The organism is Idiomarina sp. H2 (assembly GCF_004364275.1).
Lineage (GTDB): Bacteria > Pseudomonadota > Gammaproteobacteria > Enterobacterales > Alteromonadaceae > Idiomarina > Idiomarina loihiensis.
The window spans coordinates 115344-230686 of the sequence record NZ_SNZY01000005.1 but is presented as its reverse complement, the minus strand read 5'-3'; the positions used below and the strand labels follow the sequence as shown (position 1 = coordinate 230686).

111 protein-coding genes, 1 tRNA gene and 1 other RNA gene (2 of these 113 cut by a window edge) are annotated in these 115343 nt (G+C 47.8%); 86 read left to right on the top strand and 27 right to left on the bottom strand.

Features of this window, described 5'->3' with window-relative positions:
• The 15 genes from tuf (DET62_RS08595) to DET62_RS08525 form a co-directional block, all read left to right on the top strand.
• On the top strand, nt 1-622 hold the 3' portion of the coding sequence (gene tuf, locus DET62_RS08595; RefSeq protein WP_011233600.1) for an elongation factor Tu. It extends 563 nt beyond the left edge of the window; 622 of the gene's 1185 nt are visible here — the last part of the coding sequence; the start codon falls outside the window, past its left edge; it ends in the stop codon at nt 620-622.
• A gap of 148 nt (nt 623-770) precedes the next feature.
• Nucleotides 771-847, top strand: a tRNA-Trp gene (locus DET62_RS08590).
• A 47-nt stretch (nt 848-894) separates the two neighbouring features.
• Nucleotides 895-1275, top strand: a complete 381-nt coding sequence (gene secE, locus DET62_RS08585) for a preprotein translocase subunit SecE (RefSeq protein WP_110014408.1) — start codon at nt 895-897, stop codon at nt 1273-1275.
• Nucleotides 1276-1277: 2 nt separating this feature from the next.
• Complete coding sequence (gene nusG / locus DET62_RS08580) at nt 1278-1817, top strand: transcription termination/antitermination protein NusG (protein ID WP_011233602.1); 540 nt, start codon at nt 1278-1280, stop codon at nt 1815-1817.
• 138 nt (nt 1818-1955) lie between these two features.
• A complete protein-coding gene (gene rplK, locus DET62_RS08575) occupies nt 1956-2384 on the top strand; it encodes a 50S ribosomal protein L11 (protein ID WP_011233603.1) in 429 nt (142 codons plus the stop codon).
• Nucleotides 2385-2387: 3 nt separating this feature from the next.
• Nucleotides 2388-3083, top strand: a complete 696-nt coding sequence (gene rplA, locus DET62_RS08570; RefSeq protein WP_011233604.1) for a 50S ribosomal protein L1 — start codon at nt 2388-2390, stop codon at nt 3081-3083.
• 267 nt (nt 3084-3350) lie between these two features.
• Nucleotides 3351-3869 carry a 50S ribosomal protein L10 gene (rplJ, locus tag DET62_RS08565; RefSeq protein WP_011233605.1) on the top strand — a complete coding sequence of 173 codons (519 nt, stop codon included), beginning with the start codon at nt 3351-3353 and terminating at the stop codon, nt 3867-3869.
• A 54-nt stretch (nt 3870-3923) separates the two neighbouring features.
• Nucleotides 3924-4298 carry a 50S ribosomal protein L7/L12 gene (rplL, locus tag DET62_RS08560; RefSeq protein WP_011233606.1) on the top strand — a complete coding sequence of 125 codons (375 nt, stop codon included), beginning with the start codon at nt 3924-3926 and terminating at the stop codon, nt 4296-4298.
• A 217-nt stretch (nt 4299-4515) separates the two neighbouring features.
• Nucleotides 4516-8544: a DNA-directed RNA polymerase subunit beta gene (gene rpoB / locus DET62_RS08555; protein ID WP_011233607.1), complete on the top strand. Its 4029-nt coding sequence runs from the start codon at nt 4516-4518 to the stop codon at nt 8542-8544.
• Nucleotides 8545-8616: 72 nt separating this feature from the next.
• Nucleotides 8617-12852 (top strand): DNA-directed RNA polymerase subunit beta', encoded by a 4236-nt coding sequence (rpoC, locus tag DET62_RS08550; RefSeq protein ID WP_011233608.1) that lies wholly within the window; start codon nt 8617-8619, stop codon nt 12850-12852.
• 206 nt (nt 12853-13058) lie between these two features.
• Nucleotides 13059-13433, top strand: a complete 375-nt coding sequence (gene rpsL / locus DET62_RS08545; protein ID WP_011233609.1) for a 30S ribosomal protein S12 — start codon at nt 13059-13061, stop codon at nt 13431-13433.
• Between the two features lie 72 nt (nt 13434-13505).
• Complete coding sequence (rpsG, locus tag DET62_RS08540) at nt 13506-13976, top strand: 30S ribosomal protein S7 (RefSeq protein ID WP_011233610.1); 471 nt, start codon at nt 13506-13508, stop codon at nt 13974-13976.
• A 28-nt stretch (nt 13977-14004) separates the two neighbouring features.
• Nucleotides 14005-16128: an elongation factor G gene (gene fusA, locus DET62_RS08535; protein WP_034818772.1), complete on the top strand. Its 2124-nt coding sequence runs from the start codon at nt 14005-14007 to the stop codon at nt 16126-16128.
• 59 nt (nt 16129-16187) lie between these two features.
• On the top strand, nt 16188-17372 hold the full coding sequence (gene tuf / locus DET62_RS08530; RefSeq protein WP_114982032.1) for an elongation factor Tu: 1185 nt from the start codon (nt 16188-16190) through the stop codon (nt 17370-17372).
• 208 nt (nt 17373-17580) lie between these two features.
• Nucleotides 17581-18336 (top strand): amino acid ABC transporter substrate-binding protein, encoded by a 756-nt coding sequence (locus DET62_RS08525; RefSeq protein ID WP_243734927.1) that lies wholly within the window; start codon nt 17581-17583, stop codon nt 18334-18336.
• On the opposite strand, the gene glsA is transcribed toward DET62_RS08525, so the two are convergent.
• Genes glsA through uvrA form a run of 3 tightly spaced genes read right to left on the bottom strand, consistent with a single transcriptional unit; the run spans nt 18333 to nt 22524 of the window.
• Nucleotides 18333-19289 (bottom strand): glutaminase A, encoded by a 957-nt coding sequence (glsA, locus tag DET62_RS08520; protein WP_011233613.1) that lies wholly within the window; start codon nt 19287-19289, stop codon nt 18333-18335. The two genes, DET62_RS08525 and glsA, sit on opposite strands and share 4 nt — an antisense overlap.
• Nucleotides 19279-19686: a thioesterase family protein gene (locus DET62_RS08515; protein ID WP_034818742.1), complete on the bottom strand. Its 408-nt coding sequence runs from the start codon at nt 19684-19686 to the stop codon at nt 19279-19281. Before DET62_RS08515 ends, glsA begins: the two co-directional genes overlap by 11 nt.
• A 12-nt stretch (nt 19687-19698) precedes the next feature.
• Nucleotides 19699-22524: an excinuclease ABC subunit UvrA gene (gene uvrA / locus DET62_RS08510; protein WP_034818732.1), complete on the bottom strand. Its 2826-nt coding sequence runs from the start codon at nt 22522-22524 to the stop codon at nt 19699-19701.
• A gap of 116 nt (nt 22525-22640) precedes the next feature.
• On the opposite strand from uvrA, the gene DET62_RS08505 reads away from it, so the two are divergent.
• The 5 genes from DET62_RS08505 (at nt 22641) to DET62_RS08485 (ending at nt 27382) form a co-directional block, all read left to right on the top strand.
• Complete coding sequence (locus DET62_RS08505; RefSeq protein WP_110013546.1) at nt 22641-24017, top strand: MFS transporter; 1377 nt, start codon at nt 22641-22643, stop codon at nt 24015-24017.
• Nucleotides 24018-24062: 45 nt separating this feature from the next.
• Entirely contained in the window at nt 24063-24623 is a 561-nt protein-coding gene (gene ssb, locus DET62_RS08500; RefSeq protein ID WP_011233617.1) for a single-stranded DNA-binding protein, read from the top strand.
• Nucleotides 24624-24793: 170 nt separating this feature from the next.
• The gene (locus DET62_RS08495; RefSeq protein ID WP_034818727.1) at nt 24794-25282 is read left to right on the top strand and encodes a MarR family transcriptional regulator; all 489 of its coding nucleotides are present in this window, start codon (nt 24794-24796) and stop codon (nt 25280-25282) included.
• Nucleotides 25279-26340, top strand: a complete 1062-nt coding sequence (locus DET62_RS08490) for an HlyD family secretion protein (protein WP_034818725.1) — start codon at nt 25279-25281, stop codon at nt 26338-26340. Before DET62_RS08495 ends, DET62_RS08490 begins: the two co-directional genes overlap by 4 nt.
• A gap of 13 nt (nt 26341-26353) precedes the next feature.
• Nucleotides 26354-27382: a DUF2955 domain-containing protein gene (locus DET62_RS08485; protein WP_110013547.1), complete on the top strand. Its 1029-nt coding sequence runs from the start codon at nt 26354-26356 to the stop codon at nt 27380-27382.
• A gap of 89 nt (nt 27383-27471) precedes the next feature.
• Here the strand turns inward: DET62_RS08485 and DET62_RS08480 are convergent, their stop codons facing one another.
• On the bottom strand, nt 27472-28704 hold the full coding sequence (locus DET62_RS08480; protein ID WP_110013548.1) for an adenosine deaminase family protein: 1233 nt from the start codon (nt 28702-28704) through the stop codon (nt 27472-27474).
• Nucleotides 28705-28804: 100 nt separating this feature from the next.
• On the opposite strand from DET62_RS08480, the gene DET62_RS08475 reads away from it, so the two are divergent.
• The 28 genes from DET62_RS08475 to tldD all read left to right on the top strand — a co-directional run bounded on the left by DET62_RS08475 (nt 28805) and on the right by tldD (nt 60523).
• A complete protein-coding gene (locus DET62_RS08475) occupies nt 28805-29386 on the top strand; it encodes a thymidine kinase (protein WP_011233622.1) in 582 nt (193 codons plus the stop codon).
• Nucleotides 29387-29472: 86 nt separating this feature from the next.
• Nucleotides 29473-30507, top strand: coding sequence for a dihydroorotase (pyrC, locus tag DET62_RS08470; protein ID WP_034818719.1), 1035 nt, complete (start codon nt 29473-29475; stop codon nt 30505-30507).
• Nucleotides 30508-30637: 130 nt separating this feature from the next.
• Nucleotides 30638-31549 carry a hypothetical protein gene (locus DET62_RS08465; protein WP_034818717.1) on the top strand — a complete coding sequence of 304 codons (912 nt, stop codon included), beginning with the start codon at nt 30638-30640 and terminating at the stop codon, nt 31547-31549.
• Complete coding sequence (locus DET62_RS08460) at nt 31546-32154, top strand: PilN domain-containing protein (RefSeq protein WP_110013549.1); 609 nt, start codon at nt 31546-31548, stop codon at nt 32152-32154. Before DET62_RS08465 ends, DET62_RS08460 begins: the two co-directional genes overlap by 4 nt.
• On the top strand, nt 32147-32782 hold the full coding sequence (locus DET62_RS08455; RefSeq protein WP_034818713.1) for a hypothetical protein: 636 nt from the start codon (nt 32147-32149) through the stop codon (nt 32780-32782). The genes DET62_RS08460 and DET62_RS08455 overlap by 8 nt, the downstream gene beginning before the upstream one ends.
• Nucleotides 32775-33116 carry a general secretion pathway protein GspB gene (locus tag DET62_RS08450; protein ID WP_034818710.1) on the top strand — a complete coding sequence of 114 codons (342 nt, stop codon included), beginning with the start codon at nt 32775-32777 and terminating at the stop codon, nt 33114-33116. Before DET62_RS08455 ends, DET62_RS08450 begins: the two co-directional genes overlap by 8 nt.
• Nucleotides 33113-34801: a pilus (MSHA type) biogenesis protein MshL gene (mshL, locus tag DET62_RS08445; RefSeq protein WP_110013550.1), complete on the top strand. Its 1689-nt coding sequence runs from the start codon at nt 33113-33115 to the stop codon at nt 34799-34801. Before DET62_RS08450 ends, mshL begins: the two co-directional genes overlap by 4 nt.
• A 10-nt stretch (nt 34802-34811) precedes the next feature.
• Complete coding sequence (locus DET62_RS08440) at nt 34812-35720, top strand: AAA family ATPase (RefSeq protein WP_110013551.1); 909 nt, start codon at nt 34812-34814, stop codon at nt 35718-35720.
• Nucleotides 35717-36790 carry a tetratricopeptide repeat protein gene (locus DET62_RS08435; RefSeq protein ID WP_110013552.1) on the top strand — a complete coding sequence of 358 codons (1074 nt, stop codon included), beginning with the start codon at nt 35717-35719 and terminating at the stop codon, nt 36788-36790. Before DET62_RS08440 ends, DET62_RS08435 begins: the two co-directional genes overlap by 4 nt.
• Complete coding sequence (locus tag DET62_RS08430; RefSeq protein ID WP_110013553.1) at nt 36787-38502, top strand: GspE/PulE family protein; 1716 nt, start codon at nt 36787-36789, stop codon at nt 38500-38502. Before DET62_RS08435 ends, DET62_RS08430 begins: the two co-directional genes overlap by 4 nt.
• Entirely contained in the window at nt 38502-39740 is a 1239-nt protein-coding gene (locus DET62_RS08425) for a type II secretion system F family protein (RefSeq protein WP_110013554.1), read from the top strand. Before DET62_RS08430 ends, DET62_RS08425 begins: the two co-directional genes overlap by 1 nt.
• Nucleotides 39740-40189: a Type II secretory pathway component gene (locus DET62_RS08420; RefSeq protein WP_110013555.1), complete on the top strand. Its 450-nt coding sequence runs from the start codon at nt 39740-39742 to the stop codon at nt 40187-40189. Before DET62_RS08425 ends, DET62_RS08420 begins: the two co-directional genes overlap by 1 nt.
• A gap of 75 nt (nt 40190-40264) precedes the next feature.
• Nucleotides 40265-40858, top strand: coding sequence for a prepilin-type N-terminal cleavage/methylation domain-containing protein (locus DET62_RS08415; RefSeq protein ID WP_231378617.1), 594 nt, complete (start codon nt 40265-40267; stop codon nt 40856-40858).
• Nucleotides 40859-40888: 30 nt separating this feature from the next.
• Nucleotides 40889-41389, top strand: coding sequence for a type II secretion system protein (locus DET62_RS14595; RefSeq protein WP_110013556.1), 501 nt, complete (start codon nt 40889-40891; stop codon nt 41387-41389).
• Between the two features lie 52 nt (nt 41390-41441).
• A complete protein-coding gene (locus DET62_RS08405) occupies nt 41442-41864 on the top strand; it encodes a prepilin-type N-terminal cleavage/methylation domain-containing protein (protein WP_110013557.1) in 423 nt (140 codons plus the stop codon).
• Nucleotides 41854-42372 (top strand): type II secretion system protein, encoded by a 519-nt coding sequence (locus DET62_RS08400; protein WP_110013558.1) that lies wholly within the window; start codon nt 41854-41856, stop codon nt 42370-42372. Before DET62_RS08405 ends, DET62_RS08400 begins: the two co-directional genes overlap by 11 nt.
• Nucleotides 42372-43127 carry a prepilin-type N-terminal cleavage/methylation domain-containing protein gene (locus DET62_RS08395; protein ID WP_110013559.1) on the top strand — a complete coding sequence of 252 codons (756 nt, stop codon included), beginning with the start codon at nt 42372-42374 and terminating at the stop codon, nt 43125-43127. The genes DET62_RS08400 and DET62_RS08395 overlap by 1 nt, the downstream gene beginning before the upstream one ends.
• Nucleotides 43117-43617 carry a Type II secretory pathway component gene (locus DET62_RS08390; RefSeq protein WP_110013560.1) on the top strand — a complete coding sequence of 167 codons (501 nt, stop codon included), beginning with the start codon at nt 43117-43119 and terminating at the stop codon, nt 43615-43617. The genes DET62_RS08395 and DET62_RS08390 overlap by 11 nt, the downstream gene beginning before the upstream one ends.
• Nucleotides 43617-47903: a DUF6701 domain-containing protein gene (locus DET62_RS08385; protein ID WP_110013561.1), complete on the top strand. Its 4287-nt coding sequence runs from the start codon at nt 43617-43619 to the stop codon at nt 47901-47903. Before DET62_RS08390 ends, DET62_RS08385 begins: the two co-directional genes overlap by 1 nt.
• A 197-nt stretch (nt 47904-48100) precedes the next feature.
• Nucleotides 48101-49960: a formylglycine-generating enzyme family protein gene (locus tag DET62_RS08380; RefSeq protein ID WP_110013562.1), complete on the top strand. Its 1860-nt coding sequence runs from the start codon at nt 48101-48103 to the stop codon at nt 49958-49960.
• Between the two features lie 59 nt (nt 49961-50019).
• On the top strand, nt 50020-51063 hold the full coding sequence (locus DET62_RS08375; protein WP_011233642.1) for a rod shape-determining protein: 1044 nt from the start codon (nt 50020-50022) through the stop codon (nt 51061-51063).
• A 3-nt stretch (nt 51064-51066) separates the two neighbouring features.
• Complete coding sequence (gene mreC, locus DET62_RS08370) at nt 51067-51924, top strand: rod shape-determining protein MreC (RefSeq protein ID WP_011233643.1); 858 nt, start codon at nt 51067-51069, stop codon at nt 51922-51924.
• Nucleotides 51921-52406 carry a rod shape-determining protein MreD gene (gene mreD, locus DET62_RS08365; RefSeq protein WP_110013563.1) on the top strand — a complete coding sequence of 162 codons (486 nt, stop codon included), beginning with the start codon at nt 51921-51923 and terminating at the stop codon, nt 52404-52406. Before mreC ends, mreD begins: the two co-directional genes overlap by 4 nt.
• A complete protein-coding gene (locus tag DET62_RS08360; RefSeq protein ID WP_110013564.1) occupies nt 52406-53002 on the top strand; it encodes a Maf family protein in 597 nt (198 codons plus the stop codon). Before mreD ends, DET62_RS08360 begins: the two co-directional genes overlap by 1 nt.
• Nucleotides 52992-54461, top strand: coding sequence for a ribonuclease G (gene rng, locus DET62_RS08355; RefSeq protein ID WP_011233646.1), 1470 nt, complete (start codon nt 52992-52994; stop codon nt 54459-54461). Before DET62_RS08360 ends, rng begins: the two co-directional genes overlap by 11 nt.
• Nucleotides 54462-54466: 5 nt before the next feature.
• Nucleotides 54467-58336 (top strand): YhdP family protein, encoded by a 3870-nt coding sequence (locus DET62_RS08350; protein ID WP_110013565.1) that lies wholly within the window; start codon nt 54467-54469, stop codon nt 58334-58336.
• Complete coding sequence (locus DET62_RS08345; protein WP_227016355.1) at nt 58278-59105, top strand: carbon-nitrogen hydrolase family protein; 828 nt, start codon at nt 58278-58280, stop codon at nt 59103-59105. The genes DET62_RS08350 and DET62_RS08345 overlap by 59 nt, the downstream gene beginning before the upstream one ends.
• The gene (tldD, locus tag DET62_RS08340; protein ID WP_110013567.1) at nt 59102-60523 is read left to right on the top strand and encodes a metalloprotease TldD; all 1422 of its coding nucleotides are present in this window, start codon (nt 59102-59104) and stop codon (nt 60521-60523) included. Before DET62_RS08345 ends, tldD begins: the two co-directional genes overlap by 4 nt.
• Before the next feature lie 15 nt (nt 60524-60538).
• Here the strand turns inward: tldD and yjgA are convergent, their stop codons facing one another.
• A complete protein-coding gene (gene yjgA, locus DET62_RS08335) occupies nt 60539-61054 on the bottom strand; it encodes a ribosome biogenesis factor YjgA (RefSeq protein WP_011233650.1) in 516 nt (171 codons plus the stop codon).
• 54 nt (nt 61055-61108) lie between these two features.
• Here yjgA and pmbA point away from each other — a divergent pair, with 54 nt between their 5' ends.
• Nucleotides 61109-62455, top strand: coding sequence for a metalloprotease PmbA (gene pmbA, locus DET62_RS08330; RefSeq protein WP_110013568.1), 1347 nt, complete (start codon nt 61109-61111; stop codon nt 62453-62455).
• Nucleotides 62456-62467: 12 nt separating this feature from the next.
• Here pmbA and mgtE read toward each other — a convergent pair whose 3' ends face one another.
• Genes mgtE through DET62_RS08275 form a run of 11 tightly spaced genes read right to left on the bottom strand, consistent with a single transcriptional unit; the run spans nt 62468 to nt 70542 of the window.
• Nucleotides 62468-63829, bottom strand: coding sequence for a magnesium transporter (gene mgtE / locus DET62_RS08325; RefSeq protein WP_011233652.1), 1362 nt, complete (start codon nt 63827-63829; stop codon nt 62468-62470).
• A 2-nt stretch (nt 63830-63831) separates the two neighbouring features.
• Nucleotides 63832-64107: an HPr family phosphocarrier protein gene (locus DET62_RS08320; protein ID WP_011233653.1), complete on the bottom strand. Its 276-nt coding sequence runs from the start codon at nt 64105-64107 to the stop codon at nt 63832-63834.
• On the bottom strand, nt 64100-64951 hold the full coding sequence (gene rapZ / locus DET62_RS08315; RefSeq protein WP_011233654.1) for an RNase adapter RapZ: 852 nt from the start codon (nt 64949-64951) through the stop codon (nt 64100-64102). The genes DET62_RS08320 and rapZ overlap by 8 nt, the downstream gene beginning before the upstream one ends.
• Nucleotides 64942-65412, bottom strand: coding sequence for a PTS IIA-like nitrogen regulatory protein PtsN (gene ptsN, locus DET62_RS08310; RefSeq protein WP_011233655.1), 471 nt, complete (start codon nt 65410-65412; stop codon nt 64942-64944). Before ptsN ends, rapZ begins: the two co-directional genes overlap by 10 nt.
• A gap of 3 nt (nt 65413-65415) precedes the next feature.
• Nucleotides 65416-65703, bottom strand: coding sequence for a ribosome hibernation promoting factor (gene hpf, locus DET62_RS08305; protein WP_011233656.1), 288 nt, complete (start codon nt 65701-65703; stop codon nt 65416-65418).
• A 27-nt stretch (nt 65704-65730) separates the two neighbouring features.
• Nucleotides 65731-67191 carry an RNA polymerase factor sigma-54 gene (locus tag DET62_RS08300; protein WP_110013569.1) on the bottom strand — a complete coding sequence of 487 codons (1461 nt, stop codon included), beginning with the start codon at nt 67189-67191 and terminating at the stop codon, nt 65731-65733.
• A gap of 21 nt (nt 67192-67212) precedes the next feature.
• Nucleotides 67213-67938, bottom strand: coding sequence for an LPS export ABC transporter ATP-binding protein (lptB, locus tag DET62_RS08295; RefSeq protein WP_011233658.1), 726 nt, complete (start codon nt 67936-67938; stop codon nt 67213-67215).
• Between the two features lies 1 nt (nt 67939).
• The gene (gene lptA, locus DET62_RS08290; RefSeq protein ID WP_011233659.1) at nt 67940-68482 is read right to left on the bottom strand and encodes a lipopolysaccharide transport periplasmic protein LptA; all 543 of its coding nucleotides are present in this window, start codon (nt 68480-68482) and stop codon (nt 67940-67942) included.
• Nucleotides 68451-69014, bottom strand: a complete 564-nt coding sequence (lptC, locus tag DET62_RS08285; RefSeq protein ID WP_011233660.1) for an LPS export ABC transporter periplasmic protein LptC — start codon at nt 69012-69014, stop codon at nt 68451-68453. The genes lptA and lptC overlap by 32 nt, the downstream gene beginning before the upstream one ends.
• On the bottom strand, nt 69011-69565 hold the full coding sequence (kdsC, locus tag DET62_RS08280; protein WP_011233661.1) for a 3-deoxy-manno-octulosonate-8-phosphatase KdsC: 555 nt from the start codon (nt 69563-69565) through the stop codon (nt 69011-69013). Before kdsC ends, lptC begins: the two co-directional genes overlap by 4 nt.
• Nucleotides 69565-70542 (bottom strand): KpsF/GutQ family sugar-phosphate isomerase, encoded by a 978-nt coding sequence (locus tag DET62_RS08275; protein ID WP_011233662.1) that lies wholly within the window; start codon nt 70540-70542, stop codon nt 69565-69567. Before DET62_RS08275 ends, kdsC begins: the two co-directional genes overlap by 1 nt.
• Before the next feature lie 156 nt (nt 70543-70698).
• Here DET62_RS08275 and DET62_RS08270 point away from each other — a divergent pair, with 156 nt between their 5' ends.
• The 8 genes from DET62_RS08270 to murA all read left to right on the top strand — a co-directional run bounded on the left by DET62_RS08270 (nt 70699) and on the right by murA (nt 75955).
• Nucleotides 70699-71274: a TetR/AcrR family transcriptional regulator gene (locus DET62_RS08270; RefSeq protein ID WP_011233663.1), complete on the top strand. Its 576-nt coding sequence runs from the start codon at nt 70699-70701 to the stop codon at nt 71272-71274.
• Between the two features lie 84 nt (nt 71275-71358).
• Nucleotides 71359-72159: an ATP-binding cassette domain-containing protein gene (locus DET62_RS08265; protein WP_011233664.1), complete on the top strand. Its 801-nt coding sequence runs from the start codon at nt 71359-71361 to the stop codon at nt 72157-72159.
• Nucleotides 72159-72935, top strand: coding sequence for a lipid asymmetry maintenance ABC transporter permease subunit MlaE (gene mlaE / locus DET62_RS08260; protein WP_041291770.1), 777 nt, complete (start codon nt 72159-72161; stop codon nt 72933-72935). The genes DET62_RS08265 and mlaE overlap by 1 nt, the downstream gene beginning before the upstream one ends.
• 2 nt (nt 72936-72937) lie before the next feature.
• Nucleotides 72938-73405, top strand: a complete 468-nt coding sequence (gene mlaD, locus DET62_RS08255; protein ID WP_034818660.1) for an outer membrane lipid asymmetry maintenance protein MlaD — start codon at nt 72938-72940, stop codon at nt 73403-73405.
• Between the two features lie 17 nt (nt 73406-73422).
• A complete protein-coding gene (locus DET62_RS08250) occupies nt 73423-74094 on the top strand; it encodes an ABC transporter substrate-binding protein (protein ID WP_110013570.1) in 672 nt (223 codons plus the stop codon).
• Nucleotides 74094-74387 (top strand): STAS domain-containing protein, encoded by a 294-nt coding sequence (locus DET62_RS08245; protein ID WP_011233668.1) that lies wholly within the window; start codon nt 74094-74096, stop codon nt 74385-74387. Before DET62_RS08250 ends, DET62_RS08245 begins: the two co-directional genes overlap by 1 nt.
• A gap of 37 nt (nt 74388-74424) precedes the next feature.
• Nucleotides 74425-74679 carry a BolA family protein gene (locus tag DET62_RS08240; protein WP_011233669.1) on the top strand — a complete coding sequence of 85 codons (255 nt, stop codon included), beginning with the start codon at nt 74425-74427 and terminating at the stop codon, nt 74677-74679.
• A 16-nt stretch (nt 74680-74695) separates the two neighbouring features.
• A complete protein-coding gene (gene murA, locus DET62_RS08235; RefSeq protein ID WP_011233670.1) occupies nt 74696-75955 on the top strand; it encodes a UDP-N-acetylglucosamine 1-carboxyvinyltransferase in 1260 nt (419 codons plus the stop codon).
• A 6-nt stretch (nt 75956-75961) separates the two neighbouring features.
• Here the strand turns inward: murA and DET62_RS08230 are convergent, their stop codons facing one another.
• The 3 genes from DET62_RS08230 to DET62_RS08220 form a co-directional block, all read right to left on the bottom strand.
• Nucleotides 75962-77011, bottom strand: a complete 1050-nt coding sequence (locus tag DET62_RS08230; RefSeq protein WP_011233671.1) for a trypsin-like peptidase domain-containing protein — start codon at nt 77009-77011, stop codon at nt 75962-75964.
• 63 nt (nt 77012-77074) lie between these two features.
• Entirely contained in the window at nt 77075-78430 is a 1356-nt protein-coding gene (locus tag DET62_RS08225) for a DegQ family serine endoprotease (RefSeq protein ID WP_011233672.1), read from the bottom strand.
• A gap of 87 nt (nt 78431-78517) precedes the next feature.
• Nucleotides 78518-78979, bottom strand: coding sequence for a YhcB family protein (locus tag DET62_RS08220; RefSeq protein WP_011233673.1), 462 nt, complete (start codon nt 78977-78979; stop codon nt 78518-78520).
• A gap of 119 nt (nt 78980-79098) precedes the next feature.
• On the opposite strand from DET62_RS08220, the gene zapE reads away from it, so the two are divergent.
• The 8 genes from zapE to DET62_RS08180 all read left to right on the top strand — a co-directional run bounded on the left by zapE (nt 79099) and on the right by DET62_RS08180 (nt 85189).
• Nucleotides 79099-80193 (top strand): cell division protein ZapE, encoded by a 1095-nt coding sequence (gene zapE / locus DET62_RS08215; RefSeq protein ID WP_110013653.1) that lies wholly within the window; start codon nt 79099-79101, stop codon nt 80191-80193.
• A gap of 197 nt (nt 80194-80390) precedes the next feature.
• On the top strand, nt 80391-80819 hold the full coding sequence (gene rplM, locus DET62_RS08210; RefSeq protein ID WP_034818651.1) for a 50S ribosomal protein L13: 429 nt from the start codon (nt 80391-80393) through the stop codon (nt 80817-80819).
• A 17-nt stretch (nt 80820-80836) separates the two neighbouring features.
• The gene (gene rpsI, locus DET62_RS08205) at nt 80837-81229 is read left to right on the top strand and encodes a 30S ribosomal protein S9 (protein ID WP_011233676.1); all 393 of its coding nucleotides are present in this window, start codon (nt 80837-80839) and stop codon (nt 81227-81229) included.
• 225 nt (nt 81230-81454) lie between these two features.
• The gene (gene petA / locus DET62_RS08200) at nt 81455-82045 is read left to right on the top strand and encodes a ubiquinol-cytochrome c reductase iron-sulfur subunit (protein ID WP_011233677.1); all 591 of its coding nucleotides are present in this window, start codon (nt 81455-81457) and stop codon (nt 82043-82045) included.
• Entirely contained in the window at nt 82045-83313 is a 1269-nt protein-coding gene (locus DET62_RS08195) for a cytochrome bc complex cytochrome b subunit (RefSeq protein ID WP_034818647.1), read from the top strand. Before petA ends, DET62_RS08195 begins: the two co-directional genes overlap by 1 nt.
• Complete coding sequence (locus tag DET62_RS08190) at nt 83310-84044, top strand: cytochrome c1 (protein ID WP_011233679.1); 735 nt, start codon at nt 83310-83312, stop codon at nt 84042-84044. Before DET62_RS08195 ends, DET62_RS08190 begins: the two co-directional genes overlap by 4 nt.
• A gap of 84 nt (nt 84045-84128) precedes the next feature.
• Nucleotides 84129-84752: a stringent starvation protein SspA gene (sspA, locus tag DET62_RS08185; protein ID WP_011233680.1), complete on the top strand. Its 624-nt coding sequence runs from the start codon at nt 84129-84131 to the stop codon at nt 84750-84752.
• A gap of 26 nt (nt 84753-84778) precedes the next feature.
• The gene (locus DET62_RS08180) at nt 84779-85189 is read left to right on the top strand and encodes a ClpXP protease specificity-enhancing factor (RefSeq protein WP_110013571.1); all 411 of its coding nucleotides are present in this window, start codon (nt 84779-84781) and stop codon (nt 85187-85189) included.
• Nucleotides 85190-85201: 12 nt separating this feature from the next.
• On the opposite strand, the gene dolP is transcribed toward DET62_RS08180, so the two are convergent.
• Genes dolP through DET62_RS08160 form a run of 4 tightly spaced genes read right to left on the bottom strand, consistent with a single transcriptional unit; the run spans nt 85202 to nt 88542 of the window.
• Complete coding sequence (dolP, locus tag DET62_RS08175; protein ID WP_110013572.1) at nt 85202-85777, bottom strand: division/outer membrane stress-associated lipid-binding lipoprotein; 576 nt, start codon at nt 85775-85777, stop codon at nt 85202-85204.
• Between the two features lie 5 nt (nt 85778-85782).
• Nucleotides 85783-86325 carry an SIS domain-containing protein gene (locus DET62_RS08170; RefSeq protein ID WP_011233683.1) on the bottom strand — a complete coding sequence of 181 codons (543 nt, stop codon included), beginning with the start codon at nt 86323-86325 and terminating at the stop codon, nt 85783-85785.
• A 2-nt stretch (nt 86326-86327) separates the two neighbouring features.
• Complete coding sequence (locus tag DET62_RS08165; protein ID WP_011233684.1) at nt 86328-86678, bottom strand: YraN family protein; 351 nt, start codon at nt 86676-86678, stop codon at nt 86328-86330.
• Complete coding sequence (locus tag DET62_RS08160) at nt 86656-88542, bottom strand: penicillin-binding protein activator (protein ID WP_110013573.1); 1887 nt, start codon at nt 88540-88542, stop codon at nt 86656-86658. The genes DET62_RS08165 and DET62_RS08160 overlap by 23 nt, the downstream gene beginning before the upstream one ends.
• 75 nt (nt 88543-88617) lie before the next feature.
• Between DET62_RS08160 and rsmI the strand changes: the two genes are divergently transcribed.
• Both rsmI and rnpB read left to right on the top strand, forming a co-directional pair.
• The gene (rsmI, locus tag DET62_RS08155; RefSeq protein ID WP_034818626.1) at nt 88618-89472 is read left to right on the top strand and encodes a 16S rRNA (cytidine(1402)-2'-O)-methyltransferase; all 855 of its coding nucleotides are present in this window, start codon (nt 88618-88620) and stop codon (nt 89470-89472) included.
• 46 nt (nt 89473-89518) lie between these two features.
• An RNA gene (gene rnpB / locus DET62_RS08150) (RNase P RNA component class A) lies at nt 89519-89868 on the top strand.
• Nucleotides 89869-89880: 12 nt separating this feature from the next.
• On the opposite strand, the gene DET62_RS08145 is transcribed toward rnpB, so the two are convergent.
• A complete protein-coding gene (locus tag DET62_RS08145; RefSeq protein WP_110013574.1) occupies nt 89881-92019 on the bottom strand; it encodes an EAL domain-containing protein in 2139 nt (712 codons plus the stop codon).
• 224 nt (nt 92020-92243) lie between these two features.
• Between DET62_RS08145 and mraZ the strand changes: the two genes are divergently transcribed.
• The 16 genes from mraZ (at nt 92244) to lpxC (ending at nt 109973) form a co-directional block, all read left to right on the top strand.
• Nucleotides 92244-92702 carry a division/cell wall cluster transcriptional repressor MraZ gene (gene mraZ / locus DET62_RS08140; protein ID WP_011233688.1) on the top strand — a complete coding sequence of 153 codons (459 nt, stop codon included), beginning with the start codon at nt 92244-92246 and terminating at the stop codon, nt 92700-92702.
• On the top strand, nt 92702-93649 hold the full coding sequence (gene rsmH, locus DET62_RS08135; protein WP_034818620.1) for a 16S rRNA (cytosine(1402)-N(4))-methyltransferase RsmH: 948 nt from the start codon (nt 92702-92704) through the stop codon (nt 93647-93649). Before mraZ ends, rsmH begins: the two co-directional genes overlap by 1 nt.
• Complete coding sequence (gene ftsL / locus DET62_RS08130) at nt 93642-93959, top strand: cell division protein FtsL (protein ID WP_034818618.1); 318 nt, start codon at nt 93642-93644, stop codon at nt 93957-93959. Before rsmH ends, ftsL begins: the two co-directional genes overlap by 8 nt.
• The gene (locus tag DET62_RS08125; RefSeq protein WP_110013575.1) at nt 93950-95683 is read left to right on the top strand and encodes a penicillin-binding transpeptidase domain-containing protein; all 1734 of its coding nucleotides are present in this window, start codon (nt 93950-93952) and stop codon (nt 95681-95683) included. Before ftsL ends, DET62_RS08125 begins: the two co-directional genes overlap by 10 nt.
• On the top strand, nt 95680-97146 hold the full coding sequence (gene murE / locus DET62_RS08120; RefSeq protein ID WP_243734924.1) for a UDP-N-acetylmuramoyl-L-alanyl-D-glutamate--2,6-diaminopimelate ligase: 1467 nt from the start codon (nt 95680-95682) through the stop codon (nt 97144-97146). The genes DET62_RS08125 and murE overlap by 4 nt, the downstream gene beginning before the upstream one ends.
• Entirely contained in the window at nt 97143-98546 is a 1404-nt protein-coding gene (gene murF / locus DET62_RS08115; RefSeq protein ID WP_110013576.1) for a UDP-N-acetylmuramoyl-tripeptide--D-alanyl-D-alanine ligase, read from the top strand. The genes murE and murF overlap by 4 nt, the downstream gene beginning before the upstream one ends.
• Nucleotides 98540-99622 (top strand): phospho-N-acetylmuramoyl-pentapeptide-transferase, encoded by a 1083-nt coding sequence (mraY, locus tag DET62_RS08110; RefSeq protein ID WP_034818612.1) that lies wholly within the window; start codon nt 98540-98542, stop codon nt 99620-99622. Before murF ends, mraY begins: the two co-directional genes overlap by 7 nt.
• 6 nt (nt 99623-99628) lie before the next feature.
• Nucleotides 99629-101020 carry a UDP-N-acetylmuramoyl-L-alanine--D-glutamate ligase gene (gene murD, locus DET62_RS08105; RefSeq protein WP_110013577.1) on the top strand — a complete coding sequence of 464 codons (1392 nt, stop codon included), beginning with the start codon at nt 99629-99631 and terminating at the stop codon, nt 101018-101020.
• Nucleotides 101004-102233, top strand: coding sequence for a putative lipid II flippase FtsW (gene ftsW / locus DET62_RS08100; RefSeq protein ID WP_011233696.1), 1230 nt, complete (start codon nt 101004-101006; stop codon nt 102231-102233). Before murD ends, ftsW begins: the two co-directional genes overlap by 17 nt.
• A complete protein-coding gene (gene murG / locus DET62_RS08095) occupies nt 102230-103318 on the top strand; it encodes an undecaprenyldiphospho-muramoylpentapeptide beta-N-acetylglucosaminyltransferase (RefSeq protein WP_011233697.1) in 1089 nt (362 codons plus the stop codon). Before ftsW ends, murG begins: the two co-directional genes overlap by 4 nt.
• Nucleotides 103311-104783, top strand: a complete 1473-nt coding sequence (gene murC, locus DET62_RS08090) for a UDP-N-acetylmuramate--L-alanine ligase (protein WP_034818604.1) — start codon at nt 103311-103313, stop codon at nt 104781-104783. The genes murG and murC overlap by 8 nt, the downstream gene beginning before the upstream one ends.
• Nucleotides 104773-105702: a D-alanine--D-alanine ligase gene (locus DET62_RS08085; protein ID WP_034818602.1), complete on the top strand. Its 930-nt coding sequence runs from the start codon at nt 104773-104775 to the stop codon at nt 105700-105702. Before murC ends, DET62_RS08085 begins: the two co-directional genes overlap by 11 nt.
• A gap of 2 nt (nt 105703-105704) precedes the next feature.
• Nucleotides 105705-106451, top strand: a complete 747-nt coding sequence (locus tag DET62_RS08080) for a cell division protein FtsQ/DivIB (protein ID WP_011233700.1) — start codon at nt 105705-105707, stop codon at nt 106449-106451.
• 6 nt (nt 106452-106457) lie between these two features.
• Nucleotides 106458-107690, top strand: a complete 1233-nt coding sequence (gene ftsA / locus DET62_RS08075) for a cell division protein FtsA (protein ID WP_016341267.1) — start codon at nt 106458-106460, stop codon at nt 107688-107690.
• Between the two features lie 39 nt (nt 107691-107729).
• On the top strand, nt 107730-108929 hold the full coding sequence (gene ftsZ / locus DET62_RS08070) for a cell division protein FtsZ (protein WP_110013578.1): 1200 nt from the start codon (nt 107730-107732) through the stop codon (nt 108927-108929).
• A 123-nt stretch (nt 108930-109052) separates the two neighbouring features.
• Entirely contained in the window at nt 109053-109973 is a 921-nt protein-coding gene (gene lpxC / locus DET62_RS08065) for a UDP-3-O-acyl-N-acetylglucosamine deacetylase (RefSeq protein ID WP_011233703.1), read from the top strand.
• Here the strand turns inward: lpxC and DET62_RS08060 are convergent.
• Nucleotides 109970-110374 carry a DciA family protein gene (locus tag DET62_RS08060; RefSeq protein WP_227016357.1) on the bottom strand — a complete coding sequence of 135 codons (405 nt, stop codon included), beginning with the start codon at nt 110372-110374 and terminating at the stop codon, nt 109970-109972. The two genes, lpxC and DET62_RS08060, sit on opposite strands and share 4 nt — an antisense overlap.
• 88 nt (nt 110375-110462) lie before the next feature.
• Here DET62_RS08060 and DET62_RS08055 point away from each other — a divergent pair, with 88 nt between their 5' ends.
• The 3 genes from DET62_RS08055 to mutT all read left to right on the top strand — a co-directional run bounded on the left by DET62_RS08055 (nt 110463) and on the right by mutT (nt 114619).
• The gene (locus DET62_RS08055; protein ID WP_110013580.1) at nt 110463-111395 is read left to right on the top strand and encodes a M23 family metallopeptidase; all 933 of its coding nucleotides are present in this window, start codon (nt 110463-110465) and stop codon (nt 111393-111395) included.
• A gap of 83 nt (nt 111396-111478) precedes the next feature.
• Nucleotides 111479-114196, top strand: coding sequence for a preprotein translocase subunit SecA (secA, locus tag DET62_RS08050; RefSeq protein ID WP_034818594.1), 2718 nt, complete (start codon nt 111479-111481; stop codon nt 114194-114196).
• A 6-nt stretch (nt 114197-114202) separates the two neighbouring features.
• On the top strand, nt 114203-114619 hold the full coding sequence (gene mutT / locus DET62_RS08045; RefSeq protein ID WP_011233707.1) for an 8-oxo-dGTP diphosphatase MutT: 417 nt from the start codon (nt 114203-114205) through the stop codon (nt 114617-114619).
• 35 nt (nt 114620-114654) lie between these two features.
• Here the strand turns inward: mutT and yacG are convergent, their stop codons facing one another.
• Complete coding sequence (gene yacG / locus DET62_RS08040; RefSeq protein ID WP_011233708.1) at nt 114655-114849, bottom strand: DNA gyrase inhibitor YacG; 195 nt, start codon at nt 114847-114849, stop codon at nt 114655-114657.
• Nucleotides 114846-115343, bottom strand: the 3' portion of a protein-coding gene (gene zapD, locus DET62_RS08035) for a cell division protein ZapD (protein WP_034818590.1). The gene runs 267 nt beyond the window's last position; 498 of the gene's 765 nt are visible here — the last part of the coding sequence; its start codon lies off the right edge, out of view; the stop codon is at nt 114846-114848. The genes yacG and zapD overlap by 4 nt, the downstream gene beginning before the upstream one ends.

Here is a 115343-nt window from a genome sequence, read left to right as displayed (position 1 = left end):
AATTGTTGAGCTGGCTGACGCACTGGATAACTACATCCCAGAGCCAGAGCGTGACATCGATAAGCCGTTCATCATGCCAATCGAAGACGTATTCTCGATTTCAGGTCGTGGTACGGTAGTAACAGGTCGTGTAGAGCGCGGTATCGTGCGTACAGGCGACGAGTGTGAAATCGTTGGTATGAAAGACACCACGAAGACCACAGTTACTGGTGTTGAGATGTTCCGTAAGCTGCTTGACGAAGGTCGTGCAGGTGAGAACATCGGTGCCTTGTTGCGTGGTACTAAGCGTGACGACGTAGAGCGTGGTCAGGTACTGGCGAAGCCAGGTACAATTACTCCGCATACTAAGTTCGAAGCGGAAGTTTACGTACTGAGCAAAGACGAAGGTGGCCGTCATACGCCATTCTTTAAAGGCTACCGTCCACAGTTCTACTTCCGTACAACGGACGTTACTGGTGCCGTAGAATTGCCAGAAGGCGTAGAAATGGTCATGCCTGGTGATAACCTGAAGTTTGTTGTAGATTTGATTGCTCCAATCGCAATGGACGAAGGTCTGCGTTTCGCTATCCGTGAGGGTGGCCGTACCGTAGGTGCAGGCGTTGTATCAAAAATCATGGACTAAGCAGTCCGGTTGATTTTAAGAGCCCGGCTTTGGCCGGGCTTTTTTATGCCTGCTAGGGCGGAGAAGGGCGCGGCTGGGCTTGCGTCAAAAACCATAATAGGTATAATACCGCGTCCAATCCTGCACCAATTGTAGGGTAGGCAAATTTAGGGGCGTAGTTCCAATTGGTAGAACAGCGGTCTCCAAAACCGATGGTTGGGGGTTCGAATCCCTCCGCCCCTGCCAGATTTTATTGATTCAAAGCGAAGACCGGTCGCAACTAGGATTAAAGAATGAGCGCAAATAACGAGACGCAAAGCAGTTCGTTGAACAGTTTGAAATGGATAATCACAATCGCCCTTTTAGTTGTTGCTATTGGCGGTAATCATTATTACACAGAAGAAGTGTCGGTTTTATACCGTGCTATTGCTGTGGTTGTTTTAGTTGCCTTAGCAGGTTTCTTTGCCAGCACGACAACGAAGGGAAGAACCTTTTTGTCGTTTGCGAAAGAAAGTCGTACCGAAGTTCGAAAGGTTGTCTGGCCATCGCGTCAGGAAGCGACTCAAACAACGCTTATCGTTGTTGTTGCGACCGTTGTAGTAGCACTTATTCTCTGGGGCCTTGACGGCATCCTGGTACGTGTCGTTGGCTTCTTAACCGGATTGGAGATTTAACCATGAGCGATAAGAAACGTTGGTACGTAGTACAAGCTTTTTCCGGTTACGAGGCACGGGTTTCTGAATCTCTGAAAGAACATATCAAAATGCACGGTATGGAAGATAAATTCGGTGAGATTCTGGTACCTAAAGAAGAAGTTGTGGAAATGCGCGGCGGCGTTCGTCGCAAAAGTGAACGCAAATTCTTTCCGGGCTATGTTTTAGTCGAAATGGATATGGACGAAGATGCCTGGCACTTGATTAAGAGCGTGCCTCGCGTACTTGGTTTCATCGGTGGTAGTAGCGATCGTCCTACCCCTATTTCAAAGAAAGAAGCCGATGCTATCCTCGACCGCTTACAAGATTCTGCAGATAAGCCTAAGCCTAAGACCTTATTTGAGCCGGGCGAAGTTGTACGTGTTAACGACGGTCCTTTCGCTGACTTCAACGGTACGGTTGAGGAAGTTGATTACGAGAAGAGCCGTGTTACGGTATCGGTTTCGATCTTCGGCCGAGCGACACCAGTTGAGCTTGAATTTGGTCAGATAGAAAAAGCCTGATCAAAAAAGCAGCAAGACAAAGATTGATCTATGGCGCGAAGTCACTTATAATTCGCGTCCTTTTTTAACGGGAAGCCGTTGGAGTAACTTTCCTCTGAAAAGTTACGAGGCGTTAAACCCACAACAGAGGTAATTATCATGGCGAAGAAAGTATCGGCCATTATCAAATTACAGGTAGCTGCTGGTTCAGCTAACCCGTCACCGCCAGTTGGTCCTGCATTGGGTCAGCACGGTGTGAACATCATGGAATTCTGTAAAGCGTTCAACGCACAGACCGACAGCCTGGAAAAAGGCGCTCCGGTTCCTGTTGAAATTACAGTGTTCGAAGACCGTTCATTCACATTTATTACCAAAACGCCTCCTGCGTCTTTCTTATTGAAGAAAGCGGCTGGTATCAAAAGTGGTTCAGGCGAGCCGAACACCAAGAAAGTTGGTACGGTAACTCGCGCGCAATTAGAAGAAATTGCGAAAACTAAAGAACCAGACCTGACTGCTGCCGACATGGACGCAGCTGTACGCACTATCGCCGGCTCTGCTCGCGCGATGGGCTTGAACGTGGAGGGCTAATCAATGGCTAAATTAACAAAACGCGCTCGTATGATCGCAGAGAAAGTTGAAGCCCGTGATTACGATGTGAATGAAGCGATTACTCTGTTAAAAGAGTTAGCAACAGCAAAATTCACTGAAAGTGTTGATGTCGCAGTAAACTTAGGCATCGATGCTCGTAAATCTGACCAAAACGTTCGTGGTGCTACGGTACTGCCAAACGGTACTGGCCGTGACGTTCGTGTTGCTGTATTCACTTCAGGTGACAATGCAGAAAAAGCGAAAGCAGCCGGTGCAGATATCGTTGGTATGGAAGACTTAGCAGCGCAAGTTAAGAAAGGTGAAATGAACTTCGACGTAGTCGTTGCATCACCTGACGCAATGCGTGTTGTTGGTCAATTAGGTCAAATCTTAGGTCCACGTGGCCTGATGCCTAATCCGAAAACTGGTACTGTAACTCCAGACGTAGCAACTGCAGTTAAAAACGCTAAAGCTGGTCAGGTTCGCTATCGCAACGATAAAAACGGTATTGTTCATGCAACAATCGGCCGTGTTGACTTCGATAACGACAAATTGAAAGAAAACCTTGAAGCTCTGCTGGCAGCTCTTAAGAAAGCTAAGCCTTCTTCAGCTAAAGGTGTTTTTGTAAAACGCATTAGCCTGTCCACAACAATGGGTGCTGGTGTGAGCATTGACCAGGCAACTGTAGCAGCGGTTTAATTCGCTTCAGTCAGGTTAGTGTAATGGTTTATGGGTTGGAGCTGCCGTGGCGTTGCTAAGGCGCAACAAAACAAGGCTCCCGTCCAAGACCGTAGGTGTACCGCGAGAATCTCAGAATATCGAGTAGTGGCACTTAATTTCCTACGCAGATGGTGATATCCGACTCAGGCTCTCTGGGTAGAGAATCACCGTGACAACGCGGTGGGTTTTATCCCACCTAATTGTAACGAGGGACTTCGGTCCCAAATTGAAAACGAGGTGATATCAGTGGCAATTGGTTTAGCCGGAAAGAAAGCCATCGTTAAGGAAGTTAACGACGTTGCTTCAAATGCGCTAGCCGTCACCGTTGCTGAATATCGAGGCATCGAAGTAGCCGATATGACTGCGCTGCGTAAGAAAGCTCGCGAGCAGGGTATTTTCGTTAAAGTTGTACGAAATACACTGGCAAAACGCGCTTTTGAAGGCACACAGTTTGACGACATGGGCGATGCACTTAAAGGACCTCTTGTTTATGGGTTTTCTATGGACGCACCGGGCGCTTCAGCTCGTTTGTTCAAAGACTTCTCAAAAGAAAACAAGAACTTGCAAGTGACAGCTCTGTCAATCGGTAATGGCATCATGGGTCCAGAAAAATTGGACGCAGTTGCTTCACTTCCGACTCGTGACGAAGCATTGGCTAAATTGCTCGCCACCTTCAAAGAACCGGTTAGCAAATTCGTTAAAACAGTTAACGAAGTACCTAGCAAGTTCGTTAGAACGTTGGCAGCAATTAAAGACGCTAAATAATACGTTGGTTTTTTAACCATTTTTTTGTAATTATAAACCCAGGAGTTTAGAGTAATGGCTCTGACTAAAGACGACATCTTAAACGCGATCGCTGAAATGCCAGTAATGGAACTGGTTGAACTGATCGAAGCAGCTGAAGAAAAATTCGGCGTTGACGCATCTGCAGCAGTAGCAGTAGCTGCTCCAGCAGCAGGCGGCGAAGCAGCAGCTGAAGAGAAAACTGAATTTGACGTAGTACTGAAAGCAGCTGGCGCAAACAAAGTTTCCGCTATCAAAGCTGTTCGCGGCGCAACTGGCCTTGGCTTGAAAGAAGCTAAAGCTATGGTTGAGTCTGCACCAGTAGCAGTTAAAGAAGGTGTAAGCAAAGACGAAGCTGAAGAGCTGAAAAAGCAGCTTGAAGAAGCTGGTGCGGAAGTTGAAGTTAAGTAATTTAACTTTTGTACGACATATGGCCTTTTAGGCCTCGGGCTGGTGGTTAATTAACCACCAGCCCTTTTGCGCTGTATCGCTTGTATCATTTTGCCCGAGGTTGGATACAGATAAGCGAAAAAAATAACAACGGGATCGACAGATAAAAGATTAATCTGTTTTTAACCATCGAACCACTCGTTGGTTAGGGTCATCAATCAGCTAGCTGAGGAACCCCATGGCGTACTCCTACTCTGAAAAAAAACGTATTCGTAAGGATTTCGGTAAACGACCTCAGGTCTTAGAAGTTCCTTATTTGCTGTCTATGCAGCTTGATTCATTTAAGAAATTTATTGAAGTCGATCCAGAAGCCAATAATGGTCTGGAAGCGGCTTTTCGTTCGGTCTTTCCTATTGCCAGTTATTCTGGTACTGCGGAACTACAGTACGTCAGTTATCACATGGGTGAGCCGGCGTTTGACGTTGAAGAATGTCAGATCCGGGGCATTACCTACTCAGCACCATTGCGTGTGAAACTGCGTCTGGTGCTGTTTGATAAAGAAGCAGCTGCCGGTACAGTTAAAGACATTAAAGAACAAGAAGTGTACATGGGCGAAATTCCGTTAATGACAGAAAACGGAACCTTCGTTATCAATGGCACAGAGCGAGTTATCGTTTCTCAGCTCCACCGTTCACCTGGTGTGTTCTTTGATCACGACAAAGGTAAATCACACTCGTCAGGTAAAGTCCTGTATAACGCGCGTGTTATTCCTTACCGTGGCTCTTGGTTGGATTTTGAATTTGATCCTAAAGACAACGTTTTTGTACGTATCGATCGTCGTCGTAAATTACCGGCGTCAATTATTCTTCGTGCTCTGGAATACAGCACTGAAGAAATTCTCGATATGTTCTTCGACACAACGTACTTTGAAATCCTTAAAACTAAGGTGAAAATGCAGTTGGTGCCTGAACGTCTGCGTGGCGAAACCGCCAAGTTCGACATCAAAGGTGCTGAAGGCGAAGTACTGGTCGAAAAAGGCCGTCGTATTACCGCACGTCACATCCGCCAGTTGGAGCAACTGGACATTAAAGAGATGGAAGTGCCGGCAGAATACATGGTCGGAAAAGTATTAGCGAAAGACTACGCGAATAAGAAAACTGGCGAAGTGGTCGGTCACGCGAATGACGTGCTGACACTTGAGCTTATCGCCGAGCTTAGCGAAGCGGGTATTAAGAAAATTGAAACGCTGTTCGTTAACGATTTGGATCACGGTCCATACATGAGCGAAACCTTACGCGTTGATTCAAGCAACAACCGCTTAGAAGCTTTGGTTGAAATCTATCGCATGATGCGTCCGGGCGAGCCGCCAACACGCGAAGCCGCCGAAACTCTATTTGATAACCTGTTCTTCAGCGAAGAACGTTATGACTTATCAACTGTTGGCCGCATGAAGTTCAACCGTCGTTTGGGTCGTGAAGACTTAAGCGGTGATAACACGTTGTCCAGAGAAGACATCGTCGAAGTCATGAAAAAACTTATCGAAATCCGTAACGGTTTAGATGAAGTTGATGACATTGACCACCTGGGTAACCGTCGTATACGTTCAGTCGGCGAAATGGCAGAAAACCAATTCCGTGTCGGTTTGGTACGTGTAGAACGCGCAGTAAAAGAACGCTTGTCGCTGGGTGACTTAGACAACACCATGCCTCAAGACCTGATTAACGCGAAGCCAATTAGTGCTGCGGTTAAAGAGTTCTTTGGTTCAAGCCAGCTGTCGCAATTTATGGACCAGAACAACCCATTGTCAGAAGTGACGCATAAGCGTCGTATCTCTGCTTTAGGTCCGGGTGGTTTGACTCGTGAACGTGCCGGTTTCGAAGTTCGTGACGTACATCCAACGCACTATGGTCGTTTGTGTCCGATTGAAACTCCAGAAGGCCCGAACATCGGTCTAATCAACTCGCTGTCGACTTTCTCACGTACGAATGAATATGGCTTCTTGGAAACGCCTTATCGTCGTATTGAGAACGGCTCTGTTACAGACGACGTTGACTATTTGTCCGCAATCGAAGAAGGCAACTACGTTATCGCCCAGGCGAACGTAGGTCTGAACGATAAAGGCGAGTTGACTGAAGATTTGGTACCTTGCCGCCATAAAAACGAATTTACGCTGATGAGTAAAGAGCAAGTCCAGTACATGGACGTTGCACCTCAGCAAATCGTTTCTATCGCAGCAAGTATGATCCCGTTCCTTGAACACGATGATGCTAACCGAGCCTTGATGGGCTCGAACATGCAACGTCAGGCCGTTCCTACATTGCGCGCTGATAAGCCGCTGGTCGGAACCGGTATCGAACGCACTATCGCAGTTGACTCCGGTGTTACCGTTGTTGCTAAGCGTGGTGGTGTTGTCGATTACGTAGACGCCAGTCGTATCGTGGTTAAGGTTAACGAAGAAGAGATGGTCCCGGGTGAAGCGGGCATCGACATTTATAACCTGACTAAATACACGCGTTCTAACCAGAACACTTGTATTAACCAAAAACCAACCGTGAACCCAGGTGAACCTGTAACACGCGGTGACGTTTTAGCTGATGGTCCGTCAACTGACTTAGGTGAATTAGCACTGGGTCAGAACATGCGTGTGGCCTTCATGCCTTGGAATGGTTATAACTTCGAGGATTCGATTCTGATTTCTGAGCGCGTAGCGCAAGAAGATCGGATGACAACCATCCATATTCAAGAATTAAACTGTGTTGCTCGTGATACCAAGTTGGGTGCTGAGGAGATTACCTCTGATATACCAAACGTTGGTGAGTCTGCATTAGGTAAGCTGGATGAATCCGGTGTTGTTTATGTCGGTGCAGAAGTTAATGGCGGCGACATTCTGGTCGGTAAAGTCACCCCTAAAGGTGAAACGCAGTTAACGCCGGAAGAGAAACTCTTGCGAGCTATCTTCGGTGAGAAAGCGTCTGATGTAAAAGACAGCTCTCTGCGTGTACCAAATGGTGTCAACGGTACAGTTATTGACGTACAAGTATTCACTCGTGATGGCGTTGAAAAAGATAAGCGCGCGGTAGCGATTGAAGAAATGCAGCTGGCTAAGGTTAAGAAAGACCTGACAGAAGAATTTAAGATTCTTGAAGAAGGTATTTACAACCGAGCTCGCAACTTGTTGTTAAGTAATGGCTTTGATGAAGCAAAACTGGCGAGCGTCGATCGCTCAAGCTGGTTGACTCAGGACTTAGGCAACGAAGACGCACAAGCTCAATTAGAGCAAATTGCTGAGCAGTACCAGCAAATTCGTGACGACTTCGATACCAAGTTTGAGACCAAGCGTCGTAAGATCACTCAAGGCGATGATTTAGCGCCGGGTGTTCTGAAAATCGTTAAGGTTTACTTAGCCGTACGCCGTAGTATCCAGCCTGGTGATAAACTGGCTGGCCGTCACGGTAACAAAGGTGTTATCTCAACCATCATTCCTGTGGAAGATATGCCACACGATGATGAAGGGAACCCGGTCGATATCGTATTGAACCCGCTGGGTGTACCTTCGCGGATGAACATCGGTCAGATCCTGGAAACACACTTAGGTATGGCGGCTCGCGGTATTGGTAGCAAGATCGAAAAAATGCTGAAACAGCAACGTGCTATCTCTGAATTACGCGACTTTTTACAGCAGGTGTACGACTTGGGCGAAAGCCGTCAGAAAGTAGACATTACTGAGTTTACTGATGATGAAGTGATGCGCTTAGCCGGTAACTTGAAAGCCGGTCTGCCAACAGCTACACCTGTATTTGATGGTGCAGTTGAAGAAGAAATTAAGGCACTGTTGAAGCTTGCAGACTTACCTGAATCTGGTCAGATTCGGTTATTCGACGGCCGTACGGGTGATAAATTTGAACGTGACGTAACCGTTGGTTACATGTACATGCTCAAACTGAACCACTTGGTCGACGATAAAATGCACGCACGTTCAACTGGCTCGTACAGCTTGGTTACTCAACAACCACTGGGTGGTAAAGCTCAGTTTGGTGGTCAGCGCTTCGGTGAGATGGAAGTCTGGGCATTGGAAGCATATGGTGCGGCTTATACCTTGCAAGAAATGTTGACAGTTAAGTCGGACGACGTGAACGGTCGTACGAAGATGTACAAAAACATTGTCGACAACAACTTGCAGATGGAAGCGGGCATGCCGGAATCCTTCAACGTATTGTTGAAAGAAATCCGCTCGCTGGGCATCAATATCGAGCTAGAACAGAACTAAGACGCTGTTGCTGGAATAAATTGGGGGAGTGCTTGCGCTCCCCGTAGGTTGAACTCCGACAGGAGATAAATCGTGAAAGACTTGCTGAAGCTTTTAAAGCCGACGAATCAGGCAGAAGAGTTTGATGGTATTCGCATCGCTCTTTCGTCTCCAGATATGATCCGTAGTTGGTCATATGGTGAGGTGAAAAAACCTGAAACTATTAATTACCGTACCTTTAAGCCGGAACGTGATGGTTTGTTCTGTGCCCGTATTTTTGGTCCGGTAAAAGACTATGAGTGCTTGTGTGGTAAATACAAGCGCCTTAAGCACCGTGGTGTCATCTGTGAGAAGTGTGGCGTTGAAGTTACACTGACTAAAGTGCGCCGTGAGCGTATGGGTCACATTGAACTGGCCAGCCCGGTTGCGCACATCTGGTTCCTTAAATCATTGCCGTCGCGCATTGGTTTAATGCTGGATATGACTCTGCGTGATATCGAACGTGTACTGTATTTCGAATCTTACGTTGTTACAGAGGGTGGTTTAACCTCTCTTGAGCAGGGTCAAATCCTGACTGAAGACGAATACTTAGACGCACTTGAAGAGCACGGCGACGAATTCGACGCAAAAATGGGTGCAGAAGCAGTTCTGGATCTGTTACGCGCTGTTGATATCGACGGTGATGTTCAAAAATTACGTGAAGAGTTACCTGAGACAAACTCAGAAACCAAACGTAAGAAAATTAGCAAACGACTGAAGTTACTTGAAGCATTCCAGGTATCAAACAACAAGCCTGAGTGGATGATCTTAAAAGTACTTCCAATTCTGCCACCAGACTTACGTCCGTTGGTACCGCTTGATGGCGGTCGTTTTGCTACGTCTGATCTTAACGACTTGTATCGCCGCGTAATCAACCGTAACAACCGTCTGAAGCGTCTGTTAGACCTTGCTGCACCAGATATTATCGTGCGCAACGAAAAACGTATGCTGCAGGAAGCGGTTGATGCGTTGTTAGATAACGGTCGTCGTGGTCGTGCTATTACAGGCTCTAACAAACGTCCTCTGAAATCTTTGGCTGACATGATCAAAGGTAAACAGGGTCGTTTCCGTCAGAACCTGCTGGGTAAACGTGTTGACTATTCAGGCCGTTCGGTTATTACCGTTGGTCCTAAATTGCGCCTGCACCAGTGTGGTCTGCCTAAGAAAATGGCGTTGGAATTATTCAAACCATTTATCTATGGCAAATTAGAGCGTCGTGGTTTAGCAACAACCATTAAAGCAGCGAAGAAAATGGTTGAGCGCGAAACAGCAGAAGTTTGGGACGTACTTGATGAAGTTATCAAAGAGCACCCAGTACTGCTTAACCGTGCGCCGACACTTCACCGTTTAGGTATCCAGGCGTTTGAACCGGTACTGATTGAAGGTAAAGCGATTCAACTGCATCCGTTGGTCTGTGCGGCTTATAACGCCGACTTTGATGGTGACCAAATGGCTGTGCACTTACCACTGACTTTAGAAGCTCAGTTGGAAGCACGTGCGTTGATGATGTCTACCAACAACGTACTGTCGCCGGCCAGTGGTGATCCTATTATCGTTCCTTCGCAGGACGTTGTACTTGGTCTGTATTACATGACTAAAGAGAAAATCAACGGCAAAGGCGAAGGCATGGTTTTCAAAGATCCGAACGAAGCCGAAAAGGCTTACCGTACGGGTCAGGTTGAGTTGCATAGTCGCGTCCGGGTACGTATCACCGATACCACCATTGATGACGACGGCAATCGTACAACGAAAACCGAACTGCGTGACACCACTTGTGGTCGCGCAATTTTGTCACTGATTATGCCGGAAGGTCTGCCTTTTGAACTGATTAACCAGGCTATGGGTAAAAAACCGATTGGCCGTATGTTGAACAAGGCTTATCGCGACCTTGGTTTGAAAGATACAGTCGTTTTCGCTGACCAAATCATGTATACCGGTTTCCATTACGCAATGGTATCGGGTGCGTCGGTTGGTATAAACGACATGGTTATCCCTGAAGCTAAGAAAGAGATTGTTTCTGCAGCAGAAGAAGAAGTGGCTGAAATTCAGGAACAGTTCGAATCAGGCTTGGTAACTGCCGGTGAGAAATACAATAAAGTTATCGATATTTGGTCAACCGCTAACGAGAAAGTCTCGAAAGCGATGATGGATAACTTGTCGAAAGAGATTGTTAAAAACAAAGACGGTGAAGACGAAGAGCAAGCATCATTTAACTCAGTCTTTATGATGGCTGACTCAGGTGCTCGTGGTAGCCCCGCGCAGATTCGTCAGTTAGCCGGTATGCGTGGTTTGATGGCTAAGCCAGATGGCTCAATCATCGAAACGCCAATCGTTGCTAACTTCCGTGAAGGTCTGAACGTACTTCAGTACTTCATCTCGACGCACGGTGCTCGTAAAGGTTTGGCCGATACCGCATTGAAGACAGCGAACTCAGGTTACCTGACTCGTCGTCTGGTAGACGTTTCACAAGACGTTGTGATCATGGAAGAAGACTGTGGCACATACGAAGGTCTTTACATGAAACCGCTGATTGAAGGTGGTGACGTTGTAGAGCCGTTGCGTGAACGTGTACTGGGTCGTGTTCTTTGTGAGCCGGTAATGAAACCAGGCAGCGAAGAAGAGCTACTTCCGCGTAATACATTGCTTGATGAAAAAATGTGTGACGTATTGGAAGAAAACTCTATCGACGAAGTTAAAGTTCGCTCGGTTATTACTTGTGATACAGACTTTGGTGTTTGTGCACACTGTTATGGTCGTGATCTGGCTCGCGGACATATGGTTAACCAGGGTGAAGCGGTTGGTGTTATCGCAGCACAGTCAATCGGTGAACCGGGTACACAGTTAACCATGCGTACCTTCCACATCGGTGGTGCGGCATCTCGTGCAACAGCTGAAAACAATATCCAGGTGAAAAACCCGGGTACAATCAAGCTGCATAACGCTAAATGGGTTGTGAACAGCGATAAAGCACACGTTATTACGTCACGTTCTACAGAGTTAACTCTGACGGATGAATACGGTCGTGAGCGCGAGCGTTACAAAGTACCTTATGGTGCGGTCTTGAAAAAAGGTGAAGGCGACTCAGTAGATGGCGGCGAAACCGTTGCTAACTGGGACCCGCACACTCACCCAATCATTACCGAGGTAGAAGGTCGTATCAAGTTTGTTGATTTAATTGATGGTGTCACCATGACTCGTCAAACCGATGAACTCACAGGCCTTTCAAGCATTGTTGTACTGGAAACAGGTCAGCGCACCAGTGCCGGTAAAGACATGCGTCCAATGGTGAAATTGGTTGATGGTAAAGGTAACGACGTTAATATCGCCGGTACTGATATCCCTGCGCAATACTTCTTGCCAGGTAACGCTATAATTAACCTGGAAGATAATTCTGAGGTTAAAATTGGTGACACCTTAGCGCGTATTCCTCAGGAAGGCTCTAAGACTCGTGATATTACCGGTGGTCTGCCACGTGTTGCTGACTTGTTCGAAGCGCGTAAGCCAAAAGAACCAGCGATTCTTGCAGAGAAAACCGGTACGGTTTCCTTCGGTAAAGAAACCAAAGGTAAACGTCGCCTATTGATTACCCCAACAGATGGTGGTGATCAGCACGAAGAGATGATTCCGAAGTGGCGTCAGCTGAACGTGTTTGAAGGTGAACAAGTGACTAAAGGTGAAGTTATTGCCGATGGTCCAGAAGCACCGCACGACATTTTACGCTTACGTGGCGTTAGTGCAGTTGCTAACTATATCGTTAACGAAGTGCAGGAAGTTTACCGTCTGCAGGGTGTTAAAATTAACGATAAGCACATTGAAACTATCGTTCGCCAGATGTTGCGTAAGGCACTTATTTTACGCGCCGGTGATACGAACTTGCTGGAAGGCGAGATGGTTGAAATGTCAGAAGTGTTAGCAGCTAACGCAAAAGCGGAAGCGGATGGTAAGAAACCAGCAATATTTGAACGTCAGTTGCTGGGTATTACTAAGGCATCGTTGTCGACTGAATCCTTTATTTCAGCGGCTTCGTTCCAGGAAACAACGCGAGTTCTTACCGAAGCAGCCGTTGGTGGTAAGAAAGACAGCTTACGTGGACTGAAAGAAAACGTAATTGTTGGTCGTCTGATTCCTGCAGGTACAGGTTACTCATATCACAAAGAGCGCATGCAGCGTCGACTGGATGAACTGAATGTTGATATCGAGCCAACTATGACTGCAGAGCAGGCTGAGCAACAACTTGCGGATGCCTTAAATGCTGGAAATAGTTCTGCAGGTGATGATTCTGCAGAATAATTAGCGAACGTTTTTAACGTTCGTGTACAGAAGCCGGTACTGTAAAAGTGCCGGCTTCTTTTGTATAGCCTTGACAGGCGAAAATATGACCATTAGAATTTCCGCTCCCGAATTTCGGGATCTGACTTTCAGTGGTCAGAAAAAAGCGATTTTTCACGCTCTATACACGTGGTAAAAAGCGACATCAACTAAACTAGGAGTAATGAATGGCAACAGTTAACCAGCTGGTGCGTAAAGGCCGTCAAAAGCCCGTTGTGAAAAGCAACGTTCCGGCTCTTGAAGCGTGCCCTCAAAAACGCGGTGTATGTACCCGTGTTTACACAACTACGCCAAAGAAACCGAACTCTGCAATGCGTAAAGTTTGCCGTGTTCGTTTAACTAACGGTTACGAAGTTTCTTCGTACATCGGTGGCGAAGGTCACAACTTACAAGAACACTCAGTCGTACTAATTCGTGGCGGTCGTGTAAAAGACTTGCCAGGTGTGCGTTATCACACAGTACGCGGAGCACTTGACTGCTCAGGTGTTAATGACCGTAGACAAGGTCGTTCTAAGTACGGCGCAAAACGGCCTAAATCTTAACGGTTCTCCGTTAGTAAGGCCAAACTGTCGTACGTTTTGGGTAAAACCCTGAATTAATCGGAGAATATTGAGATGCCAAGAAGACGCGTCATAGGTCAACGTAAAATCCTTCCAGATCCTAAGTTCGGATCAGAATTGTTGGCCAAATTTATCAATGTCGTCATGGTTGACGGCAAAAAAGCAGTCGCTGAAAAAATTATTTATGGTGCATTGGACATCCTGGCAGAGAAGTCAGGTAAAGATCGCCTGGAAGTCTTTGATACGATATTAGACAACATCCGCCCAATGGTTGAGGTTAAATCTCGTCGTGTTGGTGGTTCAACGTATCAGGTTCCGGTTGAAGTTCGTCCGGTACGCCGTAACGCACTGGCTATGCGCTGGTTAGTTGATGCAGCGCGCACCCGTGGTGAAAAATCAATGTCGCAGCGTCTGGCAGCTGAAATGCTAGATGCATCAGAGAACAAAGGGTCTGCTGTGAAGAAACGTGAAGACGTTCACCGCATGGCTGAAGCAAACAAAGCGTTTGCTCACTATCGCTGGTAATTCGCAGTTAACCTAGAAGGAGTTTATTGTGGCTCGTAAAACTTCCATAGAGCGCTATCGTAATATCGGTATTTGTGCTCACGTAGACGCCGGTAAAACAACCACAACTGAACGTGTGTTGTTTTATACTGGTTTGTCTCACAAAATTGGTGAGGTGCACGATGGTGCAGCCACCATGGATTGGATGGAACAAGAACAAGAGCGTGGTATCACTATCACGTCAGCAGCTACCACCTGTTTCTGGCAGGGTATGGACAAGCAATTCCCTGAGCATCGTGTAAACATCATCGATACTCCTGGACACGTTGACTTCACCATCGAAGTTGAACGTTCTTTGCGTGTTCTTGACGGTGCTGTTGTTGTACTTTGTGCATCATCTGGTGTTCAGCCTCAGACTGAAACTGTTTGGCGTCAGGCAAACAAATATGAAGTTCCTCGCATGGTATTCGTCAACAAGATGGACCGTGCAGGCGCAGACTTCTTATCTGTTGTACACCAAATGAAAACGCGTTTGGCAGCTCAGGCTGTTCCAATGCAGCTACCAGTAGGCGCAGAAGATAATTTCCGCGGCGTTGTGGACTTAGTTAAAATGAAGTTCATCAACTGGAGCGAAGAAGACATGGGTACTTCATTCACTTATGAAGAAATCCCTGCTGACATGGTTGATGAGTGTGAAAAATATCACGCTGAGTTGGTAGAAGCTGCGGCTGAAGCTAACGAAGAATTGATGACTAAATACCTGGAAGAAGGTGAGTTAACTGAAGCGGAAATCAAGCAAGGCCTGCGTATGCGTACTCTGGCTAATGATCTTTGTTTGGTTGCTTGTGGTTCTGCGTTCAAAAACAAAGGTGTTCAGGCAGTGCTTGACGCTGTTATTGAATACTTGCCATCACCAACAGAAGTTAAGCCTATCACTGGTATTTTGGATGATGAATCTGAAGGCGTACGTAAGTCGTCTGACGAAGAGCCATTCTCAGCTCTGGCATTTAAAATTGCGACTGACCCATTTGTTGGTACCTTGACGTTCGTTCGCGTTTACTCTGGTGTATTGAACCAGGGCGACGGTGTTGTTAACCCAGTTAAGAACAAAAAAGAACGCGTTGGCCGTATGGTACAAATGCACTCAAACAGCCGTGAAGAGATCAAAGAAGTTCGCGCTGGTGACATCGCGGCACTGATTGGTCTTAAAGACGTTACTACAGGTGACACGCTGTGTGATCCAGCTCATAAAATCACACTTGAGCGTATGGAATTCCCTGAACCGGTTATCTCGGTTGCAGTAGAGCCGAAAACTAAAGCTGACCAGGAAAAAATGGGTATTGCTTTAGGTAAATTGGCTGCAGAAGATCCATCGTTCCGTGTTAAGACTGACGAAGAATCTGGCCAGACAATCATCTCTGGTATGGGTGAACTTCACCTGGATATCCTCGTTGACCGTATGAAGCGTGAATTCAAAGTTGAATGTAACGTAGGTCAGCCGCAGGTTGCTTACCGTGAAGCAATTCGTGAGTCTGTCGAAGTCGAAGGTAAATTCGTACGTCAATCAGGTGGTCGTGGTCAGTTTGGTCACGTTTGGATTAAACTTGAACCAATGACTATCGAAGAAGACGATAACGGTGATGACATTATTTACAAATTCGTAAACGAAATTGTAGGTGGTGTTGTACCGAAAGAATACATCCCGGCAGTAGACAAGGGTATCCAAGAACAGATGCAACAAGGCGTCTTGGCTGGCTATCCTGTATTGGGTGTTAAAGCGACTCTATATGATGGTTCATACCACGATGTCGACTCTTCTGAAATGGCATTTAAAATTGCTGGTAGCATGGCCTTCAAGAAAGGTGCATTAAAAGCTAACCCAGCTCTGTTAGAGCCAACCATGAAAGTTGAAGTTATCACTCCTGAAGAATCTATGGGTGATGTCGTGGGTGACTTAAACCGTCGTCGCGGTCTTATTGATGGTATGGAAGAAGCTCCGGGTGGTTTGAAAGCAGTTAATGCTCAAGTACCACTGTCTGAGATGTTCGGTTATGCGACAGACTTGCGTTCACAAACGCAGGGTCGTGCATCCTACTCTATGGAGTTCCTGAAATACTCTGAAGCACCAAACAACATTGCTGAAAAAGTAATGGCTGAGCGTAACGCTAAATAAGTAAGGTCTGGTCCGGTTCTTTCGAGGCCGGGCTTTTAACTTAAGTTTGAGGATATATCATGTCTAAAGAAAAATTTGAACGTTCGAAGCCGCACGTAAACGTCGGCACCATCGGTCACGTTGACCACGGTAAAACAACACTAACTGCTGCTATCACAACTGTTTTGGCAAAAGTTTATGGTGGTGCGGCGAAAGACTTCGCAGCCATCGATAACGCGCCAGAAGAGAAAGAGCGTGGTATTACTATTTCAACGTCACACGTTGAATATGACACACCAACTCGTCACTACGCACACGTAGACTGCCCAGGGCACGCTGACTATGTTAAAAACATGATCACCGGTGCGGCGCAGATGGACGGCGCTATTCTGGTAGTAGCAGCAACAGACGGTCCAATGCCACAGACTCGTGAGCACATCCTGCTTTCACGTCAGGTAGGCGTACCATTCATCGTTGTATTCATGAACAAATGTGACATGGTCGACGACGAAGAGCTGTTAGAGCTGGTAGAAATGGAAGTTCGTGAACTGTTGTCAGAATATGACTTCCCGGGCGACGATTTACCAGTAATTCAGGGCTCAGCACTGAAAGCGCTGGAAGGCGACGAAGACTACGCTAAGAAAATTGTTGAATTAGCCGACGCACTGGATAACTACATCCCAGAGCCAGAGCGTGACATCGATAAGCCATTCATCATGCCAATCGAAGACGTATTCTCGATTTCAGGTCGTGGTACGGTAGTAACGGGTCGTGTAGAGCGCGGTATCGTGCGTACAGGCGACGAGTGTGAAATCGTTGGTATGAAAGATACGACGAAGACCACCGTTACGGGTGTTGAAATGTTCCGTAAGCTGCTTGACGAAGGTCGTGCAGGCGAGAACATCGGTGCCTTGTTGCGTGGTACTAAGCGTGACGACGTAGAGCGTGGTCAGGTCCTGGCGAAGCCAGGTACAATTACTCCGCATACTAAGTTCGAAGCGGAAGTTTACGTACTGAGCAAAGACGAAGGTGGCCGTCACACGCCATTCTTTAAAGGCTACCGTCCACAGTTCTACTTCCGTACAACGGACGTAACAGGTGCTGTAGAATTGCCAGAAGGCGTAGAAATGGTCATGCCTGGTGATAACCTGAAGTTTGTTGTAGATTTGATTGCTCCAATCGCAATGGACGAAGGTCTGCGTTTCGCTATCCGTGAGGGTGGCCGTACCGTAGGTGCAGGCGTTGTATCAAAAATCATGGACTAAGCAGTCCTGTTGATTTTAAGAGCCCGGCTTTGGCCGGGCTTTTTTATGCCTGCTCATAATTTTTCATCAAAATAGCTTATCAAAAGTAAGCGAAGGCTCGCTCAAGTATTGACATTCAAGACTAAAAAATGAACTATTGAGATAGATACTCAACTTATAGTCAGCCAATCAATTGAAATTACTCAGATACTTTTCTGTGTTCGTTTTTATGGGACTAAGCTGTTCTGCTACAGCACAGGTACCGGTCTATGTTGCTGCCTACGATTACCCTCCTTATTTTTCCGATGTACTGCAAACGGATCTTACCCGTGAACTGATAAGTTTGTTGAATGAGCATCAGGACAGCTACGAATTCCGCATTCAGGTGATTCCCCCTGCAAATCGTCATAAAGCCCTGAGTGTGAAAGGGTGCTGTGATGTTATATTCTTCGAATCGCCCCTTTGGGGTTGGGAAAAAAGTGGAGTAGGGTTTCAGCAAACAATGCCTTTAGTCAGAGGACAAGAGCGGCTGGTCGCCTTACAAAAAGCAGACAGAGACCAGACGTTTTTCGATACATACGATGGCAAAACTTTAGGTGGGGTTAAGGGCTATCATTACCTGTTAGGCGGAGAACTTCTGGCCTCAGATGAAGTTCAGGAAAAGTATACGACGTATTTGGCAGATTCCCGAATTATCAACTTGCAGATGATATTGGGCGGTCGAATCGACCTTACTATTATCAATGATGAACTGCTGGCTGCTTTAAAAGGCTCCAATCAAATTAAGGTAGACGGTTTATTGTTATCCGATAAGGTTAGTCTGGAGTACAAGCTGCACTTACTTGTTGGCGAGAATAAGAGTATCAGCGCAGATACATTACAGAGACTACTGCGGGAGCTTGGCCGACAGGGAGAGTTCGAAATACTCTTTAGACGATTTAATATGGAACGATTTCAGTTATATCGGCCGACAATAACGCGCTAGTAAACACTAAGACCCAAGCGGTTTGCCAGCTCGCGCACCATGTACATTCCACGGGCACTGTTACCGTAGCTGTTTAACCTTGGGCTCCATGAACAAATAACGCCAAAGTCAGGAACAACTGCAATCATACCTCCGCCAACGCCACTTTTTGCCGGAACGCCTACGGTAAAGGCAAATTCACCGCTTTGGTCGTACATGCCGCTGGTTGATAGCAAAGCATTAATGCGTTGTGAGTCTCGTTTTGACATAATTTTCTTTTTAGAAAAAGGACAAATTCCGTCATTAGCAAGAAACGTAAAAGAGCGAGCGAGGTTTTCGCAAGACATGGTTAACGCACACTGCCAAAAGTAATGATCCAGCAGTTCATCAACCTCTGCGTCAATATTACCAAAGCTTTTCATTAGGTGAGCAAGGGCCGCATTGCGATGGCCGTGTTCTTTTTCTGACTGGTGAACAATGTTATCGGCGTAAACGTTGTCGTTGCCGCATAAAGTACGAACCAAACTCAAAACCGCATTTTTACTGGCAGAGTAGCGGCTAACGAGTACGTCGCTAACAACAATAGCTCCGGCATTTATCATAGGGTTGCGCGGAATGCCTTTTTCCCACTCTAGCTGCACTATAGAATTAAAGGCCTGGCCTGAAGGCTCCATTTTAACTCTGTCCCACAAATCTTCTCCAAGGCGCTCCATTGCCAGCATAAGGCCAAAAATCTTCGAGATGGACTGGATAGAGAATTGCTCCTGGGTATCACCGACGTTAAATACCTCGCCGTCGAGGGTGGCCAGAGTGAGTCCGCAGAGCTCGGGGTCGACCTCTGCTAACGCCGGAATGTAATCAGCAACATGCCCCTCGGTGATCTTCATGGCCTGCTGATGAATCTCCTCCAGCAGGCTTTTGAGATCATCCGGGGCATGTATTTGCTGCCCGCCACTGACCAGATCACGCGTCAAGAGAATGCTCCGGATGCGTGATGGTGGACAGGCGGTCTTTTAATTCGTCAGACAGCTTCACAGAACGTTCCTGTTGAAAATCAAAGTACACCAATACCGTTTTACCTTTAGCGCACATTTTTTCTTTCTGCCAAATTTCGGTAGTGATATCAAACGAGCTGCCACCTAAGCGGCTGACGTAAGTATTCACCGTGACATGACCGCCAAAATAAATAGGTAAGAGGTAATCTACTTCCAGCCGCGCGACAATTAAGCTTTGTGTCTTCGGAGACATTTCTCCAAAGAACTCAAAAATAGGCAAACGTCCGGTTTCTATCCACCCCGGTATAACCGTGTTATTGACGTGTCCAAGGGCATCGGTTTCATAAAATCTTACTTTAAAGTCTTCCGTTAACATATTGCGTCCTTTTTATGACAGCTTAAGCATAGGTTTTAAGAAACGAGCCGTGTGAGAGCGCTCATTTTCACAGATATCTTCTGGTGTACCTTCGCAGAGGATTTCACCACCGCCAGAACCACCTTCAGGACCTAAGTCGATGATCCAGTCAGCGGTTTTTATCACGTCTAAGTTGTGCTCAATAACCACTACCGTGTTGCCGTGGTCACGCAGACGATGAATCACCGCCAGCAATTGCTTAATGTCGTGGAAATGCAGACCTGTGGTCGGTTCATCCAGAATGTATAAGGTTTTGCCAGTATCACGCTTGGACAACTCACGTGACAATTTGACCCGTTGCGCTTCACCACCAGAGAGTGTTGTCGCTGACTGGCCTAACCGGACGTAAGACAAGCCCACATCCATTAAGGTTTGCAACTTGCGTGCAATAGCCGGAACCGGGTCGAAGAACTCACGAGCGTCTTCAATGGTCATATCCAGTACTTCGTGAATATTCTTGCCTTTGTACTGTACTTCCAGCGTTTCGCGATTATAGCGCTGACCTTTACAAATATCGCAAGGAACATAAACATCCGGCAAGAAGTGCATCTCAACTTTAATGACTCCATCGCCCTGACAAGCTTCACACCGACCGCCGCGTACGTTAAAGCTGAAACGACCGGGTTTGTAACCGCGGGCACGTGATTCCGGCACACCTGCGAACAGTTCGCGAATTGGTGTGAAAATACCGGTGTACGTCGCCGGGTTGGAGCGCGGCGTACGACCTATTGGGCTCTGGTCAATGTCTACCACTTTATCCAGCAGTTGCATGCCATCGACACTTTTGTAAGGAGCAGGCTCCCCGGTCGTTGCGCCATTAAGTTCACGATGCGCAATATGGAACAGCGTGTTGTTGACCAGTGTTGACTTACCTGAACCGGAAACTCCAGTCACACAGGTCATAATACCTAATGGCAAATTGAAATCGACATTCTTCAGATTGTTCCCGCTGGCTCCGTGAATGGTTAACCGGCGTTTATCTGGTTTGTGACGTTGCTTGGGAACTTCTATTTCTTTCCGGCCGGACAGGTAGTCGCCGGTTAGTGAATCTTCACTTCCGACAATATCTTCAACCTGACCCTGAGCAATGATTTCACCACCGTGTACGCCAGCACCAGGGCCAATATCAATAACGTGGTCGGCCTGACGAATTGCGTCTTCATCGTGTTCAACCACAATGACGGTATTACCCAAGTCACGCAGGTGAGTCAGAGTGTTTAACAGGCGTTCGTTGTCGCGCTGGTGCAAACCAATACTGGGCTCATCCAGTACGTACATAACACCAACCAGACCCGCACCAATTTGGCTGGCCAGACGAATACGCTGCGCCTCACCACCAGACAAGGTCTCTGCGCTGCGGGACAAACTTAAATAGTTAAGTCCCACGTTAACTAAAAAGCGTAGACGGTCATTAATCTCTTTCAGAATTTTTTCCGCAATTTGCGCGCGCTGACCTTCCAGACTCAGTTGCTGGAAGAACTCAAGTGCGTCGCCAATGGATTGCTCAACAACTTCCGGCAGGGTTGTGCCCTGAATAAACACATGACGAGCTTCTGTACGCAGGCGCGTACCACTGCAGCTTTTACAGGGTTGCGTCGCTACGTATTTGGACAACTCGTCGCGCACAGCCTGTGATTCAGTCTCGCGGTAACGGCGCTGCATGTTAGGAATAATCCCCTCAAACGGATGCGCTCTGACAACCTTGTCGCCGCGGTCATTCATGTAAGTGAATTTTATTTCTTCCTTACCGCTGCCGAACAGAATCTTTTCGCGAATGTCGTCAGGCAATTCGTTGAACGGTTGCGACAATTTAAACTCGTAGTGCTTCGCCAGAGACTGCAGCATTTGATAGTAGTAGAAGTTGCGCTTGTCCCAGCCACGAATTGCGCCGCCTGTCAGCGACAGCTCAGCATTAACAACAACTTTGGCCGGATCAAAAAACTGCTCAACACCCAGACCGTCACAAGTAGTACAGGCACCGGCCGGATTGTTGAATGAGAACAATCGTGGCTCCAGTTCCTGCATGCTGTAACCGCAATGTGGGCAGGCAAAGTTAGCCGAGTACACTTCGGCATCACCGTCGCCGTCCATCGGTACGACTAAAGCCGTTCCGCCACTGAGTTCCAGTGCGGTCTCAAAAGATTCCGCCAGGCGCTGCTCCATGCCGTCGCGAACTTTAAAGCGGTCAACGACCACTTCAATGGTGTGCTTTTTCTGCAGCTCTAACGTGGGCGGATCGCTTAAATCGCAAATTTCACCGTCTATACGGGCGCGGATATAACCCTGTAAGGCGAGGTTTTCTAGCACTTTTAAGTGTTCGCCTTTACGGTTCTGAATAATTGGCGCAAGCAACATGCGCTTTTCGCCTTCAGGAGCCGCCAGCACGTTGTCGACCATTTGCGATACGGTTTGCGCCGCCAGCGGCACGTCGTGAGTCGGGCAACGGGGCTCGCCCACGCGGGCAAACATCAGGCGTAAATAGTCGTATATTTCCGTGATGGTACCGACCGTGGAACGCGGATTGTGCGATGTTGACTTCTGCTCTATTGATATAGCCGGCGACAAACCCTCGATACTGTCAACATCAGGCTTTTCCATCAGCGACAAAAACTGACGTGCATAGGCGGACAGCGACTCAACGTAGCGTCTCTGCCCCTCTGCATATAGGGTATCGAAAGCAAGTGATGACTTACCCGAACCGGATAAGCCGGTGATCACAATCAGCTTATTGCGGGGGATGGTCAGATTGAAATTTTTTAAGTTGTGCGTGCGCGCACCGCGTACTTCGATAGTATCCATAATTCCCGTCTGTTGTTCAGTAAATGACTGACGACAAAACGCTATTATCGCACAGTGTTAGGCATCTGGTACAATAACGGCATCATTTATCATGTTACTGATATAAAAGCAGTGAAATGACGCCGCAAAAATTAAATAAAACAGAGAAAAAAGCCGCTTTAGCACTAGCTTCCGTCTTTGGTATACGGATGTTAGGGCTGTTTTTGATCATGCCAGTTTTAGCGGTTTATGCACAAGACTACCCTGACTATTCCCCGCTTTGGGTCGGTATTGCTCTGGGTGCCTACGGCCTGACACAGGCACTGTTGCAAATTCCGTTAGGTATGCTGTCTGACCGCCTTGGCCGAAAGCCGGTTATTGTCGGTGGTTTGCTGGTCTTTATTTTCGGTAGTGTGGTGGCAGCTCAGGCGGATACTCTATTCGGTGTCTCCATTGGTCGGGCGCTACAGGGGCTGGGCGCTATTGCGGCGGCTATTCTGGCGTTGGCAGCTGATTTATCGCGTGACGAACAACGGCCGAAAGTGATGGCCACTATTGGTATGTGTATTGGCCTGGCGTTCGCTATTTCATTGGTAGCCGGGCCTTTATTGGGCAATATTATCGGTCTTTCGGGTTTGTTCTGGTTTACCGCCGCCAGTGGCGCTCTGGGCATTCTGGTGTTGTTGCTGAGCGTCCCCAAAGTGGTGACAACTTCTGCGAGGCGTGAATCCTTACCCGTGTTGTCAGAACTGGGGCATTTGCTTAGACACAAACAACTGTGGTGTCTGAACAGCGGTATTTTTGTGTTACACGCTATTTTAACGGCATGGTTTGTGACTTTACCCATGCAACTGCAAAACGCAGGTTTTGAAAGTCAGACTCATGCCTGGTTTTACTTACCTACGCTGGCAGCGTCCATTTTGTTCATGGTGCCAATGATTATCAGCAGTTCGCGTAATAATAATTCTGTGCAGTGGCTGCGGTTTTCTATTATTACTTTAATTGTTGCGCTGCTAATTATTGCCGTAGCGGGGCAAAACCCCTGGCTGCTGGTTGCTGCTCTGGTTATATTTTTCACTGGCTTTAACTTTATTGAAGCCAGTTTGCCTTCGTTACTTACCCGAGTTGCTCCGGCGGGGAGCAAAGGCAGTGCCAGTGGTATTTACTCAACTGGTCAGTTTCTGGGGTCTTTTGTTGGTGGGGTCGTAGGCGGCTCAGTCTTACAGTTTTTTGGGACATCTGGCGTTGTTGTTTTCTGCCTGATCTTGCTAGTATGTTGGTTGCTAATCAGTTTAGTCATGGTTAACCCCGCAGGTGTCACAAGCGTGTCGTTATCATTGCCCGGGTTAACTGAAAGCAAGGCTACCAAGCTAAGTGAGCAGTTACTTACCGTAACCGGCGTTACGGAGGCAAGATGGGTTGAAGAAGATCAGGCCACTTACTTAAAAGTTGATAAAAAACATTACGATGAAAAGGCGGTTAATCAGTTGCTTAAAGAAGCATCGGTCGCTTAAATAATTTAAAGCAGTTGTAACGCGTACAAGGAACAGGAGAATCTAATGGCCAGTCGCGGTGTAAATAAAGTTATTTTAATTGGTAATTTGGGCGCTGACCCAGAGGTTCGTTATACCCAAAACAGCACAGCGATAGCCAACCTGTCGATTGCTACCAGCGAAACCTGGAAAGACAAGCAAACAGGCGAACCGCGCGAACAAACCGAATGGCACCGTTGTGTGGCTTATCGTCGCTTAGCTGAAATTGCCGGTGAGTACCTGAAAAAGGGCTCTAAAGTTTATGTTGAAGGGCGTTTGCAAACGCGTAAATGGACAGGCCAGGACAACGTAGAGCGTTACACGACAGAAGTGGTCATTAACGAAATGCAAATGCTGGATTCTCGTGGCGGCCCGCAGGGTGGTGCTCCACAACAAGGCCAGGGTTTTGGTGGCGGTCAGCAGCAAGGCGGTGGTTACGGTGGTGGTCAACCACAACAGCAATCACAGCAACAACAGCGTCCTGCGCCTCAGCCAGCGCAGCAGCAAAATCAACAGTCACAACAAAAACCGGCAGAACCCGCGCCGTTTTCACCTGACAATGATTTTGATGACGATATTCCATTCTAGTTTGCCAAGTGTAGGACTTACCCGCTCGGATATCTGTATCATGTGATAAAAGCCCCTTTTGCAGGGGCTTTTTTTGTATCTAATTTTTAGCTCAAAGCTATCGCTATTTTCATTTTAGTTAGCACGCTAAGTTTGTTATTATACTTAGCGTGCTAACTAAAGAGGTTGCTATGACATTAACACAAGAACAGCTCAGACAGTTATCTGTACCTGAACGACTCGGTCGCGTTGCGCGTCAGTGGCAGGCTATTGCGGATAAGGAACTGGCGCCGCTGGGGTTAACCTACCCGCGCTGGAGTGCTATGTGGAAACTGGCACGTATTGGAGATGGTGTCAGCCAAAAGCAGCTTGCGGAAGCGCTTGAGCTAGAACTTGGTTCACTCATGCGCACGCTCGCGCAACTGGAAGAGCAAGAGTTGATTACGCGCGAAGCAAGCCCGGACGACGGCCGTGCTAAGCAGGTGTTTTTGACGAAGTCAGGTCATGCGCTGGTTAAAAAAATGGAAGCGAAAATTCTAAAAGTACGAAGGGCGTTGCTGGCCAATATCGAAGACGAAGAAATTGAAACGGTTAAGAAGGTTCTGGCGATGATTTCATACAATGCGAATCACATGTCTGAAGCTCAGAAGCTTGACCAAAATAATGAGGAAAAAGTATGACCGCAGACGAAAAGTTTGCCCGTTGGGTTAAGCGGGCATTGGTGCTATTTGTGCTCGTATTTGCCTATTTTCTGTGGGCCGACTTGAGCCTGCCGCTAACCCCGCAGGCAATGGTGACCCGGGTGGTGACTCAAGTTGCACCGCAGGTGAATGGTACGGTAGAGAAAGTCTTGGTTAATAATAACCAGTATGTTGAAGAGGGCGAGCCACTATTTGAAATTGACCCGCGACCTTATCAACTGCAATTACAGCAATCAGAGCTGGCACTGGCTCAGGCGCAACAGTCAAACCAACAGTTTGATGCCCAAATTCGAACTGCTCGGGCAAAGTTAAAGTCAGCACAGGCAAAAGCTCAAGAGCTCAGCCGTGAGGCGCGGCGCATTAAAGATCTGGTAGAAGACGGTAGTTCGTCGCAACAGGCATATGACCGTGCGCAGAGCAGTAAGCTAGAGGCCCTGGCAAATGTTGAAGCCGCCCAGTCGCAACTACAGAGTCTAGAAGTGCAACGAGGTGCCGAGGACGATGCAAACAACTTACTTATTCAACAAGCTGAAAATGCGATAGAAACAGCGAAGCTTAACTTAAGCTACACCACCGTGCGTGCGAAACATGCCGGACGTGTCGGTAATCTAAAGCTCAGCGAAGGCGCTTATGCCCGTCAAGGCTCGCCGCTAATGGCGCTGGTATCACCCAATGCCGACATTGTCGCCGATTTTCGTGAGAAGAATTTACGGCACATAAAGTCCGGGCAGCAGGCTCTGGTGGTATTTGATGCTGAACCCGGCACGCTTTATGAGGTGAAAGTGGAGAGCATTGATGCCGGTGTCAACGCAGGTCAGTTAAGTGCCGACGGAGCCTTAGCAGCACCGGTTAACTCTAACCGTTGGGTGCGAGACGCGCAGCGACTTCGGGTTCACCTGAGTTTAGCAGAACAACCGGATTCAGAGCGCCCGGCCGGAGCGAAGGCCACGGTACAGATAGTTCCTGAAGGAAGCGTCAAAGCTGCTATCGCGAAAGCGCAAATCCGGTTGCTGGGCTGGTTACACTACATTTATTGATCAGGAAGGAACTATGGCAACTTCAGTCTTGAGTGAAAACGGCCTACGGCAATGCTTACGAATCGCCTTTGGTGGCTCCATCGGTTTTCTGGTCACGGCACTGTTTGACTTGTCTTATGGCGTGTTTTTTACCGTATTACCAATGCTGCTATTGGGGTTAGTGCCAATGATAAACCGGCAGGTCGCCAGGCAAATACTTGCGGCGTCGGTTATGTGCGGACTGGAAGTGGGTATTCTGGCGCAGATACTGGGCGGGCATTCAGTATTAATGACAATGGTCGCCTTTGTCTTATTTCTGTATAGGTTTGCTTTTATGGCGCGCGGCACGGCGTTCCTGTTCGGCGCAAATGGTGTACTGATGTTGAGTATTATGCTGCATTACGCCAGTTATCCGGGCACCGACGTTAATAACTTAATAGCCAGTAACTTCTTTGCGTCGATATTGGCAATAGCCATTGCCTTTGTTATGCATGCGATTATACCCAATAAAGAACATAACGCGGCACCACCGCCTTTGCCGGACAAGTCACCTAACCGCGTGCGCCATGAAGCTATTTTGGGCGCTACGGTGACAACCCTGTCGTTTTTGGTGTTTCAGCTGTTCGATTTGCAGGATTCTATTTCTGCGCAGGCCACTACTATTTTGGTGCTATTTCCCATGAACTGGAACGGGGCATTAACTTACGCGCGCAAGCGAGCGGCAGGGACTCTAATTGGTGTTATGTTTGGTCTAGGTGCTCAGGTTCTACTTTACGGCTGGTATGACATACTGTGGTTGATTGTGCCGTTGTTCTGGCTTGGGGTGATGTTGTTTGCCCGCATTCATGTACTTGAAGCTTCGGGAGCCGGAGTGGGTTTTGGGGCAATGACCACTATGGGCATTCTTTTCGGTCAGTATTTATCGCCGGCACAAGACTTGGTGTATTCCGGTCTTTACCGTTTGAGCAGCACCTTTGTCGCAATTATTGCGGCTATGATGGTGTGCTATTTGGTACACAAACTCTTGAATCAGTTTGCGGGAACGCGATTTGGCGCTGCTTAAAATTGATACCCATAGTGCCTGGAAGAGCATGCAGCCACTTAATCAGCTGCATGCTTGTCTAAAATATCTAAACTCGAACGGTTTTTTACTTAGCTTGCGTCGTTTAACCCAAACTGTTTAACCACTTTGTCAAAATACTCCAGGTTTTGCTTAGCGTAATCGCGTTTTTCTACATAGCGACCCGGGAAGAAGTTTTTCTTAAAGCCGTAGGCGACAATATCCTTCAGGCGCTTCAGCGAAATATCAAAATTATCCACAGCTAACTGATATTCGTTACTTACCGTGGTACGAGAAACCAGACGGTTATCAGTACAAATAATGGTCGCCAGGCGGTTATCCAGCATGTGCTGGAAGTTGTGGTTTTTAATGTCGCCAATATCCGGGTTAGTTTGCAGGTTGCTGGTGAGGCAAACTTCAACGGCAATACGGCGGTCAGCAATATAAGAGGCCAGGCTTTCGCCATAAGCTTTCGGGTCTTCAATCGACGGGTCCTGAGTCATTTCCGGAGAGAATAACGAATAACCATGACCTAAGCGGTCGGCATGGCATTTGGTTAAGGCTTCAAAAATACTCTCGGCACCGTAAGCTTCACCGGCGTGCACGGTTTTCAGCAGAAAATTTTCGTGAGCGTATTCGTACACTTCTTTGAACTCGCCTGCCGGGTAACCAATTTCCTGACCGGCAATATCCAGCCCGACAATTGGCATGCCTTCTTCGTCACGCATACGAACGCTGGCGCGAACTAAGTCCATTGCGGCCGTTTTAATAACCTGCATAGGTTCAAAGTCACGCATTAACTGAAACATTTGTGTGTAATAAGGGGAAAACCCTTTTTTACCAAACATCCGCATGGCGCAGTTGATAATGCCGTAGTCAAATGGAGGTTTATCGCCGTTTTTAACGTCTGCGCGGTTGTTGTACTCTTTCCTTGCCCGCAAAAGGCCGTCGTTTACTACGTGCATTATGGTGTCAAAAGTAACACCTTTACCTGGGTCCATGAGTAGCTGAGGAGCAAAACGTACCTCAATGTAATTAACCCCTTCGTTTTGATTATCGACGGCTAATTCATAAGAGGCTTGCTCCAGGTTTTCTAAATCGCGCAAAGCGGCACAGGTGTACTGAAACCCATTGAGGTATTCACCCAAATTGTTGTAATGCGATTTAAATACCAGATCAAACAGGCCTTCTTCGGTATAGCTTGGAAGTTCGATATCAGCGCGCTTAGCCATCTCAATTAAGCTGCTGGCACGAAGGCTTCCATCAAGGTGCAAGTGCAAGTCAGCTTTAGGAATGGCTTTGATAAATTCGGGGGAATATTGCATTGAGAACTCCTGCCTTAAGGTTGCTTTGTCCCATAATGCCATAAAATCGTGCTAATCTCTGCCAGGATCTGACCACATTAACTTAAAAAAATAGAACAAAATGGCTTCTCTATATTTCACTTATTCGGCAATGAATGCAGGCAAAAGCACGTCGTTATTGCAAGTGGCGCACAACTACGAAGAGCGCCAACAACATGTCCTGCTGATGACGCCAGCTTTAGATGACCGGGCAGGTAAAGGGCGTATTGCTTCCCGATTAGGTATTGGTCGCGATGCGGTGTCTTTCACACACCGGACAGATTTAGCTGCCGTAGTCCGGGCTCGCTACATGCAACAGGCAATTGACTGTGTGTTAATTGATGAAGCACAGTTTTTAAGTGAAGAGCAGGTGTGGCAACTGTCCAGTCTGGCTGACACCGACAATATTCCGGTAATGTGTTACGGCATTCGCACCGACGCTTTTGGCAACGCTTTTCCCGGCAGCGCGGTGTTGTTGGCTATAGCTGACAAATTGGTGGAAATGAAAACCATCTGCCATTGCGGTCGCAAAGCAACCATGTCACTGCGCGTTGACGAGCAGGGAAATGCAATACGTATGGGACAGCAAATAGCTATTGGTGGCAATGATCGTTACGTTTCCTGTTGTCGTAAACACTGGAAAGAAGCCATGGGGCTGCGCTAAAACGGTCAAATAGAGTAAGGAATGTGGGTTTTAGCGAAGGCACTTGATGGTATACTGAGTTTCTCATTTTTTAGCCAGAAGTGACTATGCAAAGCTTAACAATTCCAAGACCTGATGACTGGCACCTGCATTTACGCGATGGTGCAATGTTACAAACTACCGTACCTGCAACCGCAGCAGTGTTTCATCGTGCTGTGGTTATGCCAAACCTGGTACCCCCGGTAACAACCGTAGCGGCCGCTATGGAGTATCGCGAGAGAATTTTGGCCGAAATTCCCGCTGGTATGAGTTTTCACCCGCTTATGGCTCTGTATCTCACGGCAGACACGACTCCAGAAGAAATTGCTGAAGCTGCTGCGAACGAGCATGTTATTGGCTTCAAGCTATACCCGTCAGGAGCCACCACAAATTCTGCCGCTGGTGTAAAATCGGTAGAAGCTCTGGCTCCGGTGCTGGCTGCTATGCAGGAGCATCAGGTGCCTTTGCTGGTGCATGGTGAAGTAACCGACAGCGACGTTGATATCTTTGACCGCGAAAGAGTCTTTATTGAGCGGCATTTAATTCCGATAACCGAGCGCTTCCCGCAATTAAAGCTGGTGCTGGAGCACATTACCACCGCCGACGCGGTTAAGTTTGTCGAAAATGCCAACAGTAATGTCGCAGCAACAATGACCCCGCAACACTTACTGATGAACCGCAACGACTTGCTGGTCGGTGGTATTCGTCCACACAACTATTGTTTGCCAATTTTAAAACGCCAGTCACACCAGCAGGCTTTGCAGCAGGCGGCCTTGTCCGGTAACCCTAAGTTTTTCCTCGGAACTGACTCAGCTCCGCATGTGCAGGCAAGTAAAGAGACTGCCTGTGGTTGCGCTGGTTGTTATTCAGCTCCAGCAGCAATTGAGCTTTATGCCGAGTTTTTTAGTCAGCATAACGCGCTGGATAAATTGGCAAATTTTGCCAGTGTTTTTGGAGCTGATTTTTATCAGTTACCCCGCAACACTGAGACCATTGAACTGGTTCAACAACCATGGACTGTTGCTGAAACGGTAGACACGGCAACAGGGCCTATGGTGCCTTATTGGGCAGGGTCTGATTTGCAATGGAAACTGCGCGGCTAGCCATTAAAGTTGTAGTGCGACAAATGGGTTATGACGAAGATCATAAACTGTAGCGAACCCGCGCTTTTTCTGATGAGCTTTGCAAAGTTTCTGTTAACATGGTTGAAAATAAAATAAAGGATGTTGTTGAGTGCTAGGATTTTCAAAGCAAAAACAAAATGATCACCGTATTTGCTTTCAAATAACGCAAAACAGCGTCCGTCTTCTCGTTGCTAAAGGCTCTGCTAACGCCCCCGAATTGATCGTTAATGACTACGAGCCAGTGCAGCGAGGTTCGTTACTTAAGCACGCGGATACCCTTTTGGGTAAATATTCCCGCTTGTCGTTAAAGCATGCGCAAGTCACCCTGGTGTTGGGAACGGATTTATACGAGTCGGTTCAGGTGGATAGGCCCATGCTGGATCCGGAAGAAATTTCGGAAAGCTTAAAATACAGTTTAAGCGACTTAGTGTCCTTTGCGGCTGATGAAATCATTGCCGACTATTATGAGTTTCCGGAGCAACCATCCGGTCAGGATAAAGTGGTTGCGGTTGCGGCGAATAAAAACGATTTAATGCCCTGGGTTGAGCTATTCAGTGAACATGACCTGAGCTTAACGGATATCGCCATTACTGAACTGACGTTACCGCGGTTAGCTGAAACTCAGAACCACGCTGAACTCACTTTATACCAAAATCCTGCTGGTAATTACCTTGCACAAATTAATACCCCCAAAGGGCTTATGTTTACTCGCTTGCTGCGCGGTGTGACCGATGTGTCTAAATACATAGAGAGCGAAATAGCAGCTGGTGCTTTAGAACCTTTGGCAACAGAGCTACAGCGCTCGGTCGATTATTTCGAAAGCCATTTGCGACAGGCCCCTATTAGTCGAATTATTCTCGCCGTAGAACATATGACGCCGGCGTCCCTTGAAAAGAGCCTGGCTGAGCTGTTAGCAGTAGAGTGCACTATGTATCAGTACCCGCAATGGTCCGCTGACTTACGCGAGGGCGACTACTCCGATCTTGCCGGTTTAGGTGCGTTAGTTGAGAGCGATTTATGAAGCAATGGGTAAATCTGTACCGCAGTGAGCTGAAGCCGGTAAAGCAGAGGCTCACACTAACAAAGGTAAGCTCTGTTTTGGGTGTTTGGCTGGCGCTGTTGCTCGTTGTGGTAGGTGTTACTCAGTGGCAAAAGGCAACAGTTGTGCAAAAGAATGAACAATTGTCAGCTACTCTGACTAAGCTCAATAATGACCTGGAGAGCAGTCGCGAGAGAATGTCCCGGCGGCAGCCAAGCCCGCAACTGCAGGCAGAAAAAGAGCAGTTGCAACAAGAATTGCAGGACGCCAGAAGTTTCAGTCAGCAAATTGCAGAGTTTCGGCAAAACCAGTCTTCATCCGTTAGTGAGTTTTTACAGGAACTTGCAGAGATCACCCCGGAAGACATTTGGCTAACCGATTTTTCAATGTCTGGTGAAAATATCCGTTTACACGGGCAAGCGCTAAACAGTGAAGCCTTAGTGCTGTGGATGGATAAATTTGGTCAGTCGAGCTTACTGGCTAATAAGCGTTTTTCGGTTGTAGAACTTAAACGCAGTGAGCAGGGTTATCAGCAGTTTTTGCTGCAAAGCGTCAGAAGCAGCGAGGGCGAATCAAACAATGAATAACTGGTGGTTACGCGCACAAGAAACCTTTAACTCTATGCCCGGGCGACAGCGAGCATTGTTGTCTCTGGCCGGTTTTTTAATTATTACCCTGCCACTTATGAGTTACGTTATTTCCCCAACGCTGGATCAGAGTAAAGCGCTTTCTGTGGAAAATGCCCGTATTGCTTCTCAAATAGAGCAGTCCGAGCAATTAGAGCAGGACTTGCAGGCGCAGTTAGCTAACGATATTGATGCTCCGCTCAGGGCTGAAATTAAGCAGTTGAAGCAGCGGTTAACTCAGGCAAAAGGCGATTTTTCGGGAAGCCAGGTTTTATTGCCCGCACAACAACGAAAGCAGTTTCTAAACAGTGTGTTACGTCATGCCTCGGAACTGGGAATGGATAGTTTAGAAGCTAAAGAGCCGACCGTCGTATTTGAAACCGGGTCTATTAAACTCTATCAGCATGCTGTGCAGGCGGAATTTACCGGACGCTTTTTCGCGGTATCCGACTTTGTGGATACGCTGCAAAAAGAATACCCGAATGTCCAGTGGGCCCGCTTTGACTATCAGGTAGGCGACTACCCGACAGCGAAAGTTACGATAGTCTGGTATCTGCTAAGTACGGATAAGGAGTTTATCAGTGCTTAAAGGAATTGCGTTGTTATTACTTATGGTCTCGGTATCAGCTTTTTCGCAAGAGCGGGATCCTACCCAGCCGCCGTTTACAGTAAGTCAGCCCACAGTAGAAATGGATAGTTGGGGACAGAATATGAAGCTGTCTCAAATTTATTATTCAGAACAGAGGCAATTAGCTCGTATTAACGGCGAATGGGTTAAGCCTGGTGAAAATATTGATGGATTTCGGGTTAACTCAGTTAATCCAAACAGCGTTATTTTAGAGAAGAACAACGAAAGAGTAGAGATTACTTTGTTTAAGCCGATAAAACAGAACGAGAAAGGCAATCCGGGGGCGGTACAATGAAGAAAGTTGCAGCAGGAGCGTTATTGTTGGCACTGAGCGGCTGTGCTTATCAACCGAGCTATTCTCCAGATGAAGCCAATAAAGCGATGAAACCCGAAGCTTCTGAGAAGAAAAAAGCAGAGGCTAAAAAAGAGTTGCCTGCAGAAGTCAGTAACTTTTTAAATCAGACGGTGAATAAAGAACAGGAAGATGGACTCGCCTTACTCGAGGAACCCCGGTTTGTGCTGCAGGCAGATGATGTCGACGCGAAAGCTTTCTTTTATGGGCTAGCGGCAGATTCTCCTTACAACATTTTGGTACACCCCAATGTCAGTGGCGAAATCTCGCTAAGCCTGAAAGACGTTACCTTAGACGAAACGCTGGATGCCGTGCAGGACATGTACGGTTTTGAAGTTCGTCGTACCGGGCGGACTATTCAGATATACCCTGCCGGAGTAAGAACTCAGACGTTCTCACTGGATTACTTGTCGCTTCGCCGCTTTGGTGTTTCACAGACTGAAATTTCAGGTGGAGGTGTGAGCGAGGAACGCAATAATCGAGACTTGGGTAACAATTCAGGAAGTAGGAACAGCAATACCCGTTCAGAAGGAACTCCTCTGCTTGGTAATAACGATGGGGAGTATCGCCGGGACAGCCAGCAGAATCAGTTGCAAGGCAACGGTTCCAGCATAAATACCCAGTCAGAGACCGACTTATGGGGCGGTTTAAAAGACGTTATTGAAGGCATTATTGTTGACGGCAATGTGGTGCTGTCGCCGCAGGCGGGTATTGTTAGTGTTACTGCTTCACCAAGTAAGCTGCGCGCTGTTGGTGATTTCATCACGGTTCTGGAATCTCGTCTGCAGCGTCAGGTTATTCTGGAAGCTCGTATTATTGAAGTAACTCTGAACGACGGTTATCAACAAGGAATAAACTGGAGTGATTTATACAATGGTAAGGCTGGCTGGGGAGTAGGGGTCGGTGTAGGATTTGATGGGACAGATCCGCTTCCTGCTGCTTCAACTATAGGTGGTCTATTCGGGTTAACGTATAGTGATGAAAGCAATAACTTTTCCGGCATGATTGAAATGCTGCAAACCCAAGGCACTGTGCAAGTATTGTCTAACCCCCGTGTTAGTGCGTCGAACAATCAGAAAGCAGTGATAAAAATTGGTGAGGATTCTTATTACGTAACTAACGTAGATTCCACAACTAACTTTGGAGGTGGGAATAGCGGAGCCGTATCCAGCTCCAATGTTGACTTAACGCCATTCTTCTCGGGTATTTCATTAGATGTAACGCCACAAATTAGTGATGACGGTGAAGTAATTCTGCACGTTCACCCATCGGTGGTAGAAACCGAAGAACAACAAAAAGTGATTACCTTAACAGAAGGTGAACTTGTGTTGCCGCTGGCGCGAAGCAATATCCGTGAGTCAGACACTATAGTAAAAGCACGCAATGGTGAAATCGTGGTGCTGGGTGGTTTAATGCAAACCACAAATTCCGAAGAAGTGGGCAAAGTCCCGTTACTGGGTGACATCCCGCTGTTGGGCGAGTTATTTACTAACCGCCGCAACCGCCAGGAAAAGAAAGAGCTGGTTATATTACTGAAACCGACTGTGGTAGGTGTTGATACCTGGCGCGATGAACTGAAACGATCTCGTGAACTGCTGCAAGAATGGTTCCCGGATATAGAGCAATAACTAAGGTAGTATGTACTTATACCATTACGGCTTACGCGAACTGCCCTTTACGATAACGCCGAACACGCAGTTTTACTACGACTTGAAAAGCCACCACGAGGCTTTTGAGGTGGTTTTAACGGCGTTAAAAACAGGGGAAGGTTTTATTAAAATTACCGGAGAGGTTGGAACCGGTAAAACTCTGCTGTGCCGACGTTTGTTAAACGATATTCCTGACTTTTTTAAAACCGCTTACATTCCAGACTCATACCTTGACCCGGCTGAGCTGAGGCTGGCCATTGCTCAGGAATTGGACCTGGAAACCGGGCAAATGACTAACCAGCAGCAGCTGGCGCGGGCATTGCAACAACGCTTGCTGGATATCAATAAAAACGGGCAGGCCGTGGTGATACTCATTGATGAGGCGCAGGCGCTGCCGGAAGAAAGTCTGGAAGCTTTGCGTTTATTATCCAACCTGGAAACTGAACGGCGTAAATTGGTGCATATTATTTTACTGGGTCAGCCGGAACTGGATGAGCGTTTATCACAAAAAGCTTTTAGGCAACTTCGTCAGCGAATCAGTTTTTCACATAAATTAACTGCCATGAACGCGGATGAAACGGCCGAATATATTGCGCACCGTATGGATGTGGCCGGTTATCAGGGGACCCCGATATTCGACTGGAAGTTAGTTCGGCGATTACACCGCTGCAGCCGTGGCGTACCCCGTTTAATTAACATGCTGTGCCATAAAATTCTGTTGCTGGCTTACGGAGAGGGGCGTCATCAGCTGTCGACGCGGGACTTAAAGCTAGCGGTCAATGACACCGAAGACGCGGAATTGACTCGCTCTGTATGGCTTCCCGTAACTGTGTCTGTGTGCTTGTTTTTTCTGGCGGCAGCCGCGCTCAGTTATTGGCAAATGGGTGGTTCGCTATGAGCGTTATTAATAAAGTTTTAAAGGACTTGGATCGTCGGGGGCAACAGCCCTTCTCGAAAAGGGCGGCGAGTAGCGCCGTTGAGCGCCGCAGTAGCCATCGTTTAGCCCTGTGGTTGTTAGCGCTTATGCTGGTAATTGTTCTGGCCTTAGTTATTTTCTGGTGGCAGTCGCGTTCAGAAAATACGATGACGGTAACAGAGAGTGAGCCTGCTGAAATGCCAAAACTGCAAGAACGGGTCGAACCATTCATTGATACTGCAGTGATAGAAGTGCCAGCTGAGCGAACTTCTCGCTCAGAAAGTGATTCACGGCAATCTAGTGAGATAGTATCACAAGACTTGGCTTCGGTTGTGGTTCCGGAAACCGAACCGGAAAAGGCCGAAGAAGCAGATTCCATGCCAGAAGAGCCTGTTGTTAACGCTGAAGACACCGAAAACGAGACGCAAAAAGGCGGTGAATTTAGCAAGCAACCCGTGCAGCTCTCGCCAGCAGAAATTTCCGCACAACATATTGAGAAGGCACAAAAAGCTCAGCAACAGGGTCGTTTAACTGCGGCGGAAGACCATTGGCGTAAGGCGCTTGCTGTTACACCTGAAAATAAAGAGGTGAGGAAAAAGCTGGCTGCTTTGCAGTTTGGCCGGAATAAGGTATCGCAGGCATTAACAACGCTAGAAGCCGGCTTTAAGCTGAACCCGGACGACTTTGAGTTTCGTCTGTTAAGTGCCCGTATTCTTGAAAAAGAAGCGCGGCCTGCCGCAGCACTGAGTTTATTGAAGCAAGCGACACCAGACGCCGGTGCCTATCCGGAATATGTCCAGAAACAGGCGTTGTTGGCCCAGTCTCAGGGTGATTATAAGACTGCTGCTGACGCATATCAGCGCCTTGTCGAGTCTGAACCGGAACAAGGCCGCTGGTATTTAGGTAAAGCCGTTGCGCAACAGGAGTTCGCGCCAGAAGTCGCTGTTGCCTCATATCAGGAAGCGTTTAAACGGATAAAACATCAGCCGACCCTGGATTTTATTGAGCAGCAAATTACGTCTTTACAGGTAACTGAAGCAGGTGAGCAATGAAGCGTCCTCGTCTTAAAATGCGATTAGGTGATTTGCTTGTTCACGAGCAAATCATCAGTGAAGAGCAGCTGCAAAAAGCACTAGAGCAACAGCGCATTAGCGGGCGTAAGCTGGGCGCGACCTTAACCGATCTGGGCTATATTTCCGAGCAACAGTTGCTCGAATTCCTGGCGCAGCAACTTAAACTGCCGCTTATCAGTATTTCTGAACGTAAAATTCCGGCCGAAGTCTTTAAGCTGCTTCCGGAAGTTCAGGCGCGTCGACATCGGGCATTGGTTATAGAAGCCAGTGAGGAGCAGGCGTTAGTTGGCATGAGTGACCCGGCCGACTTGTCTTCAATTGACGCCATTAACCAGTTGCTTGCTCCGCGCCAGGTTGAGCTTGCTGTGGTTCCTGAAAGCGAGTTGATGCAGGCGTTTGATAACCTTTATCGACGCACCAAAGAAATTGAAACCTTCGCCAGCCAGCTGCAGGACGAATACGAAGACACCAGCGAGTTTGAGCTGGGCCAGTTAAGCCTCGATGACGACACCGATGAAGCCACGGTGGCTAAATTACTGCAGTCCATTTTTGAGGATGCGGTGCAAGTTCGAGCCTCAGACATTCACATAGAGCCGGACGATCGTAAACTACGGATTCGCCAACGTGTTGACGGCGTCCTGCAGGAAAATGTGCTGGAAGAAACCAACATTGCCAATGCGCTGGTGTTACGTCTGAAGCTGATGGCTGGGCTGGATATTTCCGAACGACGCCTGCCGCAGGACGGACGATTTAATATTAAAATTCGCAAACACAGTATCGACGTGCGGGTGTCAACCATGCCGGTGCAATATGGTGAGTCCTGTGTATTGCGTCTGCTGGATCAGTCTGCCGGGCTGTTGTCGCTTGAGCAAACCGGTATGCCTGACGCTATTATTAAGCGTATACGGGCGCTAATTAAACGTCCGCATGGCATGTTGCTGGTAACCGGGCCTACCGGTTCGGGTAAAACTACGACGCTTTATGGTGCACTTAGCGAGCTGAATACCGAAGGCAAAAAGGTGATTACGGTTGAAGACCCGGTTGAGTACCGTTTGCCACGTATTTCGCAAGTGCAGGTGAACAGTAAAATTGGATTGGATTTCTCACGGGTTCTGCGCACCACCTTACGTCAGGATCCCGACATTATTATGGTTGGTGAGATGCGCGACCACGAAACGGTTGAAATTGGTTTGCGCGGCTCTATTACCGGTCACCTGGTTTTATCTACTCTGCATACCAATGACGCCATTACCAGTGCTATGCGCTTAATTGATATGGGCGCGCCTTCCTATTTGGTCGCTGCTGCGCTACGAGGCATTTTGGCACAACGTTTGGTGCGTCGGGTGTGCGATAAATGTGCAGAGAGTTATCAGCCGGATGAAGCCGAAAGTCAGTGGCTGGAGCATTTACGTGAGGGTAGCTCGGGCTATTCTTTTAAACGCGGAGTTGGTTGCCAGACATGCAACCATACCGGCTACCGTGGGCGTATTGGTGTGTTCGAACTATTGGAAATGAATACACCAATGATGGATGCCTTGCGTGATGGCAATACACGAGAATTTGCAATAGCCGCGAAAGCGCATCCGGGGTATCAGTCTATGGCTACGGTAGCGCTGGACTATGCCCGCGAGGGTATTACCAGCGTCGACGAAGTTTTATTTCTGGCTGAAAGTGTTGAGGACAGCATCTGATGCAGTTTCGGTATCGTGCGCGGGACAAAGCAGGGCAACTGCAGCAGGGCTCCCTGGATGCCAGTGATGAGCGCAATGCTGCCGATGTACTGATGCGTCGCGGCTTGGTACCGTTATCGATTAATTCTGTAAAAAGTCAGAGCTTTTCCTTCTTGAATAGTGGCTTTGGGGAAAGTTTAAAGTCTGCGTTTCAGCAAAAAGTGTCGCTGGACGAGCTGATTATATTCTGCCGCCAAATGTATTCGCTGACCCAAGCTGGTATTCCTATGCTGCGGGCTATTGAAGGGCTGGCAGATACGACCCAGAACAAGCGGTTACGTAAAACTTTGCAGGATGTGCATGAGCAACTGGAGCGGGGACGAAACTTGTCGTCAGCCATGGCAAATCACCGGGGCGTTTTCCCGCGGCTGGTTATTGCTATTGTGCATGTGGGCGAAAATACCGGGCAGTTGGAAGAGTCTTTCCAACAACTGGCGGTTTATTTAGAAAAAGAGCAAGACACCAGAAAGCGGATAAAAGCCGCCACTCGCTACCCAAGCTTTGTTCTTATTGCGCTTGTCATTGCCATGTTTGTACTGAACATTTTTGTGATCCCAACGTTCGCTTCTATGTTCAGTCGGTTTAATGTTGAACTGCCATGGGCAACCCGTGCCTTGTTGGGCTCGTCTGAGTTTTTCGTCGCCTATTGGCATGTGTTATTGCTTGCAATGGTCGGTACTTTTTTCGGCATCAGATATTACATAGCGACCGACAACGGAAGACTGAAATGGGACAGTCTGAAGTTAAAAATACCCATTATTGGCTCCATTTTAATGCGCTCCATGTTAGGTCGTTTTGCCCGCAGTTTTTCGGTCATGATAGGGGCCGGTGTTCCACTGACACAGGCTTTATCTTTGGTTGCCGAAGCGGTGGATAATGCCTGGATGGAAAAACGCATTATTGAAATGCGCCGCGGTATTGAACGAGGCGAGAACTTGTCGCGAGTTGCCCGTCAGTCAGGCCTGTTTACGCCATTAATTTTGCAAATGATATCGGTGGGTGAAGAAACCGGCCGGGTTGATGTTTTGTTGTTAGAAGTCGCGGAATATTACGAGCGTGAAACCGACTACGACCTCAAAACCTTAACCGCTCGTATTGAACCAATAATGATAGCCGTCGTAGCCGTTATGGTACTGATTCTCGCGCTGGGCATATTTACCCCAATGTGGGACATGATGAGCGCGTATCAAGGACGATAATGACCAGAGCCGCAACGGATGAGCGCAAGGGTATTCAGCGGCTGCAGAATATTCTGGTGGTATTACTGTTGTTGGTCTTAACCGCGGTGGCGGCCAGAATGGTTTTGGTTGATGAGCCGCAAAAATGGCGGCAGACCGAGTTAGATGTTGCGGTTTCGCGTTTTATAGACTCGCTTTGGCTGGCCAGAACCGAGTGGATGCGACGTGGTAAGCCAAAAGAAATTGCTTTGTTGTACGAGAATAAAACGCAGCAAACCACGGTAGTAATGAATGAACAAGGGTGGCCGTCGGTTGAGCCGGGATGTTTGCAGTTATGGCAGCATCTGGGCAGTAACGTGCCCGGCAGCGCTTTAGATACGGAATTAGAGAACGGGAATTGTCATTACAGAATTAACCAAAAACCTTGGTTTTCCTATAAAAGTGACCGGGGTCAGGTTGTTCGGAAATAACCCGGGAACCCGGTGTTAAGTGTTAAGGAAATGTAATAAAATGGATTCTATTGGAGTTTTAGTATGAGAGCTAAAATGAGTAAAAGACAGCAGGGTTTTACCATCATCGAGCTGATTATTGTCGTGGTCATTCTCGGCCTGTTGGCAGCCGCTGCCATTCCGCGCTTCACCGATGTATCATCGGATGCTGAAGACGCCGCCCTTGAAGGGGTTGCCGGTGGCTTTGCCAGTGCGGTTGGCATTGTGCGCGGCGAATGGGAGCTTAGCGGTCGTCCGAAAGGGGCAAACGGCACGGGAGCCGGGGCTGAGGTGTCTATGGACCAAATTCAGCTTTACGTAGACGGCAGCACCGGTTATCCGGTGAGTGGTGACAATGCAAATGCGCATGACGAAAACTTAGCTGCAACGGACTGCGTCAGTGTTATGCAGTCTATTTTGCAGGGCGCACCAACGGTCACAACCAATTTTAATAACCTGAACGAAACACGCTATTTTACTTACGTGACACAAGATAGCGCAGCAGGTAACGATATGTGTGTTTACTATTTAGCGAACACCATAAAAAATGAAACAGAAGCTCCGTCGGGTGATGATTATCTGACAGTGGGCAATGCTTTCGTTTATAATCCACGCAACGGCGGCGTGAGTATTCACAGCAACAACCAGTAAGTTTTTTTACAACAATTGAGAGTTTTAATTATGCGCAATCAAAAAGGTTTTACCCTGATCGAACTGATCATCGTTATTGTAGTTTTGGGGATTTTAGCAGTAACGGCTGCGCCTCAGTTTATTAATTTTGCGGGTGATGCTCGGTCGGGAACACTTGATGGGGTGCGAGCTTCAATGCAAAGCGCGTCGACTTTAATCAATGCAAAAGCAAAGGTTCAAGGCACTGATGAGTCTCAAACTACGGATGCCACAAATTCTCCTACAGTTTCCAATAACGGAACGGACATCGCCGTAGCCTACGGGTACCCAGATGCTGTAGAGATTGACGGTCTACTTGATATAAATGCAGGCGACTTTGGGGTTGTCTATGAGACCGGTACTGATGCGGAAGAAGTAAGTTCGACGCTAATTTATGCAGTGGGACAAGGTGTACCAGAAGCGGATGCCACTTCAGGATGTTTCGTACGTTACTCTGAACCGACTTCAGCTGGTTCAAAACCAGAGTACGAAAAAATTGACGACGGTTGCTAAAGCACTTGAAGCCCGCAGGACCTTCTGCGGGCTTTCATAATTAAGGCCAGCTATGAAGTCCAAAGGCTTCACCCTCATAGAACTCATCATCATACTGGTGATCATCGGTATTCTTGCCGTATCTGCTGGTCCTGTCTTCTTTGATAACTCCGGTACACAAAGCCAAGTTGTACGACAAAAGGCAATGAGTATTTTGCGCAGCATTCAGCAACAAGCGATGCAAAACACCGATAAACCGCTTGAGTTGCAGGTAACCCAAACAACATTGGGTATGCCTCCTTATAATAACGAGAACAACCTGCAAATAAGTAATAGCGACATAGAGTTTTCACCTGCGGATTTTACAATAGGTTTCAATGGCTTAGGTCAACCAACTCAAGACTGTGAAGGTGGTTGCACTATTACCCTTAAGGAAAGCTCTGGTATAGACCGGGTCATTAGCATTAATAAAGAGGGCTTTATTAATGCGCAATAACTTCTCTAAGGGCTTTACGCTTATTGAACTGATTGCCGGAATTGTGGTTATTGCTATTGTCACACTTGTGGTGACGTCTGGTCTGGGCCTGCTTTTTCGACAAAGCGTAGAGCCCTGGCAGCAGGTAAGAGCAGCAGAAGCCGGGCAAAGTGTAATGAACGAAATAATGGCCCGGCGTTTTGATGAAAACTCTAATGTAGGTAATCAGTATGTGCGCTGTGGTGAATATGATGCAAATGACGAAAAAGTAGAGTGTACTCTTCCTATTAATTTAGGGCCTGATAACGGAGAGAGTCAGAGAAAGCAGTTTGACGACGTAGACGACTATCATGACTTAAGGCTCGATGGTGCAGAACTTAGCGGTTCATCTCCGAATCGCTACAATGGCTTTGAAGCGTCAGTGCGTGTTACATATAAAGAAAAGGATAAGCTGAAAAGAATCACAGTCATTGTCACAACACCTCAAGGCGAAAGTATCGAATTCAGCACCATAAAAGGAAATTGGTAATGAATGCGCAGCGAGGTTTTACTTTAGTCGAACTGATTATCGTCATTGTATTGCTGGCGATTATCGCTGGTTTTAGCTTCCAGTTTGTGGGTATTGGTGCGCAAATGTTTTCTACTGGTGCAGAACGTTTGCAAACGATTGAGAAAAGCCGCTTTGCTATTGAACGAGTGACGCGGGAAATTCGTGGTGCCGTGCCTAACAGCGTACGTGAGAGTGGTCAGTGTATCGAGTTTGTTCCTATTGTAGTTGCTGGAACGTATTACAATGCACCTATTTCCCCATACTCAGGTAGTGAAATGACGTTGGTGACCTTTGCTGACAGCCTTAGTACTGAGGTTAATGGAAATGAACGAGTCTTTATATATGCTACTCGGCCTAATTTTATTTACGCAGATTCTGGGCGTCGTGCTGATATTCAAAGTTATGAGAAAATAAATAATATTGAATTTGAATTAACATTTAATGAAGAGGTTCGTTTTGCGAAAGAATCTCCTTTAAAACGAGCCTATATTGGTGCTAAACCAGTGAGGTTCTGTTTGTTTGGTGACGAGCTATCTCGTGAAGAGCGCAATTGGGAAGGGGATATAGAAAATTCTGCCTTGATTGCGACTGGCGTTAGCTCTGATAATCCCTTTGACGTAACCACCAATAATCAGCAAAGCAATAACATTGTAACCATCCAACTTCAGTTTGGCGAAAATGCTGACGAGCAAGTTTTCTATTATCGCGAGGTGCACATACCCAATGCGCCATAACAGCTCATTAAAATCAGTTAATAAGCAGCGAGGAAGCACACTGGTTATAGCGGTGTTTGTTATTGTTGTGCTCGGTGGTTTAGTTGCCGCATTGGCGAGTTTATTAAGAACCTCCTCTGAGAGTGTCGTAATAGAAGTGCTGGGGACACGCAGTTATCTAGCTGCGCAGTCAGGTTTAGAGCAAGCGATGATGACGGTTTATTCGTTGGGCGATGAGCCTGAAACCAATTGCAGCGTCATTGCTACTCCCGAGGATGAACCTTTCAGTTATGAATCCCCTGGGCTTCAACAATGTCATGTAAATATTAGTTGTGGTTGTGCAATTCTTAGCTTTGATGGCGAAACAACAACTAGCTCTGACTGCGATGAAGAACCGGTTGAGCTGGGAGTCTCATTTACTCACTTGGTTATAACTTCTAAGGCGGTCTGTGAAGCAGGGGCACAACGAGCGTCACGCCAACTGCAAATTGAAACACGAGTGAAGAATTAATGAGCCTGTTCAAAGCACTTAAGTTAATCATAATCTCTGTAACCGCCTTTGCGTCTCTTCCCGCTCTGGCTGACAATTACAATCTGCCCAATAATAATCTCCCCGGGTGTTCTAAATCTGGTAATACCTATACCTGTCCTAACGGGTTAAATCTGAATTTCCGCGACCGAATTCAAATTTCTGGCAATAATTCGGTTGTGATCAATGTAGATGGTAATTTTAATCTTGGTTCTGAAATGCGCATTAACGAGAATGGCGGCGCTCAGCAGTTAACAATCACTACTACGGGTTCATATAACGGCGGCTTTCAAAGCGTTATTAACGCGAATATTAGTAGTCAGCAAAACATTACCCTAGCCAATGAAAACATTTTTTCCGGTTCTTTAGTTGCGGCAAACGACGTATCAGTGGGGTTTCGAACAAATATTGATGGCTCCATCCGCTCGACCAGCGGCAGCGTTATTTTACAGGGTGAAAACAGTATTACGGGTAATGTTGATGCCAGAGATAATGTCATTGTGCGCTTCTTAACTGAGGTAAATGGCAACCTTAACGCTACAAACGGGAATGTCGTACTCGAAGGACAAAACGATGTCTCCGGTGCTATTTTCAGTGGCGGTGATACCATTTTACGTTTTCGTTCAGACGTAGAGGGGGCGATCACCAGTAACGGTCGCGTTGTGTTAGAGGGCGAAAACACCGTTAATGGCAATATTATTGCCGGCGACGACGTAACACTTAGATACGGCTCCGATGTAAATGGTGATATTGATGCAGATGGTAGCGTAACGCTGGATGGAGCGAATATTGTTGATGGAAATATTAACGCTACTGACAGGGTCACCATTCCTAACTCAAGCACGGTAACAGGCTATGTGAATGCCCCGCAGATTATTGACGAAAGTAATGTTCAGGGAGAAACCTGTGACATCAACAACAACGAAGGGCCTTGCGGGAGTGAACCGCCCGACCAGCCGTTAGACGGGCTTGGTTACTGGGCTTTTGATCAAGTCGAGTGGAGAGGGCAGTTTGGTGAGGTTCTGGATATTTCCGGCAACGGGCTGCACGGGCAAGCATTAAGAGGTGCAAATACTTCAGGGTTTAATCCGGCAATCGCAGGCACCTGCCGTTATGGCAAATTTAATGGTGATAACGCAGTGCGCGTAGATAACGCTCAGTCAATTGCTAATGCTGAATCTGTAAGTGTTGCGTTTTGGTTTAAAGGCAGTGCTACTGGGCAAAATCAGTCGGATCGTTACCAGAGTCTTTTAGTGATAGGTAACGGACCTACTGAGGGGGCTTCCGGACGTTTCGAAGTTTACCGGCAGGACACCCGCGATGGTGGCGGACTCTATTTTGAAATACGCCGAAATAACGGCGAAATTGTTAATGTCGAGGCAGGTAACACGCGACAAGGGCAAACAAATTTGCTGGACGATAACTGGCATCATTTGGCGGCTTCCTATGACCGTAATGCACGTCGTTTAACTCTGTATATTGACGGGCAACAGGCAGATCAAACCTCATTTAATGGGTCATCTAATTTGAACGCTGTTGCCCCCCGTTTGTATATTGGCGGACAAGGAACCGGGGAAAACAGTTTCTACGGCGAAATTGATGAGGTTTTTATTGATGACAAGGTTCTCACCCAAAGTGACGTGACAACATTAAAAAGCATTACGCGACCTTGCAATGATCAACGGCCACTTTGTGAAGATGTCTGGCCTGTTGCTTTTGAAGTGCCTAATAACGTTCCCAAACCTTTTGATTTACCTGATCGCTCCTACAATACGCAGCTTCCCGCGCAGTTGCAGCCAATTGATTACTTACGTACCGGAAACTTCGGTAACACTGGCTTTAATTACACAACCAATGGGCAAACCTCACGTGTCTATATTGATGGCGATGTGACTATTCAATCGGGGCGTCGTATTAATGTTGGCGGTAATGCTAATGAAATGATGCTGATTGTAACGGGTGATTTGACGTTAGAGCAGGATGTGCAGTTTAACGGGTACATATACGTTGCTGGTAATTTTCTTTTTGAGCGTAGTTTCTTCTTTTGGCAGACATCAGAGGTAACCGGCGGAGTGAGTGTTGGCGGGAGAAGCTTTGCTACAGGTAACTTCGGCTTTTTTGACCCCGAGGTGAATTATCAGGCGCCTGTAGAACCCATTGCCGGTGGTAATTTTTGCAGAGCTTCTGATACGGCTCCACCCGTGTCGCCAGTGCATCATTACCAGCTGTCCTATAACAGCCCGGCATTGACCTGCGCGGCTGCTGATATTGAGGTTACCGCCTGTGCCAATGCCAACTGCTCTGAACTGTATGAGGGGAGTAGCACCGTTCAGCTAAATTCTACGGCTGGCGACTGGTCAACGAACCCTGTTTCGGCTTCTCCTGTGGGTAGTACAAGCCTGGAGCAGACTAATGCCGGCATTTATCCTCTAGCTGTTGAAACTACAGGAACCTTACCGCTCCCGCAGAACCCGATACGCTGTTTAGTTAATGGCAACTTGTCGGAGAGCTGTAATATTGAGTTTAGTGATACCGGATTCATTTTCACTAGTGGGGATAACTTTGAGGACACTGATATTCCGTCACAGGTGTCAGCCGTGCCTTTTAGCAACCTACAATTGCGCGCAGTGGAAACGAACAGTCAGACACTGGCTTGCCAGGCTGTGACGCAGCCTTTGAACTCGGTATCTATGAGTATGAACTGTGTTGACCCTGACCAATGTTTGATGGGGGCGTCTGTTAATGAAATCGAGGTGACAGAAAATAACACCAGTAACATCAGTGTTAGCTTTACTGACGGAAAAGCGCCTCTGGAAATCAACTATAAAGACGCTGGTGCTATCAATTTAACAGCGCAAGCGACTTTACCTAACGGGAAAACACTAAGAGGGACGTCAGAAGCTTTTGTTTGGCGGCCTGCAAGTATTGATGTGGAAGCCAGTCAGGATGCCTCAAGCAATTACGAGGGAACTATCTTAGCCAAAGCCGGAGACGTTTTCACCGCGCGGCTTGCCGCGATTAATGATGAAGGTGATGTAACACCAAACTTTGGTAACGAAGCCAATCCTGAAACATTACAGCTTATGGCTCAGACTGAGGCGGTAGAATCTTATAACGGTGAAATAACGAATGCTGATGGGTTTACTAAAGATGGAGCCGGAATCTTTACAAATTCGGGGCTGACTTATACTGAAGTCGGTTCAACTCGGGTAACTGCATATATAGGAAGCCAGAATTATTTGCCTGGCTACCACGGTTCTCCAGTTATGTTGACAACCGAGAGTGAGATAGGAAGGTTTATTCCTTACGAATTTCAAATGGAAACTTTCGGTGGTTTCAGCGGTGTCTGTAACCGGAATAATGCAGGCCAGGGCGACGAATTTTATTATATCGGGGAGGCGCAGCTATTAGGACCAAGCTTTGCCTTAACAGCGGTAAATAAAAATGGTGAAACGACTAAGAATTATCCGACAGACGTTGTTGAGGGTGAATTGGAGTTTTATCCGTTTAATGGCGCAAATGGTAGTCCTGAACCGTTGAACCCAGGCCAACTGTTTGCAACAGACGTTGAACTTGAATGGGGGCAGAATGAAGATAGCGCGGGAACGGCTACGTTCAAGTTGCCAGCTCCGTCTGTTACTTACCGCCGAAACATTGCAGAAGAAGGCCCTTATGAAGACTATAAATTGGGAATTCAGTTTAATGATAGCGAAGGCGACAATTATTATTCGATAATAACAGAGTCTAATCTTCCGGCGGCTGCCCAGGCACCAGCATTCAAACTGTATGATAGTGTAAAGTTACTTTACGGGCGCTTTGTTTTAGATAATATCTTTGGCGCCGAAGTTGATGATCTTCCGCTGTCTGGTCGAGCCCAGTTTTGGAATGGTGATAATTTCGTCATAAATACTAATGATAACTGCTTTACTGTCTCAGTATCCAAACTCGATGTCCTATCGGCTATCGATCCTACAAAGGATCCGGTTATAAGCTTAGACACTGAATCTATTGAGCTGTCAGATACGCCGGACTCGGTCAGTTTGGCTGAAGGTGAATTGCAGGAAGCATATAGTCCAATGGAAGACCTGTTGCGCTGGCAAGCTTATGGTTCTGCAGCCGAATTTACTTTCGAGCTGACTGTTCCTTCATTTTTGCAATACGATTGGGACGGCGACAGTAACTACCAAGATAACCCCATGGCCGAAGGTACATTCGGTATTTACCGGGGCCGCGACCGGCAAATTTACTGGCAGGAAGTGGGTTGGTAGAACGAATTATAACGATTAATCGACAATTCGATGACAATGCCTCTTGCTCTTTTGTTAACAAGCAAATAGCATAAAGCAGAGTTTAAACGAAAAATGCGGACGTTGACGAACGTTCATAATTATTACAATAACGATAGTGCGACTACAGCTTTGGCTTTTACGCCGCTTTGTTATTTTTTCAAGCTTGGAATGGAAACATGATGCGATTGGCTCGACTGGCCCTGGTAATGGCCTCTACATTGACATTCGCCTCGACGGCTCTTGCTCAGCAGGAGATGACTGTCGAAGAAATTGCTAACCAAATTTCGACTCTAGAGAGCGATTTTGAAAACTTTTCTGGCACCGTAAACACGCTTCAGCAAGAAGAGCGGGATCTGCGGGAAAAGTTACAAAACTTGCGTGAGCGCAATAGCGAACTGGAAACGAAACGCGAATCAGCACTGGCGGAAATGAATGACCGCTACCAACGTTTGGTGGAAGACCCAACAATTGATATTGCTGGCGCTCAAGAAGCGTACAAGCAAGCTGTTATGGCTCACCAGCAGAATAAAGCAGACATTAAGCAGCAAGTGAGTCTGGTTAGTGAGAAAGCGCGCGAAGTAGAAGAAGCGCGTGTGAGCAAACATAGCCTTATTAATGAAATTGAGACGCTAAAAGAGCAACGCAATTTAGCGCGTGTTGGTCGCTTAGAAAATGAATTTAACCGTACTGGCGAACTTGAAGTGAGTCAGTCAATTAGCTGTGACCGCCAGGAAACACTGGGACAGTGTGAAAATCGCGGCAAACTCATGGCTAAGCAAAAAGCATCGAAACAGTATCTTGATACCATTCTGGATGGTTTAAGTGAGGCTTCTCTGGCTCGCGAAAACATTGAAAAAGCCAGTCCGAATGTACAAATTCTAGGTTCTAAAACGGTCAGTAATGGCTTTAGCGGTGCCGGTAACTACGGTGTCAAACTGGCGGTTGAACTGCGTGGTCAGTTGCCGAAAAGCCAGGCTTGTACGTTGCTAAATGTCGATATGCGCTATTGTGCGTCGGAGCAACGGCCGGGGGAGCTGCAAGCGGGTGATGAGGAAACGGTTGATAGCTCCGTCATGCACCCGTTAACCATACGCTCTAACGTGTATGACGATGAAGTTGTTATCGATGGTGTTAGCTATGGTTCTACCCCGCTGGAGGTTATGCTCCCGGGTGGTGAACATCAGATTGAAATTCTTAAGTATGGTTACTCTGCCTATGCGGAGAAAATCTTACTAAAAGACGCTACCGCTATTCGGGCTGAATTAGAGAAGTCGGATTACTCTTTTACTCGCGGCGAAAAAATTCAGGATATTCTGTATCGCGATGTTCGTGGTCCTGAATTGGTTGTCGTTCCTGCGGGTAAATTTAAAATGGGTGACCTGGTCGGAAATGGTTTACCAAACGAACGTCCGGCAGAGACGCGTGAAATTCCAACCGCATTGGGTATTTCTGATACTGAAATTACGGTTGAGCAGTTTGGCAACTTTGTAGAAGATACCGCTTATGTCACAGAGGCAGAGAAAAACGGTACTTGCGCAAGCCTAAGTAATGGTCGCCCTCAGTTTAATGAAAAGCTGAGCTGGAAAAATCCTGGATTCAAACAGTCTGAAAGCTCTCCGGTGGTTTGCGTCAGTTATAACGACGCACAGGCTTATGCTGAATGGTTAACTCAAAAAAGTGGTTTTAAATACAGCATTCCCACTGAAGCGGAATGGGAATACGCTGCACGCGCCGGGTCGGAAACCGATTTCTGGTGGGGAAATGATGTTGGTTATGGCAAAGCAAACTGCCGTAACTGTGGAACAGATTGGTCAAATACACGTCCAGCTCCGGTAGCTAGTTTTCATCGTAACCCCTGGGGACTATACGATACTGTCGGTAACGTCTGGGAGTGGGCTGAAACCGATGAGGGTGTTGTAGTTAAGGGCGGAGCCTGGAACTTTACACCAAGTTTGGCAAGAGTTTCGACAAAAATGGAACTTCCGTCAGATTTTAACTCCAACTACATTGGATTCCGTGTTGTAAGAGCTCAGTAAGTACTTACTGCGCTCTTTGCTGTCACTCTGTTAGCTTATAAGTAGGGATATACCGCTTCATGTTTAAAAAAATTCGCGGCCTTTTTTCAAACGACCTTTCTATTGACCTGGGAACAGCGAATACGCTTATCTACGTCAAAGATGAGGGTATCGTTCTGAACGAGCCGTCTGTTGTTGCCATTCGTCAGGAACGCTCAGGCGGGCCAAAATCTATCGCCGCCGTTGGTGCAGCAGCAAAACAAATGCTGGGTCGTACGCCAGGAAACATTCGTGCCATTCGTCCTATGAAAGACGGTGTTATTGCAGACTTCTATGTGTGCGAGAAAATGCTCCAGTTTTTCATTAAACAAGTGCACGACAGCCACTATTTCCGACCTAGCCCTCGTGTTCTGGTATGTGTTCCATGCGGATCAACTCAAGTAGAACGTCGTGCTATTCGCGAATCTGCACTGGGTGCCGGTGCGCGTGAGGTCTACTTAATTGATGAGCCAATGGCCGCTGCTATCGGTGCTGGCTTACCAGTGTCTGAAGCTACGGGTTCAATGGTGGTTGATATTGGTGGTGGTACAACGGAAGTTGCCATTATTTCATTAAATGGTGTGGTTTATTCATCATCGGTTCGTATTGGTGGTGATAAATTTGACGAAGCCATTATTAACTATGTTCGCCGTAACTTCGGTGCACTTATTGGTGATGCAACTGCTGAACGTATCAAGCACGAAATTGGTTCTGCATTCCCGGGCGAAGAACTGAAAGAAATAGAAGTTCGTGGACGCAACCTTGCTGAAGGTGTTCCGCGTTCATTTACTCTTAACAGTAATGAAATTCTGGAAGCTTTGCAGGAACCTTTAATGGGTATTGTCAGTGCAGTTATGGTTGCGCTGGAGCAGTCTCCACCAGAGCTTGCATCGGACATATCCGAGCGCGGCATGGTGTTAACTGGTGGTGGTGCGTTACTGAAAGACATCGACCGTTTGCTTCTGGAAGAAACAGGCATTCCGGTTATTATTGCTGATGATCCGCTAACTTGTGTTGCACGAGGCGGCGGTAAAGCTCTGGAAATGATTGATATGCATGGTGGTGATTTATTCAGTTATGAGTAATTCATGAAGACGCTGTTTGCCCGCGGTCCATCCTTACTCTCCAGGCTAGTGCTCGCACTAGCCTGTTCGTTTCTGCTGATCTTTATTGACCACCGGCTTCAGGCAATGAAGCCGGTTCGGCTATTTTTGAATTCTCTGGTGGCTCCGGTTCAGTATTTGGCTATTTTGCCAGAACAGCTGCTGGACGGTGTCTCCGAATCATTAAAAACCACGTCGCAGTTAAGCGATGAAAATAAGCGGCTAAAGCGGGCTATTCTGGAATTACAGGGTGAGCAACAGCAACTTCGCTTTCTTCAGAACGAGAATAAACGGCTACGGGAACTTCTTGGTTCAGACGCCCGCGACTCAGTCCGGCGTATGGTTGCCGAGGTCATCGCCGTTGCCTCAGAGCCGTTTTCCCAGCAACTGGTTATTAATAAAGGCACGCTGAGCGGAGTGTATGAAGGCCAGCCCGTACTAGACAGCAATGGCATTATTGGACAAGTGCAGGATGTAGGCGGTAATACCGCTCGTGTATTGCTACTCTCAGACCAGAGTCATGCGATATCTTTGCGTTCAGAGCGCAATGATATTCGTGTACTGGCGCAGGGAACCGGCGATATCGGACGGCTGGAGTTGATGTTTATTCCTCACAGCACAGAGCTAAAAGAAGGGGATCTCCTAATGTCTTCGGGGTTAGGGGGCATATTTCCTGAGGGGTATCCGGTGGCAACAATTCGACAGATTGTCAGAGATGAATCTCTCCCTTTTGCTAAAGTGATAGCGGATCCCGTCAGTGCGCTTGACCGCGTTCGTAATGTTCTATTGTTGTGGCCAAGCGACGGCGAGCAGCAACCTATTTTTGATGAGGACGAGGAATGATCGTGATAAAACCCGGCTTCATTACGTTGTTGATAACCTACACCATTGCTCTGACTCTGATGGTTATGCCAATGCCGGCTGCATTCGATACCTTTCGGCCTGACTGGCCAACTTTGGTTATGTTGTACTGGATAATTGCCTTGCCGCACAGGGTAAATATGGGAACCGCTTTAGTGCTCGGCGTGCTGAGCGATATATTACTGGGTTCTATTGTCGGTGTTCATGCTTTAGGTATGGTCGTTGTCACTTATTTTGCGGCACGTCATTTTCAGCGTATTCGCAATTTTGCTTTAATACAGCAAGCATTGGTTATTGCCGTGCTGATTTTTATTAAGCGCTTTGTTGTGTTTGAAGCTAATGTGTTTTTGCACGACGCTGAATTTACGTTCTCTTACTTCTGGCCAGTACTCACTTCAGCTGTTTTTTGGTTATGGGTATTTCCGTTACTGCGAAAAGTTCGTCGTCAATTCGGAGTGGTGTAATGCGCCTGCTGCTCGCTTCTTCTTCTCCCCGTCGGCGAGAGCTGCTAACGCTATTGCATAGACCCTTTGATTGCGAAGTTCCGGAAGTAGAGGAGCTACGAGGGGCTAATGAGAATGCCGGTGACTATGTGACTCGCCTGGCGGAAGAAAAAGCTCAGACTGTGTCACAACGCCAACAAACTCCCTGCTTGGTGATTGGTTCTGATACCCTGATAAGCTTTAAGGGGCAAGTGCTGGAAAAACCAGAGAGTTATGAACATTTCAGTCAAATGATGAAGCAGCTTTCCGGTCAGACACATCAGGTTCTGACATCAGTTAGTGTTTGCCACTGGAATAGTCACCGAGTGGTTGCCCGCGAAACGGCTTTAGTAACAACGCAGGTGGAGTTTGCCGCACTGAGCCAGGAAGAAATAGATGCTTACTGGGCAACCGGTGAACCTCATGATAAAGCGGCTGGCTATGGTATTCAGGGCTATGGCGGAAAATTTGTAAAACGTATTGAGGGTAGCTACTTTGCTGTAGTTGGCTTACCTTTATATGAAACTGAACAGTTATTGCGGATGTTTGAAATGACAGGTGAAGTCGATGAGCGTTGAAGTCCTAATGAATGTGACCCCCACAGAGACTCGTGTAGTGCTTGTTGAAAATGGCATCCTACAGGAAGTCCATATTGAACGTCAGGCAAAGCGTGGCTTAGTTGGTAACATCTACATGGGGAAGGTATCACGGGTGTTGCCGGGAATGCAGGCGGCGTTTATTGATATTGGCCTCGACAAAGCGGCCTTTTTACATGCCTCGGACATTGTCGTTCAGGTGGATGGTGATGATTTACCCCGACCTGACGAAAAGCCGCAACAAAGCATCACTGAACTAGTGCATCAGGGGCAACATATTATGGTGCAGGTGGTTAAAGACCCTTTGGGAACCAAAGGAGCGCGTTTAACCACCGACATCACCCTACCGTCACGGTACCTGGTCTTTATGCCTAAGAGTGACCATGTAGGCGTCTCTCAGCGCATTGAAGAAGGCGAGGAGCGGGAACGTTTGCGGCAGTTGGCAGAAGAGGTCAGTAAAAGCGACGGAAAATTCATTGTTCGTACAGCGGCAGAAGGTGCCTCAGATCAGTCGCTGCGGGGCGATGCTGACTTTCTGTTCCGGTTGTGGGAGAAAATAAAGGCGCGGAAAAAGTCTCAACGCAAAGTGGGCATGCTGTACGAAGATCTGAATCTTTCCTGTCGTGTATTGCGTGACTTTGTCGGCGAAGAAATAGAGCGCATTCGGGTCGACTCCAAAGTCACCTTCGATACGCTCAAAGTGTTTACTCAGGATTTTATTCCCGAACTAACGAAAGTACTTGAGTATTACACCGGTGACCGGCCTATTTTCGACTTATTTGACGTCGAAAATGAAATGCAGCGAGCGCTCGATCGTCGGGTTGATTTGAAATCGGGGGGCTCTCTGATCATTGATCAGACTGAAGCAATGACCACGGTCGATATCAATACAGGTGCGTTTGTTGGTCACCGTAATTTGGAAGAAACCATATTTAATACCAATATCGAAGCCACGCAGTCGATAGCTCGTCAATTGCGGCTACGGAACCTTGGCGGCATTATCATTATTGATTTTATCGATATGCAGGACGAGGAGCATAAGCGACGGGTATTGCACAGCCTTGAACAGGCGTTAGGCAAAGATCGTGCAAAAACAACCATTAATGGTTTTACCTCGCTTGGGTTAGTGGAAATGACCCGGAAACGCACCAGAGAAAGCCTGGAGCACGTTTTGTGCTCGGAGTGTCCGGTTTGTCTGGGGCGCGGCAGCATGAAGACGGTTGAAACCGTCTGTTATGAAATTATGCGTGAAATTGTCCGGGTTCATAAAGCTTATGAAGCCGATAAGTTCGTTGTTTATGCCTCTGCACAGGTAAGTGAAGCCTTACTTAACGAAGAATCTCATGCGCTGGCTGAACTTGAGCTGTTTGTTTCGCGTCAAATAAAAATACAAACCGAACCTCTGTATAATCAGGAACAATTCGACGTAGTAATGATGTAAGGCGCATGCGGACACTGTCGTGGATTTTGAACAAACTCTGGCTAACGCTGGCTATTGTGCTGGTGCTGGTTGCTGTCGGCCTGAGTTTATTGCGTTACAGCCTGCCATACCTGCCCGATTTGACCGAACCACTTGAACAACAGCTGGAGGCTCGTTTCCAGCAACCCGTGAGCATTAGTGACTTATCTATGGCCTGGACCCGGGAAGGCCCTTCCATTGTGCTGGATAATTTAGTTTTGCTGGAACGCGAGCAGTCGCCTGTGCAAGTTCGTGTTGGTAAGGTTCATGTGGTACTCGATTTCTGGAAAACTTTACTGGATCAACAGCTCATTGCGCAGCAGTTTATTCTTAATGACGCCCGCATAGCGGTAGATATACGCAAATTCTCGGCAGCTAACGAAGCTGAGAAATTAGATTTAGACTACGTTAACCGCTTATTCCTGCAGCAATTAGAGAAGTTTTCACTGAATAATGGTGAGTTGCTACTGACAAACTTGCGGGGCGTAACGCGAGAAATTGATATTGACCGACTGTCCTGGACCAATGAAGGCAAAAAGCACCAGGGGATTGGCCAATTCCGGATGGAAGACTTTGCGACTAATAGCCTGGATTTCATTATTGATTTGCGCGGTGATCGCTGGTCGGAGTTTAATGGTCAGTTCTATGTTAATTCACAGAACGTTGATATCAGTCCCTGGCTTGAAGAGCAACTGGGCGACATTGACGTACAAGCTTCAAACGTAAACTTTACGGGTTGGCTCGATGTTCGTAATGGTCAATTATTTGAAGGATTAGTTAAGTTAAGAGACAACCGTATTACCTGGTTAGACAATAATTCCGAAGAACTTAACTGGTTGCAGTTACCCGAGGGAGAAATTGTGCTGCGGCCGGAAGAAAATGGCTGGCTACTCAACAGTATGCCAATGACAGTAAATACCTCGGTAGGTCATCTTGAATTACCGCGTATAGCCTGGCAGCAACTGGATGAGATCCACGATATCAGTGTGGATAATATCGCGATTGATGAGGTTACCGGGTTACTACCTCTGCTGCCTTTTAATATATCAGCGGAATCGGTCATGAGCCTGGGGTTAAAGGGTAAGGCCAGCGTGCGCTATCGCCTGCATCCTGTCTCCGGCCAGCAATGGTCTGTAAAAAGCCACAACCTGTCGGCCGACGGAAATGAGCGCTGGCCTGGTTTTAATGGCCTTGATGTCAGTATAAGCAGCTTGTCGAATCACGGTTTGTGGCAAGTAGAAGGTGACAACGTTAGCCTTACGGGAAACAGTCTTTCCGGTAAGCAAGCGTGGGATATTGATACTTTTAATTTGTCCGGCTCCTGGTTGTTACAAGCTGATAACTGGCGGGTAAATTTAGAGCAGCTCCAACTTCGGCGAGACGACTTTCAGCTTACCGGCAGTGGCGGTTTGTCCGGCGACAGTGAAACAACACCACAAATTGACTTATTGCTTTCTACCGCACAGGGCTTTTCTGTCGACACGGCCCGCAAGTTGCTGCCATCAATTATGGGTCAGGGAGTCAAAGACTATCTTTCCGCAGCCTTAGTATCCGGTCGGGCTCGTGGCATGGAATTACTTTGGCGAGGCCCTGTCACTCAGTTTCCGGCGGCGACCAATCAAGGTGTCTTCAATGCGCGGGTGGAGTTCGATGATTTAACCTACCGGTTTCAGCCAGACTGGCTTCCGCTAGCCGATGCTCCGGTAAAGCTCGACTTTTATAACAGAAGCTTGTTCATGTCTACCGATGCAGGGCATATAGAAGATGTACAGGTAACCCGGGTTGACGCGCAAATTAAGGACTTAGCAGATGCTTCGCAGGGCTTGCAGGTTCAGGCTAGTGTTAGTGGAAAGGGTGAATCGTTGTTACCTGTTTTTGAGCAGTCGCCGCTGGACAGCGTAACCGAAACGCTCATTCAAATTGACCCGAGCGGAGAGGTTTCTGGTTCTTTTCAGTTGGATATCCCCTTAAATAGCTCGCGAGATGTCGATGTCGCTGTTGATGCTCCGTTGGCCGGGTTGTCTTTTAATATTGACGCCATACAACAAGATTTTACGGTTTCTGAAGGTATTCTGAAGATTGACAACAGCAAGGTTAGTACCGAAGGGTTGCGCCTTAACTGGTACGGTATGCCTATACCAACGAAAGTATCGGGAGAGCTAAACGGGGCGGATTACTTACTGAATGTGAATACAACTCTGGACTGGCAAAGCGAACCCTTATTTAAGCAATTGCCTTATCCACAGTGGAAACCGTTTTTCTACGGAGCGGTAAATGGTGAAGCTAATCTCCAGTTAACTTTTAACGCAGACGATGTCGGCGTTGCGTTGGAGTCTCAGTTTGATTTGACCGGTCTTGAGACATCGCTTCCAGCGCCGTTGCAAAAAGATTTTGGAGATAACTGGCAACTGTCGGTTCAGCTCAATGGGACTGGAGAAGAACTGCGTTTACGAGCAAGTATTGACCAGCGCCTTAACTGGGATAGTCGCTGGCAGCCGGGCAGTGGAGGCTGGCAAATGGCCAGACTGGATATTGGTGAAGTGAACTCTGCGAATGAACTGGTTAACGGCTTTGCGATAAACGCACAGCTTCCGCATGCAGATATCGGACGGTGGTACTCAGTACTTTATGCGTTGGCCGGGGATTCAAACGTTGATACTGAAAGTGGTAGTGGGGAAGGGTGGTTGCCCGATTCCATTCGTATTGAGACGCCTCAGTTACAGTGGGGACAGCAGAAATTTGCTCAGGCGGATATCCAGGTGTGGCCAGAAAACTCAGTCTGGCAGGCCCGGGTGGATGCTAAGAATGCGGTGCTAAGCGCGACCATTCCGGAAAGCTTTGTACAGCAAGGGATAACCGTAAGAGCGGATTATTTGGCGTTAAGCAGCAATGTTGAGCTTCCGGAAGCCACCGAGAAGACAGACTGGAATTGGCTCGAGAAAGTACCCGCACTTAACTTTTTCTGTCGCAGTTGTCGTATTGACGAGCATGAGTTAGGCGAAGTTGAGTTAGTACTTGCTCCGCTTGAAGACGGCTTCAGTATAGAAAAAATGGCTCTTAAAAAGGGTAGTGATGAGTTGGCTGTAACAGGTTATTGGCGCTACACAGACGAGCAGGCTTTAAGTGCGCTTTCGGGACGTTTGGAGGCTGGAGACCTTGGTGATTTATTACGTGACTATGGTCTGGAAACGGCAGTAAGAGACAGTGCTGCCGTTATTGACTTTAACTTAAACTGGCGTGACCACTTGTATCAACCAGACTGGAGTTCGCTGAGCGGGGAAGTGGTCTGGGATTTAGAAAAAGGCTATCTGGCCGAAGTGAGTGACGGCGGCGCGCGTATTTTTTCGTTATTGAGCCTGGACAGTATTCTCCGAAAGCTGACTTTAGATTTTCGTGATATTTTTTCGCAGGGAATGTTTTTTACTGACCTAACTGGCAGTGTTCAGATCGAAAACGGTGTTGCGACCACCGAAGATGCAAGATTACTGGGATCCGCAGGAGATATGGATATTCGTGGCTGGACCAATATGAAAACTGGTGAGCTAAATTATAACCTGACCTATGCGCCGAAGGTCACTTCCAGCCTACCGATTATTCTTGCCTGGATGGTAAACCCGCCCAGCGGCCTGGCTGCGTTGTTCATCGACAAAGTACTGCACGATGCGAAAGTGATTTCGCGTCTGCGTTATCAGGTCACCGGTACTATTGATGAACCGGTGGTTGAAGAAATAGAACGTGACAGCCGCCCGGTTGATTTGCCAGAATTGGAAGAGAACTCAACCGATTCAGAGGCAGACGATGACACAAGTGCAACTGACGGCGCTGCAAATGAGCAGTCGCCCGGATCCGCAAGATAATTTAGCCATTGTTGCTAAACTGCTGGAACAACTTCCTGCCGCACGTCCGCAACTGGTGGTGCTGCCTGAAGCCTTTAGTTGCTTCGGTGCCGGTGACCGTGCGCAGTTAGCGATGGCTGAACCTTACAAGGATGGTGAGGTGCAGAAACAGCTGGCTGCCTTAGCGAAAAAGCACGAGGTTTATCTGGTCGGCGGTACACTGCCGGTAGATGCCGGTGAGCGATTCTCCGCGGCATCTATTCTTTTTGGCCCCGATGGCGCTATTCTCAATCGCTACGACAAAATTCATTTGTTTGATGTTGATGTGGCTGATAATACTAAGGAATACCGCGAGTCAAAGTGGACTCAGCCGGGCAGTAATGTGGTAACCACAGAAACGGACTTTGGTGTGGTTGGCATGGCAGTATGTTATGATCTGCGCTTTCCAGAGTTATTCAGAGCATTGCGTCAGGCTGGCTCCCAAATCATTGTTTTACCCTCTGCATTTACTCAGGTTACCGGAAAAGCTCACTGGCATGCGTTGGTTCGCGCCCGCGCCATTGAGCAACAGGTTTTTATCGTGGCACCGGGTCAGGTGGGGGAGCACGCAAATGGTCGTGAAACGTTTGGCCATTCAATTATTGTCAGCCCCTGGGGTGAAATACTGGCAGAACAGGAACTGGATGAAGGTGTTGTTTCTGTCAGCGTTGACGTAGCGGATATTGAATCCATACGAAAACAAATGCCGGTGGCGCAACAAAATCAATTTGAGGTTGTACAAAAGACATGACACTAACTGACTACGAATTGTCACAAGACGACATAAGCAAGGCCTTATCCACGCTATACAGCGGTGATATTGACTTTGCCGATATCTATTTACAACACAGTGTCAACGAGTCGTGGGTGCTGGAAGATGGCATTATTAAAGACGGCGCGTTTCATATTGAAACGGGTATGGGTGTGCGCGCTGTACAGGGCGAGAAAACTGGCTTTGCTTATGCCGATGAGATTACATTAAAAGCGTTACAGCGCACTAGCGAAGCGGCCCGCGGCATAGCGCGTCAGGGGCAAAGCAAAAAGGTTGAAGCCCTGAAGTCGGTGCAGGCTAAGTCGCGCTATGAAGCGCTGAATCCGCTGGATACTTTGTCTGAAGACGAAAAAATTGAATTGCTGAAAAAAGTTGATGCGCACGCGCGGGCACAGGACTCACGTGTAAGCCAGGTGGTGGTTAGTTTGAGCGGCAGTTACGACGAAGTTTTAGTTGCTGCGACAGACGGCACGTTGGCTACTGATAAGCGACCTCTAATTCGTCTGAACTGTTCTGTTATTACCGAGCAAAACGGTCGCCGCGAGCGCGGCAGTGCCGGTGGTGGAGCGCGTGTAGGATATGAGTTTTTCCTTGATGAAGCGTCCGGCAATGCCCGCTGGCAGCGTTTTGCGGAAGAAGCCGTACGTCAAGGACTCGTGAACTTAGAAGCGAAACCTGCACCTGCAGGCAATATGCCTGTGGTACTGGGCTCTGGTTGGCCGGGCGTGCTGCTGCATGAGGCGGTTGGACATGGGCTGGAGGGCGACTTTAACCGTAAAGGCTCGTCTGCCTATTCCGGCAAAATTGGCCAACAGGTGGCTTCACCGCTTTGTACTATTGTCGATGACGGAACTCTGAATGATCGCCGTGGCTCAATGAGTATTGATGACGAAGGCACACCCAGTGGCTATAACGTATTGATAGAAAATGGCGTATTGCGTGGTTACATGCAGGACAAAATGAATGCGCGTCTAATGGGTCAGGCAACCACCGGAAACGGTCGCCGTGAAAGTTTCGCTCACTTACCTATGCCGCGAATGACCAATACGTATATGCTCGCCGGAGAAAGTAGTCCGGGAGACATCATTGGCAGCGTGAAAAAGGGTATTTACGCACCGCAATTTGCCGGTGGTCAGGTCGATATTACTTCCGGACAGTTTGTGTTCTCAGCATCTGAAGCTTATTTAATTGAAGACGGTAAAATTACCACACCGATAAAGGGTGCAACACTTATTGGTAACGGACCAGAAGCTATGGCTCAGGTGTCTATGGTGGGTAACGACCTGTCGCTGGACGAAGGTGTTGGTGTTTGCGGCAAAGACGGGCAGAGTCTACCCGTAGGTGTTGGGCAACCGACGCTGAAACTGGATTCAATGACGGTTGGCGGTACCGAATAAGTGAGTTGCCCGGTATTAACCGAGCAGTTCACGTAAATAAACAAACAGCTGACGGGCAGCGACAGGCGGTTTTTGTTCAGCCCGCTGTTTTTCGGCAAGACGAATAAGCTGACGCAATTTTTGGCGGTCAGCATGAGGGTGCTCTTCAATGAATTCTTGTAGAGCATCGTCGCCTTCATGCAGCAGTTTATCGCGAGTTGTTTCAATCTCGTGAAAAATGGATGTTTGCTGCTGATGCGCATTTTTTAAGTTATTTAAGGCTTGCTCAATAGGCGCGATATCACGTAAGCGCATGAGCTTGCCAATAAATTGAAGCTGGCGTCGGTAGCCTTCGTGCTTGTTACGAATTTTACGGGCAAGTAAAACGGCATCGCGCAGCTCATCATCCAGTGGCATTTTTGCTAACTGGCTGTCAGTTAAATTGACAAGTTGAGTCCCTAGCTCCTGGCGTTCAGCCATTTCGCGTTTTTTTTGGGACTTGCTGACGAAGTCGTCAGATTGTTCAGGATTTTCGGCTGGGCGTTTCGGCATAAGTTCGATTCATTAGCGCTACAAAGCCGTCAGTTTAGCAGTGAGGAGAGTTTTTTGATAGTACAACTGAGTGACTTACAGGTTCAAATGAAGCAGGTAGAAAGTGCTGTTAAAGAAGCACTGCGACTGGCTGAAGCAAAAGGCGTCAGTTCTGCTGAATGCTCAATCAGTCACAGCTCCGGTATTTCGGTCGGGACCCGCCTGGGCGAAGTCGAAACCGTCGAGTTTAATCAGGATGGGGCGCTGGGCATTAGCGTGTATAGAGGCAACCAGAAAGGTTCGGCATCGACTACAGACCTGTCGGAACAGGCCATTAGCGCTGCCGTCGACAAGGCTTGTGATATTGCCCGTTCTACCTCTCCGGATCCATACAATGGTTTGGCTCCGGCCGAATTAATGGCGACCGATGTACCGGATTTAGACTTGTGTCATCCCGGTGACCAGAGCGCAGAGTATGCCATAAAGCAGGCACTGGCTTGTGAGAAACACGCCCTGAACCTGGATGAGCGCATTGTTAACTCAGACGGCGCGCATTACGGCAGCCACACGGGTTTTCGTGTTTATGGGAATAGTCACGGTTTTATTGGCGGTTACTTACAGTCGCGACATAACCTTAGTTGCGTTCTGATAGCCAAAGAGGGCGACAAAATGCAGCGCGACATGAGTTATTCTGTTGCCCGCAAAATGCACGAATTAAAATCTGCCGAGAGTGTTGCCGAAGAGGCCGCCGCAGAAACCTTGTCGCGCTTGGGTGCACGCAAAGTACCAACAGCTAAAGTACCGGTTATTTTCCGGGCTGATGTGGCAGGGAGTTTGTTTGGTCATATGGTCAGTGCTATAAGCGGTGGCAATTTGTACCGCAAATCCAGTTTTCTGCTCGACCATTTAGGCAAGCCGGTGCTGCCAGAATGGCTGAGCATTCAGGAAAAACCACATATTATCGGTGGCCTGGCGAGCTCGCCGTTCGATGCAGAAGGTTTGGCGACAAAGGATAGGGAAATTATTACCGACGGGGTGCTGCAAACCTATCTGTTAACCAGCTATGCTGCACGCAAACTGGATATGCAGCCTACGGGTCACGCAGGTGGTATCCACAACTGGCGAGTGACACAGCAGGACAACTCGTTAGCGCAGTTATGCAAAAAAATGGGTACGGGCTTGCTGGTAACCGAATTGATGGGGCAGGGCGTAAATATGGTCAACGGTGATTACTCACGTGGCGCTGCCGGCTTCTGGGTTGGGAACGGTGAAATTCAGTATCCGGTAGAAGAAGTGACCATTGCCGGTAACTTAAAAGACATGCTGGCGAACATTGTTGCCATAGGGAATGACACCGACGAACGCCATGCGCTGCATACCGGCTCAGTGTTATTAGAGCAAATGAGTATTGCCGGCAATTAAAAAGCCAGGTCTCTAAGACAGTAACAAGGTTGCTGAGCCAAGGAAGGCAAAGATACCGACCACGTCAGTGACAGTCGTCAGAATGACCCCGCCAGCCAGCGCGGGGTCAATATTAAAGCGCTTAAGAACCAGCGGAATGGTCGCACCGGCTAAAGCGGCTGCGACTAGGTTCATCATCATGGCAAAGGCAATAATACCGCCAACCAGCCAGTCTTGCTTCCACAGTGCGACGACTGCCGCAATCAGTACCGACCAGATAATGCCGTTTAAGAAACCAATAGCCAGCTCTTTACCGATAAGCCATCGGGAGTTACTGGTGCCTATGTGTCCCAGAGCCATACCTCGTATGACCAGAGTTAATGTCTGGCTACCGGCTATGCCGCCCATACTGGGTACAATGGTGTTTAAAATAGCCAGTACAGCCATTTGTGCCAGTATGTCTTCAAATAATGAGCTGACCATGGCGGCCAGTAAGGCAGTAACCAGGTTTACCGCCAACCATACGGTACGGCGGCGGGTACTTTTTAATACCGGAGCGAAGGTATCTTCGTCATCTTCCAGGCCCGCCATACTCAACATGGAGTGTTGGGCTTCTTCGCGGATAATATCGACCACGTCATCGATGGTAATACGACCTACCAGCTGCTGCTCATTGTCGACGACCGGCGCAGATACCCAGTCATGACGCTCGAACAGTTTTGCGACTTCCGTTTCATCCATAGTCACGGGGATGGTGGTAATGTCGGCCGACATAATTTCGTCAATGCGACGGCTGGGATCAATAGTTAACAACTGGGTTAAAGTAATTTCGCCAATGAGTTTTTCATGGCGATCCACGACGTAGAGTTTATCGGTGGCTTCGGGCAGCTCACCTTTAAGGCGTAAATAACGCAACACAACATCAATAGTGACGTCCGAGCGCAAGGTGATGGTATCGGTGTTCATGATACCACCGGCGCTGTCTTCGGCATATGAGAGCGCGGTTTCCGCACGTTCCCGGTCGCTTTCGTCCATGGACTTCAGAACTTGCTGATAGACTGGCTCAGGTAAGCCCCGCAAAACGTAGGCAAGGTCATCGGTGTCCATGCCTTCGGTGGCCGCCGCAAGATTCTCCGGCGCCATTTGACGAATAATGTCTTTCTGAACCTCTTCGTTCAGTTCTTCAAGAATCTCGCCGTGTTCATCTACGTCAACCAGTTTCCAAACAATGGAACGGCTTTTGGGGGGTGAGGATTCCAACAGCAACGCCACGTCGCATGCCGGCATATTATGCAGCATACGGCGTGCAGCAACGAACATGCCATCGGATAGCGCGGAGTTAACCTCCTGAATGCGCTGCATGGCATATTCTTTGTCGGAAAGCTCTGCAATCATGCTTACTCGTCTTCCTCGAAGCGATCTTCAAACAAAGCACTAACGGCATCCAGTGCTGCTTGTGCGTCTTTTCCTTCGGCACAGACTTCAACAGTTTTTCCCTGTTGACTGGCCAGTAGCATCAGGCACATAACGCTGGCAGCGTTAACGCATTGCTCACCCTGAGTGACAGTAATGTCTGACTCAAATTCCTGCGTTAATTGCGCTAACTTTGTTGCCGCACGTGCGTGCAAGCCTAGTTTATTGCGAATAATTAGCTTTCTGCAAACTTTATCCATGGGTTTTCAGTTCCCGGTGTCTTACCTGAACTTTTACAGCTTTCTGTTCAAAACGCTCGGCTAACTGCTGAGAAATATAAACCGAGCGGTGCTGACCACCGGTACAACCGGTAGCTATGGTCAGGTAGCTTCGATTGCTGCGCTGGAAGTGTGGCAACCAGGTATCAAGAAAGTTTTCTAGCTGATAAATAAATTTAGTCACCAAAGGTTCCTGACGAAAGAAAATCTGCACGTCGGTATCCAGACCGGTAAGCAGCTTAAGCTCGGGTTGCCAGTGCGGATTAGGTAAAATGCGCGCATCAAAGACAAAGTCAGCGTCTTTGGGTAAACCATATTTAAAGCCAAAAGACTGAAACACAATAATCAGCTTTTTATCCGCTCGTCCCAGCACCCGCTCAGTGACCTGTTCGCTTAATTGGTGCAGCGATAAATCACTGCTGTCCAGGCGCCAGGTTGCGCGTTCCATAATGGGTTCAAGCATTTTATGTTCGGCCTGAAGCGCTTCTAGCAGAGGCAGTTCTTTTTGCGATAACGGATGCAGGCGACGAGTCTCGCCAAAACGCTTTAGTAAGGTGTTGTCGTCAGAGTCAATAAACAGAATTTCCGGTTCAACGCCTTTTGGCAAAAAGCTCAGAGAGTCCAGTAGCTCTTCGGAGTGCTCCGGTAAGTTGCGAACATCAATGCTAATGGCTATTTTTTGATACTGCTCTATGACTGCATGCACCAGAGTTGGTAGCAGGCTTATGGGTAAATTATCAACGCAATAAAAGCCTAAGTCCTCCAGTACGCGCAGAGCAATTGTCTTACCTGAGCCGGAGCGACCACTAACAATGATCAGTTGCATGGCGACTGCTCACCTTCGCCCACAAATAATTGATATAACGCTTTATCAGAATCTGCGTGGCGCAGTGCGCGAGTACAGTCTTTGTCGTTCATTCTTCTGGCCACTGTGGCCAATGTTTGTAGATGGTTCTCGTGCTCTGATTCCGGAACCAGAAGCGCGAAGATAATATCGACAGGCTGGTTGTCAATAGAATCGAATTCGATAGGTTCGTCTAAGGTCAGTAATACCGCTACCGGATGATTCGCATTAGGTAAGCGGCCATGAGGAATTGCGATACCTAAGCCAATTCCCGTACTGCCTAAACGCTCACGGTTTAACAGGCTCTCAAAAATGTCATGACGGGTAATGCCAGACAGCTTAGGGGCTACGATTTGACTAATGGTTTCAAGTAGTCGCTTTTTACTTGCGCCCTCGACTGCACACTTGGTGCAGTCGGGGCTTAACAATTCACTCAGTTGCATGGATTAATGTTGTTTCATTTTCTCTTTGTGTTTAATCACCTGACGGTCCAGTTTATTAATTAAACCGTCGATGGCCGCGTACATATCTTCGTGTTTTGCGTCGGCGAAAAGCTCACCGCCATTCACGTGCAGCGTAGCTTCCGCTTTTTGAATCGTTTTTTCAACATTTAGGATGACGTGAACATTAGTTATATGGTCAAAATGTCTTTCCAGCTTGGCAAATTTTGTGTCCACGTAGTCACGCAGAGCTTCGGTAATATCGATGTGATGACCGGTCAAATTAATTTGCATAACGTCTTCCTTCTGCAGTTAACAAAGTTACAAAAGACTTTTGCGTTGGCTCGATGATGGAATGTTTAACGATTCCCGATACTTCGCAATTGTCCTTCTTGCTACTTGGATACCTTGTTCGGCTATCAGTTCAGCAATCTTACTGTCACTTAACGGTTTACTGCGATTTTCAGCAGCGACCATCTTCTTAATTAAAGCACGTATTGCCGTGCTTGAACACTCGCCACCGCCCTCTGTACTGACATGACTTGAGAAAAAATATTTCAACTCAAATACGCCACTTGGGCAGTGTAAGTATTTTTGTGTCGTTACGCGTGAAATCGTACTTTCATGCATATCCACGGCTTCTGCAACATCGTTCAGAACCATTGGCTTCATAGCTTCTTCACCATGCTCAAAAAAGCCCTGTTGGCGTTGTACTATGCAATTGGCCACTTTCAGCAGCGTATCGTTTCTGCTCTCCAGGCTTTTTATGAACCAGCGGGCTTCTTGCGTATGGTTTTTTATGTACTGGCTGTCGGCTACTGACTTTGTTGCTTTACTCAAGGCCGCGTATTCTTCGTTCACTTTTAGTTTAGGTACGCTATCCGGGTTTAATTCGACCATCCAACGACCATTTTTTTTAGTAACGGCCACATCGGGAATAACATATTCAACGGGTTGCTGCGCAACTTGCTCGCCCGGGTGCGGGTGCAACTGTTGAATTAATCGCATAGTTTGGCGTAAATCGTCTTCCGATAGCTTCAGTTTACGCTGAATGGTGCGAAAATCGCGACTGCCAAGTAAGTCCATATGTTCAGTCACTAAGCATAGAGCAACCTGCTTGTATTCAGTGTCGTCGCTTAGTTGACGTAATTGAATGGCAAGGCATTCACTGACGCTACGTGCGCCGACACCTATTGGGTCGAAATGCTGAATACGCTTAAGCACCATGCAGACTTCTTCTGCCTCAACTTCGGGCAGGCGCACAGCTTCAATAATTTCATTAACATCAACCATCAGATAGCCATTGTCGTCTATGGCTTCAATAATGGCTTCAGCTATGGCGGTGTCTTCTTCCGAAAAATGAGAAAGTTGCATTTGCCAAAGCAGGTGATCCTGCAAAGACTCGCTGGTAGAGCCTTGATAGACCTCAAAATCGCCGTCAAAGGATTTACCTGAAGAGGCTGCACCGTTGGCCGGGGTATGACTGGAGTAGGTGTCGTCCCAACTGCTGTCGACCGGCAGTTCGTCAGGCATTTCCTGGGTTTTTATAACGTCGGATGTTTCCCGTTGGCTGTCGTCTCTTTCTTCAATATTGCGAGTTTCGGGTTGGTCCGCGTCGTTACTCGTTTCACCTTCAACCTCCAGCAGCGGGTTGCTGTCTAATGCATCCTGAATTTCTGACTGAAGATCGAGCGAGGAAAGCTGCAGCAGGCGGATGGCCTGTTGGAGTTGTGGCGTCATGGTCAGGTGCTGACCAATTTTTAGCTGCAGACTTTGCTTCATAATGACTGTCCCGGTATCACGTTATAGGGTGAACTGCTCACCGAGGTAAACGTCTCTAACCTGTTGATTCGATAATATACTTTCTGCATCCCCACTGGCAATAAGCTCACCATGACTGACAATATAAGCGTGTTCACAAACAGACAATGTCTCGCGAACGTTGTGATCAGTAATAAGTACACCAATACCACGTTGCTTTAAATGTTCAACAATCTTTTTAATATCAATAACCGAAATAGGGTCAACTCCGGCAAAAGGCTCGTCCAGCAAAATAAACGTAGGCTCCGCTGCCAAGGCGCGGGCAATTTCAACCCGACGGCGCTCACCGCCTGAAAGACTCATGCCCTGACTGTTTGCTATGTGGCCTATATGAAACTCTTCGAGCAAAGCATCAAGCTGTTCTTCACGCTCATTAGTTGAAAGTTCTTTACGAGTTTCCAGAATAGCCATCAGATTATCGCGCACGGTCAATTTGCGAAAAATGGACGCCTCTTGTGGCAAATACCCAATACCCCGGCGTGCCCGTTCATGCATTGGCAGTAAGGTAAGGTCATTGTCATCCAGCAGAATTTGACCTTTATCGCTATTAACCAAACCGACTATCATATAGAAGGTTGTGGTTTTACCTGCACCGTTGGGGCCCAGTAAACCAATAACCTGCCCCTGACTTACTTCCAGGCTAACGTCTTTAACGACTTGTCGGCTTTTGTAGCTTTTGGCTAAATGTTTGACTCGTAAAGTTGCCATATTAAGGGTTCTCGTTATTTTTTTCGTCGGTATCGGTTTTTGGTTTAGGCGTAAAAATAGTGATAACACGGCTGTCTTCTTCACCTGAACTGCTTGCCGTTACCGTTTGTTTATTCAAATCATAAGTAATCAAACTGCCGCTTGAGCTACTGCTACCTTGAGAGATGCGAGCGTCGCCACTAAGCTCCAGTCGCTGTTCCGACTGAAAATAGGTGATTTTTTTTGCTTCAGCGTTAATTTCATTGCCGTCGTCCAGCGTCTGGCTGTAAGTAGCAGGAGTGCCTTCTGCAATAAAAATATCTGCTTGCTCGGCGCTTTCGCTGGCGGATGCTTCTAGTCGATCGGCGCGGATTAATAAGGTGCCCTGACGAATAATAACGTTGTCCGTTAAAACCAGGCGGTTATTTTTAATATCAAGCTCTTCCTTACTCGACTCAACTTCCATGGGTTTACTAAAGTCAGACTTGCCCTGAGCCATAACCGCTGAGGGTATTAAGGCAACCAGGATGAGTTTACTCAGCAGGCTGGAAAATCGTTTTAACATGTCTTTTTAGCTCCATTCGTTCAGCTTTCAGATCCGCAGTCATACCGTTACCCCGAATTAATAGCCGTGGTCCGTGAATGCTTACAGGATGTTCTGTGCTCATTGACTCATTTTTTAAATCAACAATCAGGTACTCGGTTAACACTTGCTCGATGTGAGTATCCGGCTCTAAAGCAAGTATTTCAACATCATGCTCTAAAATCAGGGTTTGATCGTCGTAGAAAGTGCCTTGCGCGGCACTGACTTCCCAAAGCTCTTCGCCTTGCTCAGAAAAGACTGTGTAAACCGGACGCTTAAGTTCGGTCAGACCAATTTGGTTATAGTGAGACATTTTCTCAGATTTTATCTTGTGAGCCAGTAAACCGTCACTTTCGAAAATACGCGTCTCCAGCCCAAAAGCGGTAAAATCGGGCTGCATAGTGCGTGTTGTCGCCGCGTTGTTACCATCAGCATCATCACTAAAAGGGCGCCAGACAAGCAATAGCCCGGCACCGAATAATAAAATTAGAATGACAGTAACGCGTCGGCTCACACACTGGCTCCTGTAGCCAGGTGCAGTTGCCCTTGACTGAGCATGATTAAATCACAGACTTCGCGCACGGCACCATGTCCACCATGGCAGCGTGAAATATAATCGGCCTGTTGTTGTACCGATGCGTGAGCGTCCTGGACTGCAATCCCCAGACCCGCCGCTTTAATTAAAGCTAAATCGGGGGTGTCGTCTCCAACATAAGCAACTTGCTCCGCGCTAAGGCCTAACTTTGTTAGTAGCTCATCGAAAGCGGCTGTTTTATCGTTCTGTCCCTGATAAATAAAGCCGACATCTAAATGTTCCATACGGTGTTCAACAATGCGTGACGTTCGTCCGGTAATGACTGCCGTTTCAACACCTGATTTTTTCAGTGCTTTCATGCCAAAGCCATCCCGGGTGTGAAACGCTTTCAGTTCCTCACCATCATTGCCTAAGTATATGCGACCGTCGGAAAACACCCCGTCGACATCCAGAACCAGTAGCTTTATTTCGGAAAAACGTTTAAACAGGCTTTTTTCAATGTCGCCGTACCAGGTATTAATACATTCCATCAGAGCACTCCCGCCTGCAGTAAGTCATGCATGTTCATTGCGCCACAAGGCTGTCCATCGTCGTTGGTAATTATCAGCCCATTTATTTTTCGGTCCTGCATGAGTTTTAATGCCTCAGCGGCCAGCATGTCCTCGTTCGCAGTAATACAGGAGCGGGTCATAACTTCAGCTATCGGAGTTTTATGGACATCGATTCGGTTATCCAGAATGCGACGTAAGTCACCGTCTGTAAAAATGCCGGCGAGACGTTGGTTTTCATCAACTATCGCGGTCATACCCAAGCCTTTACGCGACATTTCCAGTAACGCATCACTAATAATAGCGTCGGCTGGAATAACCGGAACACGCTCGCCAGTGTGCATCACGTCATGCAACCGCAATAGCAGGCGTTTACCCAGCGAGCCGCCGGGGTGTGATAGTGCAAAGTCGTCGGCGGTGAAGCCGCGGGCATTGAGCAGAGCAACCGCCATCGCATCGCCCATGACAAGAGTTGCTGTTGTAGAAGCCGTGGGGGCTAACCCGAGCGGACAGGCCTCTTGTTCAACTGCGATACAAACATGAGTATCAGCCAGTCGGGCAAGAGTGGAGCCTGGTTTGCCAGTCATTGAAATTAAGGGCACGCCCAGACGTTTAATGACCGGAATAATATTCAGCACTTCGGCCGTTTCGCCACTGTTAGATATCGCAATGACCACATCCTGAGCCGCAACCATGCCTAAATCTCCGTGGCTGGCTTCGCCCGGATGTACAAAAAACGCTGGTGTGCCGGTTGAGGCAAGTGTGGCAGCTATTTTCCCGCCAATATGACCGGATTTACCCATGCCGGTGACAATAACGCGGCCTTTGCAATTAAACAGAGTTTGGCAGGCGGCATCGAAATTATCATCCAAATATTGATACAGGCCTTCAATCGCCTTCTTTTCGATATCCAGTACTTGTTCGCCCAGTAGCCGAAAGTTCTGGGTGACTTGTTTCATGGTCATGCCTCTGGCGTTGTACTTTTGCCCTGTATAATACGTCATTCGGTACAACTCTGCCTACCGTACACAGGTAAATCTTGTATTTTATTACAAAAATAATTACTATACCAACCAGACGGTTGATAAAGTAAGTGTAGGTAAAGTGAATACACCATGGTAGAGAAAAAAGGCGCAGGGCGACCCAGCAACAGAGACGTCATTCTGGATGCCGCAGATCAATTGGTCGCTGCCGAGGGTGCAGGGCACCTTACATTTGACGCCTTGAGCCAGACAACGGGCATCAGCAAAGGTGGTTTGCTTTATCATTTCAAGAGCAAAGATTGTTTGCTGCAGGCTATGTTAAAACGCCGTGTCGAACGTTATGAAAAACTTCGTGAGCAATATCATCACCAGTTTGCCGATGACCCAAAAGGCGAATTAAAAAGTATTTTACTAGCAGCGCTTGATACGGACGCTGAATGTTCTCGGCTAGGCAGTGGAATGCTGGCTGCCGCTGCGACTAACCCGGAGTTGTTGGGCCCTTTAAAAGAGCATATAGCACTGACTTTACAGCGGTTGGAACGTATCGCCGGAAGCAAAGTTGGGAAAACTCTGTTTTACGCGGTTCATGGTGCGCGTTTGTTCGAGCAACTCAACTTGTGTGACGCTTGCGTGCATGAACGTGAAGATTTTGCACAATATTTACTGAAGCTTGTCGATGAATTGACAGAAATAGAATCAATTCGCTGATAAAATTTGCAACACTTTTTCGGTATCAGACTATACCGACAGTCGTTAAAATAAAGGCTGATAAACTCGTAACAGGAAACTGTCGTGACAAACTTGGTAGAACTTAAAGATCTGACTTTTGCGCATGGAAGCCATCGGGTCTATGACGGCCTGTCGTTAGATGTTCCGAAAGGCAAAATGGTTGCTGTCATGGGGCCTAGTGGCATTGGTAAAACGACGCTGTTGCGCCTTATCGGTGGACAGCTTAAGCCTGACAGCGGCAGTATCAAAGTAGCCGGAGAGGAAGTCCCGCAGTTAAAACGCGACGCTTTGTATCAATTACGCAAGCGCATGAGCATGCTGTTTCAAAGTGGTGCGTTGTTCACCGACATGTCGGTATACGAGAACGTCGCCTTTCCACTGCGCGAGCACACCGACTTACCCGAAGAAATTATTCGCAGCGTGGTTTTAATGAAGCTTGAGGCCGTGGGTCTGCGTGGTGCGCGTCACCTTATGCCGTCAGAACTGTCTGGTGGCATGGCTCGTAGAGCTGCTCTGGCAAGGGCTATAGCTCTGGATCCTGAATTAATTTTATACGATGAGCCGTTTGCGGGTCAGGATCCTATTTCTATGGCGGTCATTGTAAAGCTTATTAAATCTTTGAATGAGTCACTAGGTTTGACCTCTATTGTTGTATCGCACGACGTAAAAGAAGTGTTATCGATTGCGGATTATGCTTATGTCATCGCCGACAAAAAAGTGGTAGGCAAGGGAACTCCGGATGAACTGCGCAATAATGAGACCGCAATTATTAAGCAGTTTTTGAATGGCGCTCCAGATGGACCCGTAGCATTTCACTACTCAGATGACGATTTTACAACAGACTTATTAAGGGGCAAGGAATGATCCAGTTTATACGGTCTGTCGGTCGCCAGGTATTGGATAGCCTGGCAGGCATTGGATACGCCCTGGCTATGTTAATGGGTGCCATTATTGGCAAGCCTCAACCAGCTAAGTCATGGCCGCTCTTTATTAAACAAATGTATGTCGTCGGCGTATTGTCGATGCTCATCGTTATCGTCAGTGGCTTATTCATCGGTATGGTGCTTGGCTTACAGGGCTACACTATTTTAGTTGACTATGGTGCTGAGCAAAGTCTGGGGCCTATGGTTGCGCTGTCGTTGCTGCGTGAGTTGGGGCCTGTCGTTACCGGTCTGTTATTTGCGGGGCGAGCGGGCTCCGCACTCACTGCTGAAATCGGTCTTATGAAAGCCACTGAGCAACTTTCCAGTCTGGAGATGATGGCGGTTGATCCTTTACGCCGTGTGATTGCTCCCAGGTTCTGGGCTGGTGTGGTTAGTATGCCACTGCTGGCGTTGATGTTCTCAGCCGTTGGAATTTACGGCGGTTACCTGGTTGGCTCCGGCTGGCTGGGGGTTGATGAAGGCGCTTTTTGGTCAGTCATGCAATCGGCAGTCGATTGGCAGGATGATCTTCTGAACGGCATTATTAAGTCTATTGTATTTGCCTTTGTTGTTACCTGGATAGCTTTGTATAAAGGTTATCGTTCGGTTCCAACCTCTGCGGGAATCAGTGCTGCGACAACGTCAACAGTTGTGACTGCGTCGTTGGCAATTCTAGGACTCGATTTTATTCTTACAGCTATCATGTTTGGTGGATAACCATGGAATCAAGAAAAACACAGTTATGGGTAGGCGTTTTTGTTGTCGTCGGTATTTTGGCTTTGTTCTTTATCGCATTAAGGGCAGCCAGCGGCACTATGACAACATCGGGAGATAGCTACACCCTGTACGCTAAGTTCGATAATGTTGGTAGTCTGAAAGTCCGCTCGCCGGTGAAAGTCGGTGGTGTGGTTGTGGGTCGTGTTACTGATATTTCATTGTCGGGTGACTACTATGAGCCGCGTGTAACAATGAGCATTAGCAAAGATTACGACAAGTTTTCTGAAGCCAGTACATTGTCGGTGTTGACGTCAGGACTCCTGGGTGAGCAATATCTTGGGCTTGAACCCGGCTTTATTGATGACAGCGTAGGTACGTTAGAAGACGGTGATACCATTACTGATACCAAGTCAGCATTGGTTTTAGAAAACCTGATAGGCCAGTTTCTGTTCAGTCAGGGCAATGAATAAGTGGTAAGGAGAGCACCATGGCAGTAAAACAATGGATAACGGCCGTTTTTGTAACCTTAGTACTGGTTGCATCCGCATCAGCCGATTTAATTCGTAACGATGATCCGCAAGAGTTATTGAAAGAAGTTGCTGAAAAAACCTTTGATCGCATTGCATCGGACAGAGACAAAATTGACGCAGATCCTAATTATCTAAAGGAAGTCGTTGAAGATGAGATGATGCCTTATGTTGACAATATGTATGCGTCGAAGAAAGTATTAGGCCGTTACTTGCGCGACACGACAAAAGAACAACGCGAACGTTTTTACCAGGCTTTCTACGATTACTTAGTGGCGACGTATGCCCGTGCTTTTACTCAGTATGACGAGGACAAGCATAAGGTCACTTTTGAACCTAGTCAGGAAATTTCTGATGATGCACGTTCGGCCGTCGTGAAGGCGCGAATAAAAGAAGAAGGGCGCCCGGAAATTCGTCTGGATTTTCGTATACGTTACGACTCTGATGAAGAAATTTGGAAAGCCTACGATTTAGTTGTTGAAGGTGTCAGTCTGCTGAACAGTAAGCAAAGTGAAATTTCTTCGGTTATCCGGGCTAATGGCATTGATAAAACCATCGAGCTGATTGAAAAGAAAGCTTCCGAGCCGATTAAGGCAGATGACGAAGTAGAAAGCCCGGCAGAGGGACTCTAATGTTAGCATCGGTGAAGGTTAGCGATGATAAGACACTGGTTTTTAGCGGTTCATTGACTCGTCACAGTGTTGCTAAACTGTGGTCACAGCGCAAAAGCTGGTCGGTGGGAAGCGAAACCCGGGTTGATTTAACCGATGTAGAGGTTATCGATACTGCCGGGGTGGCTTTTTTGCTTGAAATATTGAAATTGGTTGGCGATGGGAAAGGTCCGTTAACCTGTATCGGAGCATCTGAACAGCTGAAACAAATTGCCCGCGTTAGTGGCGTTGAGTCGCTGCTTTCGTTAAGCTAGGCGGTCTTATTAACTTTTAAGCCAACGGCAGATAACAATGAATACTGAAGAACTGAAAACTTTGCTGAACGATGCGCTTTCTCTGGAAGAGCTTCTGGTTAAAGCTGAAGGCGCGAATGTAGAAATTATTGCTGTCAGCGAAGACTTTAAAGATATGAGTCGGGTAAAGCGTCAGCAAGCCGTGTATGGTCCTCTAAACCCGTTGATTGCCGACGGTTCAATCCATGCCGTATCGATAAAAGCTTACACGCCGGAAGACTGGGCGCGTGATAAAAAATTAATGATGCCATAAGGTTGTTGGTTAGTTGATGGATAAATTTAAAATACGTGGAGGCCAACCTTTGTCAGGTTCGGTCACTATTTCAGGGGCAAAAAATGCCGCGCTGCCTATTTTAATGGCTTCGCTGTTGCCGTCTGAAAAAATAACCCTGTCTAATGTTCCCGACCTTCACGATGTCGACACAACTCTGGAGTTACTCGATTGCCTGGGCATTAGTCATAGCAACCTGAATAATAATAGCGTTTGCATTGACCCGACCACGCTTAATCACTTCAAAGCGCCTTATGATCTGGTTAAAACTATGCGTGCTTCTATTTTGGTTTTAGGCCCGTTATTAGCTAAAACCGGTAAAGCGGAAGTGTCTCTGCCGGGTGGTTGCGCTATAGGCGCACGGCCGGTAAATCTTCATATTGAAGGCCTGCGTAAAATGGGCGCGCATATTGACGTTGAAAATGGTTACATTAAAGCGTCAGTAGAGGGGCGTCTGCAGGGCGCAGAGATTTTGCTCGACACGGTCAGCGTGACCGGCACTGAAAACTTAATGATGGCAGCGGTACTGGCTGAGGGTGAAACGGTCATAGAAAATGCCGCTCGCGAACCCGAAGTCATTGATTTAGCAAACTTTCTTAACAGCCTGGGCGCGAATGTCCGCGACGCAGGAAGTGACACCATTCATATTACAGGTGTTAATAAGCTGCATGGTGGTGAATATAGTGTCATGCCCGACCGTATCGAAACGGGGACGTTTTTAGTCGCAGCTTTGGCAACTGGAGGTTCGGTGCGTTGCGAAAAAACTGACCCGGCAAGCCTTGATGCGGTGTTGAAAAAGCTGGAAGAAGCTGGCGCGACAATTGATAAAGGTGATAACTGGATAGCGATACAGAGCCATGGCCGGCCTAAAGCAGTCAATATTATTACGGCTCCTCATCCGGCTTTTCCAACCGATATGCAGGCTCAATTTTGTGCGCTAAATGCCATTGCAGAAGGTACCGCCGGTATTCGTGAAACGATATTTGAAAACCGCTTTATGCACATTCCTGAGTTACGACGCATGGGCGCAAATGTCGAGTCGGAAGGCAATACTGCACTATGTCACGGGGTTGATGAACTGACCGGCGCAGAGGTTATGTGTACCGACTTACGAGCTTCAGCCTCTCTTGTTATAGCGGGTCTGGTTGCGACCGGAGAAACTGTTGTCGAGCGCATCTATCATATTGACCGGGGCTATGAAGGGATTGAGAAAAAACTTCAGGGCTTAGGTGCTGATATTGAACGAGTAACGGCTTAGCAGCCGTTATCTGGGTAATTCGGCCACTGTTACGGTGGTCGTCATTCGCTTTTCATTACGGTAAAATTCCACTTCTAATTTAGTGCCGGGCTCACTACCTGCAACCCGGTCAAGCCCTTCCGGCGCAGAGCGAACAGGGTCACCACCAATAGCCACCAGAAAATCGTTCGGTTGTAATCCTGCTTTTGCTGCCGGACTATTCCGTTCAACTCCGGTTATTAATATGCCTGACAGTGATTGTTCTTCACTAAAGTTTGGATTAACGCTAATACCAATGTATCCGCGTACCACTTTCCCTTCCTGAATAAGGGTTTTCATTACTTTGCGTGCATTTTCATAGGGTACGGCAAAATAAATGCCTTCGCCGCCATCTCCAAAAGCCGAATTATAGCGGGCGTTATTGATGCCGATAAGTTCTCCGGCGGTATTAACCAAAGCTCCGCCTGAGGCACCCTGGTTGATCACTGCGTCCATTTGAATCAAATCGGAATAGGAATTGCTGACACCAACCCGACCGCCGCTGGCACTGACAATACCTTGCGTAATTGTCTGGCCAATATTGTATGGATTACCTATGGCGAGGACAATGTCACCAACCCGTACGCGGCGTGTTGACTGTACAGGAATTACCGGTAGGTTCTCTGCATCAATTTTCAGCACAGCTAAATCGGTGTAACGGTCACTACCAATTAACTGAGCGGCATAGCGTCTGCCGTCCTGCAGCGCGACTTCAATTTTATCAACATTATCGACAACGTGATGGGCGGTCAGAATATATCCCTGAGAGTCCATAATAACGCCTGAACCTAAACGCCAGACACGTGATGATTGAGGTTGATAATAAGACCCCTGAATTTCCCCCATACTATAAATATTCACAACGGCGGGGGCGGCTTTTCGGACGGCCTGATTAAAGGAGGTAATTTCGTTGCCGTTTTGTCTTAATGATTCGGACTGTGCCCAGAAAGGTTTAGCGATAATAACAATAGCCGCAACAACTAGGCCTAAGCCAACTGACTGAAGTAAAAATCGTAAAGTTGAAGAAAGTTGTTGCATACCAGCTTCCGGTTAAATCAGGTGGTATCAGCATAGCACTGATACCACCTGCCTGTCACAATGTCAGTTTGCGTTACGCAACACAATAAAGAGTGAACTGTCGCCTCGTTTTATATTAAGGGCTATAACACCGCTCTTATCTTCAATTGCTGCCCGCAACTCCGATATTGAGCTCACTGCCTTTCTGTTAACGCCCTGAATAATATCGCCTTCCTCTAGGCCAATTCGCGCAGCAGGAGAACGCTCTTCAAGCTCTTCTACTTCAATTCCATTTCCATCCGTTGCAGCAAGAGTAGCGCCCTGTAAAGCCGGGTGAATTGACTCAGCTGTAACAGACATGTCCTGTGCACCAAGGGTGACGTTAATCGATTGCTCTTCACCGTCGCGAATCACCCCAAGCTTTAATGAGTTCCCTGAGCCTATAGAGCCGACCATTGCACCAAGCTCCGAAAATGAGCGGATTGTCTGCCCATCGACTGAGATAATGACATCGCCCGATTCAATACCAGCTTCATCTGCTGAACTACCCGGTACGACCTGTGAAACAAAAGCCCCCCGGTTGACCGGAATATTCAATGCCTGAGCAACGTCGTGAGTTAAATCGTTACCCCGCACTCCCAGTACACCGCGGCGAACTTCGCCAAATTCAATCAATTGTTGTACTAAGTTATTCATCATGTCCGATGGAATAGCGAAACCGATACCGATATTGCCACCGTTAGGGCCGAGTATCGCGGTGTTAATTCCAATGAGTTTGCCGTCTAAAGTGACCAGAGCACCGCCCGAATTACCGCTGTTAATAGCGGCATCGGTCTGGATGAAGTTTTCCAGTTCCTCAATGCCAAGACCTGCTCGACCTAGAGCGCTAACGATACCGGAGGTTACTGTCTGGCCAAGCCCGAAAGGGTTACCAATAGCGACCACGAAATCACCGACTCGCAGCTCTGATGACTTGCCAAGCTCTATGGCGGTGAGGTTTTCGCCGTTCTCTATCTTTAGCAAAGCCACGTCGCTGCGTTCATCAGTGCCTATAACTTTAGCATCAAACTCACGGCCATTTTTTAGGGTGACGAGAATTTCTGTAGCGTCGTCTACAACATGGTTATTGGTTACTACATAGCCTTTTTCCGCATCAATAATCACGCCGGAACCTAAGCCTCTAAACGGGCGCTCACGGACTTGTTCACGTGGAGAATCCGGGCCAAAAAAGAAACGAAGCGCTTCCGGCAGGCGTTGTCGTACTTCTCGCTTACCTTTTACTGAGATATTGACGACGGCGGGTGTTACCTCCTCAAGCATCGGCGCTAAGGTCGGCTGTTCGTCGTCATTGCCAAAAAAAGGAATGCCAGCATGGGCAGAAGGTATAGAGGTGAAGCTAACAACACAGATTAAACTGAATAATGCTAAGACTCTTTTCATGATTCGAGTGACTCCTTAATAAAGCACTAACAAACGGTCGCCAGTTAAGACCGCTTGTCAGCTATATGAGTTCACTCTAAAAATGTTTCAAGATGTTTTTGATGACTCTTTTTCTTGATCTTGCTCGTAACTACTTGAAAAGAGCCCGCTGGAGCCCTCGGTGTAATCGCGGGGAATATCGTTGGCGCTATAGCTGTCACGGCCTGAACGGTGATCTTTATTTAATGAATTGGCCACTCGCAGTTGTTTAATTGTGTCTTCTGCGAAAAAAGGCAGGTCACTTTGTACATCGCTTTTCTCAAGCAGCTCAGCACTTTGGTTTAAGTAGCTTTGTAAACGTTGCTGGGTATCTGCCAGTTGTTCGACCATAGCGTTTGCGGTGGCGAAGTGTTCGGCAACTTCTCTTTGGTAGTCGGTTAAACGCTGCTGACTTTGCTGTACTTGCTCTTCGAGATCGCCTGACTGGCCTTTCGACTGGCTGTAACGAGCCGCAAAAAAGCCAATGATAGCACCAGCAACGACCAACAGAACCCCAATAATCCAACTCATAATTAACTCCTGAACAAGCTGTCGCAGCGGCGAATGATTGCTGCGCTTCACCTTCATGGTAACATATTAACTTATAGGATAATCCCAACTGAGGTGAAGTGGTAGTGTCCAAACAGCAAATGTCTCCACTAGAACGTTATCAGTATGATATAGAACACAATGATTTCTCGAAAGATGCTGCGCAGCTAAACGCTGTTAAACATTTGCAAAGACTGCATGATGAGCTTATTGAGTGGCATCAATATCAGACTCTGCCAGGCTGGCAAAAGTGGTTTAACAAAGAGCCGGATCAGCCTCAGGGCATCTACTTTTGGGGTGGTGTCGGCCGTGGGAAAACCTATCTGGTTGATACCTTCTTTGAAAGTCTGCCAATTGAGCGTAAATGGCGAATCCACTTTCACCGATTCATGCACCGGGTTCATAATGAACTTAAACAACTGGATAAGCAGAGCGATCCGTTACGCATTGTGGCTGATAACATTGCCGCCGAAGCACGAATTGTCTGCTTTGACGAGTTTTTTGTGCAGGATATTACCGATGCCATGTTACTGGGTAGGCTGTTTGAGTACTTATTTGAGAAAGGGGTGGTGCTGGTAGCGACTTCAAACATCGTTCCTGACGAACTCTATAAAAACGGACTGCAACGCGCACGTTTCATTCCTGCTATTAAACTCATCAATCAGCACTGCGAAGTGGTTAATGTGGATAGCGGCATTGATTATCGTCTTCGAACGCTTACCCGGGCGGAAATTTTTCATTCGCCACTGGATGAAAAAGCCGATAAGAATTTATGGAAATACTTCAAAGAGCTAGCGCCTGAATGTAAAGAGCGTTACGAATCAGACTGTATTGAAATTGAAGGACGGGATATTGACGTTCGGGCAGAGTGTGACGATGTGGTATTTTTTGATTTTACCTCCATTTGTAAGACAGCCCGTAGCCAAAATGACTACATGGAAATAGCCAGACTTTACCATGCGGTATTGATTAGTAATGTTGAGCAAATGGGCGCGGGGAAAGATGATACGGCTCGCCGCTTTATAGCGTTAGTTGATGAATTTTATGAGCGTCGGGTGAAACTGATTTTGTCAGCAGATGTGAGTATTGAAGCTCTCTATACGGAAGGCCAGTTAACTTTCGAGTTTCGCCGTTGTGTCAGCCGACTGCAGGAAATGCAAAGTCAGGAATATCTGGCAATGGCTCATAAAGCATAAATTTCAGAAAATGCGTGATCTTTAACCGCATTTTTCCTATAATCCGCGCAGCCCACGTTACAGTCCGTTGTGTTACATAACGTAATGCAGCGGTCGCAGCAGATAACTAAATGATTTCTATCATTTTTTTATTGTTGTGATTCGCGGGGAAGCCCGGAATTACTGTCCGTGAACTTTTAAAATGTAGGTTTTATACAATGAAAACATTTGTAGCCAAGCCAGAAACGGTAAAACGCGACTGGTACGTAGTAGACGCTGAAGGCAAAACTTTAGGTCGTTTAGCTACTGAAATCGCTCGTCGTTTACGCGGCAAGCATAAGCCTGAGTACACTCCTCACGTTGATACCGGCGACTATATCGTCGTCATTAACGCTGAGAAAATTACTGTTACCGGTAATAAAGCTCAGGGCAAGATGTACTACTCGCACACTGGATTTCCGGGTGGTATCAAATCAATCAGTTTTGAAAAACTGATTGCTAAGAAACCAGAGATGGTCATTCAGAAAGCGGTGAAAGGTATGTTACCCCGTGGTCCATTGGGTCGTGCCATGTTCCGTAAACTGAAAGTGTACGCAGGTACTGAGCATAACCATATTGCTCAACAACCTAAACAACTGGATATATAATACGGAGCAAGAACACTATGGCAGATAATCAATACTACGGTACTGGTCGTCGCAAAAACTCCACGGCTCGCGTATTTTTGCGTCCTGGTAGCGGCAACATCAAAATTAACAACCGTGAACTGAACGAATACTTCGGTCGTGAAACGGCTCAAATGGTTGTTCGTCAACCATTAGAATTAGTTGAAATGACTGAAAAGTTTGACATGTACATCACTGTAAGTGGTGGTGGTACTACCGGTCAGGCGGGTGCAATTCGTCACGGTATTACTCGTGCATTAATGCAATACGACGAAGCTTTACGTGGTCCATTACGTAAAGAAGGTTACGTTACCCGTGACGCTCGTCAAGTTGAACGTAAGAAAATCGGCTTGCATAAAGCACGTAAACGTCCACAGTTCTCAAAGCGTTAATTCGTCTTTGTTTTTTGTGGCAAAACCCAGCTTCGGCTGGGTTTTTTTATGTCAAAAATAAATGGAAATAGACCAATAAGGGCGGCTATTAAGCTTGTAAAAAGTGTGTCTTTTCATTATCATCTCAAAGCATTTTCTGTAATCCGCATCAGCGGACAAAGCAGCAGCTAATTCCCGACTTCGCGACAACGCATCGTGGAGCGTCCAAAACTGGAGAATAGATGGATGAGCAATGCGCCTGTAGATAAAGGCCGCCGTCGTTTTTTGACTGTCGCAACCTCAGTGGTAGGTGGTGCAGGAGCGGTAGCAGTAGCCGTTCCTTTCATAGCATCGTGGAACCCAAGTGCGAAAGCAAAAAACGCGGGAGCGCCCGTAGAAGTAAATATACGCAAAGCTGAGCCTGGCCAGCTAGTCCGTGTTAAATGGCGTGGCAAGCCTGTGTGGGTGGTTCGCCGTACACCGGACATGCTTGAAGAGTTGGGTGAAATAGAAGGTAGGCTTCGCGATCCGAATTCTCAAGAGCCGCAGCAGCCACCTTATGCGGCAAATCAATATCGCTCAATTAAAGAAGAATTCTTCGTTGCGGTTGGTATTTGTACCCACCTTGGTTGCTCTCCATCTTATCTTGCGAGCGGAATGGGGGAGCACGTTGAGGGCGTTGAGTCTGGCTTTTTCTGCCCATGCCACGGTTCTAAATTTGATGTCGCAGGGCGCGTATTCCAAGGTGTTCCTGCACCACTGAACCTGGTCGTGCCGCCACATTATTTTATCGACGATAACACCATTTTGGTGGGTGAAGATAAGGGGCAAGCATAATGTTTAAGCGATTTGTAGAGTGGATGGATGCCCGCATCCCCATGACCAAAACCTGGAACATCCACCTGGCGCAGTATCCAGCTCCAAAAAACTTTAACATGTGGTATGTTTTTGGCTTTTTGGCAACCATCGTATTAATTAACCAAATACTGACTGGTGTCTGGTTAACCATGAACTATGTGCCAAGCGCCGACGGTGCCTTTGCCTCGGTTGAATACATCATGCGTGATGTCGAATACGGCTGGTTGTTGCGTTATATGCACTCCACCGGTGCCTCTGCGTTCTTCGTTGTCGTTTATCTGCATATGTTCCGCGGTATGATGTACGGTTCTTACCAGAAGCCTCGTGAGCTTATTTGGCTGTTTGGTATGTTCATCTTCCTGGTACTGATGGCCGAAGCCTTTATGGGCTACTTGCTGCCTTGGGGACAAATGTCTTACTGGGGCGCACAGGTTATTATTTCACTATTCGGTGCCATACCGGTTATTGGTGATGATTTAACCTTATGGATACGTGGTGATTACGTTATTTCCGGAGCGACGCTAAATCGTTTCTTTGCGCTGCACGTTATTGCTCTGCCGCTAGTACTGGTTATTTTGGTGTTCCTGCACATTGTCGCTTTGCATGAGGTTGGTTCGAACAACCCTGACGGTATCGATACTAAGAAGCCGAAAGGCTCTGTGCCAGACGAAGAAAAGCCGAAGTTTAAGTTCCACGAGCGCTTTACTAACAAGAAAGACATTGTCGATTCTATTCCGTTTTTCCCTTACTACATTATTAAGGATTTGTTCGGGTTCGGCGTGTTCTTGTTCTTGTTCTGTTACGTTATTTTCTTCAACCCGGAAATGGGAGGCTTTTTCCTTGAGCCGCCTAACTTTGAGCCGGCGAACCCCTTGAAAACACCGGAACACATTGCTCCTGTATGGTATTTCACGCCGTTCTATGCAATTTTACGTGCGGTGCCCGACAAGCTGTTTGGTGTTATTTTGATGTTCGCTGCTATTGTCTTCCTGGCCCTGTTGCCTTGGCTAGACCGTGGGCGAGTACGTTCTATTCGCTATCGTAGCCTGTTGCATAAGCTAAACCTCGGCGTATTTGCCATCAGTTTCGTTGTGCTGGGTTATCTGGGAACGCAACCGGCAACTCCTGTTGCAACAATATTCGCACAGATATTTACGTTCCTGTACTTTGCATTCTTCGGGCTGCTTTGGTTCTACAGTAAGCGCGAGAAGACTAAACCGGTACCAGAAAGGGTGACGTCGAAATGAAAAAATTGTTAATCGCTCTTATAACTTTGGTTCCGTCGCTTGTATTTGCGGCGGGCCCTGAAGTTCCCTTGGACAAGGCCGAAGTCGACTTACACGATAAAGCCTCACTGCAGCGCGGCGCGCAGTTATACATGAACTACTGTCTGGGTTGCCACCAACTGCAGTACCATCGTTATAACCGTACTTTTGAGGATCTTGGTATTCCGCAAGAGTTAGGCGAAAAGAACTTGCAGTTTACCGGCGACAAAGCCGGTGACAGAATTACCAATAATATGAATCCTGAATCAGCAGCGAACTGGTTTGGTACCGCGGTACCCGATCTAACGAACGTAGCCCGTGTACGCGGAGCGGACTGGATTTATACTTATTTACGTTCATTCTATAAAGATGACAGCCGTCCTTTCGGCGTCAATAATGCGGTGTTCCCAAATGTGGGAATGCCCCATGTATTGCAAGAACTTCAAGGGCTTCCGGAGAAGACCTATGAAGAACGCCTAATAGACGGTGAAATGGAAGACGTGTACGTCGGTATTGAAACCGATGGTGGTGGGCGTTTATCTGAAAGTGAATATGATCAAGCCATGTTGGATTTAACCGCTTTTCTGGTTTATACCGGAGAACCTATGTTATTAGAACAACGTCGCATTGGTTGGTTTGTTTTTGGTTTCCTGCTGGTATTCACCATTTTGGCATGGTTACTGAAAAAAGAGTTTTGGAAAGACCTGAAATAATCGGGGCTTATCAGTCTGTTAGACAACGGCTTAAGAAAGGGTGGCTTGCCACCCTTTTGCCGTTGATATTATCTGGAGAAAGGAATGGCTGTTGCAGCAAATAAACGCTCAGTAATGACGTTATATTCAGGAAAGGATGACTTAAAGAGTCATCAGGTACGTCTGGTGTTAGCTGAGAAAGGTGTTGGGGTCGAAATTACCTATGTGACCGACGAAAGTACGCCGGAGGATTTGTTACAGCTTAATCCGTACCCAGAGGCTAAACCGACTCTGGTTGATCGTGAGCTTGTGCTTTATAACGCTCAAATCATTATGGAATACTTGGACGAGCGTTTCCCGCATCCTCCTTTAATGCCTGTTTACCCGGTTGCTCGTGGTACGAGTCGTTTAATGATGTACCGAATTGAGCGCGACTGGTATAGCCTGGCTGAAAAGATCCAAAAGAATGATGCTCAGGCAAGGCAGGAACTGAAAGAAGGTATTCTTTCCCTGGCTCCTATTTTTGCCGATACACCGTATTTTATGAGCGAAGAATTTAGTCTGGTTGATTGCTATTTGGCTCCTCTGCTTTGGCGTTTGCCCGCTTACGGTATCGATTTAGAAGGTCAGGGCGCAAAAGAAATAAAGCAATATATGGTACGCCTGTTTGAACGCAAAACGTTCCAGGATTCTTTAACAGAAGAAGAGAAAGAACTCGCGCGTAATTAATTTCATCGACGTCGAGGAGTTTTACTATGACGCCGAAAAGACCTTATCTGCTGCGTGCATTGTACGAGTGGATAGTTGATAACGACCTGACCCCACACTTGGTGGTTGATGCGACTATTGTGGGAACCGTTGTGCCGCAGAACTTTGTTAGTGAAGGGCAAATTGTACTAAACATTTCGCCAACAGCGGTTCAGGGGCTGCAACTGGCTGACCATGAAGTTCGCTTTAACGCGCGCTTTGGTGGACAGCCAATGCAAGTTGTTGTGCCTATGACTGCGGCTTTAGCTATCTATGCCCGTGAGAACGGTGCCGGAGCAATGTTTGAGGCCGAACCCGAACTGGACAAAATGCCTGAGCTTGATGAAGAAGATAAGGGTAGTGACGATGCTGAGCAAAAAACAGCAAAGAAAAAGCCCAACCTAAAAGTAGTTAAGTAACAATACAAAGCACTAACGCTTAATGGTTAGTGCTTTAACTACCCGCTCTACGCCATCTACGTTTCTGGCAACCTCTACCGCGGCATCTGCTTCAATCTGGCTTACATGGCCTAGTAAAAATACCTCAGCGTTCTCTGTCACTACTTTGATATTAGTTGCATCTATAGATTTATTATTAGCAAACTTGAGCTTAATTTTGCTGGTTATCCAGCTATCTCCGGCGCGCAAGGCTGCCGAGGCTTTAGAGCCAATACGGAGTTGATTGAAAATTTTATTAATACCGTTAGTGTCTTTGATGATCTCTTCAGCTCTTCTTTTCAGAGCTTCGCTTGGAACCTGGCCAACCAAAAGAACATTAGTATCGTAACTGATAGCGACCACGCGGGCATCTTCAAGTTGTTCATCATTTCCCAGTTTAGCGTTAGCTTTCAATTCAATAGTCTGATCATCCACTTGTGTTCCAATTGTCCGCGGATCAGTAGCTGAAGATATTCCTACTGCGGCTGCTCCGACAGCAACTGCGGCGCAGCCCTGTAAACTTAATAAACTGATAAAAATGACGGGTAAAAAGGTTCTAGATAAAGTCATACGCTTCAGTGCTCCTGCGGAAAGATCGTGTTTTCAATTTGTTCACACAAGCCGTGGACAATAAACAGCTGAGTTTCTAGTATACGAGCCGGATTTAAACTGGGTGCCCTTAATTCGATATCGTTAGCACCTAGTAAACCGGAAACAGAATCGTTGCCCTCGCCGGTTAAAGCAATAATAAGCATATCGCGGCTAATAGCTGTTTCCATAACCGATGCTAACTCTTCATTCTCTTGGTTGTCCGCTATGACCAGTAGAATATCACCGGCTTGACCCAGTGCGGCAAGCTGTTTTTGCTTGCCAAGGGCCAATGCTAGTACTGGAAAGGGAGGACGCTCTAATTTCATGCCTTCGGTCATGAGGTTTGCAAAGTGCTGAGCAACGATTCCTGTCGTGCGGTCGCCGCAGCAAAAGACACGCTGACCATTCAACAAATTAGCCACTAACAGTTCAACCGTTGTGGCCATCTCGTCGGTCAGGCTTTCCACCGCTGAAATTTGTGTCTGTATGCTTTCTGTAAAAAGCGCCTTAATCAATTCGTCATTCATAGTCAGAATGCGTCCTTAAACCATTCAATTTTTGTTGGCTGACCTACTATTGCAATTACGTCGAAACGTATAGCCGCAGTATGTTCATCGATATTATTACTGAGTAAGTAGTGGCGAGCGGTGTATCGTATTCGGCGACATTGCTGCGGCTGAATCTGTTCAATAACAGCCGCAAAACTCTCATCGTCCCGGAATTTTACCTCGCAAAACACCCAGTAATGACCGTCTCGGGCTATGATATCAACTTCACCACCGTCAATACGGTAATTTTTGCAAATAATTGTAAGGTTGTTTTTCTTCAGAAACTCGGCTGAGAGTAATTCAGCGCGCTTACCGGTAACGACTTCCTGCATTGTCTGCTTCCTTAGCTAAGGTGATTTCTCCTTCACTAAAGGTAGCCCAAATAAGCTTCCGTTGAACAACTGAGTTATCAATGTGCAGTTCACCACTTAAACCCGACCAGACCAATCCAGGCATGCGGTTCATCATTTCAAGTCGTTGAATCAAGGATACGCTGTCGTATCCCATAGCGGTTAAGCGCGCTAGCGACAGACCCCACCCACTTCGCAATTCAAGCCATTGACTTAGAAGTATGTTTTTACCCGAACTCTCTATTAACCAGGGAATGTCTGAAAAAATAATGCCATTAAGATCTGAGTCACCTAAACGATTTCTGAGTTCATGGGTAGCCGAGCTGGCATAAACAGGAATAGGTTCTGCAAATGGCGAAACGCTGACATCAATAAAAGGTTTTAAAAGACGAGTCTGTTGTAGATTACCCGGCAGATAAATAGCACTAATGTCTCGTCGGCTGCGTTCCTGCTCATCGACAATAATTTTCCCTGCTGCAATCTTAACTGCGCGGATACGTTGCTGACTGTCAGTTAAACCCAGTGAACGCTCCACTGTGGCTTTCATATCTTCGCGTTCAGAGAAGTAAGAAACCCTGGGTTCTCCTGCCTCGTTATTGTTCCAACTTGACTTAAAGGCATCAACCATTCTGCGGCCACTGGAGCCATCAGCGGTAATTATCAGTGCACTCTTCGATTCGGGGAACTGTGTGTTAATTTGTTGCGCGGCTTGATGCGCTTCGGTGTCTGGGCTTAATGCGAAAAACACGTTGGTTAATGAGTTTTGGGCTAATTTCCCATCGTCTATCTGATTAAGGTAAACCTGAGGAATCCCCGCAAGAGGTTGCTCCGCCCAGGCCGCTACTTTGTCTTTTAACAGTGGGCCAATAATTCCAACCGGGCTTAGCTCCTGTATTTGTTTTTGTTGAGACTCAATATCGCCCGTTTCGCTGTCGATGAAAACAACTCTTAAATTTTTTATTTCACCGGTGCGGGCGATAACTCCGTCACGCACTGCCTGGCCTTGTTGCTTGTAGCGGCCGGATAATGGTAATAACACCGCGAGGGTCGGTTCCGGAGATGCCTGCCCGGTTTCCGGTGCATCTTCTGACGGCTTTAATGATGGTTCAAGCCAGATGTCGACCAGTGCCGCAGCATCGTGGTCTGGAAAGCTTTGCTGCCATTGATTTAAGTAAGATTCCAGGCTATCCGGTGAGGTCATTGCCTGATGATGATAATCCACCAGTCGCCACCAACCTGCGAGGGCTAAGTCGTTAGGGCGCTGTTGCGGAAGCTCTTCTCGTTTAATCCGACGGGCTATAGACCAGACTGTATCTGTATTGGGTTGTTCTGCAAAGCGCTGAGCATCAACCTGCCACACCAGCGACTGCCAGTAGTCGTGTTGCTGATAAGCCGCCTGAGAAAGTAGTTGCAGACTAAGAGCGCGAAATTCTCTTTGATTAAACTGAGTGGCGACATCTTCCAGTTCTTCTATCACCTTTGACCAAATTTGCTGCTCTGCGGCCCAACGTGCTTTTGCAAGGCGGTAATATTTTTGACTGTGACGAGTAATTTTTTGAGCACTTAACTGCGAAAGAATAGCGGCCGCTTGTTGCCATTGTTGCTCACTTTGAAAAGCATTAGCGGCTCGTATTAAAGCGGAGTGTTGCTCAACTTCATTTTTTGCAGCAGCGGCTTCCTGTAACCAGTCCCGGGCTGATTTTTCTTCTTTTAAGCTTAATTCCTGGTCAGCAACATCGACCGTCTTTGCCGGTTTATCTGCTGATCGGTCAGGTGCCGAGGTACACTGGGTTAATACCAGTAATGCCATTAGAGCTAAAAGTACAAATGAATGAGTTCTAAACACTGTAAGGTTCCGCTTTGGTGCCTGTTCGGTGATACTATAAACGGCATTGACGTTGGAAACAAACAGAGACTGATTATGGCAGAGCAGGGCATTCTTTATATTGTGCCGACACCTATCGGCAATTTAGGCGATATAACGGAAAGAGCAGTTAAGACATTGGCGGAAGTTGCAGCCATTGCTGCGGAAGATACAAGACACACGCGCAAACTCATGCAGCATTATGGCATACAGAATGACGTATTCGCCCTGCACGAACATAATGAGACACAGCGTGTGGACGCGGTTATCGAGCGTTTGCTGCAAGGTGAGTCGCTGGCGTTAGTCAGTGATGCAGGTACGCCACTCATCAATGATCCTGGTTATGTTTTGGTGCATCGTTGCAGGGAACGCGGGCTGAAGGTTATTGCGTTACCCGGTGCCTGCGCTGTTACGGTTGCTCTGTCTGCAGCCGGGTTACCAACAGACCGGTTTGCTTTTGAAGGCTTTTTGCCATCAAAGCCCCAGCAACGTCGTGCAAAGCTGGAGGCTCTGAAGACCGAAACCCGGACTGTTGTTGTGTATGAAAGCCCTCACCGAATTTTACATACGCTGACTGATATGAACGTGGTTTTAGGCAGTGGCCGGCAGATAGTGCTTGCGCGCGAGTTGACTAAGCAGTTTGAGACATACTTAAATGGCACTGCGGCTGAATTGTTGCAGGCTTTAACCGACGATACAAACCAACAGCGCGGTGAAATGGTTTTGCTAATAGCACCTGCACAGACGGAAACGGATGTTCGTGACGGTCCGGGAGAAGCGGCTAAGCGCACGTTACTGCTGCTACTAGAAGAGTTGCCGTTAAAAAAGGCGGCAGCTATGACCGCAAAAATTCACGATGAACGGAAAAATGAACTCTACCAGTGGGCGCTTGAGAATAAAAATAATGAGTGAAACAAAGATTGAGTTAATGCCTGCTGCAGCGTAGAATCCCCCGCGGAGAGCTGGCCAGACAATCGCCGCCTGTTTACAGGGGGAGGAAAGTCCGGGCTCCATAGGGCAGGGTGCCAGGTAACGCCTGGGCGGTGTAAGCCGACGACTAGTGCAGCAGAGAGTAAACCGCCGATGGCTGCTTGCAGCACAGGTAAGGGTGAAAGGGTGCGGTAAGAGCGCACCGCGCAACTGGTAACAGTTTGTGGCACGGTAAACTCCACCCGGAGCAAGGTCAAATAGGGGTTCTTTGGCGCGGCCCGCGTTGAACCCGGGTAGACTGCTTGAGGGTCAGGGCAACCTGATCACTAGATGAATGATTGTCCACGACAGAACCCGGCTTATCGGCCGGCTCTCCACCTTTTTAGGGTTTTAAAACTGCCAGTCTTTTAGAAACTTCAATAATTCATTAAGCGGCAATGGCTCACTAATAAAATAGCCCTGTGCAAAATCGCATCTCTGTCGCTGCAGTAATTCCCACTGTTGCCGGGTTTCAACGCCCTCGGCAATAACGTTAATATCCAAAGCTCTGGCTACCTGTAACAACGCATCCAGCAGTGCTACCTGCACCTTATTTTGAGGTGCCTGACTTAAAAAACTACGATCTATTTTTATATAATCGACAGGATACCGTTGCAGGTAATTAATACTGGAATAGCCGGTACCAAAATCGTCGATTGCTAACTGCACTCCCTGAGACCGCAAATAATGTAAAATTTGTAATTGCCGCTGTTTATTGCTCATTAACAGTGACTCGGTAATTTCAAAGGTTATGCTGGTATTAGGTATTCCATGCTGACTGATGCAGGACAGCCATCGTTTGGCCGACTCCATATCATTAAGTTCACGTTCGGAGCGATTAATTGAGACCTCAATGGGGTAACCAGACTTGTGTACGACAGCCCAGTCAACGCAAGCTTGCTCCAGAACAAACTGCCCTAGTTCATGAATAAGCCCGGTACGTTCAGCAACCGGAATGAATTCAGCCGGCGAAATCATGTTTCCGTCTTCATCCTGCCAGCGCAAGAGCGCTTCGCATTTACTGATTTTACCTGTGCTGAAATCAATGATGGGTTGATAAACTAAAGAAAACTCATGCCGCTTCAGACCTTCACGCATGCGTCTATGAATGGCATTGTGGCGCTCAGTTTGTTCTCTTAATTCGTCATTAAAAAAGTAATGTGTGCGCCGTCCTGCCGTTTTCGCTGCGTACATGGCAAGGTCGGCGTTTTTCAATAGTTCAGAGGCTTTGATGCCGTCATCGGGGTAAAGCGCAATACCGATGCTGCAGGTGGTTTGAATTTGGTTCTGGCGTAAGTTGAAAGGTTCACTTAACTGCCGGTTAATTTGGCTGGCAAGGTCATTAATTATTTGATGCGACGTAAAACGGTTAATAACGACAACAAATTCATCACCACCAATACGGGCAATGAAGTCGGAACCCCGTAGTTGGTTTCGTAAACGGTCAGAAACTGAAACTAACAGTTCGTCGCCAGCATCGTGACCAAGGTTATCGTTAACTTCTTTAAAGTGGTCAAGGTCGATGAATAGAATGGCAAAGTGTTGTTCCCGGCCTTTCTGGGTAAGTTGATCAAGGTAGTCGACAAAAGCCCGACGATTCGGTAAATCAGTAATCGAATCAAAATGCGCCTGGTGGTCAATAGTAACAAGCGCCGAGCGCAGTCGGCTTTGCGCCGTCACCAAATTGTACATAAAGGCGGTCATTAAAAAGGACAACAGCAGTCCGGCCACAATAATGCTCCAATAAATGCTGCCGCGATGGGCCCAAACTGCATTTTTTGGAGCCAGAGCCAGTATCCACTTGCCGGTTGAAACCGCCACTTCAATGGCGACGTAATCTTGCTGCCAGAGTGAAGCATCGCCGAAGTCAAACAGGTGGTCGCCATTGCCGTTTTCTTTCTTTAACGCGAAAAGGTAGTCGTTGACGGAGTCCAGGCCGCTGCTGGCAAGCAAGTCTCCTATATCAATGACCACAGCAATCATGCCCCACAGCTTATTGTCATTGATAAAAACCGGAGCTCTGGCAATTAACGCCCAGCCTCCTTGTATTAAGTTAACTGGGCCATCGATAACAATTTGCTTTTTCTGAATGGCTTCCTGAACGCTTTCGAACTGCGCCGGTGAGGTACGGTAGTCAAAACCCAGAGCAGCTTTATTTGGAGCCAGAGGGTAAACAAACTCAATGATCAAATTAGGTGCTAACGCTACGTGCCGTACCGGAACATCGCTATCAATAAGCTCCTGCATTAACAGCCGGTAACGTTCAGGAGAAATGTCTGGTGAGAGCTTAATTTCGGCCTGTAGTGCACGAGCCGTAACTAACGACGAATTGATCTGACCTTCCAGCGCGGCGCGAAGTTTACCTAAGCGCTCGGTAGCTACCCGCTTGCGTGACTCTACTACCTGTGAATGCTGGTTTTCAGCAAACCAGATAACGCCCGTTACCAGAATGCAGAAGCTGATGAAAATAACGAATAAGTAGCGTTTCATTAATTACCGTTGCCCACCAAAACTGAAATGAGTATCGCACAAAAATTATACGAGCTCTAACGGAAAAATAATTTTACGCGTTGCATCAACCGCTTAATGTAAATTTACCGTCAAGGCCTGACAAATAGAGAGGTTTTTTCTTGACAGTGGGAAAGAGAGACACCTAGACTGTAACATTGTGGGGATTTGTGGATAATAGTGGATCGCAATGATCAGGTGGGATCATGTTCCGAGGTGCAACAACATTAAGTCTGGATAGCAAAGGACGGTTAGCCATACCGGCTAAATACCGTCATGCGTTGTCATTAGACTGTGAAGGCAAAATGGTCTGCACGATTGATATTAAGCAACCGTGCCTGTTGCTGTACCCGCTTCCCGAGTGGCAAATCATCGAACAAAAGCTTACTCGATTATCCAGTATGAACCCTGCAGAACGTCGCTTACAGCGACTTCTTTTAGGCCACGCCGACGACTGTGAAATGGATAAAAATGGTCGTTTGCTCCTGTCAGCTCCGTTGAGACAACACGCCGGTTTAGAGAAAAAACTGATGCTTGTCGGGCAGCTGAATAAATTTGAAGTTTGGAATGAAGACGCCTGGCACGAACAAGTGGCGCAGGACATGGATGTTGAACGCGAAGGTGACTTTACTCTTAACGAACGACTAGAAGACTTTTCATTATAATGATTACAACGTCACCGCAACACGTTTCGGTGCTACTGGAAGAGTCGATAGAAGCATTAGCGACTGATCCGCAAGGCACATACATCGACGCCACATTTGGTCGCGGCGGACACACGCGTGCTCTGCTCAACCAGTTAGGTGACGACGCCCGCGTTATTGCCCTGGATCAGGATCCTGAGGCTATTGCTGCGGCTGCAGCATTTGCTGATGACCCCCGTTTTCAAATTATCCACACCCCTTTCTCAAACCTGCAACAGGTACTTGATGACTTGCAGTTGAACCAGCAAGTGACCGGAATTCTATTTGACCTTGGCGTATCTTCCCCACAATTAGATGACGCTGAGCGTGGCTTTAGCTTTATGCGGGACGGTCCTTTGGATATGCGGATGAACACCACCAGTGGAGAAACCGCAGCCGAGTGGCTTAATCGCGCAGAAAAGGACGATATTAGCTGGGTTCTGAGAGAATACGGAGAAGAGCGTTTTGCCCGCCGTATCGCCAGTGCCATTGTTATGGATCGCGAGAAAAAGCCGTTTACCCGCACTAAAGAACTGGCGGAAATGATTGCCCGCGTGAGTCCGGTAAAAGAAAAGCATAAACACCCGGCAACACGAACCTTTCAGGCCATCCGCATTCACATTAACCGCGAACTGGAACAAATTGAACAGGCGCTGGACGCTTCGCTGTCTGGTCTGAAAGAAGATGGGCGACTGGTGGTTATTAGTTTCCACAGTCTGGAAGACCGTTTAGTAAAACGTTTTATTCGCAAACATAGCGAAGGAAAGCAATTACCTCCTGGCTTGCCGGTAACTGAAGCCGAGCGCAATAAAGATAAAGCGCTGGAGAAAGTTGGTAAAGCAATTAAGCCGGGTAAAGCGGAAGTGCAGGTTAATCCTCGTTCGCGCAGCTCTGTGTTGCGTATAGCAAGGAGGGTTCGCAATGACTAAGCGGCGCTACCCCAGTCTGATGAAAATGTTGCTGCAGGATTTGTTGCAGCATAAATGGGTTTTACTTCTGAGTGTGGTGGTTATCGGCAACGCGTTAAGCATTGTCTACACCGCCCATTTGAACCGCCAGTTAACTGGCGAACGTGATGATTTATTATCGCACCGGGATACTCTGGATAGAGAGTGGCGACACCTTGTGGTGGAGCAAAACGCCCTGACTGAACACAGCCGGGTTGAACGTATTGCGCAGGAACAACTGGGCATGCGGGACGTTGAGCCAGAGCAGGAGGTGTTGGTTTCATGGCAGTGAATCGTCGCAATAAACGCACAGAGCCAGTCGGTACTCGTTGGCGCTTTTACACCGCAGTATTCTTACTGTTCGGTGTGTTTTCTGTGTTAATTGCACGCGCAGCCTATATCCAGGTCATAAGTCCCGATGCTTTTTCGCTGCAAGGCGATATGCGCAGTTTAAGGGCATCCAGCGTCGCGGTTCAGCGAGGCACTATTGTTGATCGTAACGGAAGAGAACTTGCGGTTAGCGTCCCGGTAGAAACCGTATGGGCCGATCCCAAACGTATCGCCGAGCGCGAGGCTTTAGCTGACGAACGTCGCTGGCAGGCCCTGGCTGAAACTTTTCGCATGAACCGTAACGAGCTGGTCAGTAAAGTGGACGACCCGTCAAAACGTTTCGTTTATCTGCAACGCAAAGTGACGCCATCAGAAGCGGATTATGTGAAGCAGTTGAAAATTCCCGGTGTGTATTTAAAAACAGAGTCACGCCGTTATTATCCTACCGGTGAGATCAGTTCTCACTTAATCGGTTTAACCGACATTGACGGCGCTGGGCAGGAAGGCCTGGAGCTTCTGTACGACGAGCATTTAACCGGTACGCCGGGTAAACGAGTTTATCGCAAGGACGCAGAAGGACGGGTTGTTGAAGAAATTAGCCAGACAGATGCACAACAACCAAAACAGCTGACACTGAGTATCGACCAACGTATTCAGGCAACTGCTTATACCGAGCTGAAAAAAGCCGTGCGCTACAATCAGGCAACTTCAGGCTCGGCAGTAGTGCTGGATGTCGAGACAGGTGAAGTGCTGGCTATGGTCAATAGCCCGTCCTATAACCCTAACAATCGTGCGGACTTGCAGTCTTTCAGAATGCGGAACCGGGCGATTACCGACAGCTACGAACCCGGTTCAACGATGAAACCTCTTGTGGTTCTTAGTGCGTTAGAAAAAGGTCGGCATAAAGCCGGCGATACTATTGATACGAGCCCCGGTTGGTTAAGAATCGGTGGACGCCGGGTGAGTGACCCTCGTGACTATGGCGAATTGACATTGAGCGAGGTGCTTGAGCATTCATCTAACGTGGGTGTAACTAAAATAGCTTTGGATCTTGGCGTTGACTCTTTATTGCAAACCTACGCCGACGCAGGCTTAGGTAGTGACACTGGGGTTGCTTTGCTAGGCGAGAGTATTGGTTTGCTGAGTGGCAGACGCCGCTGGTCGGATTTTGAAACTGCGACATTGGCTTATGGGTACGGTTTGTCGGCAACGACACTGCAACTGGCTAACGCTTATAACATTATCGCTAATGGCGGGAAAAAAAGGCCGCTGACGATTTTCAGGCAGGAATCGCCTTTACCTGCAGAGCAAGTTTTCAATCCGGATAACACCCGAGCCGTTATGCATATGCTGGAAGAGGTGGTTCGCGATGGAACAGCCAAAGCAGCACAAGTGCCCGGATATCGTGTTGCAGGAAAAACAGGGACTACCCGTAAAACCAAAGCAACAGGTGGGTACGGTGATGAATACGTCGCGTTGTTTGCGGGGATAGCTCCGGTTAGCGATCCGAAAGTGGTTGTGGTGGTGACAATAAACGAACCCGGCACTGATGACTATTATGGCGGCACAGCCGCTGCTCCGGTGTTCTCAAAAATTGTATCGCAAACTATGCGGCTACTGAATATACCGCCGGATAACCTGGATGATACACAGGTGCACGCCGCTGGCTTTGGGGGGGATAAATGATGAAGCTTGCAGAATTGTTAACTATGCTGCCGACGTCGTTTTCCGTTCCGGATGTTACCGTTAGTGGTATAAAACTCGATAGTCGGCAAGTAGCCAATGGCGATGTTTTTGTCGCTATTCCGGGCTATGAAACCGATGGCCGCGCTTATATTGATGCAGCTATTGATGCTGGTGCAGCAGCAATTATTGCTGAAGCTCCGGGAATGGCTGTTGAACAGCGCCGGGGCGTGGTCGTTATCGGTTTTAGTGGCGTTCGTGAGCATCTCTCCCGCATCGCCGGTAATTTTTTCGGCCATCCATCAGAGAAAATGAACCTGGTTGGTGTGACCGGAACCAATGGTAAAACGTCGGTTACCCACATTATGGCGCAGTTGGCAAAAGCCCTGGGTATGGAAGCGGCTGTTATTGGTACAACCGGAAGCGGACTTATTGGTCGCTTATTACCTGAGCGTCATACCACACCAGATGCCGTTACCGTCCAACAACGTCTGGCTACGCTATTAGCTGAAGGCGCAGAACTGGTTGCTATGGAGGTGTCTTCACACGCACTGATACAGCGCCGTGTCGAGGCTTTACACTTTGCGGCGGCCGCCATAACCAATATTAGTCGGGATCATCTCGACTATCACGGCACCATGGAAAATTACGTGGCCGCAAAACAACGTTTATTTGCTGACTTTGGCGTGCAAAACCGAGTGGTTAACGCCGACGACGACACGTTAAGCCAGTGGCAGCAGGATGATTTAGCCGATTTATGGGTAAGTCTTAATGCCAGCCCCAACGAACCATGCCTGCAGGCGACTGGTGTTCAGTTCCATGAGCAGGGCTCGGTGTTCAGTTTAAATTGGCAGGGTGAATCCTGCGTCGTTGAAACTCCATTGTTGGGCCGTTTCAACGTTTATAACTTACTCTGCGCGGTTGCTGTATTGCTGAAACTGAATAAGCCTCTTGCGGATATCGGCAAAGCCTGTGGCAGTTTGCAGCCCGTTCCCGGACGGATGGAAGCCTTTCATAATAATCAGTCGCCGCTGGTGGTGGTTGACTACGCGCATACACCGGACGCTCTGCATCAGGTATTGAGTGCGCTGCGCCTGCATTGCAAGGGCCGTTTGTGGTGTGTGTTTGGCTGCGGCGGTGACCGTGACCGTGGCAAGCGTCCGCAAATGGGTAAAGTCGCGGCAGATTACGCTGATGTTGTTGTGGTTACCGATGACAACCCGCGGACAGAACCCGCGGAACAAATTATTGAAGATATTTTGACCGGCATTGCGGATAAAACTCAGGTTAAGGTTTGGCCGGGTCGCCGCGAGGCGGTGATACGTGCAATGCAGGAAGCCGGAAAAGATGACGTTGTATTACTCGCCGGTAAAGGACACGAAGACTATCAGGTTATTGGTACTCAACGCATTGACTATAACGAACGAGCGGTAGTCAGTGAATGGCTGCAAGGAGACTGCGCATGATCTCAGTATCACTGAAATGGATTGCGGAGCAGGTGGAAGGCCGCCTGATTGGCTCTGATTGTACAATTGATGCGGTGTCCACGGACACTAGAGCGGATTTAACCGACGCGTTATTTATAGCCTTAAAAGGCAAGAATTTTGATGCCCACGACTTTGTCGAACAGGCTATAGCTAAAGGCGCCGCGGCAATTATTTGCGAAAAGAAAGTGGATAGCGAGTGCCGCCAGATTATTGTCGAGAACAGCCGTCATGCGCTGGGGCGCTTAGGTGCGGCTATTAAGGCGAAGGTAGCGCCGAAAACCGTGGCTGTCACCGGCAGCAACGGTAAAACCACAGTAAAAGAAATGCTGGCGGCCATCTTATCTATTCGTCATCCGGTATTGGCCACGCAGGGTAACTTTAATAACGATATTGGTGTGCCGCTTACATTATTGCGCCTGCAGGAAGAACACAAATACGCAGTGGTTGAATTGGGCGCGAACCATCCGGGGGAAATTGCCTACACTACTGACTTGGTCAAGCCCGATGTTGCCATATTGAATAACGTGAGTGCAGCGCATGTTGAAGGTTTCGGAAGCTTACACGGGGTTGCCCGTGCTAAAACTGAAATATTCCGTGGAGTGAGTAGCCAGGGAACGGCCATTACCCCGCGCGATTCTGAGTTTTATCCTTGCTGGGAACGCGCCTGTGCTGACATGAAATGGAAGAGCTTTGGTTTAACCGACTCCGCCGATGTTTATGCAAGTGACGTGGTATTGAACAGTGACGGACACCCTGCGTTTACTCTGCATTTGGGCGGTGAAACGAAGCGTATTGAACTGAAGTTAAGCGGTCGTCACAACGTGCTTAATGCGCTTTCAGCCGCTGCTGCGGCAAGTGAGCTGGGTATATCGCTGGATGACATTGTTACTGGGCTGCAAAGGGTCGAGCCGGCTCAGGGACGTTTGACAACGATAAAAGTGAGTGACCACTTACGTATTATTGATGACACCTATAACGCCAGCGTTGCCTCAACTAAAGCTGCCCTGGATTTGCTGGGAAGTTATCAGGGGTATCGCATTTTTGTATTGGGCGATATGGGTGAGTTAGGTGCCGATGCGCGCGCTTATCACGAAGATATTGGTGAACATGCTATCGGCACTGGCATTGATAACTTATACAGTCTGGGCGTACTCAGTCAAAGTGCCAGCGAGGTCTTTAACGGCCACGGAGGTAAGCACTTCGGTAGCTTACAGTCGCTGGTTGAATCTGTTTTACAAAGACTTACAGAACAGACCGGCAAGCAACCTGTCACAGTGCTGGTTAAAGGCTCACGCTCCGCACATATGGAGCGCGTTGTTGCAGCAATACAGCAGGCTGTCGCGGTCAGTGGCAGCGTAGAGGATAAGCACGCATGTTAGTTTGGTTGGCGGAGTACCTAACCCAGTTTGAAAGCGCGTTTAACGTGTTTTCCTACTTAACCTTGCGGGCAATACTCAGTGTTTTGACCGCACTGGTTTTGTCGTTGTGGTTAGGACCAACATTAATTCGTCGTTTGCAGCGTTTGCAAATAGGGCAAACGGTACGGGACGACGGTCCGGAAAGTCATTTAGTAAAAAGTGGTACGCCGACTATGGGCGGCGTATTGATACTGGCAGCGGTTCTGGGTTCCTCACTACTCTGGGCTGACTTAGATAACCGTTATGTCTGGGTCGTTCTAATGGTTATTACCGGCTTTGGTATTGTCGGCTTTGTCGATGATTATCGCAAAGTTGTACGCAAAGATCCGAAGGGGCTAATCGCTAAATGGAAGTATTTCTGGCAGTCGGTCATTGCCAGTGTGGCTGCCGTTTACCTCTACTGGAGCAGTACTCAGGGCGCTGAAACCGCTCTTCTCGTTCCATTCTTTAAGGACGTTATGCCGCAGTTGGGCATGCTCTATATGCTCATGGCCTATTTTGTCATTGTCGGCACCAGTAATGCCGTCAATTTAACTGACGGCCTGGACGGTCTGGCCATTATGCCAACCATTATGGTGGCTGCTGCACTGGGTATTTTCGCCTACGTGTCCGGCAATGTGAACTTTGCTGAATATCTGCAAATTCCTTATTTGCCACTGACCGCTGAATTGTTGGTCGTGTGCACCGCTATTGTTGGAGCGGGTCTCGGATTTCTCTGGTTCAATACTTATCCTGCGCTTGTATTTATGGGCGACGTGGGTTCTCTGGCCTTAGGTGCTGCACTTGGCATTATCGCGATATTGGTTCGGCAGGAGCTGGTGCTGTTCATTATGGGTGGTGTGTTTGTTATGGAAACCTTATCGGTGATGCTGCAGGTGGGTTCCTACAAATTGAGAGGCAAACGAGTTTTTCGAATGGCTCCAATTCATCACCATTACGAATTAAAAGGATGGCCAGAACCGCGGGTAATCGTGCGTTTCTGGATATTGTCACTCATTTTTGTGCTGATAGGACTCGCAACCTTGAAGTTGCGTTAAAAAATAATGACTAAAATAGCCTGGCAGAATACAAAACACATTGTTGTCCTTGGTCTTGGAAAGACCGGGGTGTCTGTGCTGCGCTATTTACAACATAAACGGCAGCAGGATCAGAAGCTTGCCGAGATCAAAATTCAGGTTTTTGATTCGCGTGAAAACCCTCCTGGCCTGGAAGAAGCAAAACAAATACTGGGAGATGCTGAACTGCTTAACCGGCATTGGGAATTAGAAGACACGCTGGCGGCCGACTTAATTATTGCCAGTCCGGGTATCGATTTACGTGAAGACCCAATCGTTTTGGCGCGTGATGCAGATATTCCGATTGTTGGTGATGTTGAGCTGTTTGCGCAAGAATCAAAATTGCCGATAGTAGCGGTAACTGGCTCTAATGGAAAATCCACAGTAACTCGCATGGTCGAGTTTGTTGCTAAGCAATGCGGCAAAAATGTGGCTGCAGCCGGCAATATAGGCGTACCAGTACTCGACTTGCTGCTGCAGGAGCAGCACCCCGATGCTGTAATACTGGAGCTTTCCAGTTTTCAGTTGGAATCAGTTTCCAGCTTGAAACTTAAAGCGGCGGCACTTATGAATATTAGTGCCGATCATATGGATCGTTACTGCACTCTGGATGAATATGTAAAAGCTAAGCAACGCATTTTCACTCATGCAAAAACCTGGATACTGAACCGTCAGCAGCAGGATACCTGGCCACACCCGGTTACGGGAAAATTAATGACCTTCGGTAATGACTCGCATCCCAAACACTTTGGTTTGCTGTCTGGAAATATCGACCGTGTCAGTGGGCCGGTTGCCGTGACTTTCGATGGCAGTGTTGTACTGCGGGCAGATCAATTGCAACTCCAGGGCATTCATAACCTGGTGAATGTGCAGGCAGCTCTGGCTTTGTGTCAGGCAATAGATATTGATATTGAAGCTGCGGTTCGTGCGGTAAAAGAGTTTAAAGGTCTGCCGCACCGCTGTGAATTAGTCAGTGACAATGAGGGCGTGCTCTGGGTTAACGATTCAAAAGCCACAAATATCGGTGCTACTGCTGCCGCGGTTGAGGGGCTGAGACCAATGATAAGCGGGCGTTTACTGCTAATAGCGGGTGGGGTCGGCAAAGGAGCAGACTTCCGTGAGCTGCAGTCGACCCTGGAGCGGGTCGATATTCTCTTAACCATAGGTGAAGATGGTCCCCGCATTGGTCAGTTGTTTAACGGTTCACGGCAGGTAAAAAGTTTACAGCAGGCCGTGGAGCTAGCGGCATCTTTAGTGCAAACCGGCGACATGGTGCTGTTATCGCCTGCGTGTGCGAGCTTCGATCAGTTTCAGAACTTCGAGCATCGGGGCGACAGTTTCCGTCATGCAGTGGAGGCGCTTTATGTCAACAGTGCGTGAAGAACAGTTAAATCTTGAGATACCGGCTTCCGATGTCGGTAGTCGTTGGCAAAAGCTGATTAACTGGTTTCAACCAAAAGCCAGTCAGCCACTGTACGACCGTATGCTGTTTACCCTGGCAATGGCGTTGCTGGCTTTTGGCTTTGTTATGGTCACGTCTGCGTCTTTACCTACGGCAGACCGGTTAACGGGGAATCCGTTCCATTTTGCCATTCGTCACGGCATTTATATTCTGATTAGTTTAGCCGTTATGCTGGCGACTTTACGGGTACCGGCGAATAGCTGGAATCAACAGAGCGGTAAGTTGTTGTTGCTCGGCTTGATTATGCTGTTAATGGTTTTAGTTGTGGGATATGAAGTTAACGGTGCACAACGCTGGATAAAAGTCGGGCCAATTACTTTTCAGGCGGCAGAGGTCGCTAAACTTTTCTTCTGTATTTATATGGCCAGTTATTTGTCCCGCAGGGAAGACGAAGTCAGAGAAGCGACTAAAGGCTTTATAAAACCTCTGGCGCTGTTGTTTATTGCTGCAGTGCTTTTATTAATGCAGCCGGATTTCGGAACCGTGGTTGTCTTGTCGGCAACAACCGTCGCCATGCTGTTTTTAGCTGGCGCTAGATTGTGGCAGTTTTTTGCTGTGTTCATTACCTGCGTACTGGCATTAATTTTACTGATCATCGTTGAGCCTTACCGGATGCAGCGTCTGCTCACCTTCCTGGAACCGGAGAAGGACCCATTCGGTGCCGGATATCAGTTAATGCAGTCGCTTATTGCCTTTGGGCAAGGCCACTTTAGCGGCGCCGGTTTGGGTAATAGCATTCAAAAATTACAATACCTACCCGAAGCACATACTGACTTTATTATGGCTGTTGTTGCCGAGGAACTAGGTTTTCTTGGCGTGCTGGCGGTTATTGCAACCGTATTAATGTTGGTATGGCGAGCTTTAATTATTGGCCGTCGCTGCTTAATGCAGGAGCAACGTTACGGCGGTTATCTGGCTTATGGTATCGGTATTTGGTTTAGTATCCAGGCCTTTGTGAATATCGGTGTTGCGTCCGGTGCATTACCAACTAAGGGACTGACACTGCCTTTGGTGAGCTACGGTGGTAACAGCCTGATCATATCGGCTCTGGCCGTTGGGCTGTTGTTACGCATAGACCATGAACGTCGGATGCTGGGTCGCAAAGTGGCACCGCGCGGAGGTGCCGAATGAACAAAGTTTTGATAGCAGCAGCCGGCACCGGTGGTCATATTTTTCCGGCCTTAGCCGTAGCAGAACAAATGCGCGACAACGGCTGGCAAGTTGACTGGCTGGGTACGCAGGAAGGTCGTTTAGAAAGTCGGGTGATTCCGGCAGCTAACTTCCCTTTACACAGCATTAGCATGACTGGAGTTCGCGGTCATGGGCTGAAAAGAAAGCTGTTCATGCCATTCACTTTGGCGAAAGCCGTGCTGCAATGTCGACGCTTGCTGAAAACACTACAGCCACAGGTAGTGGCAACCTTTGGCGGCTATGTCTGCGCGCCAATGGGGTTAGCTGCGAAACTGCTGGGCATCCCCTTAGTGGTGCACGAACAAAATGCCATACCGGGCATGACTACCCGGTTGTTAGCCCCCAGAGCAAACAAAGTTATGTTGGGGCTACCGGTTGCCCTCCCGCAATGGCAGCAGTATCCGGTTGTTGGTAACCCTCTGCGCAAGGGGTTATTGGCACAAGCGGCTGAACAGACAGAAAAATCAAATACAGACGGAGCCTTGAATATATTGGTGGTTGGCGGAAGTTTAGGTGCGCAGGTATTGAACGAAGCCGTGCCGGAAGCCGTCAAAGCATTAGAAGGTGTTGAACTTAATGTCCTGCACCAGTGTGGTGCTGAGCGTGAGGCAACAACTGAAAAGGCTTACTTAGGTGCATCAGTGCTTAAAACGCTGAAAGTCACCGAATTTATTGAAGATATGGGCGACGCTTTTAAAAATGCTGATTTGGTTATTTGTCGCGCTGGCGCATTAACCATATCTGAGTTGGCGGTAATGGGCGTAGCGTCCATTCTGGTGCCATTGCCACACGCTGTGGATGACCACCAAAGCGCCAATGCGAAAGTTTTAGAAAGCCGTGGTGCGGCAGTTTTATTGCCGCAAACTGAAGTAGTGGAAGGCGCATTGAAACAACAGTTAAAACGTTTATTGCATGACAGACAACAACTGTGGACAATGGCGCGTTTCGCTCGCCAGTGTGCGATGCCAGAGGCAACGCAACGACTGGTGAATGAATGTATGGAATATAGACAGAGCGATGACTAGCATGACCGCAACCAACGCACAGCCATTTACTATTGTGAACGTCCCGGAAATGCGCCGGGTACAGCGAATCCATTTCGTTGGTATCGGTGGTGCAGGCATGGCCGGTATTGCCGAGGTTCTGTTAAATCAGGGCTATCAGATTTCGGGTTCGGATATTGCCGAAAACGCCAATACTGATCGTTTACGTTGCCTTGGAGCGACGGTGATTCTGGGGCATATGGCCAACAATATCGAAGGCGCCAGTGTGGTTGTGGTATCCAGTGCAATAAAAGCGGATAACGCTGAGCTGGTAGCTGCACACCAGTTGCGGGTGCCGGTGGTACGTCGTGCAGAAATGCTGGCCGAGCTTATGCGTTTTCGCCATGGTATTGCGGTAGCCGGTACACACGGCAAAACAACGACCACGTCATTGGTTGCGAGTATTTTTGCCGAAGCCGATCGCGATCCCACTTTTGTTATTGGTGGTTTGCTCAATAGTGCCGGTTCGAATGCTCGTTTAGGTAACAGTAAGTACCTCATTGCAGAAGCCGATGAAAGCGATGCGTCGTTTCTGCATTTACAACCGATGGTTGCGATAGTGACGAATATCGAAGCAGACCATATGGACACCTACGAAGGTGATTTCAATAAGCTGCTGGACACCTATGTTGAATTTTTGCATAACCTGCCGTTTTACGGTTTAGCTGTTATGTGTGTCGATGACCCTGTCGTATCTGATCTAATACCACGACTCGGCCGTCAGACCATGACCTACGGCTTTAGCGAAGCCGCTGATGTACGAGCAATAGATTATAAACAAACCGCCAGTGAGAGCTGCTTTACTATTTTACGCAAAGGGCTGAAACCACTTGACGTGTGTCTTAATCTGCCGGGTAAGCACAATGTGTTGAATGCTCTGGCCGCAGTAGCTGTAGCAACAGATGAAGGAATTAACGACGAAGCCATTAAGTCAGCATTGAATAAATTTGAAGGTATTGGCCGTCGTTTTCAGCATTACGGTAACTTTGCCATCTCAGATAAAGAGTCGAATAAAGAGCCGGGTGAAGTGATGCTGGTTGATGATTATGGTCACCATCCTTCAGAAGTTGCTGCCACTATTCAGGCGGCGCGGGAAGGTTGGCCTGAGCGTCGTTTGGTAATGGCATTTCAACCGCACCGTTATTCGCGCACCCGGGATTTATACGAAGACTTCGTTAACGTGCTGTCGCAGGTTGACGTATTACTGATGCTGGAAGTTTACAGTGCCGGGGAAACGCCGGTAAGCGGTGCCGATAGTCGCTCATTATGTCGTTCCATTCGTCAGCGCGGGCAGATAGACCCGGTTTATGTGGCAACCGTGGATGATATGCCGGAAGTTCTTGAATCGGTGCTTGCTCCGGGAGACTTGCTGTTAACGCAGGGCGCTGGAAATATCGGCGCATTGGCCAAGCGAATTGCAACTGAGGTGTTGAGTCATGAAAGCTAATGCCTTTGGTAAAGTGGCCGTCATGCTGGGCGGTACGTCGGCTGAGCGCGATGTTTCGCTGAAATCCGGAATGGCGGTATTAAAAGGCCTGGTTGCGAAAGGCATCGATGCACACGCATTTGACCCGGCGGCGCATAGCTTGCAGGAGCTTGTGGAGCAAAAGTTTGATCGCGTATTTATCGCTTTGCATGGCCGCGGCGGTGAAGATGGCAGCATGCAGGGGGCATTGCAAATACTGGAAATGCCATACACCGGCAGTGATGTTCTGGGCTGTGCGCTGGGTATGGATAAAGTGCGTTGTAAACAAATTTGGCATTCACTGGGTCTGCCAACCGCCAATTGGCGGGTGGTAACGCAAGCTGAAATAGAGCAAGTGAACGTGGAAGCTATGTTGCAGGAGCTCGGTGGCCGGGTGATTGTAAAACCAGCACGTGAAGGCTCCTCTATAGGTATGAGCATTGCCGATAACGGGCGAAGCCTGGCTTTAGCCTTGCAGCATGCGGCACAGTTTGACGACGACCTTTTGGTCGAACAGTGGGTTGAAGGTGCGGAGTATACCATTGGCATACTGGAAGGTAAGGCATTACCGGTTATTCGACTGCAAACGCCACATGAGTTTTATGATTTTGAAGCCAAGTATCAGGCAAATGATACCCAGTATCACTGTCCTGCAGGGCTAAGTGAAGATGACGAAGCAAGTTTGCGAATGTTGGCTGAACGCGCTTTCGCGGCCATAGGAGGTAGTGGCTGGGGACGTATCGATGTGATGCGCAATAACGCGGGTGAGTGGTTTTTGTTAGAGGCAAATACGGTACCGGGAATGACAGAAAAAAGCCTGGTACCTATGGCGGCAAAAGTTGCTGGTTTACAGTTTAATGACTTAGTGGAGCGCATTTTAGCGCAAACGCTGGAGCGCTAACGATGGCTGCTGAACAGCGCCTGCGCTCAGTCAACTTTTGGTCAGGTGTGGTGGTGTTATGCCTGACTATTGCGGGGGCACTGGTTGGTATCTATCAGTTAAACGAAGTGCTGACAGACGAACAGCAAGTACCGCTGGCTGAATTAAGTGTTCAAGGCGAGTTGCATTATACCGCCAGCGAAGAGGTTAGGCAGGCATTGACAGCAGAGCCGTTAGGAAGCTTTTTTACGGCCGATGTGGATGATTTAAGGCGTCGGGTAGAGCAGTTGCCGTGGGTGCAAAAGGTCTCTATTCGCAAGGTTTGGCCGGATAAGTTGTCGGTTTATGTGACGGAGCACAAACCCGTGGCCATGTGGAACGGCGATCGACTTATCAATCAGCATCAGGAAGTTTTCCGGGCTGATATAACGAGAGCTGACAGCAGTTTGCCACAGTTGTTCGGTCCGGAGAACGCGGTGAAAGAGACCTGGAAGGAATTTAACCGGGTACAGCAAATGCTGGAGGTTAATGGCTTTCAGATAAGAGCGTTGAGATTAACCGAACGCTTTGCTGTCAACGTGGTTCTGGCACAGGGAATTGAGATTAAATTGGGGCGCGAAGCCACATTAGAGAGAATTAAGCGGTTTATCGATGTGTTTCCCAGCATCGTTGAGCACGAAAAAAGTAAAAACAACGAAATCGATACTGTGGATTTACGATATGACACCGGGGCTGCAGTGGCCTGGCGTGAAGCAAAAAGTGAGAGTTAGACGGTTATGTCGAAAACATCGGAACACAATATGGTTGTAGGTCTGGATATAGGCACCAGCAAAGTGACTGCACTTATAGGTGAGTTATTACCTGATAATGAGATCAGTGTTGTTGGCGTTGGCACGGCTACGTCGCGTGGCATGGACAAAGGTGGTGTGAATGACCTTAATCTGGTTGTGCAATCGGTACAGCGTGCTGTGGATGAAGCCGAATTAATGGCTGATTGCCGCGTGGCATCGGTGTATTTGAACATTTCCGGACGTCATATTTCCTGTCAGAACGAAAGTGGCATGGTACCGATTAACGAAGCTGAAGTGACTCAGGATGATGTCGACAGCGTGATTCACGCCGCGCAGTCAGTGCCTATTGCAAAGGAACGTCGTATTTTACACGTCTTGCCGCAGGAGTACGTCATTGACTCACAGGAAAGTATCCGCAGCCCAATAGGCATGTCCGGTGTCCGTATGGAGTCGAAAGTGCACATTATTACCTGTGCCAACGATATGGCGAAGAATATTATAAAAGCGGTTGAGCGTTGCGGACTGTCGGTGGATAAACTGATTTTCTCGGCGTTAGCATCAAGTATATCGGTATTAACCGATGACGAAAAAGATTTAGGCGTGGCGCTGGTCGATTTAGGCGGCGGTACCATTGATATTTGTATATACGCGGGCGGTGTATTGCGTCATACCGCGGTAATTCCGGCGGCGGGTAATCAGGTTACCAGTGACATTGCCAAGATATTCCGTACGCCGACCAACCACGCGGAAGAAATTAAGACCAAGCACGCTTGTGCGCTGCGGCAAATGGTCAGCATGGAAGATACCATTGAGGTGCCTTCGGTGGGTGGCCGCCCATCGCGGGTAATGTCGCGTCATACGCTGGCCGAAGTGGTTGAGCCGCGTTATCAGGAACTGTTTGAGCTGGTCAGGGATGAAATTCAGCAAAGTGGTTTAGACGAGCAAATTGCAGCTGGTGTTGTTATTACCGGCGGTAGCGCAAAAATGGAAGGCTGCGTAGATTTTGCCGAAGAAATTTTTCAAATGCCGGTTCGTATCGGCGTTCCTCTGGGTATGAAAGGCCTAAGAGATTACGTCGAAGATCCGGTTTATGCCACAGCGGTGGGACTGTTACGGTATGGGCAGGAAGATGCCGCTGTGTCACAAAAAGAAAGCTCTAAAACTGACGTGATCGGACTCTGGCAAAAAGTGCAGAGTTGGTTCAAAGGTGAGTTTTAACTTGGGGTAGCACGTTAAAAGCAGGTAGGGAGAATTATTATGTTCGAACTGATGGACAATTACGAAAGCGAAGCCGTCATTAAGGTGATTGGCGTCGGTGGTGGTGGCGGAAACGCTGTCCAGCACATGGTGAAAGAATCAATTGAAGGTGTGCAGTTTATTGCCGCTAATACCGATGCGCAGGCTCTGCGCAATCATACGGCGGATGTCACCATTCAATTAGGTCAGGACATTACTAAAGGTCTTGGTGCTGGAGCCAACCCGGAAGTAGGCCGCCAGTCGGCAGAAGAGGACCGTGAGAACATCCGCGTCCACTTAGAAGGTGCCGACATGGTCTTTATTGCAGCCGGCATGGGCGGCGGTACCGGAACCGGTGCAGCACCTGTGGTTGCTGAGGTTGCCAAAGAACTGGGTATTCTGACAGTTGCTGTTGTGACTAAGCCATTCCCGTTTGAAGGGAAAAAGCGCATGGCCGTAGCCGATGAAGGTATCAACGCACTGGCACAAAGTGTCGACTCGTTAATTACCATTCCAAACGAGAAGTTGCTGAAGGTGATGGGTCGTGGAACCAGTTTACTGGATGCCTTTAGTGCTGCAAACAACGTATTGTTGGGTGCGGTTCAGGGTATTGCTGAGCTGATTACTCGTCCGGGTCTTATCAACGTCGACTTTGCTGACGTTCGTGCGGTTATGAAAGAAATGGGTACCGCCATGATGGGAACTGGTGTTGCCAGCGGTGAAGACCGTGCGCAGGAAGCTGCGGAAATGGCCATTAACAGCCCGTTACTGGAAGATATCGACTTGTCCGGAGCTCGTGGTGTGCTGATTAACGTCACAGCCGGCATGGACATGAGCATTGAAGAGCTCGACACCGTCGGTAATACGGTTAAAGCCTTTGCTTCAGATAACGCAACCGTGATTGTGGGTACCGTTATCGATACGGAAATGTCTGACGAGCTGCGCGTGACAGTGGTGGCGACTGGTATTGGCGCGGAGCGCAAACCCGATATCTCTTTGGTGAATAAGACCAGCCAGGCAGCACCTAAGCGGGAGCCTCAGCAAGCATACCGCAGTAGTGATATTGACCGCGGTGCAGCAGCCCCTCGTTACGAGGAGCAGGAAGAGTTGCAGCCAGAAACGAAAGCGGAACCAAAACGTCAACCCGCTGCCAAAGCTAAACAGGATAAAGAACTCGATTACCTGGATATTCCGGCTTTTTTGCGAAAACAGGTCGACTAAATTAGCGTAACGCTTGATAAGTATGCGTAAAATTTGATCGGACCATGACAAATGTCGTATAATATGCGGCCGCTTTGGCTTCAGCCATGGCGAACCGAATAAAAGGGTAGGTGAACAAGTACCATGATTAAGCAACGTACATTACAGCAAGCAATATCAACCACCGGTGTTGGACTGCATAAAGGCAATAAAGTAAACCTTACTTTACGCCCTGCGCCGGCCAATACGGGGTTGATATTCCGTCGTGTGGACCTTGACCCTGTGGTGGATATTCCAGCACGGGCCGACTGGGTGCGTGATACGCAGCTGTGTACCTGTCTTATCAATGAGGAAAACGTTCGCGTTTCTACCGTCGAGCATTTGCTCGCTGCGCTGGCCGGCGTTGGTATTGATAATGCGATTATCGAAGTCGATTCGCATGAAATTCCAATTATGGACGGCAGCTCGCACCCGTTTGTTTACCTGCTACAAAGCGCGGGTATTGAAGAGCAGTCAGCAGCGAAGAAGTTCATCCGGATCAAACAGCCGGTACGTGTCGAAGACGGTGATAAGTGGGCGGAACTGCTACCCCACGATGGTTTCCGTATCGACTTTGCTATCGACTTTGAACACCCGGCTATCGCAGACACAGGCCAGACCGTCAGTATCGACTTTAGCGCTAATGCTTTTATCAAAGAAATTAGCCGTGCTCGTACCTTTGGCTTTATGAAAGACATTGAGTATTTACGGGAAAACAATCTGGCATTAGGCGGCAGTTTTGATAACGCTGTTGTGCTGGACGAATTCCGCATTCTGAACAGTGACGGCTTGCGTTACGACGATGAATTCGTAAAACACAAAATGTTGGATGCTATTGGTGATTTGTATATGGGTGGCCACAGTATTTTGGGTCATCTACGTGCCTACAAATCAGGGCATGCGCTGAATAATCAGTTATTACAGGCACTATTAGCGCAGCAGTCAGCGTGGGAGTTTGTGACCTTTGACGAAGAGCAGGCCACTGCGCCTATTGCTTTCTGGTCACCCGCAACGACAACAGCTTAATCTTTATCGTTGGCGGTAAACTTTGCCGCCAACGCTTTTAACTCCGACTTTAACGGTTCATCACAACCCTCAGCCATTGTCAGTAGACGCTCTGCGCTACTTGAATCCTGCTGATCTTTCATGCTCTTCTGAAAATTATTCATTGACGGGGACACCTTAATTGAGAGGCTGTGTACCGGGATCGTCGCATTGTGACGAAAATACGTTATAATGGCCGCTTGCTGAAGTTTTAGCCTGGTTGCCCAGCTACCGTTATCTACCTGAATGATCATTTGGCCATCGCGGATATTCAGCAGTTGGCAGTGTTGATAGGTGTTTTTATCTACGCATTGTTGAAACAATTGTTGCCAATGCGAAAGTTGGGCGGCAAACTGTGCATAGTGTCGTAATGTTGACGACAAAGTTTTTTGACCGGAGCGAAGCCATTCTGATGGTGTTTTCGGGTGTCGTGACATAATTGCGTAGTAGGCAAATAATAAGAGAGTTCGGATGAGTTTATCAGTCTTTTATCGAGGCTCCAAAGTACGTTTTCGTATTCGTTTAAGTCGACGTCGGTTTTTTTCTTTTGTTGGCATTGCAGCCTTCATCGGCCTTGCCAGCTGGCAACCATGGCAGTACCAGGGCATTGATCCTAAACTGGCGCAGACTAAAATTAGCGAAGAGCAGAAAAAGCTCGTATTGCAGGAAGAAGCGCTAAAAGAATTAAAAGAAGACACTCAGAAACGTCTGGGTGCTATGACGGTGTATCTGGGTGAATTAAGAGCTCAAATGCGTCGTCTGGACGCGTTAGGTGAGCGTTTAGCCGGGGTAGCTAATCTCGATAACGGCGAGTTCAACTTTAATCAGGAGCTGCCTATTGGTGGCCCCGAGGTAGAAGTTGCTGAGCTCCCGCATAGCTCTGGCACGGACGTCATTACTGAAATTGAAGGTATGCTGTCGCAGATCTCTGACAAACAAAAACAGCTATCGCTACTTGAATCTGTGATGATGAATCACCAACTTACTAATGACGCTTATATTGCGGGTCGTCCCATCTCAGATGGCTGGCTGTCGTCGCAATACGGTGTCCGTAAAGACCCTTTTAATGGCACACCCGCTATGCATAAGGGCTTAGATTTTGCTAGTTATAATGAAGAGGTCAAAATTATTGCGACCGGCGCAGGTGTCGTTACCTGGGCTGGCGACAGATACGGTTATGGCGCATTGGTCGAAATTGACCATGGCGGTGGTTTAAAAACACGCTACGGACACAATGATAAGCTATCGGTGTCTGTAGGGGATGTTGTCACCCGTGGTCAACAAATCGCTGAAATGGGTAGCAGTGGTCGTTCGACCGGCCCACACGTTCATTACGAAGTGTTGCGTAACGGCCGTCAAATTGACCCTAATCAGTTTGTGTATCGTAAAGCTGACCCAAAATAACTCGGTAAATTATTTAGAACGTAGGCGGTACTTTAGGTACCGCTTTTGTTGTTCAGGAAAGTAACACAGGATAAATCAATCTCATGCTAGGCAGTCTGTTTCGAAAAGTATTTGGTAGTCGCAACGATCGCATTCTCAAAACTATGAAGAAAGACGTTGAGCGAATTAATTTGCTGGAACCCGAGTTTGAAGCGTTAAGTGATGCCGAGCTAAAAGAGAAAACCGCTGAATTTCGCAAGCGTCTGAACGATGGTGAGCGCATAGAGAAAATTTTACCCGAAGCCTTTGCTACCGTTCGTGAAGCCAGCAGACGTGTTTTCGGGATGCGTCACTTCGATGTACAGCTTATTGGCGGTATGGTACTGAACGATAACCGCATAGCAGAAATGAAAACGGGTGAAGGTAAAACGCTGACAGCGACCTTACCGGCTTACCTTAATGCGTTACCGGGTAAAGGCGTTCACATTATTACGGTGAACGATTACCTGGCCAAGCGTGATGCTGAATTCAACCAACCATTATTTGACTTCCTTGGGTTGACCGTAGCGTTCAACATTCCGGGCATGGCGCCTGAAGACAAGAAAGCGGCTTATCAGGCCGACATTACTTACGGTACCAATAACGAGTTTGGTTTTGATTACCTGCGCGACAATATGGCCTTTGCGCCACAGGACAGGGTTCAGCGCGAATTAAACTACGCTTTGGTCGATGAAGTCGACTCAATTCTGATTGATGAAGCCCGTACGCCGCTGATTATTTCCGGTCCGGCTGAAGACAGTTCAGAAATGTACCGCAAAATGAATGAGCTGGTTCCACACTTGGTTCGTCAGGAAAAAGAAGACACTGAAGAAGAACAAGGCGACGGCGACTTTACCATTGATGAAAAAGCCAAGCAGCTGCATCTTACCGAACACGGTCAGGAACACATTGAAGAGCTGCTGAAAGAGAAAGGCATGCTGGACGCTGATGATTCGCTATACTCAGCCGCTAATATCAGTTTACTGCACCATATCAATGCTGCTTTACGCGCTCATCATCTATTTCAAAAAGATGTGGATTACATCATCAAAGACGACAAGGTTGTCATTGTCGATGAACATACAGGACGTACAATGGAAGGTCGCCGTTGGTCTGAAGGTCTGCATCAGGCAGTAGAAGCCAAAGAAGGCGTGCCAATTCAGAACGAAAACCAGACATTGGCATCTATTACCTTCCAGAATTATTTCCGTCTATACAACAAGCTAGCCGGTATGACCGGTACAGCCGATACTGAAGCCTTCGAGTTCCAGTCTATTTATGGTCTGGAGACCATTGTACTGCCAACCAACAAACCAATGGTTCGTGATGACAGAGCCGATCTTATTTATCTGACCACACTGGAAAAATACGAAGCTATAGCCGAAGACATTGAAGAGTGTCGTAAGCAGAAGCGCCCGGTGCTGGTGGGTACGGTTTCTATTGAAAACTCTGAGCTTTTGTCACAGTTGCTGAAGAAAAAGAAAATTCCTCATGCGGTACTGAACGCTAAATTCCACGAACACGAAGCCGACATTATTGCTCAGGCAGGCCGTCCGGGAACGGTGACCATTGCGACCAACATGGCCGGACGTGGTACCGATATCGTTCTGGGCGGAAGCTGGATGGCTGAAGTTGAAAAGCTGGAAGAACCATCTAACGATAAAATCGAGAAAATAAAGCAAGACTGGCAGAAACTGCATGATGCCGTAATTGAAGCTGGCGGTTTGCACATTATTGGTACTGAGCGCCATGAGTCGCGTCGTATCGATAACCAGTTACGCGGTCGTGCTGGTCGTCAGGGTGACCCGGGTTCATCGCGTTTCTATTTGTCGCTGGAAGATCCACTTATGCGGATTTTCGCTTCGGATCGCATTGGAACCATGATGAAACGTCTGGGTATGAAAGAAGGCGAAGCCATTGAACACCCTTGGGTAACGCGAGCTATTGAAAATGCGCAACGTAAGGTGGAAGGACGTAACTTTGATGTCCGTAAACAATTGCTTGAGTATGACGATGTAGCCAACGATCAGCGTAGTGTTGTCTATGACCAGCGTAATGAATTGCTGGACGAAGGTGATATCTCTGAAACCATCGTTGCGATACGTGACGACGTGATCAATTCAGTGATCAGCGAGTACGTTCCGCCTCAGTCTCTGGCTGAGCTCTGGGACTTAAAAGGTTTGGAAGAGCGTCTGCGTGGTGACTTCCACATCGAGCTGCCACTACAGCAATGGCTGGACGAAGAAGAGCATTTCCATGAGGAAGTGTTGCGGGAGCGGGTACTGGAAGAGCTGGTTAAAGCTTACCAGGAAAAAGAAGAGATGGTGGGGCCTGAAGTGCTGCGCCGCTTCGAAAAATCCATCATGTTGCAAAGCCTTGACCAGCACTGGAAAGAACACTTAGCAGCAATGGATCATCTGCGTCAGGGTATTCACCTACGTGGTTATGCTCAGAAAAACCCGAAACAAGAATACAAAAAAGAGGCTTTTGAACTCTTTACCGAGATGCTGGAAGCCCTGAAACTCGACGTTGTGACTATTCTGAGCAAGGTGAAAGTACGAGCTCAGGAAGATGTGGACGCAGTAGATGAACAACGTAAAGCAGCCGATAGCGCGCCACGTGAGTTCCGCCATGAGCAAAGTGGCCCGGCAGCTGAAGAGCCTCAGAAAAACACTGATAATGCTCAGGGACAACCGGTTCGTAAAGGCGCAAAAGTGGGGCGTAACGAGCCATGCCCTTGTGGGTCAGGCAAAAAATATAAACATTGTCACGGTAAACTATAGGTTTTTATGGAGACCCAAAAATCGCCTGCTGTCCATGTGGCAGTAGGCGTGATTGAAAATGAACAGGGCGAAATTTTTATCGCTCAACGTCATCCTGAACAACATCAGGGTGGTAAGTGGGAATTCCCCGGCGGTAAAGTCGAAGCTGGCGAGAATGTTCAACAAGCATTGCAGCGCGAACTAAAAGAAGAGTGCGGTATTGATGTGACCGACATGGCTCCATTAACCGTCATAGAGCATCAGTACAAAGATAAGCGAGTTTTACTCGATGTCTGGTGGGTGCTTTCATACAGCGGTGAAGCGCGTCAGTTAGAAGGTCAGGACTGGTGTTGGGTTGATAAAAACCAGCTGGATGCATTCCAGTTTCCGGAAGCTAATCAACCCATTGTCGAATGCATTATGCAGTCATTGAACGCTTATTAGTACAGCAACTCGTACTCTAATGGCTACTACCTGAACTAATAATCTGATTCTTCGTTGTTATAGTCGTCGTTAGCTATGACAACTGGCTCGCCCGGGATGCTTTTTTCCTCGTTTGCCCATTCACCTAAATCAATCAGCTTGCATCGCTCACTGCAAAAAGGTCTGGCAGGGGATTTTTCTGACCACTCTACCTTAGTCTGGCAGGTTGGGCAGTTAACACTAATACTCATGGACTACACCTTGCTAGTTCAAATTCAATATCGTGCAGGGATGTTTCTTTGCTCTCCCCGGGTAAAGGCATGAATCGTACCGTAAATCGCTGCCGATGCCCACTGATGACCGGATAAATCTTGGCAGAGCGGGGGACCTTAATTCGCAGCATGGCAAGCAGTTGCTCTGAACTTTCCTGCAGGAAACCATTTTGCAATTGTATTGGCGCAAAAACGGATTGCTCGCGTAATAATGTCAGTTTTAAGGTAATAGCCAGTTCAACAAAAGCCAGTGTCTGACTCCAGCTTTCACATTGTTGCCGCTTTTCTTCAGCAGACTGACTTAACCATAAATGTAGCTGAGGTAATTCAAATAAGCCGCTCATGCCCGGCTGGCTGAATCGCTGGCGTATACTCGTTAGCAGTGCATCGTCTTTGAGTTGGCGCAAGTACTTTGGAATATCCTGAAGCGTGTTGATGCAATGCTCAATTTCATTAATGGTTCTTCGCAATGC

Bases quoted from the DNA above. Each gene is read 5' to 3' on its own strand.
- DET62_RS08350 (WP_110013565.1), top strand. From the start codon at position 54,467: ATGCGGACACTGTCGTGGATTTTGAACAAACTCTGGCTAACGCTGGCT.
- DET62_RS08525 (WP_243734927.1), top strand. From the start codon at position 17,581: ATGGGACTAAGCTGTTCTGCTACAGCACAGGTACCGGTCTATGTTGCT.
- rpsI (WP_011233676.1), top strand. From the start codon at position 80,837: ATGGCAGATAATCAATACTACGGTACTGGTCGTCGCAAAAACTCCACG.
- DET62_RS08475 (WP_011233622.1), top strand. From the start codon at position 28,805: ATGGCTTCTCTATATTTCACTTATTCGGCAATGAATGCAGGCAAAAGC.
- murD (WP_110013577.1), top strand. From the start codon at position 99,629: ATGACTAAAATAGCCTGGCAGAATACAAAACACATTGTTGTCCTTGGT.
- DET62_RS08490 (WP_034818725.1), top strand. From the start codon at position 25,279: ATGACCGCAGACGAAAAGTTTGCCCGTTGGGTTAAGCGGGCATTGGTG.
- DET62_RS08190 (WP_011233679.1), top strand. From the start codon at position 83,310: ATGAAAAAATTGTTAATCGCTCTTATAACTTTGGTTCCGTCGCTTGTA.
- rng (WP_011233646.1), top strand. From the start codon at position 52,992: ATGAGCGTTGAAGTCCTAATGAATGTGACCCCCACAGAGACTCGTGTA.
- rpoB (WP_011233607.1), top strand. From the start codon at position 4,516: ATGGCGTACTCCTACTCTGAAAAAAAACGTATTCGTAAGGATTTCGGT.
- DET62_RS08375 (WP_011233642.1), top strand. From the start codon at position 50,020: ATGTTTAAAAAAATTCGCGGCCTTTTTTCAAACGACCTTTCTATTGAC.
- kdsC (WP_011233661.1), bottom strand. From the start codon at position 69,565: ATGGAATGTATTAATACCTGGTACGGCGACATTGAAAAAAGCCTGTTT.
- ptsN (WP_011233655.1), bottom strand. From the start codon at position 65,412: ATGCAACTGAGTGAATTGTTAAGCCCCGACTGCACCAAGTGTGCAGTC.
- murF (WP_110013576.1), top strand. From the start codon at position 97,143: ATGATCTCAGTATCACTGAAATGGATTGCGGAGCAGGTGGAAGGCCGC.
- DET62_RS08455 (WP_034818713.1), top strand. From the start codon at position 32,147: ATGAATAACTGGTGGTTACGCGCACAAGAAACCTTTAACTCTATGCCC.
- mreD (WP_110013563.1), top strand. From the start codon at position 51,921: ATGATCGTGATAAAACCCGGCTTCATTACGTTGTTGATAACCTACACC.
- lptB (WP_011233658.1), bottom strand. From the start codon at position 67,938: ATGGCAACTTTACGAGTCAAACATTTAGCCAAAAGCTACAAAAGCCGA.
- mraZ (WP_011233688.1), top strand. From the start codon at position 92,244: ATGTTCCGAGGTGCAACAACATTAAGTCTGGATAGCAAAGGACGGTTA.
- DET62_RS08145 (WP_110013574.1), bottom strand. From the start codon at position 92,019: ATGAAACGCTACTTATTCGTTATTTTCATCAGCTTCTGCATTCTGGTA.
- DET62_RS08300 (WP_110013569.1), bottom strand. From the start codon at position 67,191: ATGAAGCAAAGTCTGCAGCTAAAAATTGGTCAGCACCTGACCATGACG.
- DET62_RS08395 (WP_110013559.1), top strand. From the start codon at position 42,372: ATGAATGCGCAGCGAGGTTTTACTTTAGTCGAACTGATTATCGTCATT.
- ftsA (WP_016341267.1), top strand. From the start codon at position 106,458: ATGTCGAAAACATCGGAACACAATATGGTTGTAGGTCTGGATATAGGC.
- DET62_RS08430 (WP_110013553.1), top strand. From the start codon at position 36,787: ATGAAGCGTCCTCGTCTTAAAATGCGATTAGGTGATTTGCTTGTTCAC.
- DET62_RS08425 (WP_110013554.1), top strand. From the start codon at position 38,502: ATGCAGTTTCGGTATCGTGCGCGGGACAAAGCAGGGCAACTGCAGCAG.
- mreC (WP_011233643.1), top strand. From the start codon at position 51,067: ATGAAGACGCTGTTTGCCCGCGGTCCATCCTTACTCTCCAGGCTAGTG.
- DET62_RS08225 (WP_011233672.1), bottom strand. From the start codon at position 78,430: ATGAAAAGAGTCTTAGCATTATTCAGTTTAATCTGTGTTGTTAGCTTC.
- DET62_RS08230 (WP_011233671.1), bottom strand. From the start codon at position 77,011: ATGCAACAACTTTCTTCAACTTTACGATTTTTACTTCAGTCAGTTGGC.
- zapE (WP_110013653.1), top strand. From the start codon at position 79,099: ATGTCTCCACTAGAACGTTATCAGTATGATATAGAACACAATGATTTC.
- DET62_RS08080 (WP_011233700.1), top strand. From the start codon at position 105,705: ATGGCTGCTGAACAGCGCCTGCGCTCAGTCAACTTTTGGTCAGGTGTG.
- DET62_RS08250 (WP_110013570.1), top strand. From the start codon at position 73,423: ATGGCAGTAAAACAATGGATAACGGCCGTTTTTGTAACCTTAGTACTG.
- lptA (WP_011233659.1), bottom strand. From the start codon at position 68,482: ATGTTAAAACGATTTTCCAGCCTGCTGAGTAAACTCATCCTGGTTGCC.
- DET62_RS08440 (WP_110013551.1), top strand. From the start codon at position 34,812: ATGTACTTATACCATTACGGCTTACGCGAACTGCCCTTTACGATAACG.
- dolP (WP_110013572.1), bottom strand. From the start codon at position 85,777: ATGACTTTATCTAGAACCTTTTTACCCGTCATTTTTATCAGTTTATTA.
- tldD (WP_110013567.1), top strand. From the start codon at position 59,102: ATGACACTAACTGACTACGAATTGTCACAAGACGACATAAGCAAGGCC.
- petA (WP_011233677.1), top strand. From the start codon at position 81,455: ATGAGCAATGCGCCTGTAGATAAAGGCCGCCGTCGTTTTTTGACTGTC.
- DET62_RS08515 (WP_034818742.1), bottom strand. From the start codon at position 19,686: ATGTTAACGGAAGACTTTAAAGTAAGATTTTATGAAACCGATGCCCTT.
- DET62_RS08390 (WP_110013560.1), top strand. From the start codon at position 43,117: ATGCGCCATAACAGCTCATTAAAATCAGTTAATAAGCAGCGAGGAAGC.
- yacG (WP_011233708.1), bottom strand. From the start codon at position 114,849: ATGAGTATTAGTGTTAACTGCCCAACCTGCCAGACTAAGGTAGAGTGG.
- rapZ (WP_011233654.1), bottom strand. From the start codon at position 64,951: ATGCAACTGATCATTGTTAGTGGTCGCTCCGGCTCAGGTAAGACAATT.
- uvrA (WP_034818732.1), bottom strand. From the start codon at position 22,524: ATGGATACTATCGAAGTACGCGGTGCGCGCACGCACAACTTAAAAAAT.
- sspA (WP_011233680.1), top strand. From the start codon at position 84,129: ATGGCTGTTGCAGCAAATAAACGCTCAGTAATGACGTTATATTCAGGA.
- DET62_RS08485 (WP_110013547.1), top strand. From the start codon at position 26,354: ATGGCAACTTCAGTCTTGAGTGAAAACGGCCTACGGCAATGCTTACGA.
- lpxC (WP_011233703.1), top strand. From the start codon at position 109,053: ATGATTAAGCAACGTACATTACAGCAAGCAATATCAACCACCGGTGTT.
- DET62_RS08320 (WP_011233653.1), bottom strand. From the start codon at position 64,107: ATGGATAAAGTTTGCAGAAAGCTAATTATTCGCAATAAACTAGGCTTG.
- DET62_RS08165 (WP_011233684.1), bottom strand. From the start codon at position 86,678: ATGCAGGAAGTCGTTACCGGTAAGCGCGCTGAATTACTCTCAGCCGAG.
- rplL (WP_011233606.1), top strand. From the start codon at position 3,924: ATGGCTCTGACTAAAGACGACATCTTAAACGCGATCGCTGAAATGCCA.
- DET62_RS08275 (WP_011233662.1), bottom strand. From the start codon at position 70,542: ATGAAACAAGTCACCCAGAACTTTCGGCTACTGGGCGAACAAGTACTG.
- DET62_RS08195 (WP_034818647.1), top strand. From the start codon at position 82,045: ATGTTTAAGCGATTTGTAGAGTGGATGGATGCCCGCATCCCCATGACC.
- murG (WP_011233697.1), top strand. From the start codon at position 102,230: ATGAACAAAGTTTTGATAGCAGCAGCCGGCACCGGTGGTCATATTTTT.
- murC (WP_034818604.1), top strand. From the start codon at position 103,311: ATGACTAGCATGACCGCAACCAACGCACAGCCATTTACTATTGTGAAC.
- secE (WP_110014408.1), top strand. From the start codon at position 895: ATGAGCGCAAATAACGAGACGCAAAGCAGTTCGTTGAACAGTTTGAAA.
- DET62_RS08415 (WP_231378617.1), top strand. From the start codon at position 40,265: ATGAGTAAAAGACAGCAGGGTTTTACCATCATCGAGCTGATTATTGTC.
- DET62_RS08405 (WP_110013557.1), top strand. From the start codon at position 41,442: ATGAAGTCCAAAGGCTTCACCCTCATAGAACTCATCATCATACTGGTG.
- ftsL (WP_034818618.1), top strand. From the start codon at position 93,642: ATGACTAAGCGGCGCTACCCCAGTCTGATGAAAATGTTGCTGCAGGAT.
- yjgA (WP_011233650.1), bottom strand. From the start codon at position 61,054: ATGCCGAAACGCCCAGCCGAAAATCCTGAACAATCTGACGACTTCGTC.
- DET62_RS08400 (WP_110013558.1), top strand. From the start codon at position 41,854: ATGCGCAATAACTTCTCTAAGGGCTTTACGCTTATTGAACTGATTGCC.
- pyrC (WP_034818719.1), top strand. From the start codon at position 29,473: ATGCAAAGCTTAACAATTCCAAGACCTGATGACTGGCACCTGCATTTA.
- mraY (WP_034818612.1), top strand. From the start codon at position 98,540: ATGTTAGTTTGGTTGGCGGAGTACCTAACCCAGTTTGAAAGCGCGTTT.
- DET62_RS08480 (WP_110013548.1), bottom strand. From the start codon at position 28,704: ATGCAATATTCCCCCGAATTTATCAAAGCCATTCCTAAAGCTGACTTG.
- ftsW (WP_011233696.1), top strand. From the start codon at position 101,004: ATGTCAACAGTGCGTGAAGAACAGTTAAATCTTGAGATACCGGCTTCC.
- DET62_RS08460 (WP_110013549.1), top strand. From the start codon at position 31,546: ATGAAGCAATGGGTAAATCTGTACCGCAGTGAGCTGAAGCCGGTAAAG.
- ftsZ (WP_110013578.1), top strand. From the start codon at position 107,730: ATGTTCGAACTGATGGACAATTACGAAAGCGAAGCCGTCATTAAGGTG.
- DET62_RS08505 (WP_110013546.1), top strand. From the start codon at position 22,641: ATGACGCCGCAAAAATTAAATAAAACAGAGAAAAAAGCCGCTTTAGCA.
- DET62_RS08380 (WP_110013562.1), top strand. From the start codon at position 48,101: ATGATGCGATTGGCTCGACTGGCCCTGGTAATGGCCTCTACATTGACA.
- DET62_RS08085 (WP_034818602.1), top strand. From the start codon at position 104,773: ATGAAAGCTAATGCCTTTGGTAAAGTGGCCGTCATGCTGGGCGGTACG.
- DET62_RS08270 (WP_011233663.1), top strand. From the start codon at position 70,699: ATGGTAGAGAAAAAAGGCGCAGGGCGACCCAGCAACAGAGACGTCATT.
- DET62_RS08345 (WP_227016355.1), top strand. From the start codon at position 58,278: ATGACACAAGTGCAACTGACGGCGCTGCAAATGAGCAGTCGCCCGGAT.
- mlaD (WP_034818660.1), top strand. From the start codon at position 72,938: ATGGAATCAAGAAAAACACAGTTATGGGTAGGCGTTTTTGTTGTCGTC.
- secA (WP_034818594.1), top strand. From the start codon at position 111,479: ATGCTAGGCAGTCTGTTTCGAAAAGTATTTGGTAGTCGCAACGATCGC.
- DET62_RS08360 (WP_110013564.1), top strand. From the start codon at position 52,406: ATGCGCCTGCTGCTCGCTTCTTCTTCTCCCCGTCGGCGAGAGCTGCTA.
- rsmH (WP_034818620.1), top strand. From the start codon at position 92,702: ATGATTACAACGTCACCGCAACACGTTTCGGTGCTACTGGAAGAGTCG.
- rsmI (WP_034818626.1), top strand. From the start codon at position 88,618: ATGGCAGAGCAGGGCATTCTTTATATTGTGCCGACACCTATCGGCAAT.
- DET62_RS08385 (WP_110013561.1), top strand. From the start codon at position 43,617: ATGAGCCTGTTCAAAGCACTTAAGTTAATCATAATCTCTGTAACCGCC.
- DET62_RS14595 (WP_110013556.1), top strand. From the start codon at position 40,889: ATGCGCAATCAAAAAGGTTTTACCCTGATCGAACTGATCATCGTTATT.
- ssb (WP_011233617.1), top strand. From the start codon at position 24,063: ATGGCCAGTCGCGGTGTAAATAAAGTTATTTTAATTGGTAATTTGGGC.
- DET62_RS08420 (WP_110013555.1), top strand. From the start codon at position 39,740: ATGACCAGAGCCGCAACGGATGAGCGCAAGGGTATTCAGCGGCTGCAG.
- murA (WP_011233670.1), top strand. From the start codon at position 74,696: ATGGATAAATTTAAAATACGTGGAGGCCAACCTTTGTCAGGTTCGGTC.
- rpsG (WP_011233610.1), top strand. From the start codon at position 13,506: ATGCCAAGAAGACGCGTCATAGGTCAACGTAAAATCCTTCCAGATCCT.
- nusG (WP_011233602.1), top strand. From the start codon at position 1,278: ATGAGCGATAAGAAACGTTGGTACGTAGTACAAGCTTTTTCCGGTTAC.
- rplA (WP_011233604.1), top strand. From the start codon at position 2,388: ATGGCTAAATTAACAAAACGCGCTCGTATGATCGCAGAGAAAGTTGAA.
- DET62_RS08220 (WP_011233673.1), bottom strand. From the start codon at position 78,979: ATGAGTTGGATTATTGGGGTTCTGTTGGTCGTTGCTGGTGCTATCATT.
- DET62_RS08245 (WP_011233668.1), top strand. From the start codon at position 74,094: ATGTTAGCATCGGTGAAGGTTAGCGATGATAAGACACTGGTTTTTAGC.
- DET62_RS08180 (WP_110013571.1), top strand. From the start codon at position 84,779: ATGACGCCGAAAAGACCTTATCTGCTGCGTGCATTGTACGAGTGGATA.
- hpf (WP_011233656.1), bottom strand. From the start codon at position 65,703: ATGCAAATTAATTTGACCGGTCATCACATCGATATTACCGAAGCTCTG.
- DET62_RS08170 (WP_011233683.1), bottom strand. From the start codon at position 86,325: ATGAATGACGAATTGATTAAGGCGCTTTTTACAGAAAGCATACAGACA.
- DET62_RS08055 (WP_110013580.1), top strand. From the start codon at position 110,463: ATGAGTTTATCAGTCTTTTATCGAGGCTCCAAAGTACGTTTTCGTATT.
- murE (WP_243734924.1), top strand. From the start codon at position 95,680: ATGATGAAGCTTGCAGAATTGTTAACTATGCTGCCGACGTCGTTTTCC.
- rpsL (WP_011233609.1), top strand. From the start codon at position 13,059: ATGGCAACAGTTAACCAGCTGGTGCGTAAAGGCCGTCAAAAGCCCGTT.
- mgtE (WP_011233652.1), bottom strand. From the start codon at position 63,829: ATGATTGCAGAGCTTTCCGACAAAGAATATGCCATGCAGCGCATTCAG.
- rplM (WP_034818651.1), top strand. From the start codon at position 80,391: ATGAAAACATTTGTAGCCAAGCCAGAAACGGTAAAACGCGACTGGTAC.
- tuf (WP_114982032.1), top strand. From the start codon at position 16,188: ATGTCTAAAGAAAAATTTGAACGTTCGAAGCCGCACGTAAACGTCGGC.
- DET62_RS08240 (WP_011233669.1), top strand. From the start codon at position 74,425: ATGAATACTGAAGAACTGAAAACTTTGCTGAACGATGCGCTTTCTCTG.
- DET62_RS08435 (WP_110013552.1), top strand. From the start codon at position 35,717: ATGAGCGTTATTAATAAAGTTTTAAAGGACTTGGATCGTCGGGGGCAA.
- rplK (WP_011233603.1), top strand. From the start codon at position 1,956: ATGGCGAAGAAAGTATCGGCCATTATCAAATTACAGGTAGCTGCTGGT.
- DET62_RS08495 (WP_034818727.1), top strand. From the start codon at position 24,794: ATGACATTAACACAAGAACAGCTCAGACAGTTATCTGTACCTGAACGA.
- DET62_RS08125 (WP_110013575.1), top strand. From the start codon at position 93,950: ATGGCAGTGAATCGTCGCAATAAACGCACAGAGCCAGTCGGTACTCGT.
- mshL (WP_110013550.1), top strand. From the start codon at position 33,113: ATGAAGAAAGTTGCAGCAGGAGCGTTATTGTTGGCACTGAGCGGCTGT.
- mutT (WP_011233707.1), top strand. From the start codon at position 114,203: ATGGAGACCCAAAAATCGCCTGCTGTCCATGTGGCAGTAGGCGTGATT.